The 115,343-nt window shown below is 37.3% G+C and carries 114 protein-coding genes (2 of these 114 cut by a window edge); 47 read left to right on the top strand and 67 right to left on the bottom strand.

Annotation, left to right across the window (positions count from 1 at the left end; all coding sequences use genetic code 11):
- The 3 genes from argE to tusA all read left to right on the top strand — a co-directional run.
- Positions 1-580: the 3' portion of an acetylornithine deacetylase gene (gene argE, locus E2R68_RS10165; RefSeq protein ID WP_134277575.1), read on the top strand. It extends 566 nt beyond the left edge of the window; the window shows 580 of its 1,146 coding nt (coding positions 567-1,146); its start codon lies beyond the left edge, outside the window; its stop codon occupies positions 578-580.
- Positions 581-742: 162 nt separating this feature from the next.
- On the top strand, positions 743-3,373 hold the full coding sequence (gene ppc, locus E2R68_RS10160; RefSeq protein WP_134277574.1) for a phosphoenolpyruvate carboxylase: 2,631 nt from the start codon (positions 743-745) through the stop codon (positions 3,371-3,373).
- 160 nt (positions 3,374-3,533) lie between these two features.
- The gene (tusA, locus tag E2R68_RS10155) at positions 3,534-3,776 is read left to right on the top strand and encodes a sulfurtransferase TusA (RefSeq protein WP_134277573.1); all 243 of its coding nucleotides are present in this window, start codon (positions 3,534-3,536) and stop codon (positions 3,774-3,776) included.
- A 272-nt stretch (positions 3,777-4,048) separates the two neighbouring features.
- Here the strand turns inward: tusA and galE are convergent, their stop codons facing one another.
- A complete protein-coding gene (gene galE / locus E2R68_RS10150; protein WP_134277572.1) occupies positions 4,049-5,062 on the bottom strand; it encodes a UDP-glucose 4-epimerase GalE in 1,014 nt (337 codons plus the stop codon).
- 146 nt (positions 5,063-5,208) lie between these two features.
- Positions 5,209-5,514, bottom strand: a complete 306-nt coding sequence (locus E2R68_RS10145) for a ComEA family DNA-binding protein (protein WP_134277571.1) — start codon at positions 5,512-5,514, stop codon at positions 5,209-5,211.
- A 155-nt stretch (positions 5,515-5,669) separates the two neighbouring features.
- Here E2R68_RS10145 and glpG point away from each other — a divergent pair, with 155 nt between their 5' ends.
- From glpG to ubiA, 3 genes are all read left to right on the top strand, one after another.
- A complete protein-coding gene (glpG, locus tag E2R68_RS10140) occupies positions 5,670-6,506 on the top strand; it encodes a rhomboid family intramembrane serine protease GlpG (RefSeq protein WP_134277570.1) in 837 nt (278 codons plus the stop codon).
- 134 nt (positions 6,507-6,640) lie between these two features.
- The gene (locus E2R68_RS10135) at positions 6,641-7,198 is read left to right on the top strand and encodes a chorismate--pyruvate lyase family protein (protein WP_134277569.1); all 558 of its coding nucleotides are present in this window, start codon (positions 6,641-6,643) and stop codon (positions 7,196-7,198) included.
- Entirely contained in the window at positions 7,198-8,064 is an 867-nt protein-coding gene (ubiA, locus tag E2R68_RS10130) for a 4-hydroxybenzoate octaprenyltransferase (protein ID WP_134277568.1), read from the top strand. Before E2R68_RS10135 ends, ubiA begins: the two co-directional genes overlap by 1 nt.
- A 61-nt stretch (positions 8,065-8,125) precedes the next feature.
- On the opposite strand, the gene E2R68_RS10125 is transcribed toward ubiA, so the two are convergent.
- From E2R68_RS10125 to rep, 3 genes are all read right to left on the bottom strand, one after another.
- On the bottom strand, positions 8,126-9,577 hold the full coding sequence (locus E2R68_RS10125) for a dihydrolipoyl dehydrogenase (RefSeq protein WP_134277567.1): 1,452 nt from the start codon (positions 9,575-9,577) through the stop codon (positions 8,126-8,128).
- 95 nt (positions 9,578-9,672) lie between these two features.
- The gene (locus E2R68_RS10120; protein ID WP_134277566.1) at positions 9,673-10,404 is read right to left on the bottom strand and encodes a glutathione peroxidase; all 732 of its coding nucleotides are present in this window, start codon (positions 10,402-10,404) and stop codon (positions 9,673-9,675) included.
- A 191-nt stretch (positions 10,405-10,595) separates the two neighbouring features.
- The gene (gene rep / locus E2R68_RS10115; protein ID WP_134277565.1) at positions 10,596-12,605 is read right to left on the bottom strand and encodes a DNA helicase Rep; all 2,010 of its coding nucleotides are present in this window, start codon (positions 12,603-12,605) and stop codon (positions 10,596-10,598) included.
- A 214-nt stretch (positions 12,606-12,819) separates the two neighbouring features.
- Here rep and E2R68_RS10110 point away from each other — a divergent pair, with 214 nt between their 5' ends.
- From E2R68_RS10110 to E2R68_RS10100, 3 genes are read left to right on the top strand one after another with little or no spacing between them, the layout of a single operon-like run.
- Positions 12,820-13,401 carry a TetR/AcrR family transcriptional regulator gene (locus tag E2R68_RS10110; RefSeq protein ID WP_134277564.1) on the top strand — a complete coding sequence of 194 codons (582 nt, stop codon included), beginning with the start codon at positions 12,820-12,822 and terminating at the stop codon, positions 13,399-13,401.
- Between the two features lie 10 nt (positions 13,402-13,411).
- Positions 13,412-14,533, top strand: a complete 1,122-nt coding sequence (locus tag E2R68_RS10105) for an efflux RND transporter periplasmic adaptor subunit (protein ID WP_134277563.1) — start codon at positions 13,412-13,414, stop codon at positions 14,531-14,533.
- Between the two features lie 8 nt (positions 14,534-14,541).
- Entirely contained in the window at positions 14,542-17,637 is a 3,096-nt protein-coding gene (locus E2R68_RS10100; RefSeq protein ID WP_134277562.1) for a multidrug efflux RND transporter permease subunit, read from the top strand.
- A 472-nt stretch (positions 17,638-18,109) separates the two neighbouring features.
- Here the strand turns inward: E2R68_RS10100 and pyrE are convergent, their stop codons facing one another.
- Positions 18,110-18,751: an orotate phosphoribosyltransferase gene (gene pyrE / locus E2R68_RS10095; RefSeq protein WP_134277561.1), complete on the bottom strand. Its 642-nt coding sequence runs from the start codon at positions 18,749-18,751 to the stop codon at positions 18,110-18,112.
- Positions 18,752-18,754: 3 nt separating this feature from the next.
- Positions 18,755-19,474, bottom strand: coding sequence for a ribonuclease PH (gene rph / locus E2R68_RS10090; RefSeq protein ID WP_134277560.1), 720 nt, complete (start codon positions 19,472-19,474; stop codon positions 18,755-18,757).
- A 173-nt stretch (positions 19,475-19,647) separates the two neighbouring features.
- Here rph and E2R68_RS10085 point away from each other — a divergent pair, with 173 nt between their 5' ends.
- Complete coding sequence (locus E2R68_RS10085; protein ID WP_134277559.1) at positions 19,648-20,220, top strand: DUF4136 domain-containing protein; 573 nt, start codon at positions 19,648-19,650, stop codon at positions 20,218-20,220.
- Positions 20,221-20,436: 216 nt separating this feature from the next.
- Here the strand turns inward: E2R68_RS10085 and E2R68_RS10080 are convergent, their stop codons facing one another.
- The 4 genes from E2R68_RS10080 to typA form a co-directional block, all read right to left on the bottom strand.
- On the bottom strand, positions 20,437-23,229 hold the full coding sequence (locus E2R68_RS10080) for an insulinase family protein (protein WP_243834646.1): 2,793 nt from the start codon (positions 23,227-23,229) through the stop codon (positions 20,437-20,439).
- Between the two features lie 194 nt (positions 23,230-23,423).
- A complete protein-coding gene (gene dtd / locus E2R68_RS10075; RefSeq protein ID WP_134277557.1) occupies positions 23,424-23,861 on the bottom strand; it encodes a D-aminoacyl-tRNA deacylase in 438 nt (145 codons plus the stop codon).
- Positions 23,858-24,715 carry a virulence factor BrkB family protein gene (locus E2R68_RS10070; protein ID WP_243834645.1) on the bottom strand — a complete coding sequence of 286 codons (858 nt, stop codon included), beginning with the start codon at positions 24,713-24,715 and terminating at the stop codon, positions 23,858-23,860. The genes dtd and E2R68_RS10070 overlap by 4 nt, the downstream gene beginning before the upstream one ends.
- Before the next feature lie 197 nt (positions 24,716-24,912).
- A complete protein-coding gene (gene typA, locus E2R68_RS10065; protein WP_134277556.1) occupies positions 24,913-26,736 on the bottom strand; it encodes a translational GTPase TypA in 1,824 nt (607 codons plus the stop codon).
- Between the two features lie 461 nt (positions 26,737-27,197).
- Between typA and glnA the strand changes: the two genes are divergently transcribed.
- The 4 genes from glnA to glnG all read left to right on the top strand — a co-directional run bounded on the left by glnA (position 27,198) and on the right by glnG (position 31,799).
- Positions 27,198-28,616, top strand: coding sequence for a glutamate--ammonia ligase (glnA, locus tag E2R68_RS10060; protein WP_134277555.1), 1,419 nt, complete (start codon positions 27,198-27,200; stop codon positions 28,614-28,616).
- Between the two features lie 128 nt (positions 28,617-28,744).
- Positions 28,745-29,278, top strand: coding sequence for a DUF4124 domain-containing protein (locus tag E2R68_RS10055; RefSeq protein WP_134277554.1), 534 nt, complete (start codon positions 28,745-28,747; stop codon positions 29,276-29,278).
- A 12-nt stretch (positions 29,279-29,290) separates the two neighbouring features.
- Entirely contained in the window at positions 29,291-30,352 is a 1,062-nt protein-coding gene (gene glnL / locus E2R68_RS10050) for a nitrogen regulation protein NR(II) (protein ID WP_243834644.1), read from the top strand.
- Positions 30,353-30,392: 40 nt separating this feature from the next.
- Entirely contained in the window at positions 30,393-31,799 is a 1,407-nt protein-coding gene (gene glnG / locus E2R68_RS10045; RefSeq protein WP_134277553.1) for a nitrogen regulation protein NR(I), read from the top strand.
- A 108-nt stretch (positions 31,800-31,907) separates the two neighbouring features.
- Here the strand turns inward: glnG and recG are convergent, their stop codons facing one another.
- The gene (recG, locus tag E2R68_RS10040) at positions 31,908-33,980 is read right to left on the bottom strand and encodes an ATP-dependent DNA helicase RecG (RefSeq protein ID WP_134277552.1); all 2,073 of its coding nucleotides are present in this window, start codon (positions 33,978-33,980) and stop codon (positions 31,908-31,910) included.
- A gap of 121 nt (positions 33,981-34,101) precedes the next feature.
- On the opposite strand from recG, the gene E2R68_RS10035 reads away from it, so the two are divergent.
- Positions 34,102-34,950 carry a phospholipase A gene (locus E2R68_RS10035; protein WP_134277551.1) on the top strand — a complete coding sequence of 283 codons (849 nt, stop codon included), beginning with the start codon at positions 34,102-34,104 and terminating at the stop codon, positions 34,948-34,950.
- Between the two features lie 15 nt (positions 34,951-34,965).
- On the opposite strand, the gene E2R68_RS10030 is transcribed toward E2R68_RS10035, so the two are convergent.
- From E2R68_RS10030 to trmH, 3 genes are read right to left on the bottom strand one after another with little or no spacing between them, the layout of a single operon-like run.
- Complete coding sequence (locus E2R68_RS10030) at positions 34,966-36,366, bottom strand: GTPase/DUF3482 domain-containing protein (RefSeq protein ID WP_243834643.1); 1,401 nt, start codon at positions 36,364-36,366, stop codon at positions 34,966-34,968.
- The gene (locus E2R68_RS10025) at positions 36,359-37,819 is read right to left on the bottom strand and encodes a DUF2868 domain-containing protein (RefSeq protein WP_208380201.1); all 1,461 of its coding nucleotides are present in this window, start codon (positions 37,817-37,819) and stop codon (positions 36,359-36,361) included. The genes E2R68_RS10030 and E2R68_RS10025 overlap by 8 nt, the downstream gene beginning before the upstream one ends.
- Positions 37,820-37,836: 17 nt before the next feature.
- Entirely contained in the window at positions 37,837-38,523 is a 687-nt protein-coding gene (gene trmH, locus E2R68_RS10020) for a tRNA (guanosine(18)-2'-O)-methyltransferase TrmH (protein ID WP_134277548.1), read from the bottom strand.
- 200 nt (positions 38,524-38,723) lie between these two features.
- On the opposite strand from trmH, the gene oxyR reads away from it, so the two are divergent.
- Positions 38,724-39,626 (top strand): DNA-binding transcriptional regulator OxyR, encoded by a 903-nt coding sequence (gene oxyR / locus E2R68_RS10015; RefSeq protein ID WP_134277547.1) that lies wholly within the window; start codon positions 38,724-38,726, stop codon positions 39,624-39,626.
- Positions 39,627-39,708: 82 nt separating this feature from the next.
- Here the strand turns inward: oxyR and rplQ are convergent, their stop codons facing one another.
- The 28 genes from rplQ to rpsJ all read right to left on the bottom strand — a co-directional run bounded on the left by rplQ (position 39,709) and on the right by rpsJ (position 53,277).
- A complete protein-coding gene (gene rplQ / locus E2R68_RS10010) occupies positions 39,709-40,089 on the bottom strand; it encodes a 50S ribosomal protein L17 (protein ID WP_134277546.1) in 381 nt (126 codons plus the stop codon).
- 35 nt (positions 40,090-40,124) lie between these two features.
- Positions 40,125-41,111: a DNA-directed RNA polymerase subunit alpha gene (locus E2R68_RS10005; protein WP_134277545.1), complete on the bottom strand. Its 987-nt coding sequence runs from the start codon at positions 41,109-41,111 to the stop codon at positions 40,125-40,127.
- Positions 41,112-41,136: 25 nt separating this feature from the next.
- Positions 41,137-41,757 (bottom strand): 30S ribosomal protein S4, encoded by a 621-nt coding sequence (gene rpsD / locus E2R68_RS10000; protein WP_134277544.1) that lies wholly within the window; start codon positions 41,755-41,757, stop codon positions 41,137-41,139.
- A gap of 33 nt (positions 41,758-41,790) precedes the next feature.
- Positions 41,791-42,180 (bottom strand): 30S ribosomal protein S11, encoded by a 390-nt coding sequence (gene rpsK, locus E2R68_RS09995; RefSeq protein WP_019613697.1) that lies wholly within the window; start codon positions 42,178-42,180, stop codon positions 41,791-41,793.
- A gap of 11 nt (positions 42,181-42,191) precedes the next feature.
- Positions 42,192-42,548, bottom strand: coding sequence for a 30S ribosomal protein S13 (rpsM, locus tag E2R68_RS09990; protein ID WP_134277543.1), 357 nt, complete (start codon positions 42,546-42,548; stop codon positions 42,192-42,194).
- Positions 42,549-42,681: 133 nt separating this feature from the next.
- Positions 42,682-42,795, bottom strand: coding sequence for a 50S ribosomal protein L36 (gene rpmJ / locus E2R68_RS09985; RefSeq protein WP_011770886.1), 114 nt, complete (start codon positions 42,793-42,795; stop codon positions 42,682-42,684).
- A gap of 33 nt (positions 42,796-42,828) precedes the next feature.
- Positions 42,829-44,157 carry a preprotein translocase subunit SecY gene (secY, locus tag E2R68_RS09980; protein ID WP_134277542.1) on the bottom strand — a complete coding sequence of 443 codons (1,329 nt, stop codon included), beginning with the start codon at positions 44,155-44,157 and terminating at the stop codon, positions 42,829-42,831.
- 6 nt (positions 44,158-44,163) lie between these two features.
- Entirely contained in the window at positions 44,164-44,598 is a 435-nt protein-coding gene (gene rplO / locus E2R68_RS09975) for a 50S ribosomal protein L15 (RefSeq protein WP_134277587.1), read from the bottom strand.
- A gap of 4 nt (positions 44,599-44,602) precedes the next feature.
- Entirely contained in the window at positions 44,603-44,785 is a 183-nt protein-coding gene (gene rpmD / locus E2R68_RS09970; protein WP_134277541.1) for a 50S ribosomal protein L30, read from the bottom strand.
- A 6-nt stretch (positions 44,786-44,791) separates the two neighbouring features.
- Positions 44,792-45,292, bottom strand: a complete 501-nt coding sequence (gene rpsE, locus E2R68_RS09965; protein ID WP_025563067.1) for a 30S ribosomal protein S5 — start codon at positions 45,290-45,292, stop codon at positions 44,792-44,794.
- A gap of 11 nt (positions 45,293-45,303) precedes the next feature.
- The gene (gene rplR / locus E2R68_RS09960) at positions 45,304-45,654 is read right to left on the bottom strand and encodes a 50S ribosomal protein L18 (RefSeq protein ID WP_134277540.1); all 351 of its coding nucleotides are present in this window, start codon (positions 45,652-45,654) and stop codon (positions 45,304-45,306) included.
- A gap of 9 nt (positions 45,655-45,663) precedes the next feature.
- Positions 45,664-46,197 (bottom strand): 50S ribosomal protein L6, encoded by a 534-nt coding sequence (gene rplF, locus E2R68_RS09955; protein ID WP_134277539.1) that lies wholly within the window; start codon positions 46,195-46,197, stop codon positions 45,664-45,666.
- A 10-nt stretch (positions 46,198-46,207) separates the two neighbouring features.
- Positions 46,208-46,600 carry a 30S ribosomal protein S8 gene (gene rpsH / locus E2R68_RS09950; protein ID WP_134277538.1) on the bottom strand — a complete coding sequence of 131 codons (393 nt, stop codon included), beginning with the start codon at positions 46,598-46,600 and terminating at the stop codon, positions 46,208-46,210.
- Positions 46,601-46,625: 25 nt separating this feature from the next.
- On the bottom strand, positions 46,626-46,931 hold the full coding sequence (rpsN, locus tag E2R68_RS09945) for a 30S ribosomal protein S14 (protein ID WP_028869300.1): 306 nt from the start codon (positions 46,929-46,931) through the stop codon (positions 46,626-46,628).
- 11 nt (positions 46,932-46,942) lie between these two features.
- Positions 46,943-47,482: a 50S ribosomal protein L5 gene (gene rplE / locus E2R68_RS09940; RefSeq protein ID WP_113819682.1), complete on the bottom strand. Its 540-nt coding sequence runs from the start codon at positions 47,480-47,482 to the stop codon at positions 46,943-46,945.
- Between the two features lie 12 nt (positions 47,483-47,494).
- Positions 47,495-47,809 carry a 50S ribosomal protein L24 gene (rplX, locus tag E2R68_RS09935; RefSeq protein ID WP_134277537.1) on the bottom strand — a complete coding sequence of 105 codons (315 nt, stop codon included), beginning with the start codon at positions 47,807-47,809 and terminating at the stop codon, positions 47,495-47,497.
- A gap of 10 nt (positions 47,810-47,819) precedes the next feature.
- A complete protein-coding gene (rplN, locus tag E2R68_RS09930; RefSeq protein WP_025563074.1) occupies positions 47,820-48,188 on the bottom strand; it encodes a 50S ribosomal protein L14 in 369 nt (122 codons plus the stop codon).
- A gap of 176 nt (positions 48,189-48,364) precedes the next feature.
- Entirely contained in the window at positions 48,365-48,616 is a 252-nt protein-coding gene (gene rpsQ, locus E2R68_RS09925) for a 30S ribosomal protein S17 (protein ID WP_028869302.1), read from the bottom strand.
- The gene (rpmC, locus tag E2R68_RS09920; RefSeq protein ID WP_028869303.1) at positions 48,616-48,807 is read right to left on the bottom strand and encodes a 50S ribosomal protein L29; all 192 of its coding nucleotides are present in this window, start codon (positions 48,805-48,807) and stop codon (positions 48,616-48,618) included. The genes rpsQ and rpmC overlap by 1 nt, the downstream gene beginning before the upstream one ends.
- A complete protein-coding gene (gene rplP, locus E2R68_RS09915) occupies positions 48,807-49,217 on the bottom strand; it encodes a 50S ribosomal protein L16 (protein ID WP_025563077.1) in 411 nt (136 codons plus the stop codon). Before rplP ends, rpmC begins: the two co-directional genes overlap by 1 nt.
- Positions 49,218-49,229: 12 nt before the next feature.
- A complete protein-coding gene (gene rpsC / locus E2R68_RS09910) occupies positions 49,230-49,919 on the bottom strand; it encodes a 30S ribosomal protein S3 (RefSeq protein WP_025563078.1) in 690 nt (229 codons plus the stop codon).
- A gap of 3 nt (positions 49,920-49,922) precedes the next feature.
- Positions 49,923-50,258, bottom strand: a complete 336-nt coding sequence (gene rplV, locus E2R68_RS09905; RefSeq protein ID WP_025563079.1) for a 50S ribosomal protein L22 — start codon at positions 50,256-50,258, stop codon at positions 49,923-49,925.
- Between the two features lie 8 nt (positions 50,259-50,266).
- Entirely contained in the window at positions 50,267-50,542 is a 276-nt protein-coding gene (rpsS, locus tag E2R68_RS09900; RefSeq protein ID WP_025563080.1) for a 30S ribosomal protein S19, read from the bottom strand.
- A gap of 14 nt (positions 50,543-50,556) precedes the next feature.
- Positions 50,557-51,384 (bottom strand): 50S ribosomal protein L2, encoded by an 828-nt coding sequence (gene rplB / locus E2R68_RS09895; RefSeq protein WP_134277536.1) that lies wholly within the window; start codon positions 51,382-51,384, stop codon positions 50,557-50,559.
- Positions 51,385-51,395: 11 nt separating this feature from the next.
- Positions 51,396-51,695 carry a 50S ribosomal protein L23 gene (gene rplW / locus E2R68_RS09890; RefSeq protein ID WP_134277535.1) on the bottom strand — a complete coding sequence of 100 codons (300 nt, stop codon included), beginning with the start codon at positions 51,693-51,695 and terminating at the stop codon, positions 51,396-51,398.
- Positions 51,692-52,297, bottom strand: a complete 606-nt coding sequence (gene rplD / locus E2R68_RS09885) for a 50S ribosomal protein L4 (RefSeq protein WP_028869307.1) — start codon at positions 52,295-52,297, stop codon at positions 51,692-51,694. The genes rplW and rplD overlap by 4 nt, the downstream gene beginning before the upstream one ends.
- Positions 52,298-52,311: 14 nt before the next feature.
- A complete protein-coding gene (gene rplC / locus E2R68_RS09880) occupies positions 52,312-52,950 on the bottom strand; it encodes a 50S ribosomal protein L3 (protein ID WP_028869308.1) in 639 nt (212 codons plus the stop codon).
- Between the two features lie 15 nt (positions 52,951-52,965).
- Positions 52,966-53,277, bottom strand: a complete 312-nt coding sequence (gene rpsJ, locus E2R68_RS09875) for a 30S ribosomal protein S10 (protein ID WP_025563085.1) — start codon at positions 53,275-53,277, stop codon at positions 52,966-52,968.
- 366 nt (positions 53,278-53,643) lie between these two features.
- Here rpsJ and E2R68_RS09870 point away from each other — a divergent pair, with 366 nt between their 5' ends.
- The 3 genes from E2R68_RS09870 to E2R68_RS09860 are packed head-to-tail and all read left to right on the top strand — an operon-like array spanning position 53,644 to position 56,681.
- Complete coding sequence (locus E2R68_RS09870) at positions 53,644-55,665, top strand: tRNA(Met) cytidine acetyltransferase TmcA (RefSeq protein WP_243834642.1); 2,022 nt, start codon at positions 53,644-53,646, stop codon at positions 55,663-55,665.
- 16 nt (positions 55,666-55,681) lie between these two features.
- Positions 55,682-56,374: a pseudouridine synthase gene (locus E2R68_RS09865; protein ID WP_134277533.1), complete on the top strand. Its 693-nt coding sequence runs from the start codon at positions 55,682-55,684 to the stop codon at positions 56,372-56,374.
- Positions 56,361-56,681 (top strand): MGMT family protein, encoded by a 321-nt coding sequence (locus tag E2R68_RS09860; RefSeq protein WP_134277532.1) that lies wholly within the window; start codon positions 56,361-56,363, stop codon positions 56,679-56,681. Before E2R68_RS09865 ends, E2R68_RS09860 begins: the two co-directional genes overlap by 14 nt.
- A gap of 31 nt (positions 56,682-56,712) precedes the next feature.
- Here E2R68_RS09860 and E2R68_RS09855 read toward each other — a convergent pair whose 3' ends face one another.
- From E2R68_RS09855 to hutX, 10 genes are all read right to left on the bottom strand, one after another.
- Positions 56,713-58,887, bottom strand: a complete 2,175-nt coding sequence (locus E2R68_RS09855) for an alpha/beta fold hydrolase (RefSeq protein ID WP_134277531.1) — start codon at positions 58,885-58,887, stop codon at positions 56,713-56,715.
- A 5-nt stretch (positions 58,888-58,892) separates the two neighbouring features.
- The gene (locus E2R68_RS09850) at positions 58,893-60,782 is read right to left on the bottom strand and encodes an acyl-CoA dehydrogenase family protein (protein WP_134277530.1); all 1,890 of its coding nucleotides are present in this window, start codon (positions 60,780-60,782) and stop codon (positions 58,893-58,895) included.
- A 55-nt stretch (positions 60,783-60,837) separates the two neighbouring features.
- Positions 60,838-62,970, bottom strand: coding sequence for a 3-hydroxyacyl-CoA dehydrogenase NAD-binding domain-containing protein (locus tag E2R68_RS09845; protein WP_166738844.1), 2,133 nt, complete (start codon positions 62,968-62,970; stop codon positions 60,838-60,840).
- The gene (locus E2R68_RS09840) at positions 62,970-64,259 is read right to left on the bottom strand and encodes a thiolase family protein (protein WP_134277528.1); all 1,290 of its coding nucleotides are present in this window, start codon (positions 64,257-64,259) and stop codon (positions 62,970-62,972) included. Before E2R68_RS09840 ends, E2R68_RS09845 begins: the two co-directional genes overlap by 1 nt.
- Positions 64,260-64,730: 471 nt before the next feature.
- The gene (locus E2R68_RS09835; RefSeq protein WP_134277527.1) at positions 64,731-65,933 is read right to left on the bottom strand and encodes a class I SAM-dependent methyltransferase; all 1,203 of its coding nucleotides are present in this window, start codon (positions 65,931-65,933) and stop codon (positions 64,731-64,733) included.
- Positions 65,934-66,014: 81 nt separating this feature from the next.
- Positions 66,015-67,709 carry a SulP family inorganic anion transporter gene (locus E2R68_RS09830; protein ID WP_134277586.1) on the bottom strand — a complete coding sequence of 565 codons (1,695 nt, stop codon included), beginning with the start codon at positions 67,707-67,709 and terminating at the stop codon, positions 66,015-66,017.
- A 152-nt stretch (positions 67,710-67,861) separates the two neighbouring features.
- Entirely contained in the window at positions 67,862-70,987 is a 3,126-nt protein-coding gene (locus E2R68_RS09825; RefSeq protein WP_134277526.1) for an efflux RND transporter permease subunit, read from the bottom strand.
- Positions 70,984-72,297, bottom strand: a complete 1,314-nt coding sequence (locus tag E2R68_RS09820; RefSeq protein ID WP_134277525.1) for an efflux RND transporter periplasmic adaptor subunit — start codon at positions 72,295-72,297, stop codon at positions 70,984-70,986. Before E2R68_RS09820 ends, E2R68_RS09825 begins: the two co-directional genes overlap by 4 nt.
- A 303-nt stretch (positions 72,298-72,600) precedes the next feature.
- Positions 72,601-73,140, bottom strand: coding sequence for a heme utilization protein HutZ (gene hutZ / locus E2R68_RS09815; RefSeq protein WP_134277524.1), 540 nt, complete (start codon positions 73,138-73,140; stop codon positions 72,601-72,603).
- A complete protein-coding gene (hutX, locus tag E2R68_RS09810; RefSeq protein WP_134277523.1) occupies positions 73,140-73,667 on the bottom strand; it encodes a heme utilization cystosolic carrier protein HutX in 528 nt (175 codons plus the stop codon). Before hutX ends, hutZ begins: the two co-directional genes overlap by 1 nt.
- A 190-nt stretch (positions 73,668-73,857) precedes the next feature.
- Here hutX and E2R68_RS09805 point away from each other — a divergent pair, with 190 nt between their 5' ends.
- The 17 genes from E2R68_RS09805 (at position 73,858) to astE (ending at position 90,325) form a co-directional block, all read left to right on the top strand.
- Complete coding sequence (locus E2R68_RS09805) at positions 73,858-74,628, top strand: energy transducer TonB (RefSeq protein ID WP_134277522.1); 771 nt, start codon at positions 73,858-73,860, stop codon at positions 74,626-74,628.
- A 2-nt stretch (positions 74,629-74,630) separates the two neighbouring features.
- Entirely contained in the window at positions 74,631-75,317 is a 687-nt protein-coding gene (locus tag E2R68_RS09800; protein WP_134277521.1) for a MotA/TolQ/ExbB proton channel family protein, read from the top strand.
- Entirely contained in the window at positions 75,314-75,727 is a 414-nt protein-coding gene (locus E2R68_RS09795; protein ID WP_134277520.1) for an ExbD/TolR family protein, read from the top strand. The genes E2R68_RS09800 and E2R68_RS09795 overlap by 4 nt, the downstream gene beginning before the upstream one ends.
- Positions 75,728-75,729: 2 nt before the next feature.
- Positions 75,730-76,578 carry a heme/hemin ABC transporter substrate-binding protein gene (locus E2R68_RS09790; RefSeq protein ID WP_134277519.1) on the top strand — a complete coding sequence of 283 codons (849 nt, stop codon included), beginning with the start codon at positions 75,730-75,732 and terminating at the stop codon, positions 76,576-76,578.
- A 14-nt stretch (positions 76,579-76,592) separates the two neighbouring features.
- Positions 76,593-77,627: a FecCD family ABC transporter permease gene (locus E2R68_RS09785; RefSeq protein WP_134277585.1), complete on the top strand. Its 1,035-nt coding sequence runs from the start codon at positions 76,593-76,595 to the stop codon at positions 77,625-77,627.
- On the top strand, positions 77,627-78,418 hold the full coding sequence (locus tag E2R68_RS09780; RefSeq protein WP_134277518.1) for a heme ABC transporter ATP-binding protein: 792 nt from the start codon (positions 77,627-77,629) through the stop codon (positions 78,416-78,418). Before E2R68_RS09785 ends, E2R68_RS09780 begins: the two co-directional genes overlap by 1 nt.
- A 642-nt stretch (positions 78,419-79,060) precedes the next feature.
- A complete protein-coding gene (locus E2R68_RS09775) occupies positions 79,061-79,834 on the top strand; it encodes an ABC transporter substrate-binding protein (protein WP_134277517.1) in 774 nt (257 codons plus the stop codon).
- 65 nt (positions 79,835-79,899) lie between these two features.
- Positions 79,900-80,586, top strand: coding sequence for an ABC transporter permease (locus E2R68_RS09770; protein ID WP_134277516.1), 687 nt, complete (start codon positions 79,900-79,902; stop codon positions 80,584-80,586).
- Positions 80,583-81,296, top strand: coding sequence for an ABC transporter permease (locus tag E2R68_RS14005; RefSeq protein ID WP_208380199.1), 714 nt, complete (start codon positions 80,583-80,585; stop codon positions 81,294-81,296). The genes E2R68_RS09770 and E2R68_RS14005 overlap by 4 nt, the downstream gene beginning before the upstream one ends.
- Before the next feature lie 18 nt (positions 81,297-81,314).
- On the top strand, positions 81,315-82,091 hold the full coding sequence (gene hisP, locus E2R68_RS14000; RefSeq protein ID WP_208380197.1) for a histidine ABC transporter ATP-binding protein HisP: 777 nt from the start codon (positions 81,315-81,317) through the stop codon (positions 82,089-82,091).
- Positions 82,092-82,095: 4 nt separating this feature from the next.
- A complete protein-coding gene (locus E2R68_RS09760; protein WP_134277515.1) occupies positions 82,096-83,088 on the top strand; it encodes a GlxA family transcriptional regulator in 993 nt (330 codons plus the stop codon).
- Between the two features lie 92 nt (positions 83,089-83,180).
- Complete coding sequence (locus E2R68_RS09755) at positions 83,181-84,395, top strand: bifunctional succinylornithine transaminase/acetylornithine transaminase (RefSeq protein ID WP_134277514.1); 1,215 nt, start codon at positions 83,181-83,183, stop codon at positions 84,393-84,395.
- 6 nt (positions 84,396-84,401) lie between these two features.
- On the top strand, positions 84,402-85,415 hold the full coding sequence (gene astA / locus E2R68_RS09750) for an arginine N-succinyltransferase (RefSeq protein WP_134277513.1): 1,014 nt from the start codon (positions 84,402-84,404) through the stop codon (positions 85,413-85,415).
- 35 nt (positions 85,416-85,450) lie between these two features.
- Entirely contained in the window at positions 85,451-86,482 is a 1,032-nt protein-coding gene (gene astA / locus E2R68_RS09745; protein WP_134277512.1) for an arginine N-succinyltransferase, read from the top strand.
- A complete protein-coding gene (gene astD / locus E2R68_RS09740) occupies positions 86,482-87,954 on the top strand; it encodes a succinylglutamate-semialdehyde dehydrogenase (RefSeq protein ID WP_134277511.1) in 1,473 nt (490 codons plus the stop codon). The genes astA (E2R68_RS09745) and astD overlap by 1 nt, the downstream gene beginning before the upstream one ends.
- 18 nt (positions 87,955-87,972) lie before the next feature.
- On the top strand, positions 87,973-89,316 hold the full coding sequence (gene astB / locus E2R68_RS09735) for an N-succinylarginine dihydrolase (protein WP_134277510.1): 1,344 nt from the start codon (positions 87,973-87,975) through the stop codon (positions 89,314-89,316).
- 7 nt (positions 89,317-89,323) lie between these two features.
- Positions 89,324-90,325, top strand: coding sequence for a succinylglutamate desuccinylase (astE, locus tag E2R68_RS09730; protein ID WP_134277509.1), 1,002 nt, complete (start codon positions 89,324-89,326; stop codon positions 90,323-90,325).
- Positions 90,326-90,397: 72 nt separating this feature from the next.
- On the opposite strand, the gene E2R68_RS09725 is transcribed toward astE, so the two are convergent.
- Positions 90,398-90,853, bottom strand: a complete 456-nt coding sequence (locus E2R68_RS09725; protein WP_208380195.1) for a hypothetical protein — start codon at positions 90,851-90,853, stop codon at positions 90,398-90,400.
- A gap of 271 nt (positions 90,854-91,124) precedes the next feature.
- Here E2R68_RS09725 and E2R68_RS09720 point away from each other — a divergent pair, with 271 nt between their 5' ends.
- Positions 91,125-91,901, top strand: a complete 777-nt coding sequence (locus tag E2R68_RS09720) for a hydratase (RefSeq protein ID WP_134277508.1) — start codon at positions 91,125-91,127, stop codon at positions 91,899-91,901.
- Between the two features lie 26 nt (positions 91,902-91,927).
- On the opposite strand, the gene E2R68_RS09715 is transcribed toward E2R68_RS09720, so the two are convergent.
- Positions 91,928-92,809, bottom strand: coding sequence for a DMT family transporter (locus tag E2R68_RS09715; protein WP_134277507.1), 882 nt, complete (start codon positions 92,807-92,809; stop codon positions 91,928-91,930).
- 71 nt (positions 92,810-92,880) lie between these two features.
- Between E2R68_RS09715 and E2R68_RS09710 the strand changes: the two genes are divergently transcribed.
- Positions 92,881-93,108 (top strand): hypothetical protein, encoded by a 228-nt coding sequence (locus tag E2R68_RS09710; RefSeq protein WP_134277506.1) that lies wholly within the window; start codon positions 92,881-92,883, stop codon positions 93,106-93,108.
- On the opposite strand, the gene E2R68_RS09705 is transcribed toward E2R68_RS09710, so the two are convergent.
- The 5 genes from E2R68_RS09705 to E2R68_RS09685 all read right to left on the bottom strand — a co-directional run bounded on the left by E2R68_RS09705 (position 93,102) and on the right by E2R68_RS09685 (position 97,182).
- Positions 93,102-93,644 carry an MAPEG family protein gene (locus E2R68_RS09705; protein ID WP_134277505.1) on the bottom strand — a complete coding sequence of 181 codons (543 nt, stop codon included), beginning with the start codon at positions 93,642-93,644 and terminating at the stop codon, positions 93,102-93,104. The two genes, E2R68_RS09710 and E2R68_RS09705, sit on opposite strands and share 7 nt — an antisense overlap.
- A gap of 21 nt (positions 93,645-93,665) precedes the next feature.
- Positions 93,666-94,019 (bottom strand): DUF4870 family protein, encoded by a 354-nt coding sequence (locus E2R68_RS09700; RefSeq protein ID WP_134277504.1) that lies wholly within the window; start codon positions 94,017-94,019, stop codon positions 93,666-93,668.
- Positions 94,020-94,051: 32 nt separating this feature from the next.
- Positions 94,052-94,366 carry a hypothetical protein gene (locus E2R68_RS09695; protein ID WP_134277503.1) on the bottom strand — a complete coding sequence of 105 codons (315 nt, stop codon included), beginning with the start codon at positions 94,364-94,366 and terminating at the stop codon, positions 94,052-94,054.
- A 115-nt stretch (positions 94,367-94,481) separates the two neighbouring features.
- Complete coding sequence (locus E2R68_RS09690) at positions 94,482-96,098, bottom strand: GTPase (protein WP_134277502.1); 1,617 nt, start codon at positions 96,096-96,098, stop codon at positions 94,482-94,484.
- Positions 96,091-97,182, bottom strand: a complete 1,092-nt coding sequence (locus E2R68_RS09685; RefSeq protein WP_134277501.1) for a YcjF family protein — start codon at positions 97,180-97,182, stop codon at positions 96,091-96,093. Before E2R68_RS09685 ends, E2R68_RS09690 begins: the two co-directional genes overlap by 8 nt.
- Before the next feature lie 245 nt (positions 97,183-97,427).
- Between E2R68_RS09685 and E2R68_RS09680 the strand changes: the two genes are divergently transcribed.
- Both E2R68_RS09680 and E2R68_RS09675 read left to right on the top strand, forming a co-directional pair.
- Positions 97,428-98,630 (top strand): efflux RND transporter periplasmic adaptor subunit, encoded by a 1,203-nt coding sequence (locus E2R68_RS09680; RefSeq protein WP_134277500.1) that lies wholly within the window; start codon positions 97,428-97,430, stop codon positions 98,628-98,630.
- Positions 98,630-100,585: a MacB family efflux pump subunit gene (locus E2R68_RS09675; protein WP_134277499.1), complete on the top strand. Its 1,956-nt coding sequence runs from the start codon at positions 98,630-98,632 to the stop codon at positions 100,583-100,585. The genes E2R68_RS09680 and E2R68_RS09675 overlap by 1 nt, the downstream gene beginning before the upstream one ends.
- 101 nt (positions 100,586-100,686) lie before the next feature.
- Here the strand turns inward: E2R68_RS09675 and glmS are convergent, their stop codons facing one another.
- A complete protein-coding gene (glmS, locus tag E2R68_RS09670; protein WP_134277498.1) occupies positions 100,687-102,519 on the bottom strand; it encodes a glutamine--fructose-6-phosphate transaminase (isomerizing) in 1,833 nt (610 codons plus the stop codon).
- A gap of 431 nt (positions 102,520-102,950) precedes the next feature.
- On the opposite strand from glmS, the gene rmuC reads away from it, so the two are divergent.
- Positions 102,951-104,438 (top strand): DNA recombination protein RmuC, encoded by a 1,488-nt coding sequence (gene rmuC / locus E2R68_RS09660; protein WP_243834641.1) that lies wholly within the window; start codon positions 102,951-102,953, stop codon positions 104,436-104,438.
- Here rmuC and E2R68_RS09655 read toward each other — a convergent pair.
- The 6 genes from E2R68_RS09655 to def are packed head-to-tail and all read right to left on the bottom strand — an operon-like array spanning position 104,435 to position 111,026.
- Positions 104,435-105,319: a LysR family transcriptional regulator gene (locus E2R68_RS09655; RefSeq protein WP_134277495.1), complete on the bottom strand. Its 885-nt coding sequence runs from the start codon at positions 105,317-105,319 to the stop codon at positions 104,435-104,437. The two genes, rmuC and E2R68_RS09655, sit on opposite strands and share 4 nt — an antisense overlap.
- Before the next feature lie 23 nt (positions 105,320-105,342).
- Positions 105,343-106,788, bottom strand: a complete 1,446-nt coding sequence (locus E2R68_RS09650) for a TrkH family potassium uptake protein (RefSeq protein WP_134277494.1) — start codon at positions 106,786-106,788, stop codon at positions 105,343-105,345.
- 10 nt (positions 106,789-106,798) lie between these two features.
- Positions 106,799-108,175, bottom strand: coding sequence for a Trk system potassium transporter TrkA (gene trkA, locus E2R68_RS09645; protein ID WP_134277493.1), 1,377 nt, complete (start codon positions 108,173-108,175; stop codon positions 106,799-106,801).
- 42 nt (positions 108,176-108,217) lie between these two features.
- The gene (gene rsmB, locus E2R68_RS09640; RefSeq protein WP_134277492.1) at positions 108,218-109,516 is read right to left on the bottom strand and encodes a 16S rRNA (cytosine(967)-C(5))-methyltransferase RsmB; all 1,299 of its coding nucleotides are present in this window, start codon (positions 109,514-109,516) and stop codon (positions 108,218-108,220) included.
- Positions 109,516-110,475: a methionyl-tRNA formyltransferase gene (gene fmt / locus E2R68_RS09635; protein WP_134277491.1), complete on the bottom strand. Its 960-nt coding sequence runs from the start codon at positions 110,473-110,475 to the stop codon at positions 109,516-109,518. Before fmt ends, rsmB begins: the two co-directional genes overlap by 1 nt.
- A 38-nt stretch (positions 110,476-110,513) precedes the next feature.
- Positions 110,514-111,026: a peptide deformylase gene (gene def / locus E2R68_RS09630; protein ID WP_134277490.1), complete on the bottom strand. Its 513-nt coding sequence runs from the start codon at positions 111,024-111,026 to the stop codon at positions 110,514-110,516.
- A gap of 96 nt (positions 111,027-111,122) precedes the next feature.
- On the opposite strand from def, the gene E2R68_RS09625 reads away from it, so the two are divergent.
- From E2R68_RS09625 to purE, 6 genes are all read left to right on the top strand, one after another.
- On the top strand, positions 111,123-112,205 hold the full coding sequence (locus E2R68_RS09625; RefSeq protein ID WP_134277489.1) for a LysM peptidoglycan-binding domain-containing protein: 1,083 nt from the start codon (positions 111,123-111,125) through the stop codon (positions 112,203-112,205).
- Between the two features lie 63 nt (positions 112,206-112,268).
- A complete protein-coding gene (gene dprA / locus E2R68_RS09620) occupies positions 112,269-113,351 on the top strand; it encodes a DNA-processing protein DprA (protein WP_243834640.1) in 1,083 nt (360 codons plus the stop codon).
- Between the two features lie 2 nt (positions 113,352-113,353).
- Positions 113,354-113,827 (top strand): Smg family protein, encoded by a 474-nt coding sequence (locus E2R68_RS09615; protein WP_134277488.1) that lies wholly within the window; start codon positions 113,354-113,356, stop codon positions 113,825-113,827.
- Between the two features lies 1 nt (position 113,828).
- Positions 113,829-114,389, top strand: a complete 561-nt coding sequence (locus E2R68_RS09610; protein WP_134277487.1) for a DNA topoisomerase family protein — start codon at positions 113,829-113,831, stop codon at positions 114,387-114,389.
- Positions 114,390-114,473: 84 nt separating this feature from the next.
- Entirely contained in the window at positions 114,474-115,037 is a 564-nt protein-coding gene (gene tsaC, locus E2R68_RS09605) for an L-threonylcarbamoyladenylate synthase type 1 TsaC (protein ID WP_134277486.1), read from the top strand.
- 181 nt (positions 115,038-115,218) lie between these two features.
- Positions 115,219-115,343: the 5' portion of a 5-(carboxyamino)imidazole ribonucleotide mutase gene (purE, locus tag E2R68_RS09600; RefSeq protein ID WP_134277485.1), read on the top strand. Its footprint extends 358 nt past the window's final position; the window shows 125 of its 483 coding nt (coding positions 1-125); its start codon is at positions 115,219-115,221; its stop codon lies beyond the right edge, outside the window.

Here is a 115,343-nt window from a genome sequence, read left to right as displayed (position 1 = left end):
TAAAAGTGGCCATAGCTCAGATCCAGCTAAAGGATTAAATGCAATTGAAGTCATGCATATAGTGCTATCAGAGCTGAAAAAGGTACAAAAAACATTTAAAGATAAATATAACAACCCACATTTTGAAGTTCCTTACCCTACGCTTAATTTTGGTGCAATTACTGGCGGAGATAGCCCAAATCGTATTTGTGGGTGTTGTGAGTTACATATTGATATGCGCCCTATTCCAGGCGTAACAACGAATGAATTATTTATTACCGTAAAACAAGCGTTATCAGAAGTAGAAAAACGCCATCCGAACTGCATAGAGATTTTCCATCTACATGAGCCGATCCCATCGTATCAATGCCCATTACATTCAGATTTGATCGAACATGCTGAAATTTATACCGGTAATACAGCAACCAGTGCAAACTATTGTACTGAAGCGCCTTTTATTCAAGCATTAGGCTGCGATACGATTGTTTTAGGTCCTGGTCATATCGAGCAAGCACATCAACCTAATGAATATTTAGATCTTTCATTTGTAAAACCAACAAAAGCAGTGATTGAAAAATTAATTCATCGCTATTGTATATAAATAAAAAATTGATATTTATGTAATAAAATTACAGGTTCATAAATATTAGCAGATAAATTAGCCGAATATAAAATACATCACATTGACTAGCCTCTTTATTGTGGTATTTTATTTAGCTCGAAAAAGAAAAATGTAATTTTATTACACGAATAAGGAAGAATAATGACAGAACAATATGCAAACCTACGCGGTAATGTGAGTTTATTAGGGCAGCTACTCGGCAAGAGTATTAGCGACCACCTAGGTGAATCCTTCCTTGAAAAAATTGAAACTATTCGCCAACTTTCTAAATCATCTCGCGCAGGTAATAGCGAAGATGGAGAACGCTTAATTGAAATTTTATCAAACTTAAGTGACAATGAATTATTACCTGTTGCACGTGCTTTTACACACTTCCTAAATCTTGCAAATATTGCAGAACAATTCCATGGCATTTCTCGTCATTGTGATAGCGGTGTTTGTACGCCTGAACCTATGGCTCAATTAATTGCAAAATTAAAGAATGCTAATGTGTCAGAAGACGAGATGAAAAAAGCAATTTCAGAGTTAAAAATGGATATGGTGCTGACTGCACATCCAACTGAAATAACACGTCGTACTCTTATCCATAAACATACTGCAATCAATAAATGTTTAAGTTATTTAGAATTAACTGAAATTGCAGATAAAGAACGTGACCAAATTTTATTACGCCTTGAACAATTAATTACTCAAGCTTGGCACACAAATGATATTCGCAAAAATCGCCCTACTCCTGTTGATGAAGCCAAATGGGGATTTGCTGTTATTGAAAACAGTTTATGGGAAGCCGTTCCTCAATATCTACGTGAATTAGACAAAACATTAGAAGATGGTTTAGGTATTTCATTACCAATCGACGCTTCACCAATTAAATTTACATCGTGGATGGGTGGAGACCGAGATGGTAACCCATTTGTAACAGCAAAAGTAACTAAAGAAGTATTAACAACAAGTCGTTGGGTTGCTGTTAGCTTATATCTAGAAGATATAAAACAGCTAACTGAAGAGTTATCAATGGATAACTGTGATCCTGTTTTACGTGCGATTGTTGGTGACGATGTTGATGAGCCATACCGTCTAATTTTACGTAAACTTCGTACAGAGTTAAAAGAAACATTAACTGCGTTAAGTGCAACAATACAAGGGCACGACAGTAATGCAAAAGATATCATTACAACAACGCAACAACTTAGAGAACCATTAGAGTTATGTTACCAGTCACTCACAAAAATGGGCATGAAATCAATTGCTAACGGTTTATTATTAGACATATTACGTCGAGTAAATTGTTTTGGTGTGAACCTAGTTAAATTAGATATTCGTCAAGATGGTGAACGCCATGGTGATACATTATCAGAACTGACACGTTATTTAGGTATTGGCGATTACAACGCTTGGAATGAAGAAGATAAACAAGCTTTCTTATTACAAGAATTAAACAGCAAACGTCCGCTTATTCCAACAAATTGGGCGCCTTCAGCAGAAGTTCAAGAAGTATTAGATACTTGTAAAGTTGTTGCAGCAACCGACCCTCAAGCATTAGGTATTTATATTATATCAATGGCTCGTCAAGCATCAGATGTACTCGCTGTACAACTTTTATTAAAAGAAGTTGGCTGCCCATTCCGTATCCCTGTTGCACCACTATTTGAAACACTAGACGACTTAAATAATGCAGCAGATGTTATGCAACGTTTATATGCTGTTGATTGGTACCGTGGTTACATTAACGGTGAACAACATGTGATGATTGGTTATTCTGATTCAGCAAAAGATGCAGGTGTAATGGCTGCAAACTGGGCACAATACACATCACAAGAAGCATTAATTAAAATCAGTGAAGAAAACGATATTCAGTTAGTTTTATTCCACGGCCGAGGCGGCACAATTGGTCGTGGTGGTGCTCCAGCACAACAAGCTTTATTATCACAGCCTCCAGGTTCACTGAAAGGTGGATTACGTGTAACAGAACAAGGTGAAATGATCCGCTTTAAATTTGGTTTACCAAAAGTAGCAGTGCAAAGCTTAAATCTTTATACAGCAGCTATATTAGAAGCTAATATCTTACCGCCACCAGCACCAAAACAAGAATGGCGTGATTTGATGGATCAATTTGCAGATCAATCTTGTCAGGAATACCGTCACTTTATACAAGAAGAACCAGATTTTGTTCCGTATTTCCGTAGCGTGACACCTGAATTAGAGCTAGGTAAATTAGCTTTAGGTAGTCGCCCAGCTAAACGTAAACCTAATGGTGGTGTTGAAAGCTTACGTGCAATTCCTTGGATTTTTGCATGGAGTCAAAATCGCTTAATGTTGCCAGCATGGTTAGGTGCAGGAACATCATTAAAAACATTGTTAGATGAAGGTAAAAAAGAGCTATTACAAGAAATGTATGTGAACTGGCCTTTCTTCCATACTCGCCTAGAAATGTTTGAAATGGTATTCATGAAAGCTGATGAAGAATTAACTAAATTCTACGAAGAGCGCCTAGTACCAAAAGAATTATGGCCGTTAGGTGAACGCCTACGTGACAACCTTAAATTAACACGTGATACGGTATTAGAAACAATTCCAGATCATCAGTTAATGCAAGAACAACCTTGGATCAAAGAATCAATTACATTACGTAACCCTTATGTTGATCCATTAAACATGTTACAAGCAGAATTATTATCACGTTCTCGTTCATGTGAAAATAATCCTGATATTGATCAAGCGTTAATGGTAACCATTGCAGGTATTGCTGCAGGTCTACGTAATACTGGTTAATAGAGATTTATTAACAAACTCATGCCTAAATTAACTTTAGGTAATAAAAAACTCCCTTATGAGCGATTGTGCTAAGGGAGTTTTTTTATTTTATTCGCACAACACAACTTCAGCCTTTTAACAAACATCATGGTATTATTTAAAATATTTGGTATCTGTAATGAAAAGTAATTTAGAAATTCAACAACTTGACGCACTTGGTTTACGCTGCCCTGAACCTGTTATGGTTATCAGGAAAGCAGTTCGTAAATTACAAGCAGGTGATTTATTAGAAATTATTGCAGATGATCCAGCGACTACACGTGACATTCCTAGCTTTTGTCGTTTTATGGATCATGAATTAATTGAAACTCAGATAGAAAAAATCCCTTATCGATACGTGATCAAAAAGGGAACAAGATGATGATTATCAGGGCCTAGAATTAATCTTCCCCCCTCAAAAAATAAAGGTAGCTTAAAAGCTACGCCCCAAATACAGCACTCACCCTACCGATACAAAAAATAACTATTGCGGCGTAAGATTAATCAATTTTACCAACCCAAAAAATAAGGTAACTTAAAAACTACGCCCCAAATACAGCACTCACTCTACCGATACAAAGCAAGCAACCATTGGGAAGCAGGATTCATCCTGCCAATACAATAAACAAAGTAGTTTACGCCCAATATAATTGTTTATTTATAACCATTAGGGTTATTAGACTGCCAACGCCACGTATCTTGCATCATTTCATCTAAGCCTCTCTCGGCTTTCCAATCCAACTCAGTTAATGCTTTTTCAGGTGCTGCATAACAAGCTGCAATATCACCTTCACGTCGAGGGGATACCTTATACGGAATTTGTTTACCGCTAGCCACTTCAAATGCTTTGACCATATCTAACACAGAATAACCATTCCCAGTGCCTAAGTTATAAATGAATATACCAGTCGCATCTTGCATTCGTTTTAACGCTTTTAGATGCCCTAATGCTAAATCAACAACATGGATATAATCACGAACCCCTGTTCCATCAGGTGTATCATAATCATCTCCAAATACAGCCAAGGCTTTAAGTTTGCCTACACCAACTTGCGAAATATAAGGTAATAAATTATTCGGAATACCATTAGGATCTTCACCTATCAAACCTGAAAGGTGTGCGCCTACAGGATTAAAGTAACGCAGAATAACAAAAGACCAACGCGGGTCTGATTTAGCAACATCAGCAAGTACCATTTCAACCATTAGTTTAGATGTCCCGTAAGGGTTAGTTGTACCGCCAACAGAGAAATTTTCACGAATAGGTAAAGAAGCTGGATCACCATAGACTGTAGCAGAAGAGCTAAACACTAATTTAAATACCTGAGCATCTTTCATTGCATCTAATAGCGTTAGTGTTCCTTGAACATTAGTTTGATAATATGAAATAGGTTTTGCAACAGATTCACCAACCGCTTTTAAACCAGCAAAGTGAATCACCGATTCAATGTCATGTTTAGCAAAAATAGTATCTAAAAAGGCCTTATCCAAAATATCACCCTGATAAAAAATAGGATCTTGGCCAGTGATTTGTTTAACGCGCTTTAAAGAGGTCTTTGAAGAATTACATAAGTTATCTATAACAATAACTTGTTGCCCAGATTGTAATAGTTCCACAACCGTATGAGAACCAATATAACCTGCACCACCAGTCACTAAAATTGTCATATTTCACCGTAATTTATATTTTAAAAAAGAGGGAACAGCATAAGCTTTTATAGTTTAATTTTCAATATAATGACTATTTACAAGAACATTATATTGAAAACTAATAGAGTAATACTTTATGATTTTCACTTATGATATTAAGCACTTTACAGTGTCAAATAAGGTGTGATTTTTTGTAGTGTACTCTCTCCAATACCCTTAACTTCCATTAACTCTTTTAAGTCTGAAAATTTTCCATTTTCAGTGCGATAATCAATAATAGCCTGTGCTTTTTTACTACCAAGCCCTTTTATTAAAGACAGTTGATCTACTGTCGCCATATTGATATTAATTTTTTCAATACCAGGCATAACTACACTTTTAACTTCAGCGGCTAATAAAGGTTGCACACTCATAGGTAATAAAAATAATGAGGCTATTAAGATCAAACGACGGGGCAATTTATACATCATGTAACTTTCCTTTTTTATTAAGTGGGATCTTAAATTTAGTACCTTCTTAAATTAAATCAACAAAAAGTCATAACCCGATATATTCGCCATTTATTTTATTCGATTCACCACTGCATATCAGCTATGCTAACAGCTTAAATTTTAGAGGAAGAATTATGACGGTATTGTATCGCTTTGAAAATTTACGTATAGCTCAAGCATTTTCTGATTATTTAAGTAGCAAGAAAATTATCAACAGCATTGAGAGAAGCGAATTTCACCATCAAATAATCATTAAAAACGATTCACAACTTGCACAAGCAGAGCAGGAGTTAAGTGAATTTTTAGAAAACCCCAACCAAAAAAAATACCTTTCAGCCAGTTGGCAATCAGGCCATATTGAAGAAAATTCTTCAGAACTTGCTGATGCAAATGCAAATCTATTATCTAACTTCAAACAACACGGTGGCATAATTACACACAGTGTCTTCATTACTTGTTTTGTAATCTACGCAATGATTGCATTAGGTTTATTTGAACCTATGCATTCTATTTTTTCTTTTTTTACGCATCAGCCTTTTGATTATTTACAAAGCTGGCGTTTTATTACACCTGCGTTTTTACACTTCAGCCTATTACACATTGTTTTCAATTTATTGTGGTGGTGGCAATTAGCTGGACTGGTTGAAACTCACCAAGGTAAACAGCGTTTATTACTATTATTTGTTTTTTCAGCTATCGCATCTAATCTTGCACAATTCTTTTTGGTAGGCCCCTATTTTGGAGGATTAAGTGGTGCCGTTTATGGCTTAGTTGGATATTGTTGGTTATATGGATCACTCAACAAACAAAGTCATGTGCAATTACCAAACAGCATGTTTATTTTTCTATTAGGTTGGTTAGCATTAGGGTTTGTTGATTTATTACCAGCAAATGTAGCTAATTATGCTCATTTAGTAGGTTTATTAGCAGGCCTCATTTTAGCAACCGTTTGTAATAAATTAAGACTTTAATGGGTAACAACAAAAGTATTAAATGAAGTGACACTCAGAGCAAGGTTAAGCAATAAAAATAGTGTAAAATAAATTCCACATGATCGCGCTTATTGGATAGCGAAGAGTTACTTCATTTTTAATCAAAGGTTTGTATGTTTAATCAACTACTTAACATTGCAGCATCAACTCAATGGCAAGCAAACATTTCTACTCAACATTGCACTCAACAAGTACTATCTTGGTTATTAGATGACTCCTCGTTAACTAATAAACTTGAAGGCCAATGCCAAGAATTCAATGTTCAAGTCAAACAACAACTTAATACCAACTCAACTGAATCAACACTTTCTCCATACTTTCCATATCCTGAAAAAGTACTCGTACGAGAAGTCCTTCTATATTGTGATGGCGTTGCCCATGTGTTTGCACAAACTGAAATCCCTTACAGTACGCTGTCCGATGCACAAGAAAAATTAGCTAATTTGGGTTCTGAATCTCTAGGTAGAGTGTTATTTAAGAATGCAACTTTACAGCGTAGTAAAATTGAAATTGCAGAGTTTAATATAGGCTCAGAAATACACGCATTTAGTGAGTCATTACAGCAAACATGCCAACATTCTTTATGGGCAAGACGCTCTGTTTTCTATATTGAGAATAAACCACTATTAGTCAGTGAAGTATTTTTACCTGCATCTGGAATTTATAAATAATGGTTTATTTCACTCACTCTAAACGCCAAGCTTTATTGCAATTAATGCGTGTCGATAAGCCTATTGGCACCCTTTTATTACTATGGCCTACTTTATGGGCGTTATGGATTGCAGCTCAAGGCTTTCCTGACTTCAGTGTATTAATTGTTTTTTGCTTAGGCGTTTTTCTAATGCGTAGCGCAGGTTGCGTCATTAATGATTTTGCCGATAGGAAAGTGGATGGTTTTGTCTCTCGCACAAAAAATCGTCCTTTACCATCAGGTCGAGCGACCAGTAAAGAAGCTATTTATTTATTTTTAATTTTAGCTGCCTGCTCTTTTGCGTTAGTACTCACCCAAAATACATTCACAATTCAACTTTCTGTCGTAGGTTTAATACTTGCTTTTATGTATCCGTTTATGAAACGTTTTACACATTTACCACAGTTTGTTTTAGGTATTGCATTTAGTTGGTCAATTCCCATGGCTTATGCCGCACAAGCGAATATGTTGTCGACAACAATTTGGTTATTATTTATCGCGAATATTACCTGGACTATTGCCTATGACACTATGTATGCCATGGTCGATAAAGAAGATGATTTAAAAATTGGTATTAAATCTACGGCGATATTATTTGGAACATACGACAAATTGATTATTGGGACATTACAGCTAGTAACTTTATTTATATTAATACTAGTGGGGTTATTTGAGAGTTTAAACTGGATTTATTATGTCAGTTTGACCCTTGCTGGCATATTGTTTCTACTGCAACAAAACCAAATAAAAGAACGTAATAAAGAGGCTTGTTTCAAAGCTTTTTTAGATAATAATTATGTTGGTGGTGTTATCTTCGTAGGGTTCTTTTTAACTTATTTATTATAAAAGAAAAAGAGCAGTTAATTTTAATTAACTGCTCTACGGCATTAGTAGACTTATTGTTTGCCTAACAACCCGGACCACATTCCATACATTCGCTGATCATTGCAGAGCCTAATTTTAATTTTGCATTCAAATCACGCAATGCTGTTCTTACACCTTCTTCAATAACCGGATGGTAAAAAGGCATATCTAACATCTGTGAAATAGTCATTCTATTTTGGTGTGCCCAAGCAAGAATATGTGCAAGATGCTCAGCTTGTGGACCAATTATTTCAGCACCTAAGAAACGTCCAGTTCCTTGCTCACCATAAAGGTTTAACAAACCTTTATTTTTAAGCATTACACGGCTGCGACCTTGATTTTCAAATGAAACAGAACCTGTTTCAAAGCATCCACAACCTGAGAACTTTTCAGTTACCTGTTTGTAACTTAAACCAACCATAGCTAATTGTGGATCAGTAAACACAGCAGCAATTGATGAACGACGCAGACCAACACGGATATTTGGATAAACACCTGCATTACTGCCAGCAATTTTCCCTTGGTCCGCAGCTTCATGTAATAACGGAATTTGGTTACTTGCATCACCTGCGATAAAAATAGACGGTATAGATGTTTGCATTGTATAAGGGTCTGCAATAGGTACACCACGAGCATCATTTTCTAGTTGAATATTCTCTAAACCTAAGTTATCAACATTTGCACGACGACCTGTTGCTGCTAATACATATTCAACTTCTTTAACTTGCTCAACACCTTGTTTATCAAGGTAAGTGATTTCGACGTTACCACCTTTACGCACCATATTTTTTACATTAGCATCGGCATCTAAATAAAATTCATCGCTAAATGCTTTTTCTGCATAAGCCATTACTTCTGGATCGGTGAATGGACCAACTTGTCCGCCCATACCAAACATTAATACTTCAACACCTAAACGATGTAATGATTGACCTAATTCTAATCCGATCACACCCGGGCCAAATACAGCAACTGATTTTGGTAAATCCATCCAATCAAACACATCATCATTAACCACTAATTTATCACCGAGATCGTTCCAAACAGGTGGATAACTTGGACGGGACCCTGTTGCAATAACAATACGTTCTGCATTGATCAGTGTGTGATCATCTATCTGCAATTGTGTTTCTGATATAAACGTTGCTTTACCAATGATTTTGTCATCATTATTAAGTTCATCAACGGTTTCTACTACAAAACCAACAAAGCGGTCACGTTCATCACGTACTCGTTGCATTACTTTTTTACCGTCAACACGTACATTACCATCCACAAAAACACCAAATGGTGCTGTATGCGCAGCACTATGAGCAGCTTCTGCCGCTGCAATTAATAGCTTACTTGGCATACAACCAACACGAGCACAGGTAGTTCCAAACTTACCGCCTTCAATTAAGACAACTGAATCCGTCTTTTCTTTAGCTGCTCTATATGCAGCTAAACCCGCTGTTCCACCACCGATAACAGCTACTTTTACATTAACTTGCTTCATATTTTTTACCACTTAGCGTTATTTTATGAATTTTGGGGTTAAAAAAAGCGCGTGCTCTTTTATGAACACACGCCTCTATCTCAGCTTATTTTTGATTAACTGTTTGCGTAAGCTACTGCAGCTTCGCTATCACCAATCAGTTTACCGTCAACATAAAGTTGTGGAACTGTTGTTTGGCCAGTTACCGCTCTTAAGCTTACTGTTGTTGCATCAGTACCTAGTACGATTTCTTCAAAACCAATACCATTATCATTCAATGCAGCTTTTGCTTTTGAACAGAAAGGACAACCTGGTTTAGTGAATAATGTCACTGCAGCTGGTGCTTTTGCATTTGGGTTGATGTAGTTAAGCATTGTATCTGCATCTGAAACTTCAAACGGGTCGCCAGGTTGGTTTGGTTCGATGAACATTTTTTCAATTACGCCATCTTTAACCAACATGCTGTAACGCCAGCTACGCTTACCAAAACCAATGTCGCTCTTATCAACTAACATACCCATACCTTCAGAGAAAGCACCAGTACCATCTGGAACAACGGTAATATTTTCAGCTTCTTGGTCTGCTAACCATGCATTCATTACGAATGTATCATTAACACTTAAACAAACAATTTCATCAACACCATTTTCTTTTAAAACACCCGCTAATTCGTTGTAACGAGGTAAATGTGTAGAAGAACAAGTTGGAGTGAATGCACCTGGTAGTGCGAATACAATAACTGTTTTACCTTTGAATAATTCATCTGTTGTTACATTAACCCATTGATCACCTTGACGAGTTGGGAAAGTTACTGATGGTACGTTTTGGCCTTCGATATTATCTAACATGTATTACCCCTAATAATTATTTTATTTGTTTGCTAATTCTATTAAACAAGTACCTGACTTGTTGTGATGGAGCTATTATGCAAAAAAAAAGTTAATAGTAAAAATCGTTTGTTATTTAATAACCAATAGACAAAAGCTATTAAAAATAGGTTTTATCTATTAAATGCCAATTAATTGATTCATTTTTCCTGTTAATCAAATAACGCTTTTAAACTTGCAATGCCTTTTTCTGCTAATTGCTTCTTCTGAACTTCAGTACGTTTTTTAGGGCCACTTTCCCATTCCACATCTTCTTGTGGTAATTCATTTAAAAAACGACTTGGTTCAGGTTTAATCATTTCACCATACTGACTACGCTCTTTAGCTAGCGTAAAGGTTAACTCTTTCTGCGCTCGCGTTATTCCAACATAAGCTAAACGACGCTCTTCTTCTACATTGTCTTCATCAATACTGACTTGATGTGGTAATAAACCTTCCTCCATTCCTATCATGTAAACATAAGGAAACTCTAGTCCTTTAGATGCATGTAATGTCATCAATTGCACTTGATCTAACTCTTCCTCACTTTCATTACGAGATAACATATCACGCAAAGTAAGCCGAGCAACCACTTGTTCTAAGGTCATCTCTTCATCTAAATCATCACCTTTTAGCATTTCGGTAACCCATTTAAATAATGTAGAGACATTTTTCATCTGCATTTCAGCCGCTTTAGGACTCGGGCTATTTTCATACAGCCAATCTTCATAGCCAATATCACGAATTAAATCTCGCACTACATCAATATCATCTTCACGCTTTAAGCGATCATTTAGTTCAACTAACCAACGAGTAAATGCTTGAACAGATTGCAGTCCTTTTCCATTTAAGGTTTGTTCTAACCCAATCTCAAAACTTGCAGCAAACATACTGATATGCCGCATATTGGCATAATTACCTAATTTTTCACGACTGACTGCACCAATGCCGCGAGGTGGTTTATTCACTACACGAATAAATGCATTTTCATCATCATGATTCACCAGTAATTTTAAATAAGCCATAATGTCTTTTACTTCACTACGCGCAAAGAACGAGGTTCCACCGCTTATTTTGTAAGGAATACGATTTTCCATCATCACCTTTTCTAACAAACGGCTTTGATGATTGCCTCGATATAAAACAGCATAATCTTTAAAACGAGAGCCATTCATAAACTTATGGCCAGATAACTCCATCACAACTCGTTCAGCTTCATGTTGTTCATTTTTTGCAGACAAGACTTTTATTGATTCACCGTAAGCTAATTCACTAAAAAGACGTTTATCAAATTCATGCGGATTATTAGCAATCAATACATTAGCTGCTTTTAACACACGTTGACTCGAACGATAATTTTGCTCTAGTTTAATCACTTTTAATTGCGGAAAGTCCCTTTGCAATAACACTAGGTTTTCAGGTCGAGCACCACGCCAAGAATAGATAGACTGATCATCATCTCCTACAACGGTAAAACGAGCTCGTTCACCTACTAAGGCTTTGATTAGTTCATATTGGCTAGTATTGGTATCTTGATATTCATCGACTAACAGATAACGAATTTTTTTCTGCCAGCGTAAACGCACTTCTTCTTTAAATTTTAATAATAAAGTAGGCAGAACAATTAAATCGTCAAAATCGAGTGCGTTATAAGCTTTTAATTGACGCTGATATAAGTCATAACAATGCGCAAAAATAACATCACGCTCACCCTTGGCTTGCTTGATAGCTTGCGGTGGTAATATCAGCGCATTTTTCCAATTAGAGATTTGTGAGATTAAGGCTTTTAATAAATCGGTATCTTCTTTTAATTGCTTTTCTGTTAACTCTTTTAATAAAGCCATGGTGTCTTGGTCATCAAATAAAGTGAAACCGGCTTTCATACCCAAGGTTTTTACTTCTCGCTTAATAATATCTAAACCTAATGAATGGAATGTCGATACCATCAAGCCTCTAGACTCTTTACGACCTAATGTTTCGCTTACACGCTCCTTCATTTCGCGCGCAGCTTTATTAGTAAAGGTTACCGCAACAATGTTTTTTGCAAGGTAATCACAATGTTGGATGAGATAGGCAATCTTATTAGTGATCACACGAGTTTTACCACTACCCGCACCAGCAAGTACTAAACAAGGTCCAGAGATCATTTTGACTGCAGCGTCTTGTCCAGGATTTAATTTCATGATGTGTCCTAAGGAAATAAAAAAGCTATGTGATTTTACTTATCTTTTAAATGAAAGCTATGGCTGTATGGAAAATCACTCATTGTAAATAGCAGCAATGCAAACAAAGAATTCATGACCATAAATTAAAATAAACCATAATATTAGCATTTTGGTATTGCAATCCATTCTCATTAAACGATAATGAACGTTCATTCATTTTTAAGTTAATATCATGTCAAAACGCAACCAAATTTTAACTGCAGCAGAAACAATACTTGCTGAGCACGGATTTTATGGATTTTCCATGCAAAATCTAGCTGATGCAGCAGATGTTGCAACTGGTACTATTTATCGTTATTTTGAAAACAAAGAAGCATTAATGAATGAACTACAAAAATTCATTCAAGAAGATGCTGCCCATAATGTTTTTGCAGGCTGGCAAGACTCTTTATCTTGTAAGCAAAAATACGACTTGATGTGGCAAAACACATTTAATGCTGTATTAAAAAATCCTAAGCGTCTCACTGTCATCGAGATGCTACATTGTGTACCTAATTTAAATACAGAAAAATCAGAAATCACCTTGTTTGAAGATGGACCTTTTAAAGGTCTTATTGAATTTTATCAGCAAGGTATAGATAACAAACAGTTTTTAGACTGGCAATTATGTGCATTAATAGCTGTCAGTTTTGACACATCAATCACTTTAGCAAAAAAAGTGATTCGAGGACGACTAATACCAGAACAGCAACAATTAGATCAAGTACGTGACGCCTCATGGGCAATAATTCAAAATCCACATTTTAAAAAATAGGACTAACTCAATGAAAAAATGGATCTTTTTAGCAATAGTTTTAGCAATACTTGTATTTGGTAGTGTGATCGGCTTTAACATGTTTAAAGCCCAAAAAATTCAAGAGTACCTTGCTAGCCGCCCTATTCCAGAATTTCCTGTTACCAGTATGACAGTTAAGCCTGAAGATTGGACTCCGAACTTGAAAGCAATTGGTTTTATTGAGCCAATTCAAGGTGTTACTGTGACTAATGAAGTCAACGGTAAAATTGTTAAAATCGACTTCACTTCAGGTCAAACATTAAAAACTGGTGACCCTATTGTTTCACTTGATTCAAGTGTAGAAAGAGCTAATTTAAAAGCGGCACAAGGCCAATTACCAGCCGTTGAACGTAATTATAAGCGAATGAAAGATCTACTTAAAAGTGGCTCAATCTCTCAAGGTCAAGCTGATGACGCTGAATCTCAATACCTTTCTTTACAAGGTCAAATTGAAGGTTATAAAGCAACCATCAACCGCTTGAATATCCGTGCGCCTTTTGATGGTATTGCTGGATTACGTAATGTATTTATGGGGCAATATTTAAGTGCCGGGACAGACATTGTTCGCCTTGAAGATATTAGTCGTATGCAAATACGCTTTACTATTCCTCAAAATGATTTGAATAAAATTAGTATTGGGCAAATGATGAACATCTATGTTGATGCTGAAGCAGGAGTCACTTTTAAAGGGACTATTTCTGCGATTGAGCCAGCGGTTAATTTCCAAAGTGGTGTCATTCAAGTTCAAGCAGATATCCCAAATAAAGATCATACGCTTCGCTCTGGTATGTTTGCTAAAGCAAATATCATTTTGCCAACATTAAAAGAGCAAACCATTGTTCCTGAAACAGCGATTAACTACACCTTATATGGTGAAACAGTTTATGTGATTACTGATCAAACGGGTGAAAATGGAAAAGCCTTTAAACAGGTAACACAAAAAATCGTTAAATTAGGTGAAAGCATTGATGGTAATGTGCATGTTTTATCTGGCTTAGAGGCTGGAGATGAAATTGTAACAAGTGGACAGGTTCGCCTAAGTAACGGGTCTCATGTCAGTATCATTGAATCAGATATTCTAAACAAACCAGCTGAAATTCCAGCGCTGTAGGGCTCATTATGAAATTTACAGATACTTTTATAAAACGCCCAATCTTAGCTATTTCATTAAGTCTGTTAATTGTCTTATTGGGATTGCAAGCATTAGGGAAAATGCAGGTACGAGAGTACCCAAATATGACCAACACAGTGATCACGGTGAGCACAAGTTACTACGGTGCAAATGCAGACTTGATCCAAGGTTTTATTACTCAACCAATAGAACAAGCGATTGCACAAGCAGATAATATCGACTTTATGACATCGCAAAGTTATATGGGTAGTTCAGCCATTACTGTTTACATGAAGTTGAATACAGACCCTAATGGGGCTGTTGCCGATATTCTTGCCAAAGTAAACAGTGTTCGTTCACAACTACCTAGTGAAGCTGAAGATCCGACCATTGATGTGAGCACAGGTTCAAGTACATCAGTTATTTATATTGCCTTTTCAAGTGAAGAGTTAAATGCGAGTCAAATAACCGATTACCTTGAGCGTGTAATTAAACCTCAACTATTCAGTATTAATGGTGTAGCCAAAGTTAACTTATACGGCGGTACGGATTTCGCGATGCGTATTTGGTTAGATCCAGAACGTATGGCTGGTTTTAATTTAACCACCAGCGAAGTAGTGAGTATTCTACAAGCCAATAATATTCAATCTGCAACAGGTCAAACTAATGGTTACTACACGCTTTTCAACGGTAATAGTGAAACGCAAGTTTCCACTGCAGCTGAACTGGAAAGATTAATTATTGCAACACGTGAAGATGGTAAAACCATTCGTTTACAAGATATCGCCCGCGTTTCATTAGAGAAAAGCCACGATGTTTATCGTGCCATGGCAAATGGTAATGATGCCGTTGTAGTTGCAATTGATGCAGCACCAACTGCCAATCCGTTAGATATCACAGCGGGTGTGCGTGAGATGCTACCTGATTTAGAGAAGAACAATCCTAAATCAATTGATATGAATGTACTTTATGATTCAACTATTGCTATCGAAGAATCAATTTCTGAAGTAATTAAAACCATTGTTGAAGCCGGTTTAATCGTATTGGTAGTTATGATTCTATTCTTAGGTTCATGGCGCGCGGTTATTATTCCTATCATCACGATCCCTTTGTCACTGATCGGTGTATTAGTGGTTATGCAGATGTTTGGATTTACCATTAACCTGATGACATTGCTCGCCATGGTACTGGCTATTGGTCTGGTGGTCGATGATGCAATCGTAGTAGTAGAAAATGTCGACCGACATATCAAAGCAGGAGAACCTCCATTCCGAGCTGCGATTATCGGAACTCGAGAAATTGCTGTACCTGTTATATCCATGACAATTACGCTTGCTGCTGTTTATGCACCGATCGCGATGATGGGCGGGATCACCGGCTCATTATTTACTGAGTTTGCATTAACGCTGGCTGGTGCTGTATTTGTATCTGGTTTAGTGGCATTAACCTTATCGCCAATGATGTGTAGTGTAATGCTAAAAAGTAACCATCAGCCAAATCGTTTTGAACGAGCAGTTGATAGCACATTAACTGGACTTACTAATCGTTATTCACGAGCACTAGATAAGTTAATGACTCGACGCCCTGCTGTCATACTCTTTGCCTTACTGGTATTTGCTTCACTACCATTTTTGTTTAAATTTATTCCATCTGAATTAGCCCCTTCTGAAGATAAAGGTGCATTAATGATGATGTCTAAAGCGCCTTCAAATGCGAACTTAGACTACATCGAAAACAGTATGAAGGTAATTACAAGCAAACTATCGGAGCAAGACTCAGTACAAAGTAGCTTAGCGATGTCAGGTATTCCTAATGCAAACCAAGCATTCGGTATTGCGATCATGAAACCTTGGAGTCAACGTGATATTGACCCTAAACAGTTATCAACTAACTTAGCTGGTGATTTTAATGCTGTTGCATCTGTTGCAACCACTGCCTTCCAAATGCCTGAATTACCAGGTTCATCGGGTGGTTTACCTGTACAGTTTGTTATTACGACTTCTAATCCATTTGAGAGTCTAGTAGAAATAGCCAGCGATGTTTTAGCGGCAACACAGGCAAATCCGAACTTTGTTTATTCAGAGTTAGATTTAGCCTTTGATTCTGCAACAATGAATATCAAGATTGATCGTGATAAAGCCGGCGCTTACGGCATCACTATGCAAGATATCGGTATGACTTTAGGGACATTGCTAAGCGATGGTTACTTAAATCGTATCGACCTTGATGGACGTAGTTATGAAGTGATCGCGCAGGTTGAACGTAAATACCGTTTATCACCTGATAAGCTCGGTGACTTCTTTGTGAAAGCAAGTAATGGCGATATGTTACCGCTGAGTGAGTTGATTGATATTGATATAGTGGCGGAGCCTCGTTCACTTCCTCACTTTAACCAACTTAACAGCGCAACCATTGGTGCGGTACTTGCCCCTGGTTTTGCAATGGGTGATGCAATTAACTTCTTTGAAGAGTTAAGCACAAGTAAACTGCCACAGGGTTATCGTCATGATTACCTAGGTGAAGCGCGTCAGTTTGTGACTGAAGGTAGTGCGTTATACATGACCTTCTTACTTGCAGTATTGATTATTTTCTTAGTATTAGCGAGTCAGTTTGAAAGTATTCGTGACCCATTAGTTATCCTAATGACAGTTCCATTAGCGATCAGTGGTGCGTTGGTTGCCCTTGCCTGGGGAGCCGCAACCATGAATATTTATACCCAAGTTGGTTTGATCACCTTAGTCGGGCTGATCACTAAGCACGGTATATTGATTGCTGAAGTAGCAAAAGAAGAGCAGCTACATCATGGTTTAGACCGTATTAACGCGGTTAAAAAAGCAGCAACAATACGTTTACGTCCAATATTAATGACAACAGCTGCGATGGTAGCAGGCTTAATTCCACTATTATTTGCATCAGGCGCTGGTGCAGTAAGTCGATTTGGTATTGGTATTGTTATTGTGGCGGGTCTATCTATCGGTACGTTATTCACTCTATTTATTCTGCCAGTGATCTATTCGTTTATTGCGAGTAATCATCAAAAGACTAAAGAGTTTGATGAAGAGTTAGCACTAAAAGTAAATCTATTAGAAAATAAAGCAGACTAATCGCTAAAGCCTTTAAATAAAAAAGGCACTTTAATATATGAAGTAGATTCTCCATATTGAATCTACTTCATTTTTTTATTTATACTCATCGCACTAAATAAGTAGTCTGAATTTCACGCAGAAAAAATGCCTTAATTTAAGGCATAAGTTGAGATCTCTCGAGAGGTTAATTTCGTCCCCCCTATCGCTAGTATTAATTAAACACCTTCATAGCAAGTTACTTCCTATAACTTAATACCAGATTCCGCTCAATGAAATGACCAATTATTGCGAGAGAAATACACCTTTTTTACTAGTCATACCAATCAAATTGTTAGGCAGATTATTATTTTTAAAAAAGTGTTTTTCTGTAAATAACATGGAATAAGTACTGAAATAGTTAAAGAATGCTAGAAGTGAGGAATTATCGCAACAAGGAAAGGAAGCTTGCTCCTAGGCAGAACAAGCTTTATAAGAATGATTAAGTTCCAGATTAAATACCGTATTGCGCTCTGTATGCTTGTACAGACTCAAGGTGCTGTTGCATCTCAGGTAATGTTTCTAAGTAACTCACTACATCAGCAAGCTGAACAATAGAAATAACTTTTGCATCATAGTCACGCTCTACTTCTTGAATCGCAGATAGTTCTGCTTTACCTTTCTCTTGACGATCTAAAGCAATCAATACACCAGCAAGTTCAGCTTTATGTGCATTGATAATGTCCATTGATTCGCGAATAGCTGTACCCGCAGTAATAACATCATCCACCAGCATAATTTTTCCTGTTAGTTCAGAACCAACTAAGCTACCACCTTCACCATGTGTTTTTGCTTCTTTACGATTAAAGCAATATGGCACATCTAAATCGTAATCATTTGATAGTGCAACAGCTGTCGTTGTTGCAATAGGAATACCTTTGTAAGCAGGACCAAATAACAGATCATAAGCAATACCTGAATCTTGTAATGCCGCAGCATAAAAACGCCCTAAACGCGCTAGATCACGACCAGTATTAAATAAACCTGCATTAAAAAAATACGGGCTAATACGACCTGATTTTAAGGTAAATTCACCAAACTTTAAAACTTGCTTCTCAATAGCAAATTCAATAAATTCTTTTTGATACTCTTTCATTTTCTACTCCGCACTTAATGCTTTTTTCTGTTCGATTATTAAATTTTTAATGCCGCCATTCGCTAGGCTTAACATCGCTAATAGTTCTTCATGATTAAAAGCACCTTTTTCTGCTGTGCCTTGAATTTCAATCATGCCACCTGTTTCCGTCATCACAACATTCATATCTGTGTCTGCATTAGCATCTTCTGCATAATCCAAGTCACAAACAGGTGTCTTTTTATAAAGGCCAACTGATACTGCAGCAATCATCTGCTTTAATGGGCTTTTTTTCAACTTACCTTGTGCAACCATCCAGTTTAACGCATCAGCTAATGCAATACACGCTCCAGTAATAGATGCAGTACGTGTTCCACCATCTGCTTGAATAACATCACAATCAACAGTGATCGTATTTTCACCAAGCGCTTTTAAATTAACAGCCGCACGTAATGAACGAGCGATTAAACGTTGAATCTCTAATGTACGTCCACCTTGCTTACCTGATGCGGCTTCACGTTGATGACGAGCATGAGTCGCTCGCGGTAGCATCGCATACTCAGCAGTGATCCAACCTTGCCCTTTTCCCTTCAAAAAACGAGGTATCGATGAAGAAACGGAAGCATTACATAAGACTTTGGTATTGCCCATTTCTATGAGAACAGATCCTTCAGCATAATCCGTATAATGTCGTGTTATTTTTATATCACGAAGTTGTTCTGGGGCGCGTTGGCTTGGGCGCATAACTTAAAATGCCTACTTATAAAAATAAAAAAACGATTATACCTGTGTATAGTAAACTCTACAAAATAGGAATGATATTCATTATTGTTTACAACACTAGCAACAATGATTACTTTCTAATCTACTTATCAGTAGTAGGTTTCACTATAAACACAAAACACGGAATAAAACATATGAATAAAATTAAAATTTTCATTATTTCAATCTTAGTCGTTATAACTACAGCTTGTGCATCCAATGTCGCCACTGTTGATTTTGATAAAAACAGCGATATTGACACAACACACTACAAAACATTTGCATGGTTAACGAAAACTAAAATAATGGAATCACCTCTTGATTCAAATCCCGTATTAGAACACAGGATCAGCAATAGCATTGAACAAGCTTTTATCGCTAAAGGCTATCAACTCATTAAGGATGCTGAAAAAGCAGATTTTACCATTTCTTACACTATGGGGAGTCGTGAAAAACTACAGGTGAATAGTTACCCTACAACCTATGGTGCAGGATTTGGATGGGGACTAGGATATTATGGTTCACGAGGCTATAACGGCACAATAATAGGAACAGAAACGACAACGCGTCAATATACTGAAGGGAAATTAGCAATTGATGTTTATGATGTTAAAACACATCAACCTGCATTTCATGGCTGGGCGACTAAACGTATTACCTCTGATGACAAAGAGTCAGCCACTACTGTTATTGACGGTATCGTAAAACAGGTTGTGAGCAAGTTCTAATACCAAGGTGATTAAATAAGTGCACTCTCGTATAAGTTATAGAAACCACTGACATGTAGACAATAAAAAAGGCTGCAACAACAGCCTTTTAATCATTCAATACTGGGCTTATCTGGCCTCAATATCTACTATTAACACTTTAGAAAGATTTTGTGTTACAGCACATGACTAGCACTCATAAAAATTCAATAGCAATTTTATGTGCTCTACTGATCATTATTTGGGTTGCTTATCAATATCTGTAATAGATATTTCAGGCTGTAACGTTAATGCTTTATCTGCACTAAACTTTGTACCTTTAACCTGCACAATAATTTGTTGAGCTTGTGTTTTATCAAAAAATAAATCACTGTAATATTGCTGCACTTGCTGCAAGGTTATTGATTCTAATAAAGCCACGTGATCTTGTTTTGTATCAATCTCATCTTTATTACTTAACCACTCATTACTCAGGTAAGAAAACTCTCCTGCCAAGTTACTTGGTTTAGCTAAATAATTCGCAATATGTGCTTTTTTGATCTCTTCAAAGTCACTCTCTTTTATTTCCATTAAAGACTTATTAAAGTTTTCTAAAAAGGCTTGAAAACGTTCATATAATGCTGCACTACCCACTGTAGGGCTTTGAGTAAACAAACCAAATGCGACACTATCGTTAACAGGGAAACTCGCAGTGAAAGGTGAATAAGTTAATTGTTCTTGAGTACGGATCTGATCGTAAAAAGCAGGTTTTAGGAGCTTATTCAATAACTCAGCTTTTGCTAATGAAGTTGGATCTTGATTTTTAGCCAAGTAAATACTGACTAAAGCATCATCTTCTAGCACTGAATTTCGTACATAATTTAAAGCACCTTGCTCAGGATCTGCATTTAAGCGTTTAATTTTATAAAATTCATTAGGTTGAATTTTTATCGTTACTTTAAGTTGTGCAGTTAATTGCATAATATCAAGCGTTGAAAAATTCCCTAATGCGAGTAAACGTACACTTGATTTTGCAAAAATATCTTTAATTAACCGGTCAAGATCATCTGTATTAATAGTATCGATCTGTGCTAATAATGTCGCATCTGACCAAGCCGGTTGACGAATAATTTGTCTAAATCCATCCAACCCTAAATCCATCGCTTTGCTTTTAGATTTGTTATTTAAACGGCGAGTTAAATCTTGTTTTGCTAACCTTAATGATTGCTCGTCAATTTTCATTGATGCGATATGATTTAATAAGGTAAGTAATAATTTATTTTGTTTATCACTATAACCATTAGTAGTAATTAATAACCCGTTATTACTGCTAATTGAAAAACCTAAACCGGCTTCTTGTGTCATGAAATTAAGCTCAGCTAGTTGCTGCTGCAGAATATTTAGCAATAGATTCATTTGCATGCGAGCTTTAGGGCTCTGATCTGTTAAATTATTGTTTAATTGTAATTTATAACTACCTTTTGGTTCTCCAAGTTGGCTTTGTTTATACCAAACAGATAAACCAGATTGATTCACTAACTGGATCGCCTTATCAGCAGATTTTTCATCTTTAACCAAACTTAAATCTTCAGGAAGCCATGCATTACTTATAGGTAAGGTCATTTCTGGTTGAATTTTCTTAGCATCGATTAACCACTTTGATAAACGCTCTTTTGCAATTTTTGCTTGTGAATATTGCCCTTTATAAAAAGGAATATTTTTATTAACAATGGCATCAGGAGACATTAAAAAGATACGGCTATTTTCAGGTGTTAAATAACCTAATAATTCACCAATAAATTTTCCATTGAAAGCATCTAAACGGAATGATGAATATAATAAATCTTGTAATGGATAGGTCTGCATACTCGCAGATAATGACATGACATAATTAAAACCAGCACTTTTAGGGAGGAATTTAAAATAGTTATCTAAGCTTTTCTTCTGCTCTGAATATTGTAATTCATTGATCCCTTGTTCTTTGATTAAGTTGATATAAGCAAATAAACTAGCAATCACTTTATCTTGGTCTGATAGACCTTTTTTAGTAAGCTTAAAGGTTAAATTAAATTGAGAATATTGATCGCTATAAGCCGCTGAAAACCCAGCCATCACTGATTCAGCTAAACCTTGTTTTTGTAAATAATCAGATAACCCACCTTTATGATCGGAACCTAACAAACGACTAATATACCCACCAGGTTGATACATATATTCATCTTTAACGCTTGGTACTAAAAAGTTAACTTGCAGTAATTTTAAATCCGCCGTTGGTTTCATCTGTACTTCTAAGGCTAACTGTTGATTTGTTACTAATGGAGCAATTATTAACGGTTTTTCTACATTTCTATTTGGTATCTGAGTTAAATATCTAACAGCAACATCTTGTAATTCTTCAATTGTACGAGGACTGGTTAATGCTACCTTCATGGTGTTAGCAGAGTAGTTTTGTTGAAAAAACAACTCTAGTTCATGTTGTAATTTACTACCTGGTTTATCGATTAACGTAGTTAAATCTCCAGTGCTAAAACGCGCAATAGGATGCTCTGGATTTAATGAGTAACGTTGTAACGCATACAACTTACGCATATCATTATCAAAATACGTTTTGTGTTCAGCATTCACTGTATGACGTTCTTTTTCTGCGTATTTTTCATCTAATAATGGTGCACGCATTACATCACCTAAGCGATTTAGCGCTTCAGGAAATGCACTATCATTTACTTCAAAACCATATACGGTACTTTCTTGTGCAGTATAAGCATTGGTGTAACCACCATTTTGACTCATGAATTTACTGTATTCATTAATAACAGGATATTTTTCAGATCCTAGAAATAGCATATGTTCTAAATAATGCGCTAAACCAAGTTGAGAGTCTGGATTATTCATACTGCCAACTGGAACAGATACTGAAGCAGCACTGTTTTTTAAATCAGGATCGGAAACTAATAAAACATCTAATTGGTTAGCAAGACGAATAACTTGATATTGACGATTATCATTAGGGCTTTTAGTGATAGATTTCTGAATTACTTCAAATGGTTTCATAGTATTCTCAGTGGCTTGCACTTGTAGGGAAATGAAAAGAGTAAAAACAAATAAACTAGTGAATCGAACAAATATCTTGGTCAGCATTAAAAATTCTCTTTATAGCAATTAGTCATAGTCAGTCACTATAGACAAAGCTAAGTTAAAATAGTTTCGCGTAAATACACGAACATAAATATAACAACCTTTCACACTTATATCTGTAGCCAAAAGGTAGTTGGTCCATCATTAGTCGAAGTGACTTGCATATCGGCAGCAAAAATTCCATTTTCAACATGGCAGCCTAACTGTCGACATTGCTCACTAAATAAGTGATATAAACGTTCTGCTTCTTTAGGTTCTGCACCATTACTAAATCCAGGGCGGTTTCCTTTTTTCGTTTCTGCTGCTAGCGTGAATTGTGAGATAACTAATAAATCCCCACCTACTTGCTGCACGTTAAGATTCATTTTACCGTTTACATCAGAAAAAATACGATAAGCTAAAACCTTTTCAGCTAAACGTTGAGATTGTTTATCAGTATCTCCCTTTTCTACTCCCAATAATACCAGTAAGCCATTTTTAATTTCACCAACACATTTACCCTCTACTGTTACCAATGCATTCGTAACACGTTGAATCATGGCTATCATATATCTTCACCCATATGGTTTTCATGCTCGTATAAAAACTCTTCTAAGGTAGCCGTCACTTCAGCACCTATTAATATGATCAACCAACTAAAATACACCCAAATGAAGACAATAGGGATAATAGCAATCGCTCCGTAGATAACTTGATGAGATGGGAAGTTAGTAATATATAAAGTAAACACTTTAGTGCCTAATTCAAATAAAGTAGCGGCCACTAGGCCTCCAATTAATGCATAACGGAAACTAACACGTTGATGAGGGACTAAAGTATAAACACCGGCAAAGGCTAACCAAGTAAAAATAAAGGGTAAACAACTGAGAATTTGTTGCCCGAAAGAAAGAAAACCTTCCGCACGAAAAATAGAAAATAGATAAGTACTCAGTGCAACACTTGCACCAACAATAATTGGCCCCAAACTTAATATGGTCCAATAGATAGCAAAAGCATGAACCTTACGGCGCCTATTGTGGCATCGCCAAATACGGTTAATGGTGTCATCAATGGCTGAAATTAACAATAATGCAATGATCACCAAAGAGCCAATGCCTATCACTGTCATATTTTTGGTATTTTCAATAAACCCTTGAATATGTATTCTGATCGCATCACCGGAAGACGGTACAAAATTATTATAAATAAAACCTTCTAAAGCCGTTTCTAATTTAAGAAATGTGGGGAAAGCAGATAGGATATCAAACACAATCGCTAAAAAAGGAACAAGCGACAATAAAGTCACATAAGCCAAATGGCCAGCAGGCACCTTAATATTATCTTTTTTACTACGCTTCCATAAAAAAATAAGGTAATCAAAGGTGATGGTAAAAAAGTTAACAAATTTTTGTTGGACACTCACGATAATTTTCCTAATAAAATGGATATAGCCATAATTTGGAATAACAAATACAAACAGCAAAAAACAGTAACTTAATTTAATTAAGTCACATAGTGAATATAAATAACATTTTTTATTCACTACAAATTATAAACAAAAAAAAAGTCTTACCGAAGTAAGACCTTAATATTAGGTTATTTTTCATTTAAATAAATGAATTAACCTTTAGCTGGACGAGCAGCACGTTTACGTTCGTTTTCAGTCAGTAATTTCTTACGAATACGAATGCTTTCAGGTGTAACTTCTACTAACTCATCAACGTCGATAAATTCTAATGCTTGTTCAAGCGTTAGTTTGATCTCAGGAGATAGTGTTTGTGCTTCATCTGTACCTGATGCACGAACGTTAGTAAGTTGCTTACCACGTACACAGTTAACTGTTAAATCATTAGAACGGTTATGAATACCGATGATTTGACCTTCATATACTTCTGTACCATGACCTAAGAATAAGCGACCACGATCTTGTAAGAAGAATAAAGAGTAAGTAACAGCTTTACCAGCTTGGTTACAAACTAATACACCATTTTGACGCTGACCAATAGTACCGCCTTTATGTGGACCGTAATGATCGAAGCTATGGTATAAAAGACCAGAGCCTGATGTTAGTGTCATAAATTCAGTTTGGAAGCCGATTAAACCACGACTTGGGATCATGAAGTCTAAACGGATACGGCCTTTACCGTCAGGGATCATATTAGTTAGTTCCGCTTTACGGATACCTAATTGTTCCATGATTGAACCTTGATGTTGCTCTTCACAGTCAACAGTCAATGTTTCCATTGGCTCATGTAACTGACCATCGATCATACGTTCGATAACTTCTGGACGAGAAACAGCTAATTCGTAACCTTCACGACGCATGTTTTCGATTAAGATACCTAAATGTAATTCACCACGACCAGATACTTTAAATTTATCTGGATCGGCAGTTTCTTCCACTTTAAGTGCAACGTTATGTACAAGCTCTTTATGTAAACGATCTAAGATATTACGTGAAGTAACGTATTTACCTTCTTTACCACAGAATGGTGAAGTGTTTACTTGGAATGTCATTGTTACTGTTGGTTCATCAACAGTTAATGGAGGCATTGCTTCAACATTGTTTTGAGCACAAATTGTGTCAGAAATTTTAAGCTCACCTAAACCACTGATTGCAATGATGTCACCAGCTTGAGCAAGTTCAACATCATGACGCTCAAGACCTAAGTAACCTAATACTTGGCCAACTTTACCTTTACGTTCTTTACCATCTGCACCAATCACTGTTACTTGTTGATTAACTTTAACGTTACCGCGAGTAATACGACCAACACCGATAACACCTACGTAAGAGTTGTAATCAAGTTGAGAAATTTGCATTTGGAAATCGCCTTCGCGATCTGCTTCTGGTGGAGCAACACTATCAACGATAGTTTGGAATAAATCTTCCATGTTCTCTGTTTTAGTGTCCATATCGATACTAGCCCAACCGTTTAATGCAGAAGCATAAACAACTTGGAAGTCTAGTTGATCATCAGTTGCACCTAAGTTATCGAATAAATCAAATACTTGATCCATTACCCACTCAGGACGTGCACCTGGTTTGTCAATTTTGTTGATAACAACAATTGGCTTAAGGCCGTGTGCAAATGCTTTTTGTGTTACGAAGCGTGTTTGTGGCATTGGACCATCAACAGCATCAACAATAAGACAAACACTATCTACCATAGATAGGATACGCTCTACTTCACCACCGAAATCGGCATGTCCAGGAGTATCTACGATATTGATATGGTAATCATTCCATACAATCGCTGTATTTTTTGCAAGAATGGTAATACCACGTTCTTTTTCAAGATCGTTAGAGTCCATTACACGTTCTTCAGAATCACCGCGTGAATCCAATGTACCAGACTGCTCTAACAGTTTATCAACCAATGTTGTTTTACCATGGTCAACGTGAGCAATAATGGCAATATTTCTTAATTTATCTAACGACATGATGCGCCTCAAAAATAACTACTAATTAAAAATACCAATTAAATAAAAATAGAGCTTTCCACTTTTATTTAATTGGTATAAAAAGAATTAGGCTATGAACGCACTTTATAAAGTGACATAGCCAAATGTGCGCACATTGTAAACATAATTTCAAAAATAGAAAGTTTTAAGTCTGTCACAGTTACCTTAAATGTTGAAAAATCACAAAAAAGGAAGCGAACTAAGGCCCAGACCAGACAAAGCACCACAAAGAAGCGTGACAGCACCAACTTGGTGCAAAAAATAGCAGTAGAGAGCATATCGTAAAACAAAAACATAGGTATAATAGGGGTTCGTCAAGTTGGCACAGTTTTAGCTACTTGTATGTAACATAAACTCAGAATTACGATAAATCGTTTTTCATATATGAGTAACGATTTATTTTTTACAACATTTTTTGATGTCAAATGAGGTTCTACAACATGTCTTTACAAACATATCAAGACGTTTTAGCTCTTATCAAAGAGCAGGACGTAAAATTCGTTGATTTACGCTTTACTGATACACATGGTAAAGAGCAACACGTATCTATCCCACACCACCAAGTAGACGAAGACTTTTTCGAAGACGGTAAAATGTTTGACGGTTCTTCAATCGCTGGTTGGAAAGGTATTCAAGATTCAGACATGGTATTAATGCCTGTAGCTTCAACTGCTGTACTTGACCCATTCACAGATGACGTAACATTAAACTTACGTTGTGACGTAGTAGAACCAAAAACTAAACTAGGTTACGACCGTGATCCACGTTCTGTAGCTAAACGCGCTGAAGCTTACATGCGTTCAACAGGTATCGCTGACACAGTTTTATTTGGTCCTGAACCAGAATTCTTCCTATTTGATGACGTTAAATACGGTAACAGCATTCAAGGTGCATTCTACTCAATCGATGCAAAAGAAGCTGCATGGAACTCAGGCACTTCATACGAAGATGGTAACACTGGTCACCGTCCTGGTATTAAAGGCGGTTACTTCCCAGTAGCACCTGTTGATTCAGCTCAAAACATCCGTTCTGCTATGTGTTTAATCATGGAAGAAATGGGTCTAGTTGTTGAAGCACATCACCACGAAGTAGCAACAGCTGGTCAAAATGAAATCGCTTGTCGTTTCAACACTATGGTTGAAAAAGCAGATGAAATCCAAATCTACAAGTATGTAGTTCATAACGTTGCTCACGCATACGGTCAAACTGCTACATTTATGCCTAAACCTCTTGTTGGCGATAACGGTTCTGGTAACCACTGTCACCAATCTCTAGGTAAAGACGGTGTTAACTTGTTCTCTGGCGACCAATACGGCGGCCTTTCTGAACTAGCTCTTTACTACATCGGTGGTATCATCAAGCATGCTAAAGCGATTAATGCATTTACAAATGCATCAACTAACTCGTACAAGCGTCTTATCCCAGGTTTTGAAGCACCAGTAATGCTTGCATACTCTGCAGGTAACCGTTCTGCTTCTATCCGTATTCCAATCGTACCAACTGCACGTGCAGCTCGTATCGAAGTACGTTTCCCTGACCCAACAATGAACCCTTACTTAGGTTTCTCTGCAATGTTGATGGCTGGCCTTGACGGTATCAAAAACAAGATCCACCCAGGTGAATCTTTAGATAAAGATTTATACGATCTACCTAAAGAAGAAGCTGATGCGATTCCACAAGTTGCTGTTTCTTTTGAAGAAGCGCTTGCTGCTCTAGATGCAGATCGTGAGTTCCTTACTGAAGGTGGCGTATTCTCAAATGAAGCTATTGATGCATTCATTGAGCTGAAAACTAAAGAATGTGAAGCAGTATCTCAAGCAACGCATCCTAAAGAATTTGATTTATACTACAGCGTATAATTCAATGGTTTAGTAACATGTGCAAGTTCATGTTATGAATGACAAAACCCGTGCTTGCGCGGGTTTTTTATTGCCTAAATCCTTTATCTACCCGAAAATAAGTCAACTTTCTTATTAAGGTTTTTATTATGAAATTTGCAATTGTATGCTTATCTATTACGTTGTTTTTACAAGCTCCTTTATTACATGCAGACACAAAAATATACCATTGGGTTGATGAAAATGGGAATAGCCACTTCTCAGATACCGCAGTACCAGGTACTGAGCAAATTACAGCCGATAATAAAAATCTAGTTTCTGCAGAAGCATTAAAGGCTGACTCAACAGCTAAAAAAAATAGTGGCTCAGTTGTTAAGGCTGAAAAAGGAATTGAGTATCAAGCTGAAATTATTTCGCCACAAAATGACATGGCGATCCGTAGTAATGAAGGCACATTAGAAATCCACGTTAAAATAACGCCTGAAAAAACGAATACTCAACGACTGCAATTAATCTTAGATGGAGAAGCATTAGGATCTCCACAGATATCGCCGACTATTCGGGCATTGAATGTTGACCGCGGAACGCATCAAATCCAAGTTCAATTATTGGGGGCTAAAGATAAAATTTTAGCTACAACTCAAATCGTTACAGTGCACTTACAGCGTGTATCGATTAAATAGATTGGTTAAATTATGCAACATGAACCAAGTACTCCACTAATATTTGCTTTTATGGAAGAAGCTAAAACAGCCTTTGTTGCTTTAAATTCTTCTCTTAAATTAATTTATGCAAACCCTGCAAGTGAACAATTATTATCACAAAGCAAACAACGTTTATATCAACAAACTTTGCAATCACTAGCAGAGCAATTTCATTTTCCACCTAAACCAATTAAAAAACTATTACTTAATAAATCATCTTTCACGGAAAATGAAGTTACCCTAAATGTTGATTTTCACCCTGTTTTAGTTGATTTAAGTGCCAGTTATATCGTATTTGAAGATGAAGAGTATGTGATCATTGAGATGCGTTGTATTGAGCAACAAAAACGTATTAGCCAAGTGCATTACCAAGAACATCAACAAAAGGCAGCACAAGAGTTAGTACGCGGTTTAGCCCATGAAATCAAAAATCCGCTTGGTGGATTACGAGGCGCAGCTCAACTATTAGAAGCAGAACTACCTGACCCTGAATTAAAAGAATTCACACAAATTATTATTGAACAAGCTGATCGATTAAGTGCATTAGTAAATCGTTTATTAGGACCTCAAAAATTAGGTACAAGAAGTGTTCATAACATCCATTCAGTTTTAGAAAGTGTTCGTAGATTAGTGAATATAGATCTACCAGAAAATGTAAAGCTACAAATTGATTATGACCCTAGTATTCCAGATTTTGAAATGCAATCAGATCAGTTGCAACAAGCCTTTTTAAATATTGTACAAAATGCGGTACAAGCATTACAAAATCAACCGGAACAACATATTGTTACGATACGCACTCGTACTGCGCATCAAATTACGATTAATGGTTTACCTCAACGCTTAGCCACTGAAATTAAGATCATTGATACCGGTCCCGGCATACCTGAGCACCTTAAAAGTACACTATTTTATCCCATGGTAACCGGTCGTAAAGATGGTACAGGATTAGGATTATCCATTGCACAAGAATTAATAAAACAACATCACGGACGGATCGAATTTACAAGCAGCAAAGGATATACTGAATTTGCTGTTTATTTACCAATTTAACTTTTAGCCGATATATAAGAATAAAAAATAAGGAATTATAATGGCCGCTTGGATTGTAGATGATGACCATGCTATTCGTTGGGTATTAGAACGCACATTAAAAGCAGAGAATATTGAGCATGCAAGTTTCCCTGATGCCGAATGTTTATGGCAACAATTATTAATTGAACAACCAGAGATTATTATCTCTGATGTACGTATGCCTGGTATTGACGGATTAGAGCTGATGCAAAAAATTCATCAGCGTTATCCTTTGATACCTATTATTATTATGACGGCACACTCAGATCTAGATAGCGCAGTAAACGCTTACCAAAGTGGTGCATTTGAATACTTACCAAAACCCTTTGATATCCATGAAGCCACTGCTTTAATTAAACGTGCACTCAACCACAGCAAAGAATTAAAACAACAAAAGAAACCTAATGTACAGCCACTTGCGACACCTGAAATTATCGGTGAAGCCCCAGCTATGCAAGAAGTATTCAGAGTTATCGGACGATTGTCTCGCTCAAGTATGAGTGTTTTAATCAATGGCCAATCGGGAACAGGTAAAGAATTAGTTGCACAAGCACTACACAAACATAGCCCACGTAAAAACGAAACGTTCATCGCTTTAAATATGGCGGCAATCCCTAAAGAATTAATTGAGGCTGAATTATTCGGTCACGAAAAAGGGGCATTCACCGGTGCGGCAGCTAATCGCCAAGGTCGTTTTGAACAAGCCGATGGTGGCACATTATTTTTAGATGAAATTGGTGATATGCCTTTAGATGTGCAAACTCGATTATTACGCGTATTAGCAGATGGTCAATTTTATCGTGTCGGTGGCCATCAAGCTATTAAAGTAGACGTTCGAATAATTGCTGCAACGCATCAAAATTTAGAGCAAAAAGTAAAAAGTGGTGATTTTCGAGAGGATTTATTCCACCGATTAAATGTAATACGTTTACAACTACCGGCGTTAAAAGAACGTAGAGAAGATATTCCATTACTTGCTAATCATTTTTTACATCACATTGCGACTGAACTTTCAGTAGAAAGTAAACAATTAACCAAAGAGACCACAGCCCATCTTTGTCAATTGCCATGGCCCGGTAATGTTCGTCAGCTTGAAAATATCTGTCGATGGTTAACGGTAATGGCAAGTGGTCAAGAAGTACATGTCAGCGATCTTCCTCCTGAATTAGGTGAAGAAGAAAGTCAGCCACAACACGATGGTAACGAACCATTAATATGGCAAGAAAGCTTAAAAAAATGGACTGATGCTCAACTAAAAAGTGGTCAAGATAATATTTTAGGGCAGCTGATACCTGAAGTAGAAAAAATTATGTTACAAAGTGCTTTAAAACACACTCAAGGCAAAAAACATGAGGCAGCTAAATTATTAGGCTGGGGGCGTAATACCCTGACACGTAAGTTAAAAGAGTTAAACCTAGTTGAATAACAAATAATATTTTATATAGAAAATCAAGGCTTGCCCCAAAAAGGTGCAAGCTATTTGTTATAGCGATGACATTAAATAAACAAGCTCTTTATTGTGATTGGTATTGCTTTAAACTTGTGCATAAATAGGCTTATCACCTAACCAACGTTCAACTAAAGGAAGAATATATTCAGGGTGAGATTGTATTAATGAGTTAGCTAATTGTTGAACTTGTGGAATTAATACCTGATCTCTTAATAAATCAGCAATTTTCATATCTGCAATCCCCGTTTGTTTAGTACCTAATACTTCACCTGGGCCTCTAATCGCTAAATCTTGTTCTGCAATATAAAATCCATCATTACTTTCACGTAATACATTTAAACGCTTTAATGCCGTCTTTGATAATGGATATTTGTATAATAAAACACAGTGGCTAGCAACATTTCCTCGGCCTACACGACCACGTAATTGATGTAATTGGGCCAATCCTAAACGTTCAGGGTTTTCAATGATCATTAAACTTGAATTAGGTACATCAACACCCACTTCAATTACAGTTGTCGCAACTAATAAATCTAATTCACCTGCTTTAAACGCATCCATAACATACTGTTTTTCAGCGGCTTTCATACGTCCATGCACTAAACCAATACGTAAGTCTGTTAAGGCAAGTTGTAAACTATTGGCTGTATCTTCGGCAGCTTGGCACTCTAATGCTTCCGACTCTTCAATAAGTGTACACACCCAATAAGCTTGCCTACCTTCATTTTTACAAGCTTGATAAACACGTTGAATAATTTCATCACGGCGAGTATCTGCTAGCGCAACCGTTTTAATTGGTGTTCGTCCCGGTGGTAACTCATCAATGACAGAGACACTTAAATCCGCATAAGCTGTCATTGCTAATGTTCGAGGGATCGGCGTTGCTGTCATGGTTAATTGATGAGGCACTAAGCCATTATTAATGCCTTTCTCACGTAACGATAAGCGCTGATGAACTCCAAAACGATGCTGTTCATCAACAATAATTAAAGCTAAATTATGAAATTTCACATTATCTGAAAATAGTGCATGCGTCCCCACCACCATTTTAGACAAACCTAAGGTAATATTTTCAGCTTGATCTCGTTTTTCTTTTACCTTCATTTTTCCTGATAGCATGCCAACTCGAACACCTAAAGGCTCAAACCAATTTTGAAAGTTCAATAAATGTTGCTCAGCAAGTAATTCCGTTGGAGCCATTAAAGCCACTTGATAACCCGCTTCAATTGCTGTTAATGCTGCTAAAGCGGCAACTAATGTTTTTCCTGAGCCCACATCTCCTTGAACTAACCGCATCATTGGAATTTCAAGCATTAAGTCTTGTTGTATTTCAGCATTTACTCTTTGTTGTGCATTAGTAGGGGAAAAAGGTAAGTAATTTAATAATTGTTGAGATAAATCACCTGTACCTTGTAATTTAATAGACTGATGCTGTTGTGCTTGTTCACGTAATACCAACATACTAATTTGCTGTGCTAATAACTCTTCAATTATCAAACGCTGTTGGGCTGGGTGAGTACGACTTTCCAATTGCTCAATACTTGCAGTAGGTGGCGGGCGATGGATGGTCATGAGTGCATCAAATAAGCTAATTGGGTGAGATAATAATGCAGTTGGAATGAGCTCTTCTACTTGGTTTTGTTGTAAATGTTGTAACGCTTGTTCAGTTAGTTGGCGCAGACTGTTTTGTTTTAAACCTTCAGTCGTGGGATAAATAGGAGTTAGTGCTTCTTCAACGGAAGCTTCTTGATAGTCGGCAACTAATGAATAATCAGGATGAGTCACTTCTAAGCCTTGGTAACCCCGCTTAAATTCTCCAAAACATCGTATCCATTGCCCTTCTTTAAAGCTATTTTTTTGTGCCGCAGTAAAATGAAAGAAACTGATAGTTGCGATCCCTTCACCATCACTAATTTTACATTTTAAAATACGACGTTTACCAAATTGAACTTGGCAACTGACAATTTCACCTTGAACACTAACCTGCATACCATCTTTTATCTCTTTAATCGGATAGATACGAGTTCGATCTTGATAATGTAATGGCAAATGAAATAGCATATCTTCAACTGAATTTAAGCCAATTTTACTCAGCCTTTCAGCGGCTTTAGCACCAACGCCTTTTAAAGCTGACAAAGGTATTTTATTTAATTTCATTTATCATCCTAGCAACGTTTCAAATCTATTGCGTTAGCTTCCAATTATACAAATTTACTCTATACGCCTAATTTTTTATGGGTAAACTTAACATTATTAATCGTACTTATAGGGTGATGATGTGCATTTTGTTTTTTGGGTTTTACTATTTTTTAGCTCTACAATACTTGCTCAAGAAAGTGCTATTGATAAGCGCTTAGAAGAAGAAGCAATAAGTGAACGATCTAATTTCTCTATTATACCGCACAAGCAAAACTATATATTACCATTTACATTTAACAACAATATCCAAAATTATAATATGTATCGTGATCAAGATGGTGAAACGACACAACAACGGATCGAAATTAAATACCAAATCAGCTTCAAAATGCCTTTATTCCATCATATTGGTAATTTACCTATCTCAGGTTATTTCGCTTATAGTCAGACCTCTTACTGGCAAGCTTATAATACAGAGAATTCATCTCCTTTTCGTGAAACTGATTATGAGCCAGAAGGTTTCTTAGTCTGGGAAGTAGACCATAAGTTAGGCGCAGGTTGGAATTTTAAAGTTGCAACGATAGGATTTACACACCAATCTAATGGACAATCAGACCCTATTTCACGAAGCTGGAATAGGATCAATGCAAACTTATTATTTGAGCACGGTAACTTTGTAGTAAATATCAATCCTTGGTACCGATTCAAAGACTCACCAGATAACAATCCTGATTTGATTGATTATTATGGCCATGGAGAAATTTTATTTGCTTATAAACATAATGAGCATGTTTATTCACTTACAAGTCGTAATAACTTAGAAAGTGGTTTTAACAGAGGCTCTGTAGAAGCAACATGGAGTTTCCCACTTTATGGAAAAGTGAAAGGCTACATGCAAGCATTTTCTGGTTACGGCAATAGCCTAGTAGAATATGATCTTTATACTAATACACTGGGTATTGGGATTTCAATTTCTGACTTTTTATAACTATTATTAATAAACTTAATTGCTTTTTAATGATGTTAAATAAGTGGTTATTTGCTCTATTAATAAGACCTTTTTTTCTTTTAGCTTTGGCTGATCACTTTTATTTAAAGTAACCCATTGTGGATGCTGACGTGCGCGACTTAGCCATTTACTCCAATACTTAGGCAAAATGTCTTTATTTGAATCCAGATGTTGTAAAGAAAGTTTATTAACACTTGCATGGCCTCTTTGCTGTAAAGCACTCAATAAACTTAGCTGCCTAGCCCATAGAACATGTAATGTAAGATCATCTGCACAAAGATAACGATGGCCTTTAATGCTTGCTTCTATTTCATCATAATAGCGTTGTTTAACACCCCATAATGCGCCCATAACACCGCCCGTCATCGCAGCAGCACCTAATGTCATACCTGCAGCAAATATATCAACAGCAACACCAACACCTGCTCCTTTTACAAAATTACTGGTGACCTTTATACCAAATTCTTGCAAATTATCAGAAGAAAAAAGATCTAACTCCCACTCTCCCTGTTCGATAGGTAAATCATATTGATCAATATCTTGTTGCTTAAATTGATACAGAGCTAATAACTGGCTTAATGTTTGGCTTTCTAATGAACGAATTGCCGTTTGTAAATGTTCACTCGCAACACTAATACTTTGCTCATCATTATCAGCTTTAAAACGGCAAGCGGCAGCTTCAACTAATAAAGTTGCAATTAACTGTTGAGCAGCACTTTCACGTTCCTGCCATTGTTGTTGACGCTGCTGAATTAATGCTTCAAGTTGTTCTTCTCGGTGCGCTAATAAAGTACGCATTTTATGGTAGATTTTCATTTCATCAGCAAATCGAAAAACCACACTATCAAAACTAACAAATGCATGTAGATGCAAACGAGCTAATTGTGCTTGCCAGTTATCAATATTCGTCGTACCAGCTTCAATAAAATTAAGTACCGGTATAATAGGCTTTGCCGCATAGCTCAGAATTTTTAATTCATCTCGATATTTACCTAAAATAGGCTCTCGAACATCAATAACGTAAAAGATTAGATCATTTGTTAATAAGGCTTTTAATACTTTAATCTCTTGATTTAGTTCTGGAAATTCATGCTCTCGCTCAATGAACGCTAATAAACGATCAATTTCATCTTTATGTTCAAATTTAGAATCTTCAATGGGGGTATTATCAATAATATTTAATAAATGCATTGAATCTTCTAAGCCAGGAGTATCATAAATAACTAGATTTTGATGTTCATCAATACGGATCTCAGCACCTTCAACGTGTCTTGTTGTCCCTGCTTTATTCGCAATTTCACCAAAACTAGCATCACGTAGCAGCGTACGAATTAATGATGTTTTCCCTGTATTTGCATGGCCAACAACCGCCACTGATAACAATTGTTTATCCAATTTCAACCTCATTTTTTATATCATCGCTTAATGAATTGTTATTAATAAGATAAGTGATATTTTCTGTGGAGATTCTTGCTTGGGCGGCTATTTCAATCCAATCTTGCAAGCGTACGGACAATGATGAGTTAACGTCTACAGATTGTTCCCCCAATAAGATGAGATACACAGTAACATTACTCTCATAACAACATTGCTTGACTAACCTTAACCAACCTCTGTCTGGCAGACGTTTTACATCAACATAAATTACAATATTCTCAGCTTTTGATGAAGACAATTGAGATAAAACTGCTTGTTGACTTTGATTATCCAAAATATTTATTAAGGGCTCTTCATAATGCGCTTTTATATGACTATTTGCTTGTTTTAAGCACTTTTCATCCAACTCAATAGCAAATGGATACATTTTTTCTGGTAATACTAACGCTTCGTTGTAATGAGCATTATTGACTTTCATCTCCTCAGAAGCTTTTTGTTGATCAGCATCTTTAATGAAATGGGCATTAGTAATAGGATGTAGAAGGCTTTTTAATTGCACATAATAAGGTAATGAAAAATCAATTGTAAAGTGCTTCTTTTTACTCTTGATACGTTGATAAAAGGTTAGTAATAAAATAATACGTGGTAATAAAGCGTAGATCATCAGGCTAAATATTAACAAGTTAGACCAGCTTACTCGAATATCTTGAGCTGCTTGTAATGGATTAATAATACCAATACTCGCATGGCTAACGTCACTAGGACTTGGCACATTAATAGATAACAATTCAGGTAAGTAAGTGAGTGTTTGTGTTAACCACAAAAAAGCACCTTCATTGAGGATGGTTGTCTGCCAAATAAAATCAACTTGATGGGTTGCAAGCACTAACAGCAAAGATAATGTTGCGCCTAATAAGTAACTACTCCACCATAAATGGCTAATAAACGAAAGCTGTGCTTTGCCCATATATTTGCCAAATCTATGTTCAAAATAATAACGAAAAAGTGCTGTGTAATAAGGATGTTTAGTATTTACTTTATGGTGAAATGTATCCAATAAACCAATAATAGAAACACTAAGATTAGTAAGCCAAGCAAAATTAAAAGCATAACGCTTAAAGTATAAAAATACCCACACAATTAGCGAGATCACATTTGGTACAATGAATAAAATGATGGCCCAAAAAAAGTTGATTTGAGATCCTTTTTCGCTCACTAAAAAATGTGAAACACTACTTGCGCCTACGCACAAAAATACTACGCACATCAAAGCACAAAATAGTTTAATCAAATACTGAAAATGTAAAAAGACAGGGCCAACTTGATAACGCAACTCAGCAAGTTGGGTGCGTTTCAATAATGCATCAGAAAAACTCAGATGATTATAATCTGCATTAAAATTGTTAGATGGAGATGGTTTTTCAATGATACGAATGCCTTCCGTAATTAAACGGTGTTGGTATAAGTCCACTAAGCGATCTCCTTTACTCATTTACGACCACGAATAGCATTCCACCACTCTTCACTTGCATCAATCTGCCCTTCTTCATCTAATGGAGGATAAGGTAAACTTTTCTCACGGCATAATTGTCGATAGATAGGATGCCCACCTTCAAATAAGATTCTATGTTGTTCTTCTTTTGGTAAACGGCAAACTTGATTATACATACCCGCTATTTCACGTTGTCGTTGTGCTTCATACATAATCAATGCAGATGCCACTGATACATTTAAAGATTGACACATTCCAACCATTGGAATGATGACATCTTGATCTGCTAATGCGAGAGCTTCTTGACTGATCCCAAACTTTTCTTGGCCCATTAAAATGGCAGTCGGTTTAGTATAATCTACTTCACGAAAGTCTATTGCAGTAGCGGATAGATTAGTTGCAATAATTTGCATACCTTGCTCACGCATAACCGCGACCGCATCTTGCACAGTATCATGTGAATGCACGTTTACCCACTTCTGACTTCCTGAAGCAACGTTACGAGATATTCTTGTTGAATCTATATCCCATGTTGCATGTACATTATTTATGCCAATAGCATCTGCAGTGCGGACAATTGCAGCTAAATTATGTTGCATATGTACCTGTTCCATAAAAACAGTTAAATCTGGTTGACGATGATTTAACATGGAAGTGATTCGGGCAAAACGCTCAGGAGTCATACTATCTCACATGGGAAGTTATAAAAGTCTGTATTATATAGAATTATTAACGGAGGCTAAAGCAATGAACAATAAAGCAATTTATTTTTAATACCGCACTTAATTTTAACAACAAACACTTTAAGCAGTGGCTTTAAAAAGAATGTAAGATAAGCATATTATACTCAATAAAAATCTACTTAAAGAAGATAGGCTACATAATGAATTTTAGAGATCTTGAATACCTAATTGCTTTAGAGGAATTAAAACATTTCCGAAAAGCCGCTGATAAATGTTTTGTTAGCCAGCCAACATTGAGTGGTCAAATTAGAAAATTAGAAGAAGAATTAAATGTTCAATTAATGGAACGTTCTTCACGTAAAGTCATCTTCACACCTGCCGGTAACGATATTGTAGCTAAAGCCAAAACAATTATTCTAGAAGCAAAATCTTTGAGGGAAATAGCAAAAAGCCATAATGAACCAATGCACGGTACATTACATATTGGCTTGATCCCAACAGTAGCACCTTATTTATTACCATTGGTTATCCCCGCGATTAAAGAAGCATTTCCTGATCTAGAGCTTTATCTGCATGAAAATCAAACACATGTATTACTCAAACAATTAGAAGAAGGTGAATTGGATTGTTTAATGTTGGCATTATTACCCGGAATGGAACAATTTAGACAGCTAGATTTATACGATGAACCTTTGGAGTTAGCTTTATCTGAAAAACATGCTTGGGCTAATAAGAAAGAAATTAATTTACAGCAGTTAAGAGGTGAGCATGTATTAATGTTAGCTGATGGACACTGTTTACGAGATCAAGCTATGGGCTTCTGTTTTGCAGCAGGAGCTATCGAAGATAACAGTTTTAAAGCAACCAGTTTAGAAACATTAAGACATATGATTAGTGCAGAAAATGGATTAACTTTATTACCACAGTTAGCAATTCCTTTAAGCAGAAATCAATCTGGCGTAAAATATATCCCTTTTGAAACACCAAGACCAAGCCGAAAGATAACACTATTAAGTCGTAATAATAGTGCACGACAAGTGTGTTTTAATGAACTAGCAAAATTAATCAACAAAGCAGTAGAAGCAAAATTAAACGAATATTAAGAAGGAAATTTAAAGAATAAATAAACAGATACAAAAAAGCCGAACATAAGTTCGGCTTTTTTTATTGCAACTATAAAGAAACTTACGCTTCTTCGTCCGCTACAACTGGACGGTCTACTAACTGGATGTAAGCCATTGGAGCTTTATCGCCAGTACGGAAACCACATTTAATGATACTAGTGTAACCACCAGGACGAGTCGCGTAGCGAGGACCTAGTTCATTAAATAATTTTGCTACTGTTGCATCATCACGAAGACGAGCAAAAGCTAGACGACGGTTAGCAACGCTATCCGTTTTAGCTAATGTAATTAATGGCTCAATTACACGACGCAATTCTTTCGCTTTAGGCACAGTAGTTTTAATAACTTCGTGCGTAGCAATAGAGATTGCCATATTACGAAACATAGCCTGACGGTGGCTGCTGTTTCGGTTAAGTTGACGTCCACTTTGACGATGGCGCATAACCTAATCCTTATTATTCGTAAATCGGTTTTAGACTAATCTTCGATTAGACTTGCTGGTGGCCAGTTTTCTAAGCGCATGCCTAGAGATAGTCCACGTGATGCAAGCACATCTTTGATTTCAGTTAGAGACTTCTTACCTAAATTAGGTGTTTTTAGAAGCTCAACTTCAGTACGTTGTACTAGATCACCGATATAGTGAATCGACTCTGCTTTTAAACAATTAGCAGAACGAACAGTTAGTTCTAAATCATCTACTGGGCGTAAAAGAATCGGATCAAACTCAGGTTTTGCTTCAGCTACTGGTGCTTCGTAAGTAGTGCGTAAATCAACAAATGCGTCTAACTGCTCAGCTAAAATTGTAGCTGCGCGACGAATTGCTTCTTCAGGCTCTAAAGTACCATCAGTTTCCATATCGATAACAAGTTTGTCTAAATCGGTACGTTGTTCAACACGAGCTGATTCAACACTGTAAGCAATACGCTCAACAGGACTGAAAGTCGCATCTACTAATAGACGACCAATTGGACGCTCATCTTCTTCGCTATGAATACGAGATGAAGCTGGAACATAACCGCGACCTGATTCAATTTTAATACGCATGCTGATTTCAGCATTGCCCGTTAAATTACAGATCACATGTTCTGGGTTGACTATCTCTACGTCACCATCATGAATGATGTCGCCTGCAGTAACAGGACCAGCGCCAGATTTAGTTAAACTAACTAAAACTTCGTTTTTACCTTCAAGCTTAACAGCTAGACCTTTAAGGTTTAAAAGAATCTCTAGGATATCTTCTTGTACGCCTTCTTTTGTGCTGTACTCATGTTGTACACCATCAATTTCGACTTCTGTTACCGCCGTTCCCGGCATAGATGATAACAAGATACGACGAAGAGCATTACCTAAAGTGTGGCCAAAACCACGTTCTAATGGTTCAAGAACCACTTTAGCTCTAGTTGTTGAAATTTGCTCGATATCAACTAATCTTGGTTTTAGAAAATCAATTACAGAACCCTGCATTTGTGTCCTCTCTTAACAGTTAACTTTACTTAGAGTAAAGCTCGATGATTAACTGTTCGTTAATCTCAGCAGATAAATCTGAACGTTCAGGTTGACGTTTAAATTCGCCTTCCATCTTCGTAGTATCAACTTCAACCCAAGCAAGGGCTTCACGTTGTCCAGCGATTTCTAATGCAGCGCCAATACGTGCTTGCTTTTTAGCTTTTTCACGGATTGCGATAACATCGCTAGGTTTTACGTTGAATGAAGGGATATTTACAACTTTACCGTTCACTAGGATAGCTTTATGGCTAACTAGTTGACGTGATTCAGCACGTGTAGCGCCAAAACCCATACGGTATACAACATTGTCTAAACGTCCTTCAAGAAGTTGAAGTAAGTTTTCACCAGTGTTGCCCTGTAAACGAGCAGCTTCTTTATAGTAGTTACGGAATTGCTTTTCTAATACACCGTACATACGACGTACTTTTTGCTTTTCACGTAATTGTAAACCGTAGTCTGATAGACGTGGTTTACGCGCACCGTGTACACCTGGTGCGTTTTCGATTTTACACTTAGAATCGATCGCTCGGACACCTGATTTTAAGAATAAATCAGTTCCTTCACGACGGCTAAGCTTAAGCTTAGGACCTAAATATCTTGCCATTGTTCTTTCTCCAATTACCTTAGAAAGTTGCGATTAAACGCGACGTTTCTTTGGTGGACGACAACCATTATGTGGGATCGGTGTAACGTCAGTAATATTAGTTACACGGAAACCCGCCGCGTTTAGTGCGCGAATCGAAGATTCACGACCAGGTCCAGGTCCATTTACAAAAACTTCTACGTTTTTAAGACCGTACTCTTTAGCTGCTTCAGCAGCACGTTCAGCAGCAACCTGTGCAGCGAACGGAGTAGATTTACGAGAACCACGGAAACCAGAACCACCTGCAGTAGCCCAAGAAAGAGCATTACCTTGACGGTCTGTAATAGTTACGATTGTGTTGTTGAAAGAAGCATGGATATGAGCCATGCCATCAGCAACTTGCTTTTTAACGCGCTTGCGAGCACGAGTTGGTGTTTTAGCCATGATCTCTTACCCTATTTCTTAATTGCTTTGCGCGGACCTTTACGGGTACGAGCATTCGTTTTAGAACGCTGTCCACGTACAGGCAAGCTGCGACGATGACGAAGTCCACGGTAACAACCAAGGTCCATTAGACGCTTGATGCTCATAGATACTTCACGACGTAAATCACCTTCAACGGCGAATTTAGCTACTTCTGTACGAAGAGCTTCGATTTGTGTTTCATCCAGATCTTTAAGCTTTGCGTTTTCAGCTACGCCAGACTCTGCACAAATAATTTGTGAACGAGTCTTGCCGATACCAAAAATAGCAGTTAATGCGATAACTGCATGCTTATGATCAGGAACGTTAATGCCAGCGATACGGGCCACTATGCACTCCTTAAAATTAACGATTCATTTGCGAAAAGCCCGGTAGGATACTCGACAAATGATAAATTAGCAAACAAAACACAGCTTAGATGAAAAATTCACCTAAGCTGATATATATCCAAAATCTTTCTAACTAGCCTTGGCGTTGTTTATGCTTTGGCTCTACGCAGATAACTCGCACCACACCGTGGCGTTTGATAACTTTGCAGTTACGACAGATTTTTTTAACGGATGCACGAACTTTCATTGCAACACTCCGTGATTATAACTATCAGACTGGTTATTTACCATAATCTTTCAAGTTAGCTTTTTTCAAGACAGAATCATATTGATTAGACATCAAATGAGTCTGCACCTGTGCCATAAAGTCCATGATAACAACAACAATAATTAATAACGACGTACCACCGAAGTAGAACTGCGTATTCATTGCAACCATCATAAACTCGGGAATCAAACAAATAAAGGTGATATATAACGCGCCAGCTAATGTTAGGCGTGTCATCACTTTATCAATGTAACGTGATGTTTGTTCTCCTGGACGGATTCCTGGGATAAAGGCACCGCTTTTCTTCAAATTATCTGCTGTCTCACGTGGATTAAACGTAAGTGCAGTATAAAAGAAGCAAAAGAAGATAATAGCGGCTGCATATAACATCATATGCAACGGTTGTCCTGGCTGTAATGCCAAAGAAACATCCGATAACCAACTTAAACCTTCAGTCTGACCAAACCACTGGGCAATAGTACCAGGAAATAAGATAACACTCGAGGCAAAAATTGCAGGAATTACACCAGCCATATTCAATTTCAATGGCAAGTGAGTGCTTTGCGCAGCAAAAACCTTACGGCCTTGTTGACGTTTCGCGTAGTTAACAACAATACGTCGTTGACCACGTTCAACAAATACTACAAATGCAGTAGTTGCAAAAACGATAACAATTAATGCTAATAACACTAGAAGATGAATTTCACCTTGTCGTGCTTGCTCAGCTGTTTGCCCGATTGCCGCAGGCAATCCAGCAATAATACCTACAAAGATAATGATAGAAATACCATTACCGATACCGCGTTCAGTAATTTGTTCACCTAGCCACATAAGGAACATAGTTCCTGTCACTAAGCTCACAACTGCCGTGATGTAAAAGCTTAAACCTGCATTTTCAACAAGTCCAGGCATCATCGAAGGCAAACCGGTTGCAATACCAATTGCTTGGAATGTACCTAATACCAAAGTACCGTAGCGTGTGTACTGGTTTATCTTACGACGACCAGCTTCACCCTCTTTCTTTAGCTCCGCTAAAGGAGGATGAACTACCGTAAGCAGTTGGATAATAATAGAAGCCGAAATGTACGGCATAATACCCAATGCAAAGATAGAAGCACGCTCAAGCGCACCACCAGAGAACATGTTAAACATTTCTATGATGGTACCCTTTTGCTGTTGAAATAAATCAGCTAGGACAGCGGCGTCAATACCAGGAATCGGAACAAAAGAACCTGCACGGAACACTAATATAGCGCCTAAAACAAATAATAAACGTGTTTTAAGTTCGCTTAAATTGCTTCCTTGTGCCGCCTTCGAATCTAATCCTGGTTTCTTAGCCATTACCTATTATTCCTCGATTTTTCCGCCCGCCGCTTCAATCGCAGCACGCGCACCTTTGGTTACACCAAGGCCTTGTACTGTTACTGAGCGTGAGATCTCACCAGATAGAACTACTTTAGCAAACTTAGTAGTGTTTGTTAGTAGACCTGCCTGTTTCAACGTTTCTAGTGTCACTAAATCGCCTTCTACTTTAGCAATTTCGTTCAAACGAACTTCACCGCTAACTAGAGATTTACGAGATGTGAAACCGAATTTTGGTAAACGCTGTTTTAATGGCATTTGACCGCCTTCAAAACCAGGACGTACAGTACCACCTGAACGAGACTTTTGGCCTTTGTGACCGCGGCCACCAGTTTTACCAAGTCCAGAACCGATACCACGACCGACACGTTTACGTACTGGTTTAGAACCAGCAGCTGGAGATAAAGTATTTAATTTCATCATTTTACCCCTCAACCTTAACCATATAGTAAACTTTATTAACCATACCACGTACTGCTGGAGTGTCTTGCAACTCAACAGTATGACCGATGCGACGCAGGCCTAGACCTGTTAATGTTGCACGGTGCTTTGGTAAACGGCCAATTGCACTTTTGCTTTGAGTTACTTTAATCGTTTTAGTAGCCATGCTGAATTACCCCAGGATATCACTAACGTTTAAGCCACGCTTAGCTGCGATTTGCTCTGGAGAGTTCATGCTCTCTAGTGCATCCATCGTAGCGCGTACAACGTTAATTGGGTTAGTTGAGCCGTAAGCTTTTGATAGTACGTTTTGTACACCAACAACTTCTAACACGGCACGCATTGCACCACCTGCGATGATACCAGTACCTTCCGATGCTGGTTGCATATATACCTTAGAACCAGAATGACGGCCCTTAACAGGATGCTGCAGAGTGTTACCTTTTAATTGAATTTCGCTGATATTGCGACGTGCTTTTTCCATAGCTTTTTGAATAGCTGCTGGAACTTCACGTGCTTTACCATAGCCGAAACCAACACGACCATTACCATCACCAACAACTGTTAGTGCTGTAAAGCTAAAGATGCGACCACCTTTAACTACTTTTGAAACACGGTTTACTGCGATTAGCTTTTCGTTCAGATCACCGGTTTGAGATTCTACTTTTGACATAATCTTTACCCTTAGAACTGTAGACCAGCTTCACGAGCTGCGTTAGCTAGTGCTGCAACACGACCGTGGTATTGGAAACCGCTACGGTCAAAAGAAATTTTAGAAATTCCTTTCTCTACCGCACGCTCTGCAACTAATTTACCAATTAGTTGAGCTGCTTCTTTATTACCACCGTTGTTAACTTGTGCACGCACTTCTTTTTCTAATGTAGAAGCGCTTGCTACGACTTGTGCGTCTGCTGTAATTACCTGCGCGTAAGTATGGCGAGGTGTACGGTTGATCACAAGACGAGTTGCACCAAGATCTTGCAATTTCTTACGTGTGCGAGTAGCACGACGAAGACGAGATGCTTTCTTATCCATAGTCTTACCTTACTTTTTCTTCGCTTCTTTACGACGCACATTTTCATCAGCGTAACGAACACCCTTGCCTTTGTAAGGCTCTGGTGGACGGAATGCACGAATCTCTGCAGCTACTTGGCCTACTTGTTGTTTATCAGAACCTTCGATAACGATTTCTGTTTGGCTAGGAGCCGTAGCAGAAATGCCTTCAGGTAATGCATATACAACAGGGTGAGAGAAACCTAATGTTAGGTTTACATCTTGACCTTTAACTTGTGCACGGTAACCAACACCTTGAAGAAGAAGAGTCTTCTTAAAGCCTTCAGTTACACCTACAACCATGTTATTAACGTTAGCACGTGCAGTACCTGCTTGTGCCCATGCGCCAGATACACCTTCAACAGGTGCAAAAGATAATACGCCATCTTCTAAGTTAACAACAACAGCATCATTAAGAGTACGAACTAATTCGCTTTTACCACTTTTAACAGTGATCTCTTGACCATTTACTTTCACTTCTACGCCAGCAGGAACAGTAATCGGTGCCTTTGCTATACGAGACATAGATTACTCCTTAAGATACGTAACAGATGATCTCACCGCCGATGCTTGCATTACGCGCAGCTCGGTCAGTCATTACACCTTGAGAAGTTGAAACAATCGCAATACCTAAACCAGCCATAACCTTAGGAAGATCATTTGCACCTTTATAGATACGAAGACCTGGACGGCTTACTCGTTTGATAGTATCGATTACTTTTTTGCCTTCGAAGTACTTTAAAGTAACTTCTAATTCAGGCTTTGTGTCACCAGCAACAGCGAAATCTGCAATGTAACCTTCTGCTTTAAGCACAGCTGCAATTGCAACTTTTTGCTTAGAAGAAGGCATCTTAACAGATACTTTGCTTGCTGCTTGACCGTTACGAATACGCGTTAGCATATCCGAAATAGGATCTTGCATGCTCATAACTATTTACTCCGTGATTAATTGATTACCAGCTGGCTTTTTTCAGGCCAGGGATTTCTCCGCGCATCATATGCTCACGAACCTTAATACGGCTCATGCCAAATTTACGAAGATAACCATGTGGACGACCAGTAACGTTACAACGGTTACGTTGACGTACTGAGCTTGAATCACGAGGTAGCGATTGAAGCTCTAACACTGCGTTCCAACGATCTTCGTCAGAAGTATTCACATTGTTGATAGTTGCTTTTAATGCAGCGCGCTTTTCAGCGAACTTTGCAACTAGCTTCTCACGTTTTACTTCACGCGCTTTCATTGATTGTTTAGCCATTTTCTTTATCCTTACTTACGGAATGGGAAGTTGAACGCAGACAAAAGTGCGCGCGCTTCTTCGTCAGACTTAGCTGAAGTAGTAATTGTGATATCTAAACCACGTACTTTATCAACTTTATCGTAATCGATTTCAGGGAAAATGATTTGCTCACGAACACCCATAGAGTAGTTACCACGACCATCGAATGACTTAGCATTCAGGCCACGGAAATCACGTACACGCGGGATAGCGATTGTTACCAAACGCTCAAAGAAATCCCACATACGCTCTCCACGTAGTGTTACTTTACAACCAATCGGGTAGCCTTCACGAATTTTGAAGCCTGCCACAGAGCGGCGTGCTTTAGTGATCATTGGCTTTTGACCAGAGATTGCTGCCATATCTGACGCAGCGTGCTCTAGGACTTTTTTATCAGCCAGTGCTTCACCAACACCCATATTAAGGGTGATTTTCTCTATTCGAGGGACTTGCATGACAGACGTATAGTCGAATTGCTTTTGCAAATCAGACACCACGTTGTCTTTATAGAAATCATGCAGTTTCGCCATCGTAAACTCCAGTTACTTCACAAGTTCATTATTAGACTTGAAGAAACGAACTTTTTTGCCGTCTTCAATTCTAAAACCAACACGATCTGCTTTACTCGTTGCCGAGTTGTAGATCGCAACATTTGATACTTCGATTGGTGCATTTTGTTCAATAATACCGCCAGTCACACCCGCTTGAGGGTTTGGCTTTTGGTGTTTCTTTTGAACATTTACACCGTCAATAATTACTTTACCGTTAGCTAAAACTTGAGAAACTTTCCCAGTTTTACCTTTATCTTTACCGGCAATAACAATTACTTCATCGTCACGTTTTATTTTTGCTGCCATTTTCGGTTCCTTACAGTACTTCTGGCGCCAGTGAAACTATCTTCATGAAATTTTCATTTCGTAGCTCACGGGTTACAGGGCCAAAGATACGTGTACCGACTGGCTGGTTGTTTGCATTCAAGATAACCGCAGCGTTGCGATCAAAACGAATAACAGAACCATCGGGACGACGTACACCTTTTCTGGTACGCACTACCACAGCTGAATGAACATCACCTTTTTTAATTTTACCGCGAGGAATTGCTTCCTTCACAGAAACTTTGATGATGTCACCGATTGCTGCATAACGGCGATGCGAGCCACCAAGGACCTTAATACACATTACGCGTCGAGCGCCACTATTGTCGGCGACATCTAGCACACTTTGCATTTGGATCATTATAGTGCTCCGCTATTTACTATTGATACTCTCTAATTGAGTCGTGTTCCCATATTTTCAGGGAGCGGCATCATACCACCAACTTTATTAGAAAGATAGTCTAAAAAAACGGCACTCAAAAATTGAGTACCGTTTCGCTTATGTAATCAAATTAAATTAGCTGTAAAAACAGTTAATTATGCTTTGGTTACGATTTGTGCCAATGTCCAAGACTTAGTCTTAGATAAAGGACGACATTCACTAACTAGTACAATATCACCTTCGTTACATTGGTTTGTTTCATCATGTGCATGTAGCTTAGTAGTACGCTTCATGAATTTACCGTATAACGGGTGCTTCACTTTACGTTCAACTGCAACAACGATAGATTTATCCATCTTTGCACTGATTACTTTACCTTGAAGAGTACGAGTATTCTTTTCGCTCATTACGCACCTGCCTTCTGATTTAATACTGTCTTAACACGGGCAATGTCACGACGCACTTGTTTAATTGAGTGCGGCTTTTCTAACTGACCTGTGTTTAACTGCATACGTAAGTTAAATTGCTCACGTAATAAGTTTAGAAGTTCAGCATTAAGCTCTTCAACGCTTTTTTCTTTAAGTTCGTTAGCTTTCATTACATCACCTTACGAGTTACGAAAGTTGTTGCCACTGGCAATTTAGCTGCTGCAAGAGCAAATGCTTCACGAGCCAATGCTTCTGGAACACCTTCCATTTCATAAAGAACTTTACCTGGCTGAGTTTGAGCAACCCAATATTCCACGTTACCTTTACCTTTACCTTGGCGCACTTCTAACGGTTTGCTAGTAATCGGTTTATCAGGGAACACACGGATCCAGATTTTACCTTGACGTTTAACATGACGAGTCATTGCACGACGTGCTGCTTCGATTTGACGAGCAGTAATTCGACCACGACCAGTTGCTTTTAAGCCAAATTCGCCAAAGCTTACTTCCGCGCCTTTAGAAAGACCACGGTTGCGGCCTTTCATCATTTTGCGGAACTTCATACGTTTTGGTTGCATCATTAGATTTTACTCCTACTTACCGCGACCTTTGCGTTTTGGTTTAGCTGGCGCTTCTTCTTGTTGAAGTGGTAAACCACCAAGAATCTCACCTTTAAATATCCAAACCTTAACACCAATGATACCGTAAACAGTCAATGCTTCTGATGTTGAGTAATCAATATCGGCACGAAGAGTATGTAGAGGTACACGACCTTCACGATACCATTCGTCACGAGCGATTTCTGCACCACCAAGACGACCACTAACTTGAACTTTGATACCTTTAGCGCCTAGACGCATAGCATTTTGTACCGCACGCTTCATAGCACGACGGAACATAACACGACGCTCTAACTGAGAAGAGATTGAATCTGCTACTAGTTTTGCGTCAAGTTCAGGTTTACGAACTTCTGAGATATTGATTTGAGCTGGAACGCCGGCCATTTTAGCAATAGCTGTGCGTAGCAATTCAACATCTTCGCCTTTTTTACCAATTACAACACCAGGACGAGCTGTGTGAATAGTCACACGTACGCTTTTCGCTGGACGTTCAATAGTAATTTTAGACAAAGAAGCATTTTTCAATTTCTCTGTTAAGAATTTACGGATTTGAAAATCACTGTATAAGTTATCTGCAAAATCTTTTTTGCCTGCATACCAAGTAGAGCTAAATGCTTTAGTGATACCTAGGCGAATACCGTTAGGATGAACTTTCTGTCCCATTGTTTAACCCCTGTCTGATACCACTACTGTGATATGGCAAGAACGCTTCATAATGCGATCGGCACGGCCTTTCGCACGCGGCATGATACGCTTCATTGTTGGACCTTCGTCAACACAAATTTTTGTGATAACTAGCTCATCAACATCAGCGCCTTCATTATGCTCGGCGTTTGCAATTGCAGAATCTACAACTTTTTTAATCAAAACAGCAGCTTTCTTAGGGCTGTATGATAAAAGTTCTAGTGCTTTTTCTACTGGAAGACCACGTACTTGATCTGCCACCAAACGCGCTTTCTGAGCTGAAGAACGAGCGTATAAATGTTTAGCTAAAGCTTCCATAATTACCTCTATTTCTTCGCTTTCTTATCCGCGACATGGCCACGGTAAGTACGAGTTGGTGCAAATTCACCCAGTTTGTGACCGATCATTTCATCAGTTACAAATACTGGCACGTGTTGACGCCCGTTATGGACAGCGATAGTTAGACCAATCATATCAGGAATGATCATAGAGCGACGAGACCAAGTCTTAATAGGCTTTTTCTCGTTACTGTCAACCGCTTTCTCTACCTTCTTCAGCAAGTGTAGGTCAATGAAAGGACCCTTCTTGAGAGAACGTGGCATGGCGATACCTCTACTTATTTCTTATTGCGACGACGAACAATATACTGATCAGTTTTCTTGTTCTTACGAGTTTTGTAACCCTTAGTTGGAACACCCCAAGGAGAAACAGGGTGACGACCACCACTTGTTTTACCTTCACCACCACCATGTGGGTGATCTACTGGGTTCATTACAACACCACGGACGGTAGGACGAACACCACGCCAACGCGTAGCACCAGCTTTACCTAGTTGACGTAGCATATGTTCTGCATTACCAACTTCACCGATTGTTGCACGACACTCAGCAGGGATTTTACGCATTTCACCACTACGTAAACGTAGAGTAACGTAAGCACCATCACGAGCTATAATTTGGCTGTATGCACCAGCTGAACGTGCAATTTGTGCACCTTTAGCAGGTTTCATTTCTACAGCGTGTACTGTTGTACCTACTGGGATGTTACGCATCGGTAAGCAGTTACCTGCTTTGATCGGTGCATCTTCACCAGATTGGATCACATCACCAGCAACCAAGCCTTTAGGGGCAAGGATGTAACGACGTTCACCGTCAGCATAAAGTACTAGTGCAATGTTTGCACTACGGTTTGGATCATATTCCAAACGCTCAACTTTTGCTGGGATACCATCTTTATTACGTTTAAAGTCAACTAAACGATAGTGTTGTTTATGACCACCACCGATATGTCGAACCGTAATACGACCGCCATTATTACGACCACCAGATTTAGATTTTGACTCTAAAAGTGGAGCGTATGGCTTGCCTTTATGCAGATCGTTGTTTACCACTTTAACTAAGTGGCGACGACCTGGAGATGTAGGCTTACATTTTACAATAGCCATAAATAATTCCTCTACTCAGCGCCATCGAAACTAATATCTGCACCTTCAGCCAGAGTAACGTATGCTTTTTTCCAGTCGCTACGGCGACCCATACGTTGACCTGTACGCTTGGTTTTACCCTTCACGTTTAGTGTGCGAACACCAGTAACTTCAACATCAAATAACTTCTGAACTGCCGCTTTGACTTCTGCTTTAGTCGCAGTACCTGCAACTTTGAATACCATAGTGTTATGGTTTTCAGCAGATAAAGTTCCCTTTTCAGAGACATGCGGGGCTAGAATAACTTGCAGTAAACGTGCTTCACTGATCATGCTAGGCTCTCCTCAATCTTTTTCACTGCATCAGCAGTTACTAAAACTTTATCAAACGCGATTAGGCTAACTGGGTCAATACCTTGCACATCACGAACGTCAACTTTGTATAAGTTGCGCGCTGCTAAGAACAGATTTTCATCTAATTCTTCAGTGATGATTAAAACATCTTTAAGATCCAGGTCTTTTAATTTAGCTGCAAGCTCTTTAGTTTTAGGAGCCTCAACAGTAAATTTCTCGACAACGATTAGACGATCCTGACGAACTAACTCAGAAAGAATACTTCTCACTGCACCACGATACATTTTTTTGTTAACTTTCTGGCTATGGTCCTGAGGACGAGCTGCAAAAGTTACACCACCACCTACCCAAATAGGGCTTCGGATTGTACCTGCACGTGCGCGGCCAGTACCCTTTTGACGCCATGGCTTCTTACCACCACCGCGAACTTCACTACGGGTTTTCTGAGCGCGAGTACCTTGACGAGCACCAGCTGCATATGCAACGACTACCTGATGTACAAGGGCTTCGTTGTATTCACGTCCAAAGGTAGTGTCAGAAACTTCAAGAGCACTTTGTGCATCTTTCAATACCAATTCCATTACTAACTCCTCGGCTATGCTTTAACAGCAGGTTTGATGAATACGTCGCCATTTTTCGCACCAGCTACTGCACCTTTAACGAGCAGTAAGTTGCGTTCAATGTCTACGCGAACAACTTCAAGGTTTTGAGTCGTAACACGCTCAGCACCCATGTGACCAGCCATTTTCTTGCCTTTAAATACGCGTCCAGGTGTTTGACATTGGCCAATTGAACCTGGAGCACGGTGGCTTATAGAGTTACCGTGAGTCGCATCTTGCATAGAGAAATTCCAACGCTTAACAGCACCTTGGAAACCTTTACCTTTAGATTGACCAGTAACATCTACTTTATTTATTTCGTTGAACAACTCAACGCTTAGCTCAGCACCAACTTGAATATCTGCACCTTCGTCTTGACCAAGGCGGAATTCCCATAAACCACGACCTGCTTCAACACCTGCTTTCGCAAAGTGACCAGCTTCAGGTTTGTTTACACGGCTTGCTTTTTTAGAGCCTGCTGTTACTTGAATAGCTTGGTAGCCATCAGTATCAAGTGATTTAACTTGAGTAACACGGTTTGGTGAACATTCTAGAACTGTAACTGGGATAGAGACACCATCTTCAGTGAAGATGCGAGTCATACCAACTTTACGACCTACTAGACCGATTGTCATTACGATAACTCCTCTCTAACCCAAACTGATTTGAACATCAACGCCAGCAGCTAGATCTAGCTTCATTAGTGCGTCAACAGTCTTTTCAGTTGGTTCTACGATATCAATCAAGCGCTTGTGAGTACGAATCTCATACTGGTCACGCGCATCTTTATTAACATGCGGTGAAGTTAGTACTGTGAAACGCTCTTTACGAGTAGGTAGTGGGATAGGACCACGTACCTGAGCACCTGTGCGCTTTGCAGTTTCAACGATCTCCGCCGTTGATTGATCGATCAGTTTATGATCAAAAGCTTTAAGGCGGATACGGATTCTTTGGTTCTGCATGGACCAAAACTCCAATAGTTAAAAATACAACATACAAATAAACACCTGACAACCTATCCAAGATAGATCTCAAGTGTATATTCAAACTAGTAGCTCCCCAATCGGGAGTCATTTTTGATAACCAATATATTATCTGGCTATGGGCTTAAAAAACCCACCTGCCATATTGGCAAGTGGGCGTATAATACATTATCTGTTAGCTAAGGCAAGTTTTTATTGTTGTTTTGTTTAAAAAACATTCAAAAGGATCTGCAGACTTAATTTATAGGCAAGATCCCTATCTTACTCGTATTACAACAGATTTTTATGCTACATTTTATCCTCATTGAGGATCTATCACTCTTTAATATTACTTTAGGATCTCTTGTGTCAACAGCGACCCAGTTTTACCAACAACTTAAGTGCTTAGCTCAACAAACTCACCATAGACAATTATATTGTTTACAAGGAAGTCAATCTTGGTGCTTTAAACAAGCAATTGAAGTAATTGAGTATGAAAGCATTGACTATAACTGGTGTGGTGAAAGTCCTACTAATGTAACCTCTACTCCCTATAAGAGTTTATTAGGTCAAGACACTCAATTACTGATATTGAATATGCAACAAAATTTTGATGCAAATATGTTTGCCGCTGCAGAAGGATCCGTATGTGGAGGAGCAATCATTGTTTTGCTTCTCCCAGAAGAAATCAATGCAACAGATTATTTCTACCAATATATAATTCAACAATTAAGTTTGCATCAGTTTCCATTATTAAAAGAACAAGGTTTAGCTTCTTTTCTAACTCAAGCCAATGATTTAACAAAAGTTAGGGTTAATAACCTGCATCTCATAGAACAACAATATGCCATTGAAAGTATCATACAAACAGTTACGGGACATCGACGTCGTCCTTTAGTCTTAACAGCAAATCGGGGCAGAGGAAAGTCTGCAGCATTAGGCATAGCAGCAGCAACATTAGTTAATCGAGGCTTATCAAAAATACTGATTTGCGCTCCTAGTAAACAAGCCGTTTCTACTTTATATAAACATGCCGCATTAATATTAGACGATCCAAACAATCACATAAAATTAGAATTTATCGCACCTGATGCACTTGCTTTAGAAAAGCCATCCTGTGACTTATTAATTATTGATGAAGCTGCCGCTATTCCAATTAAACAATTAGTTGCTTTTACAAAGCATTATTCACGGCTTGTTTTTGCAACCACACAATTTGGTTACGAAGGATCTGGGCGAGGTTTTGCTTTACGCTTTCAGCAACAGCTAAAGGAAATAGCACCAAACTATCGAAACTTACATTTAAACCAAGCAATACGATGGGCTGAAAATGATCCAGTTGAGAAATTTACTCTTTCTAGCTTATGTTTAATGGAAATCACTCCACTGCTCAAACCAATAGAAGATCAACTTCACAGCCCTACTATCGAGATCATTAATAAAGCCGATTTAATACAACAACCAAAATTATTAAATCAACTATTCTCTCTTTTAGTTAATGCACATTATCAAACTAAACCTTCTGATTTAGTTACTTTATTAAATGACCAACAACAAAGCATCATTGCCGTTCAACAAAATAATCAAATATTAGGTATTGCATTAATTAATAACGAAGGTGGATTTGATAAAGATATCAGTCAGCAAATTTACCAAGGCCAACGCAGACCCAAAGGACACCTAATTGCACAATCACTAACCTTTCATAGTGGTTTCAAACTGGCTGCAACACAATCTTATGCACGAATTCAACGTATTGCTATACAACCATTATTACAAAAAAAATTATTAGGTAGCCAATTATTAGACTGGATAATTAATTGGGCTAAAGCAAAAGAGTTCGACCATATAAGCGCTAGTTTTGCTGGTAGTGATTATTTATTACGATTTTGGTTACGTCATCAATTACAAATATTACGTATCGGTACACGTAAAGATAAAAGTAGTGGTGAGCATTCATTCATGGTGAACTTACCTTTAAGTCTTCAAGGCAAAGAATTACACCATCAAATACAGACTGATTTTAAGAAACAGGTTAAAATACAACTCAGCCGACAACTTAAATATTTAAATCCTGAATTAATTGTGCTTTTATGGCCGCAAATAATAAGTAAACAATCAACGCCTGCGATAGAGCAACCATTAATTGCTTATACCGAAGCAAATCAAAGTTATGAAAATATCGAATATTTACTCATTGAATTATTATATACAAGATCATTAGATGCACTTAGTAGCAAACAGCAACATTGTATAATACAAAAAGTAATTCAAAATCATAGCTGGCAAGAAATAGTACAACAACATAATTTTACTGGACAAAAACAAGCTCACGCATTCTTAAAAAACTGTATCTGCGAGTTACTTGCTCAACCTTCATCTACTTAACTTAAAGAAGAATATAATGAGACTTGATAAATTTATCTGTGAATCAACAGAATTAAGCCGCAGCGAAGCCAAAAGTGCAATTCGCAGAGGAACAATCAGCAACCAGCACGGTGTATTACGCAGCGGCTCTTATAAAATAGTTGCGGATGATGTTATTGAAATGAAAGGCCAAGTACTAACAACTCGAGGCTTTCGTTACATTATGCTTAATAAACCGCAAGGATATATCAGCTCAAATGTTGATGAACAAATGCCGAGCTTATTAAACCTAATCGACATAGAGAAAAAGCAAAATGTCTTCATTGCAGGTCGATTAGATGCAGATACAACAGGATTAATTTTAATTACAGATGATGGCCAATGGTCACATCAGGTCACGAGTCCACGTAAAAAGTGTGAAAAACGTTACCGAATTTCTCTGCAAGAGCCAATTAATGACGATCTCATTAAACAATTTTCTGAAGGTATTCAATTAAAAAGCGAAGCAAATCCTTGCTTACCAGCAAAACTCGAAGTATTAAGCGAAAAGGAAGTGTTATTAACGATTAGTGAAGGTAAATACCATCAAGTAAAACGTATGTTTGCAGCAGTGGGGAACTATGTCACCAAACTACATCGAGAAAAAATAGGCAATGTTGAATTAGATCTTAATTTAGCACTAGGCGAATCTCGCTTTTTAACGGAGCAAGAGGTAAATGGATTCAAATAAATCATTTAATCAGCAATGTTATGATTTACTACGTGAAATTCCAAAAGGTAAAGTAGTGACCTATGCTGATATCGCTCATCAACTTGGTGGTAAAGCTTACCAAGCAGTAGGTAACGCAATGGCAAAGAACCCTGATGTTATCGTTGTTCCTTGCCACCGTGTGGTAAATAGCAATGGTTTGATTGGGAAATATGCTTTAGGAACGGATAAAAAAATTGCATTATTACTTGAAGAAGGTATTGAAATTAATACTGACACTGAAAATGCTAAAATTATTAATTTAGATAAACAACGCCATATCTTCTAATAAATTAATAAGCCACCTTGAATGTACCATCTCAGTTAACTTTTTCTATAAAGGTTAATATCGACTGGTACACTTCTTCAATCTTATCCCCTCTCACAATAACGTGACAATTTGCATCAACAACACATAACTCTTTATCTGCACTTAATACCTTATCAATAATATCTTCTGCACTGCTAAAATCGACGGTTGGATCATTTTCACTCTGAATAACCAACAATGGTAATGTCACTTTATCTAGTTGCTCTCGGCAACTTTCTTGCAATGCTAACAATTGACGTAAACCAGAAATATAAATTCGATCATAATTGCTATCGGGATATTCAGGATCGTTATCAACCCACTTTACTGTCCCCGTTTCGATTGAAAAACTATTTAGCATATTATTCCAATTATCTAATAAAGGAGTAAATAATACTGATTTTTGTTTTAGTGTAAGTGCAGGGTTAATAGCAACCACTCCCATAATATTATCCACATTTGCACAACTTTTAATTAATGCCAATAACGCCCCAGCAGAAAACCCAGCGACTAAAACTTTTTGATGATAATGAGATAAAACAGCATAACCACGGTTAACTGCTTCTAACCACCCTTTTACAGTACAATTGCGCATCTCTTTTGAAAGAGTGCCATGGCCACTTAAACGAACCAAATAAACGCCATAACCTAATTTATGAAACAACTTCCCTAATGCTTCCATTTCTTTAGGTGAAGATAAAAAACCATGGATCAGAAGTATTCCAGGCTTATCCGATTTACCTGTTAAATATTGTGGACGACCAATCACTCTCTTTTTAGTATATAAACGGTCAAAAGAACGCATTCGTTCATTTTCAAATAAACTACAATCTGTTTTCAATACTAATGAAGCAACTTGTAGTGATAATTTTTTAGGGGAAGTAGCAATCAATTTTTGAATATGTTTTACATATTTTGTCATCACTTCAAATTCATTGGCTAACACACTTACGGTACTTTCAATACGCATCCGATGAAAAGGTCGAGGTATTTTAATTTTACTATGGTCAACCAGTATTAACCCATTCTCAATCTTCGCTGCATTTTCCTGTAAGACTAACTGCATGATTAATTCGTAAGGTTTATAGCTTTCGCCTGAAACTAAATTAATCACTCCCTCTGCTAAACTATGATGAATGCGTCTCTGCTTATTTTTTTTAATATGAACAATGGCAAGATAAATAGCCTTTTTAAAATCTGATTCTTTAATGCCATTATCAGGAACAAAGCGTAACGCAGTTGCAACTAAATGATCCATATTAATAGATAAACTGGTATACACACGCTGCATAAATTGATTAGTTAAACGATGGCACATAACATTCATTAAAATGTTCATACGCTGATCAGGTGAGAGTAGAAAACTAAATAATGAAATAAAACGGCGATAAGGTTTAGTAAAACGGCGTAATTCAATTGCTCGACCAAAAGAGATTGATATATCACATTCTTCTAAAATAATATTACCTTCAACTAATAACTCTTCCATTACAGAGTCGGATAAATCTTTAAAAAATAATTGTGCTCCTGATGATAATAAATTTTTTCCGGGTCGTAATGGGTAGTAGCTAATATTCACCGGTACAATACATAAATCTAGAGGGGATAAATCAGCGGGACCGTGCAGGTTATAAGTTTCCTGATAATAACTAATTAAATCTTCATTATTATCAGAAATTGCTTTTTTATAATCTTCTTTTTTTAAAAATGTTTTTAACGCTAATATCGCTGCACCTGTATGCGGAGCTCTTGATGTATCAGGTGTTTGCATAAATAGGCGGCCTTTATCCACCACCTTTTTAGTTTTGACCATCGAACCTTCTGGATAAATAACCCAGTTATAAGTGCCACGCATTAACTCTGAAATTATCTTCTCATCACGCCCTGGTAAATTTAAAGGTAAAGCTCCAACAGATTCCAAAATACTTCCAAACTTGCCCACAAATAAAGAACTATCCGCTAAAGAATGCACCATTTGACCATTAAACTTATATAAAGCTTGAGGTAACAATGCAGTTTCCATACGCGTAAAATGATTAACGACAAATAACGTAGGATTAGCATTTAGGTACTCAACTCCCTCTGCTGAAACAGATGATTTTGAGAACTTCTCAATAATCCGTAGCAATACTCCTGATAATAAAAAAGAAGAGCTTGGTTTTTCCAATGTTGGACGATTGGACATAACAACTACCCCTCTTCTGGAATTGGATAAATGCCCTCTTCTAACCATTGATATTGGTCATTCAAAATTTCATCAGTGATCGCTTTAGCAGTGTCACGCTGTGGCGTCGATAATGCTTTAAAGTGACCTTCTATTCTTTCAGTTGCTAACACACAATGATGTTCTGCTAATGACATTGCATTTGCATTACCTAATGCAACTTGATTTTTTGCATAAGAACAAGTTGTTGCCATTGCAAAAATTTCACAACCAATTGTCATTAAGTGGCCTAATGTTTCTTGGCGTAATTCTAACTTCTCACGATGTATTAACATTTGCTCAAATAAAACACGTGCTAAGCGATGTGAAGTACGCTGGCAATAATTAATATGTTCAGATAAAGGCCCACTAGCAGTAAACTGTGCAATAAACTCTTTATTGATAATTTGTGATGGATACCATGACGCATACTCTTTAAATAATTTAAAGGCTGCATCGCGTTTGCTGGTGAAATCTGCACCAGGCTTAATTAAATCTGAAGCTAACAATAGATGTGTATCTAACGATTCACGGCTTAAAAATAGCTCCATAATATCGGTAGTACCTTCGATAATACGATTTATTCGGCAGTCACGTAACATACGCTCGACAGGGAAAGGCAATTCTCCACGAGCTTTTAATGAACTAGCTTTTTCATATCCTCGCCCACCAAACATTTGCACAGTTTCATCCATCACACTCCAAGCCATTTCACTACAAAACAACTTAGCCATTGCTGCTTCCATGCGAATATCTACGTCACCTTTATCTGCCATAAAGCTACTTAACCAAGTGACCGCTTCCATCGCAAAAGTTGTAGATGCGATATAAGCTAAACGATTAGAACCTTTTTCATGCTTAGCAATAGGAGACCCCCATTGCACTCGTTTCCCTCCCCAACGACGAGTCATATTTAGACACTGTTTTGCCATTCCCGTACTTGCAGCAGGGATCGTTAATCGACCTGTATTAAGTGTTGCTAAAGCAATTTTTAAACCTTGCCCTTCATTTAAAATTCTATCTTCAACAGCCACTTCAACATCTTTAAACTCGATTAAACCATTTTGAATACCTCTAATTCCCATAAAATCACAACGATGTTTAATGGTCATTCCAGGACTTTTACCTTTAACGATAAAAGCAGAAATCTGTTTAACTTCTTTTCCGTTAATAATTTTTGGCGCTGTACAAGCCATGACAACCAAATAGTCAGCAATAAGACCATTGGTACACCATAACTTTTCACCATTAATTAAATAATGGGTACCAGCTTCATTTAATGTGGCTGTAGTTTGCATTTGAGCAGGATCCGATCCAACACTAGGCTCTGTTAAAGCAAAAGCAGATACGGCACCTTCTTTAAACAAAGGTAGAAAACGTTGTTTTTGTTCTTCTGTTCCAAATAATTTAATCGGTTGTGGAACCCCGATACTTTGATGAGCAGAAACTAATACCGCAGTAGATCCACAGTGACTAGCGATAGCCATTAAGACACGATTGTAGTTCACTTGTGATAAACCTAATCCACCATATTTTTTAGGTATTTTCATGGAAAACACGCCAATCTTAGCCAGAGCCTGCATAGCCTCAGTGGGAATAATACGAGTTTCATCTACTAAGTCTGCATCTAAGGTAGCCGCTAATACCACTCCGACTTCTTTCACTAAAGCGTCACCAATAAGCTTTTCTTCAGGATCTTGTGTAGGAAATGGGTGGATTAGTTCTGATTTATATTCACCCATAAACAAAGACTTAGCAAAACTTGGATGTTGCCATACAGATTCACGAGCATCTTCAGTAATATTTAGTGATGAAGCTTTTTCATCACTCATTTTAGAAGTATCAATAACTACTTTTTTATCTTCAGGAAAACTCATAATCACTCCTTAACTAATAATTAGTACGAATAAAAACAGCTTATACGGTGATAAGTTATCCATAAAAACCAAGCCCTTGCTCGGCTCTTTCTTTCAAATAAGGAGCAACTTCATAACGCAGTCCCACTTCTTGATGTAATTTATTAAGACGCTTTACAACCTCATCACAGCCAATGCTGTCTGCCCAACGACATAAACCACCTCGCCACGCTGGGAATCCAGTGCCCATAACCATTGCTAAGTCGAGCTGACCTGCATTATCAACAACACCTTCATCGATACAACGAGCCGCCTCATTCACCATCACCAAAATTAAACGATTAATGATATCTTCTTGATTCATATCTCGAGTACTTGCAACACCTGGAGCTTGATATAACAGTTTATTAACTTCTACTTCCTTACCTTCGTAGTGATAAAATCCTCGCCCTCCTTTTTTACCCAAAAGTTTTAACGGTCCATATATGTGAGCCAAAATAGGCGCAACAGCCATACGCTCCCCAAAACCTTCTTCTAATATCGCAGCAACTTTATAACCAACATCAATCCCTACTTCATCAGCTAATTGGAAAGGTCCCATCGGTATGCCAAATTCATTAATAGCGAGATCAACCTTTTCAATATCAGCCCCTGCCTGTAATAAATACGCAGCTTCATTTAAATAAGGTAATAAAATACGATTAACTAAAAACCCTGGACAATCACCGACAACAATCGGAACCTTCCCCCAAGCTTTGCTAATTGCAATCGCTTTGGCGATGGTTAATTCACTACTTTTTTCACCTTTCACAATTTCTACTAATGGCATCCTATTAACTGGATTAAAAAAATGCATACCGCAGAACTGTTCAGGACGATCTAATACCGAAGCCATTTCTGTTACCGATAAAGCTGAAGTATTAGTGCATAGCAAACTATCTACAGGTAATTTTTCTTCAGCTTCTTTTAAGACCTGTTTTTTTACATCCATCACTTCAACAACAGCTTCAACGGCTATTTGAGCATGGTTAAATCCTTCATATTTTAACGTGCCACCGATACGATTCATTGCTCTATCAACAGCACTTTGTGTCATTCGATGACGTTTTTGTAATTGATGAAAATAAGTCACAGCTTGTTGATATCCCAATTCAATAGATGCCCAATTAATATCCTTAACACGCACAGCAAGACCTTTATTTGCCATTAACCAAGCAATACCACCTCCCATCACACCCGCCCCTAATACAGCAGCAGAATTTGGTAGTTCAATAACTTGAGGGTAACGTTCGGCTTGCTCTTTTTTAACTTGTTCATTAAGAAAAAATAAAGAAATAAGGTTCTTACAAATGTCTGTTGACGCAAGATTTGAAAATGCATCTAATTCTCGTTGAATACCTTCATCAAAATTACAACGCTTACGATAGACTTCAATAACCGCTAGTGGTGCAGGATAATGACCTTTAGTGGTTTTCATTACGTTCTGATGTGCTTTTTTCAGAATATACAAACGCGCGGGATGTGTGTTCATCACTAGCGCAGTAACTTTCTGTAAAAAGCCTTTAGGCTGTCTACGCTTCAATAACTGCTTTTGAAAACGTTTGTCTTTTAGGTTTTCTAAAAATTGCTCTTTTTGTAATGCAATTTGTGCAGATGAGATAACTTGATCCACTAACTTAATACGGTAAGCTTTAGCTGCAGGCACGATTTTGCCCGCTAAAATAATAGTGAGCGCTTCTGTTAATCCAATCAAACGAGGTAAACGCTGTGTTCCCCCCCAACCAGGGATAATCCCTAATTTTACTTCAGGTAAACCTATTTTAGTTTTAGAGTTATCCGAGGCTAAACGAAAATCACAAGCTAATGCCAATTCACACCCGCCCCCGACACAGGCTCCATCGATAATGGCTACTGTCGTTTGTGGTAACAGTTCGATTTGTTTGAATATTTTCTGCCCTAGCTGTGCTTTCTCTCTAGCCATTTCAGGATCCTCAATTTGCTGTAACTCTTCAATATCAGCCCCCGCAATGAAAATATTCTTTTTAGCACTTTCAAAACTCACTATTTTTTGTGGAAGAGTTTTAATTTCTTTAATTAATTTGCATAATTCTTTCATTACCTCGGCAGATAACTTATTAATTTTTTGATCTTGTAAATCAAAGGTAACTCGAATTAACCAATCATTCTTTTCTATTTGAATGTGTTTCATTATTCGACCTCCAATACTAATGCGGCACCTTGTCCACCACCGATACATAAGGTGGCTAAACCACGCTGTAATCCTTGACGTTTTAATTCATGCAGCAAGGTTAAAATTAAGCGCCCTCCCGTTGCTCCAACTGGGTGACCTAGCGCAATGGCACCACCATTTATATTTAACTTACTTGGATCTAATTCACCAATAGCTTGTGATTTTTGCAGGTACTGTTCAGCAAACTGTTTACTGTCAAAAGCTCGTTGGTTTGCAATTACTTGTACTGCAAAGGCTTCATTTAGCTCTATCAGGTCAAAGTCTGTCATTGCTAATCCAGATTTTTCTATTAATTTAGCTGTAGCATAAACAGGACCAAGTCCCATCCTATTGCCTGCTAAGCCGGCATAACTATAATCTCTTAAGTAACCTAACGGGGTTAATCCCATTGCTTTAGCTTGTGATTCAGCCATTACTGTAAATGCTACGGCACCATCAGTTATTGGACATGCGTTACCCACTGTCACACTGCCCGCTAATCGGTCAAAATAAGGGCGTAACTTAGCAAGCGCTTCTAAAGTTTGTCCATCACGAGGGCCATTATCAAGATGCTGCATATGTTGGTATTTAGGGGCGCTTGCAACACTAATAATTTCATCTGCAAACTTACCTGCTTGCTGCGCCTTAATAGCAAGTTGATGACTGTTTAGTGCAAATTTATCTTGCTCTTCACGGGTGATAGAAAATTCTCGCGCTAAGACTTCTGCTGTTTCTCCCATATTCAAACCACAAACGGGATCGGTTAAACCTAATTCAATACCAATAATGGGCTTTAAAAATGATAAGCGGAATTGAGATAACACTTTGAGCTTAGCGGCAGGTGTTTTAGCCATCATCATGTGCATAAAGAATTGGGTCATTTTAGGACCATACAGCAAAGGAATACTAGACATTGACTCACTGCCGCCAACTACCGCAGTTTTAATTTCACCTGCAAAAATTTTATTTGCAGCTGTTGTCATTGATTCCATGCCCGAGGCACAATTACGGTTTACAGTATAAGCGCTTGTTTCAACAGGAAAACCGCCTTGTAATGCAATAACACGAGCAATATTAGCTGCATGGCCTGGTTGTGCAACATTACCGATAATAACTTCATCAACATCTTGATAGTTTAAGACAGAATTAGCCATCAACTCCCGTACAACAACTGCACCAAGTTGATCTGCTTGCATACCTTTGAAATCAGTACCCGCTTTACAAAATGGGCTACGACCTCCTTCTATTATTGCGAGTCTTTCTTTCATCAACTACCTCCAGCATAAATCTTTATTATCAACACCATTCAGACTTATTAAGGCAACTTAATAGATCTAAAAAATGGACTAATTGAACAAAAAGTAATAAAAATGCTTCCCTAAAAACAACCTTCTAGGGGATAAAGTTAATCATTTAATGAGCCGAAAACGTAGCATCAGGGGATGCAAATTGCACTGTTACATTTAAATATTCAATGATCATGTTTTATCTTCATCACTTAAAAAATGTACAATTTTTAGTATAGAACTGGTTTAATTTTGAGCAAGACAAATACGTAATAAGTAACTAATTTTCTAACAAAAAATACAAATAACCTAAGTGAGTCCAGTTAATCGCGTGAATATAAATTATTAGGAGACAAGAAAAAGAAATGCATGGAGACTGATGAAATGAACAAAAATTTTATTAGGATGTTCCATCATTGTATAAAGACAGAACATCCATAAGGTATTTAATGATTAAGCTTGAGCTGCACTTTCATTTAATAAACTTTCCAAGCAATGATCTTCGATGCTGTAGTAGCTTTTAATATTGGCTATTTGAGCAAGAATTTTCGCCTGTTCTTTAGGGTTTGTTTGAGACTTTTTAACCGCTAGAATCATTTTATTTTTATTAGTATGCTCTAAGCTAATAAACTCAAATACTTTTGTTGTATAACCATTTGCCTCTAATAACATTGCTCGCAATGAATCCGTTACCATTTCAGCTTCTTGTCCTAAATGCACCCCATACTGCAACATAGGTTGAAATAATTCAGGACTCACCATTTGAGGACGGATCTGCTTATGGCAACAAGGCGAACACATAATAATACTGGCATTAGCACGAATACCATAATGAATTGCATAATCCGTAGCGATGTCACAAGCATGTAAAGCGATCATCACATCAGTTTTTTTGGGCGCATGTGTTTTTACATCTCCACAAACAAAATCTAATCCACGATGTCCTAAGCGAAAAGCGGTTTCATTACATAAATCAGCTAATCCTTGACGCAATTCAACGCCCGTCACCTGAGCTTCATTACCTAAGGTATGTTGTAAATAATCATGAATAGCAAAAGTTAAGTAGCCTTTACCAGAGCCAAAATCGACAACATTAATAGGTGTTTTTTTATCATGTGGAGAGACAGATAAAGCCTGACTAAACACCTCAATAAACTTATTGATTTGCTTCCATTTATTAGACATCGCTGGAATGAGTTTTTGCTGCTTGTCTGTCACTTTTAACGCACTTAAAAAAGGACGCTGAATATCAACAAAACGATTTTTTTCACGGTTATGCGTAGCAGGTACGTCCTGTGCTTGTTTCGCTTTATGCTGAGATATTTTTAACTTACCTTTTTTACTAAACTCTATTTGTACTTCTGCATCTATCAAAGTCAAATAAGCACTTTTAAACTCATCACCCACTAACGCTTTGATCTCTATTAAAGCATTAGAGTAAGTATAGTTTTTAGTAATATGATTAGTTTGATGCTCATAAACAAAACTTAATACAGACTCATTCTGCAACGTGATAGGACGTATTGTAATTCGCTTTAAACTTTTATCTTCACCACGATACTTGCTTAATAGCAGCTTTATCACGCTATTATCTTCAAGGCTTTTTGATAATAATAAGTAAAAGTCTTCGATATCATTAAGTGCAAGATGTGGCATAGTTGTTTCCAAAAAGTCTAAAGTACAATACAGGCCTATATTCTAGCAGTTAAGGCATCTGAATAAACGTACAATTAAAAGTTAATCTTTATGTAAAACAGGCGCATCTCCATCAGCTAATGCTTGTAAGTAAACTTGATTCATTTTTAATGCAAGATAAAGATCTGAACGGATCAAAACTCCCCCATCAGAAGTTGGGATATTAACAGTATCGCACCACTTCATCATTTGTCTTTTTCGTCCTGCTATGACTAAGCGAATACCTTGCTGCTTTAGCTCTTTATAAAGCTCATCTAACATTGACATAACACTCACATCAAAATGTGTAAAACATGGAACGGCATCAATAATCAGGCATTCCGTTTCTTTTTCTTTTGCTAATAACTCAAAAATACGACGTTTAAAGTAGATAGCATTAAAGTAAGTAAGTGGAGAATTAAAACGATAGATAAAAACACCCTTGATAGGTTTAGTTTTATCTGAGGAGTCCATACTACGAATGGTTCCCTTTTTATTTAATCCCAAAACTTGATCCGTTGGGCGCATTACTGCACGTAAAAATTGGAACAACCCTAATAATACAGCCAGTGTAATACCTGGAATGACACCAATAAACAAAACGGCCAACAAGGTAATTAAAGCCAGAATAAAGGCAGAGTTATCACGTTTTCTTAATATAAATAAGGCTTTAAAGTCGATTAAGGAAATAGAAGCGATGATTAAAACAATGCCTAATGCAGCTTCTGGCACGTACTGCAAAGGAGCGGTCCCATATAATGCAACTAAGGCAATAAGCACAGCAGCAATAATCGATACAAGTTGTGTTTTACCACCATTCTCATCATTCACAGCCGTACGAGAACTTGCACCACTCACCGCAAAACCTTGAGAAAAAGCAGAAGCAATATTAGCAATACCTAATGCTCTAAATTCTTTATCCGCATCAATTTCATAACCATTTTTTGCCGCAAAACTTCGTGCAGTAAGCATCATGCTAACAAAACTAACCATTGCAAGATTTAATGCAGGCATAACCAATTCACGGCTGATACCAAGGTCAAATGCCGGCGCTTGAAAATCAGGAAATCCAGAAGGAATAACACCTACAGTAGTAATGTGTTCTTCATTTAGATTAAATAACCACACTAACAATGCGGTACTTACCATAACGGCTAACGCAGCCGGCCATTGTGGTGCAAAACGTTTTATCAAAAAGAAAATAACTAACGCACAAACACTCATTAACAAAGTAGGCCAATGTGAAGCGAGTAAATAACTTGGACTTGATATCACTTGCTCAACTAGATATGTTTCATCAAAACTAAACCCCATAACCTTTGAAAACTGCCCCACAATAATGGTGATAGCAACACCATTAATTAACCCCATCAAAATTGGTTTGGAAAGAAAATCAGCAAGCACACCTAATTTAAATCTACTCGCTAGCAAACACCAAAAACCCGTCATCGCAGTCATGGTCATCACTAATTGCCAATGTTTAACGGAATCTCCCGCAGCTAATGGAGTTACAACTGCCGCAATAACAGCACAAGTTGTCGCATCAGGCCCAACCATCAACTGCTTCGATGTGCCAAATAATGCATAAATAAGCATGGGTAAAATACAAGAATACAAACCAACAACTGCATTAACACCAGTTAATTGGGCATACGCAATCGCAACTGGTAAGGAAACGGCTGCAACAGAAAGTGCCGCACGTAAATCATCACGTAGCCAAATTTTTTGGTAATTTGCTAATGTTTTAATACCAGGCATAAATGAATATACGTTTGCCAATTTCAAGCTGATTCCCTCAGTTAAACTTTGATTAAACAAGATTATCTAATCAACAACACCTAGTGTAGTAAATATCTGAAAACACAAAAAATTTCAAAATAAAAATGATAAAAGGAGAATTTATTTTATGACTAATGCGCTCCTTCATCATGCAAGTCCTTATGCTTATGTACCAGTCCAAAATCAGCCAGAATGGCATAAGCACTTGGGATAATAAATAACACCAATAATGTAGAAGTGAAAATACCAAAGACAATCGATATCACAATGGGTTTAACCACTTGAGCTTGCAAACTCGTTTCAAGTAATAATGGCAACAGACCCGCAGCTGTAGTTAACGAAGTTAAAAATACCGCCCTAAAACGATCTCGACTAGCTTTAACCACCGCACCATAAACATCTTCGCCGTCATCAACATGATGGCGAATATATTGCACCAATAAAATAGAATCATTAACCACGATACCCGCTAATGAAATAAACCCTAAAATAGAAGGCATTGATAGGTTATGTCCAAGTAACCAATGTCCCCATAACACACCAATTAAAGCAAGAGGGATTGCTAACATCACAACAAAAGGTTCTAGATAACTACGGAATTGAAAACTTAATATGGCAAATAAGCCAAATAACCCAATCATAAAACCTTTCATTAAAGAGCTACCGGTTTTAGCTGATTCTTTTGCAGCACCTTCAAAATCAATTTTTAAACCAGGAAACTGCTGCTGTAATTGAGGAATAAAATCACCTCGCAAATTTTGAATAATCTCAGTGCCATTAATTTTACTATTATCCACATCCGCCATAACAGTAACGGTTCTCTGCCCATCAATACGTTGAATGCGAACATAAGAGCGACCACTTTGTAATTGGGCAACAGCACTTAACGGAATGTGTTTACCTTTTTCGACCACAATAGGGAAATTAGCTAACACTTGTAAATTACCAGATTGTTGTTTATTCAATAGTACTTGGATTTCAATATTTTCAGAGCCAACCTGAATTTCATCAGCCGTTTGTCCAAAATAAGCAGCGCGCAATTGACTCGCAATGCTTTCTCCATCAACGCCATAATTTTCAGCTCCGGGTTTAAGCTTAATAATCACCTCTTCTTTTCCAGGACGCATATCATCTAAAATGCCATTGATACCAGAAAACTGATTTAAATAAGCCTGTAATTCAATTGATGCGGCTTTCAAAATTGATAAATTATCATGCTGTAAACGGACTTCAAGATCACGCCCTGCGGGTCCCATTGCAGGTTGCTTAAATACCAAAGAAATCGGTTCTGCTAATTCACCCGTTTGTATTCGCCAAGCTTCAATAAAAGGCTCGATGAGTGTTTTTCTTGTTTCGGCTGATTGTAGATCTAACCTTACTGTTGCAACGTGTGGGCCGCTCTCGCCAGCATCTGCATTAAAGTTATATTGAGCTGTAATATCACGAATTAGCGGTTTAGGCTCTTGATTGTTTTTAGTGGCCTCAGCACCAACAATTTTTGCGCTTTTAATAATTTTAGCAACCACAAGTTTTGTCTGCTCTAACGTTGAACCTGGAGGTAAAATAATACGAGCTTCAGCAATATCGCCATCTAATTTAGGGAAAGCTAAAAATTTAAGCCCTCCACCAGCCAGTAATGCAAAAGAAACAAACAGAAGACCAATAGTTATACCAACACTCAGATAACGCCATTTCACAACAAAAGAGACTTTGTTAACTAAAGTAACATTCCTAAATTGTTCAAATTTAACTAAAAACTGACGTTTAAATTTAAGAGTGGTATCAACCTTTTTAGATTTAGATAAAGAGTGATTAAGGTGACTAGGTAAAATCAAAAATGCTTCAATAATACTAATGCTTAATACGAGAATTAATACTAAAGGTACCACAGATAAAACTTTTCCCATCTGTCCATCTAACCACAATAAACTACCAAAAATAAAAATGGTGGTTAAAAACGAAGAGATAACACCCGGAGCTACTTTTTGAACGCCTTGTATCACTGCATCACTGACAGTCAATTTTTTTTCAATATGGGCTGCAATTGATTCCGCAATTACAATGGCATCATCCATCATGATGCCAATCGCCATCAATAAACCTAATAAGGTCATGATATTAATAGAAACACCAAATAACCCCATTAGAAATAGTCCACCCATGAATGCAACGGGCAAACCTGCCGAGACCCAAAGCGAATAACGTAATGAAAAAAACAACCACATTGATAGAAAGACTAGAACAATGCCTTGCCAGCCATTTCTTAGCAGCATGCTTAAACGATCCGACAATAATGAGGACATATCATTAGTTAACGTAAGTGTGACACCTTCAGGCGCCATTCTTTGTTCCGCATCAATAAAGGCATTCACACGCTCTTTAATACGCAATGCATCATCCGCTTTATTCTTTTTAATCTTTAACATCGCGGCAGGTTTGTTATTGAATAAGATATGCTCTTCATCTAATTCAAATACATCATCAATAGTGGAGATATCTTTTAAACGAACCACACCACCATTAGGCAGAGAAGTAATAATTGTTTGGCCAAGCGCGAGTGGCGTTACTTTTCGCTCATCAAAACGAATCAATAAATTCTTATCACTTAGTTCTATATTACCAGCGGGCATCTTAACGTTTTGACGCCCTATTTTATCTGCAACCTCGCCTATAGTGAGTCCTAAATGGCGTATATCTTTTTCATTCAACTGCACTCTTAGTTGATGGTCAGAAAAACCTGCGATATCCACTAAACTGACATCGTAATCAATTTTAAGACGTCTCTTTAATCTCTCTGCATAGGCTTTTAAATGTGGCCAACTGACTTCTCCTGAAATAGCAATATCCACCACAGGTTCAGCCCAATCTAACTCTTTCACGGTAGGCGGTTCTATTTGTGCGGGAAAATCTTTAATGGCATTAATTTCTGTCTGAATATCAACGAGCGAACGACCAATATCGGTGTCTGCGTTGTCAGACATCTTCACTATCAATGAGGCAAATCCTTCTTGAGCATCACATTTAGTTTCTTCAATACCACTTAAACCATCAACGGCATCTTCCATGCGTAAACATAAGCTTTCTTCCACTTCCGCTGGCGAGGCACCCGGATAAACTACATTCGCAATAATATAAGGCGGGGAAAATTCAGGAAATGTTTCACGTTTAATTGTACTGATACTGCTCAGGCCCAATACCAAAAACATCAACATTAGTAAATTAGCGACTGTCGGGTGACGAGTAAATAACTTAATCACAAGTTAGACTCCTCAGAGTTTGAATCCGCTATTTTTAAGGCCATACCAGAAATGGCAGGGATTAAGTCATTTGTAATTAATAATTCACCTTCATGAATATCACCATCAACAGCCACACCATTATTATTTCTAAAAAGCACCTGCACCTTTCTTAGGCTTAATTTTTTATTTTCATCCATGATATAAACAAGATCACCATGTAATGCTTTTTCTGGGATCATAAATTGTTCAGAGGCAAAACCTTGTAAATAAGCACTAACAAACATACCTTTACTTAGGACTGGTTTATTACCAAAATCAAGTTGTTTAGTTTCCTGTTCAACTTCTAAATAAAAACCTACCGTTGCCTGCTCAGGATCAACATTTTCAGAAATTCGAGTTAATTTAGCAGGCCATTGATATTTTTTGTTACCCATTGATAATTCAATATTAGTGGTAAAATCTAATGTTTCTATATTAGCTAAATTAGCTTGTGAAGGTTCGATACTAATGCTGCTCATTAACGTTTCTGCATCATGTAAAGAGAGTTCCGCTTTTACTTCAACGACACCTAACTGATACGCCTCAAATAACTGCTCACCAACTGAAACCGCTTGTGATTTATCTACATCAACTTCTGCAATTCGGGCATCAAAAGGTAAAGTTAATTGGGTATTTTGTAACTGTCTTTGTGCATCTGCTAATAATGCTTTATTTACGTTTAATTGTGCCTTTGCCACTTTTTTATCATCGGGAATAAGATTCAAAGAGCTAGTTAAGTCTTGCACTAATTTTTTTTGTGCTAATAGCGAGTGCTTTTGTGATTCCACATCTGAATTGGATATCAATTTCTTTTTCTGTAGGGCTAATTTTCTTTGATACTCTTGATCAACTAACTGCAACTTTTGCTGCTCAATTTTCAAGCTAAGATTAATATTGTTTTCTTCTTGCTGTAATCTAGTTAATTGGGCATTACTCGACGCTACATTAGCCATTGCTTGCGATATTTTTAATTCATACTCAAGTGGATCAATTTTTAATACTAATGTGCCTTTAGTTAATGAACGTCCAGGCTCTAATTCAGGATGACGATAAAGAACTTTACCATTCACTTCTGAAATAGCTTGCCAAGTATATTTAGGTTGAACACGCCCATAGGCCACAATCATTGCAGCACTTTCTTTTAAAGTTAATATTTGAACCGAAACTAAACGCGCATTATCAACATTAGCTTGCACACTAGGAGAGGGTTTAAATACAACAGATAACACGAAAATAATAACCCCTATCAATACGCCTGGGATTAAAAATCGTTTTTTATGGCTAGTCATGCTTATTTCCTTATATTCATTTACTGTAAATAACAAAATATCGACAGTAACTAGACTCTCTTTGTAGTATGAGTTTAACTATCATAGCAAACAATTGTTAATGATGAATAAGTAGGGCAAGTTCTTATTTTTAAATAGATTATTATTTTAGAAAGTGTAAATAAATGACAGGTAATTTAATTAGGCTTTAACAGGTGAGGTAGATAAAATAGAGAGGGAATAGATAACAAAAAGTAATAATAACAAAGGGAGCTTGCAGAAAACTCAAGGACTTAAGCCTTCCGCAAGCAAATAACTATTTAACTAACTCGCTTTAGCTTCTGCAATGGGTTGATGGCCTTTCTCTAAATGCACAAAATCAACTAATTCATCAGATGATACTTGATATGCTTTACCAAAACCTTTTACAAATAAACCTTGTTCAGGTTGTAAATGGATCAGCTTAAAATCGGCCAATTGACTTAACCCATTAACCGTATCACCTAAACGTTGTTGCATTAAAACAATTAACTTCGCCCATTTTTCAGTCTGACGAGGCACTACAACACCCGTTGCATCGAAGGTTAAACGAGTTCTTGCATATAAGCTTTTTGCTGTAGATTCATCTTCAATTAGCATTAAAGAAACAGAAGGATTAACAAGGATATTTTGTGTATGACGTGCAATTTCTGAGATTAATACATAATAACCATCTTCCGTATAGACAAAAGGAGCATAACTCACATTAGGCTTACCATCTGCATTCACAGTCGCAAGTTGTAGTGTTTTAATATTCTCTTTAAATTCTTGTATTTCTGGACCTAATCTTCCCTGTAAACGTTCTTGTTTAACTGCGATATCCATTATAACTGACCCCATGTTTGCTTTAATTGTAAAAATTTTTGTACTTGATCTGCGAGTAACACACGTTTTGCATCACGGCCTAAGTAAATTTTAAAAACTGATTCACCCTGTGCATTAAAAAAACCAAAATAATGGCTTTCAGTTCCTCTAAAAGGCTTACTTACTAAGGCAATATCGGTTATTAAATCTAATCGTAAATGCCCATGAAACTGCCCTTTACCAGGATTCAGGTTGTAATAACCATAAGCTAACTTACCTTTAGGAAAAGCTCCCTTCACTTCAAAAATACTACCTAAAACACGGACGATTGTTGTCACTGGCCCCCACGCAGGTAAATCTTCAAGTATATCTTGAGCGTACTCACCACTTATACGAACAACATCATTACCAGGCATTGCAAAAACAACAGCCGCTTCGTTTGTATTTAACAGATTAGCGACATCAATAGGTAACAGACTAGGCTGTTCTTTAAGAATATCATTTACTTGTGAGGCTAAAGTTTTATCTAACGTCAAGATATCGGGCATATCAGTTCCTAAAAATATTCTAAACAATGCATTGCAATAAAACCAAATGATATTAATTATCATCTTCTAGTAGAATGCATATTAATCAAGCACAAAAGATAATGCAAATGATAATTGATATCATTATAGAATTAGTTGATAATACGACTCATTAGAATTTACATTGTTTTCGTTATGGAGTTAAATCAGTATGTTTCGTTATTTTTGTGCAGGAACGTTATCTGTCGCGATTCATTTTTTAATTTTTGCCCCGCTATTTGAACAGCCAGCAATGGCCTTACCAGTCAAACAGCAGCCGCAAAGTGTTAGTCTGCAATTTAAAACAGTCACTAAGCCTGCGCCTAAAAAAGTTGAAACACCACCTCAACAAGTAAAAACAGAGCCACCGGTTAAAAAACAAAAAACAACACCTAAAAAAGTTGAAACAACTAAAAAACGCTTAGTAAAAGAAAAAACTAAACCCCAAAAAATAAAAAAAGAAACACCTAAAATTGCAAAGAAAGTTGAGAAAAAGAAACCGGTAGTTAAAAAAACAGAGCCTAAAAAAATAATTGAACCACCTAAAGAAGTTATTCCTACGCCTGCCCAAAAAGTTGCAGCAGTCACTCCTGCAACGCAAAAAAAGGTAACTGAAGATAAAAAACAAGTTGCTCAACAAAATGAAGGTTTACAAGAAAAGCCACAATTAATACAAAAAAGCCGTTTCCTAAGTAAACCTAATGCACCTAAATACCCTCGTTTAGCTAAACGAAAAGGGATTGAAGGCACAGTAACCTATGAAGTTTGGTTAGATGAGAAAGGCAAACAAGTTAAATTATTATTAAAGAATTCATCTGGTGCAAAAATGTTAGATCTTGCTGCATTAAAAGCAATCAAAACATGGAAGTTTTCACCACATAGCATCAATGGTAAAAGCATCGCACATCGTATTTACGTTCCTATTAGTTTCCAACTGGATTAATCATGACTTTATTTAACCTTTTACAAGAACAACTTGGCTTAATGACTTGGCCTTTAGTAATTTGCTCATTATTAACATTAATGATTGTTTGTGAGCGTTTATTAAAATTATTAAGTTCAGGATCATTAAACAAAAAAGAAATTTCACAAATATTAAAAGATCAAGATCCTCAACAAAGTGAAGCATTAACAGTGCTCAGCCAGCAATTGAAGAAAGAAAAAAATCTAGCTAAAAAAGGCATGGCAATGTTATTTGCACATCAACATTTTAGCCAACACTTACGTGAAGATAGCGCTAGCATTTGGGTTCAAGATAAGCGCCAAGAACTCCGTAGTGGTCTGAAATTATTGGCATTAATTGGTGTGATCAGCCCATTAATTGGACTGTTAGGAACAGTATTAGGTTTGATTGATATGTTTAAAGCAATCGCCCTTACTTCAGGTTCAGTGACACCTAATGATTTGGCCGATGGTTTAGGCATTGCAATGCGTACCACTGCAGCCGGATTAGTGGTCGCACTACCTGCTATCTGTGGCGCACAATTGTTAGGTTTATGGGCTGACAAAATTGTCTATCGTTTAGAGTTCACACTGAATCTTTGTAATTTATGGTTACAGGGCGTTAATTTACCAGAGAAGCATAAATCAGCAAAAAATACAACAACAACGAAACCGAGCTCAGCATTATGATCCGCAGTCAAAAACAAGATGATGAGCAATCTTTACAAGTTGATTTAACACCCTTATTAGACATTATTTTTATTGTTATGGTGTTTTTAATGCTCACCGCCAACATTGAACTGCAGTCTTTACAGGTTGATTTACCAACAACAGATACAAGTGCAGCTCAGGTCGTTGATGAAAAAGTAGTGACGATTAACTTATTAAATAAAGAACCTCGTTGGGCCATTGATGGCGAGTTAAAAAAAGACTGGCCTGATTTTCAGCAACAGTTGATTCAACAAGTACAAAAGCAACCTAAAACACAATGGATCATCGCTGCTGATAAAAGCGCAGATGTACAATACATGGTGCAATTATTAGCCTTTTTACAAAAACATAATATTCAAGCGACTCAACTTTTAATTGACAAGGAATAGTCATGAAATCATATTTTAATACAGTTTTCTGCATTGTTTTATTAATGCTAAATACCTCAACATACGCAGCTGAACGAATTATTAGCGCAGGGGGTGCAGTTACTGAATTAATTTATGCATTAGGTGCTTCATCACAATTAGTCGCAGTAGATGTCACTAGTGTTATGCCTGCTGAAGATAAACTTCCAAGCGTGGGTTATCATCGCCAATTAAGTGCTGAGGGCATATTAAGTTTATCGCCAACTATGTTGATTGGCTCTGAAGAAATGGGACCATATTCAACATTAAAACTACTTAAACAAGCCAATTTACCTGTGCATATTATTAACTCAGAAGCAACCGTAACAGGTTTATTACAACGAGTTGACCAACTTGCAGAATTAACACATGAAGAAGCAAATAGTAAAAAACTCAAACAGGGTATAAAGCAACAGGTGACCGCCTTACAAGCCACTCAACCTAAACAAAAAAAACGTATTTTATTTTTAATGATGCATGAAGGTCGCCCTGCTAATGTCGCGGGTGCAAATACAACAGCGAATACTGTCATTGAATTAATCGGAGGCGTTAATCCTGCAGCAGAGCATTTAGAATCTTATAAACCGCTTGCTCAAGAGTCACTTATTGAGATGCAACCAGATGTTATCTTAATCAGTCAGCGTAGTTACCAGAAATTCAAGAATAAAGAGGCAATCCTACTTGCGTTCCCAATGCTAGCAGGAACACCTGCAGGTAAAAATAAAGCACTCTACAGTATTGATGGAAAAGCATTAATTGGTGGATTAGGCTTAAAAAGTTTACAAGAATCTTCTCGCCTAAAGCAAATCATATATTCTCAAAAGAGTTTATAACCATGACGCTCGCTATGCGCATTAAGCAACTATCAGCAATGCAATTTACAGCTCTTAGCTTATGCTTATTATTTTTCACAGCAACGGCATCGATTGTTGTTGGACCAATGACTATTCCGGTATTTGATAGCTTTCAAGGGTTAACACCATGGGCATCTGAATTACCACAACATATTCAAATGGTGATCCACCAAATCCGCTTACCTCGCACTTTATTATGTATGCTAATTGGTGCGATCTTAGCTGTATCTGGTGCGGTTATGCAGGGGTTATTTCGCAATCCTCTTGCTGAGCCTGGTATTATTGGTGTTTCGGCAGGTGCAGCTTTAGGCGCTGCATTAGCTATTGTTTTATTTGCTCAACTTAGCTTTGCTGTCCCAGCATTTATGAATCTTGCAGCTGTACCTTTATTTGCATTTATTGGTGGCGCATTAACCACTCTGTTAGTTTATTACATGGGCACTAGCCAATACGGAACGTCAGTAACTGTCATGCTTTTAGCAGGTGTTGCTATCAGTGCTCTATCAGGTGCTGGTATTGGTTATTTAAACTTTATTGCAGACGATCAAATGTTGCGTGATTTATCCTTATGGTCAATGGGTTCATTAGCAGGCGCAAGTTGGTCAAGCATCATTTTATCTGCTGTTGCATTAATAATTTTATTAGTTGTTTTTATACGCAGAGCCTCAAGCTTAAATGCTTTATTATTAGGAGAAGCTGAAGCCGGACATCTTGGTGTTGATACTCAAAAACTCAAAACCACCTTGATTTTATTATGTGCCATGGGCGTAGGTGTTACCGTTAGTATTGCAGGTATGATTGGATTTATTGGTTTAATTATTCCTCACCTAGGGCGTTTGATATCAGGTCCAGATCATCGTCATTTAATTCCCGTTTCGGCTTTGTTAGGCGCTTTATTGTTAACCCTAGCAGATATGTTTGCACGAGTTGCCGTTACGCCAGCAGAATTACCCGTTGGTATAGTCACTGCTATTTTAGGAGCGCCTTTCTTCTTATATTTATTATTCCAGCAGCGTGGAAAAATGTAATGGCTAATCTAGAAAAAAATGCAATTTCAATTCAAAATCTATCGTTAAGTCTAGGCAATAAACAGATTCTAAATAACCTTTCAGTTGAGATTAAAAGCAATCAAGTGACTGCATTATTAGGGCCTAACGGCGCAGGTAAAAGTTCTTTATTAAAATGTTTAAGCCGAGAATTAAGTGTGCCTAAAAATACACAACTGAAATATTTCGAACACTCTATTACGGATTGGCCAAAAAATTTATTACCACAGCACCTTGCTGTTTTAGCGCAACAAAGTAGCTTAACTTTTGCTTTTACCGTTCAAGAAGTCATAGAGCTAGGATTATTGCCTTTAAATTTATCAACTAAACAAGCTAAAAAAGTTGTGCGAGAAAATATGGTCAAGGTAGGCGTTGAAAATTTAGCCGATCGTTTATATCCAACATTATCAGGTGGAGAAAAACAACGAGTACATTTAGCACGTGTATTAACCCAGTTAAATCAGTCTAAAGACAAAACTATCTTAATGCTTGATGAACCCACTTCAGCATTGGATTTAGCACACCAACATAACACGTTAAAATTAGCCAAGCAGTTAGCTTATGAAGGCGCTGCCGTCATTATCGTCTTGCATGATTTAAATTTAGCCGCGCAATATGCAGATCGCGTTTTAGTGTTAGCTGACGGAGAAATTAAAGCTGATGGCACACCTTGGAATGCATTAACCAGTAACATGATTGAAAAAGTTTACGGACAAAAAACCTTAATTGAGAAACACCCGATCAGTGACTACCCAGTGATACACGCAGCTTAACAACAATCTGTTTGATCCCACAGCACATGCTGATAAAAATCTGCTCTATGGCATGGATAAACAAGTCTACTCAGAACAAACATTCGTCACTTACAACTGAGAATTGCAAAGTTTTACTTAAGTCAGTAAAAACGATTCAGTTGGCACCGACAAATCTCCTGAGCGAGAAGTCGTACTTATCGCTGTAACTTATTGTGTAGCTGTTATTCTAACCTAAATAACCTCAGCTCCAAATAAACAAACCACTTTAGAATTAAGTTTAAATATATTCAGAGATAAAGTTTATTAATGAACAGCAAGTATGTCTCTGATAAGTAATATACATAATTATTTTCTTATTTTTCTCTCAATACTCAATAAAAATAATCAATACACAAAGTCTTCAACAACACTCACCATGATGGTGCGCCCACAATAAAACCGTGCAACCATGGTGCAAAACTTAGCAAGTTACGGTTATATTGCTTTATAATCATCTCAATAGATTATTTATTAAATGAATTTTATTTCATTAAATACGCTATATTTTGAATAAAAACTCACTTATAGTACGGTTTTATGTAACTTGTAAATAAATAAACTTATCTGGCATATTATCTGCTCTACCTATTTCACTATCTTCAATCATCTAGGGCTTAAAAAATGAAACTAAAACTACTTCCATTAATTATTGCTGCTGTAACGGCTTCTTCACTAAGTCATGCAACTGAAACTATTCGTCTAGGTGTTGAACCTGGTTACGCACCTTTTGAAATTAAAAAACCTGATGGCACATTAGCAGGTTTTGATATTGATTTAGGTAACGAAATTTGTAAACGCATCGAAGCTCAATGTACTTGGGTAGAAAGTGATTTTGATGGTTTGATCCCATCACTTAAAGCTAAAAAAATTGATGCTATTGTATCTGCAATGTCGATCACACCTGCTCGTTTAAAAGAAATTGCTTTCTCAAGCAAACTATATGGCACACCAGCTCGATTAGTAACTGCAAAAGGTGTTGACGTTGAACCAACAGCAGCCTCTTTGGCAGGTAAACGTATCGGTGTTTTCCAAGGTACAACGGCAGAAACTTACGCTAAAGAACAATGGGCTACAAAAGGTGTTGATATTGTTACGTACCAAAGCCAAGACCTTGTTTATGCCGATTTAGTAAATGGCCGTTTAGATGCAGCATTCCAAGATGCAGTTGCTGCTGATGATGGCTTCTTAAAACGCCCAGTAGGCAAGCGCTTCCAATTTAGTGGCCCTGAAGTTAATGATGAAACTTATTTCGGTGTAGGTGCTGGGATTGGTCTACGTCAAAGCGATACTGAATTAAAAGCAAAAATCGACCAAGCAATCGCTGCAATGCTTGATGATGGAACCTACGATAAAATCGCAAGTAAATACTTTAACTTTGATATTTACGGAAAGTAATCTGTGTTAATTAACTGCTGTTTGTTTTAAGCAGCAGTTAGTTAGTCAGATAAGGAAACTGTTTTATGCTCTATGGTTACTCAAATTTAATCATTGAAGGTTCAGTAATGACCGTAAAATTGGCATTACTGTCCGCTTTATTGGCAACCATACTTGGTTTACTGGCGAGTTGTGCAAAGATTTTTGGTTCTAAACTATCTGCAACTATCGCTGTTTTATATTCAACGATTATTCGTGGCATCCCAGATCTCGTACTCATGTTATTAATTTTTTATGGCTTACAAATAGGTATAAATCAAATAACAGAAGCTTTCTCTTGGCAACAAGTAAATATTGACCCGTTCACAACAGGTGTCATCACCATTGGTTTTATTTATGGCGCTTATCTTACGGAAACATTCCGAGGTGCTTTTCTTGCAGTGGCAAAAGGCCAAATAGAAGCAGCAACAGCCTATGGTTTTACACCATGGCAAGTATTTCGCTTTGTCCTATTTCCACAAATGATGCGTCATGCTTTACCGGGTTTAGAAAATAATTGGTTGGTTATCTTAAAATCAACAGCACTAGTATCCATTATTGGTTTAGCTGACGTGGTAAAAGCCACACAAATGGCTGGTAAAGGTACTTACGAATTCTTCTATTTCACCATCATTGCAGCTCTCGTATATTTAGTATTTACCATTTTTTCTAATGCTATTTTTTATTGGGTAAATAAGCAGTTTCTGTTTGAGCGTAAGGAAGTTAGATCATGATAGAAACATTACAACAATATGGTCAAGCCTACTTATGGACTGATGGTTTTCGCTTTACAGGCGTTGCTGTCACACTCATGTTATTGGTTGTTTCGTTGTTAATTGGATTTATTATTTCAATCCCTTTATCCATTGCACGTACATCTAGTAAAAAATATTTTTCATACCCAGTTTGGTTATTTTCATATCTCTTTCGAGGAACACCTTTATATGTGCAACTACTTATATTCTATTCAGGTGTTTATACGTTAGATTTTGTACGTGATTCTGATTTTCTAAGCTGGTTCTTCCGCAGTGGTTATTACTGCACGTTATTGGCTTTAATATTAAATACTTGTGCCTATACAACAGAAATTTTCGCAGGCGCAATCCGAGAAACAGATAAAGGTGAAATTGAAGCAGCAAAGGCTTATGGCTTTTCTAACTGGAAGCTATACACACAAATAATTATGCCTTCAGCATTACGCAGATCAATGCCATCTTATAGTAATGAAGTGATCTTAATGTTGCATGCTACCTCATTAGCTTTTACAGCTACGGTACCAGATATATTAAAAATAGCGCGTGATGTTAACTCGGCAACCTATCAGCCATTCATCGCATTTGGTATTGCCGCAATTATATATTTAATTATTTCACTAGTACTTGTCTCTCTTTTTAGACAGTCTGAAAAAAAATGGCTAAAACATCTACAGCCTTTATCAAATTAAAGGAAACAGGAAAACAGCATGGAACAAACAAAATTAGCCGTTACTGGATTACATAAAAAATACGGTGAAAATGAGGTGATCAAAGGCATCTCTTTACAAGCAAAAGCAGGCGATGTTATTAGTATTATTGGATCTTCTGGTTCAGGTAAAAGTACATTTTTACGTTGTTTAAACTTTCTTGAAAAACCTTCTGAAGGTAATATTTATATTGGTGGCAAGTTTATAAAAATGGTACGAGATACCGATGGCCAATTAAAAGTATTTGATAATAAAGAGCTACAACTACTTAGAACGAAGCTAACCATGGTTTTCCAACACTTTAATCTATGGGGGCACATGACAGTATTAGAAAATGTAATGGTTGCTCCTATTCAGGTTTTAGGGATAGATAAACAGGCAGCAAAGAAAAAAGCTATCGATTATTTAAATACTGTTGGCATCGATGAAAAAGCACAACAGCGTTATCCATCTCAGCTTTCAGGTGGTCAACAGCAACGTGTTTCTATTGCGCGAGCTTTAGCAATGGAACCTGAAGTATTATTATTTGATGAACCAACATCTGCACTTGATCCTGAACTAGTCGGTGAAGTATTAAAGATCATGCAAAAATTAGCTGAAGACGGTAAAACCATGATTGTGGTAACACATGAAATGGAATTTGCTCGCAATGTTGCTAACCATGTGGTTTTTTTACACCAAGGAAAAATAGAAGAGGAAGGTTCTCCAGACGAAGTCTTTAATTCACCTAAAAGTGAACGATTACAACAATTTTTATCTGGTTCACTAAGTAGCTAAGATAATGGCTGAAGCTGTCATTCGCATTGGTATTTTTGCGCCACAAGGTTGTTCGCAACTCAGTTATGGCGCAATTTGCGAACCTTTTTTATTAGCAAATCAATTGATTGGGCAGCATCATTATCATTTATCACTACTTAATACTGTCAAGCAATACCACACCACCTCATGTCATCCACAAATAAATCATCCACCACTCATTGCATTAGAAAACGCAGATCTATTATCTGATTTAGAACACTATGATTTATTGATCATTGTTGCAGATACACCGCCTAGGCATGCTATTCCAATGCCTATCAAAAAAGTACTACAGCGTTATTATCGACAACAAGATGGACAAATACTAGCTATTAAAGCCGGTGCATGGTGGTTACTTGATAGTGGCATTGCTTTGACACACAAGATGGTCGTTCATTGGTCCCTCATTGATCATTTTAAAGATCGCTATCCTGAAGTCACTGTTAGTCATGAGCTCTACCAAACAAAACAACGCATTAGTAGCTGTGCGGGACAATTGGCAACACTAGACTATCTAATTGACTATTTATCACAACATGAAGAAGCAGATTTAATTAATCAAATTAGTGACCATCTTTGTTTAGATCGCTTACGAGTGGGCAGTGAAAGACAGCGTCTACCCAACAAATCATTAGCCGGTGAAGATTTACAACCTAAGCTGACCATGGCCATTGATTTAATGGAAAATAATATTGAAGAACCACTCGCAAGTGATGAAATTGCTGAACTTATTTCTATTTCTCGTCGCCAGTTAGAACGTTTATTTAAACGTTATTTAAATACCATGCCTGCTCGTCATTATTTGCAAATTCGCTTGAAGCGAGCACAACATCTCTTACAAACAAGTAATAAGTCAATTGTGCAAATTGGTTTAAGTTGTGGGTTTTCAAGTGGCCCACACTTCTCTTCAAGCTATAAATCATTCTTCCAATTAACTCCCCGCCAAGAACGAGCAAAATACCTTACTGTTAAGTGAGCAAATCTATACGTTTTGGTCGCATTTATGAAAGCATAAAAAATATAAGTCCTCTATTCTAAGTTAATACAACAACTAAAGAGGCAACCATTATGACCCAGCAAGTAACAAGAAAAGATTTTGATCAATATATGATCCCTACTTACGCACCTGCTTCATTTATTCCCGTTAAAGCAAAAGGTTCTGTTGTTGTAGATCAACAAGGTAAAGAATATATAGACTTTGCTGGCGGCATTGCGGTGAACGTATTAGGACACACAAATGACAAGCTTAAACAAGCATTAAATCAACAAGCCGAGTCTCTTTGGCATATTGGCAATGGTTACAGTAATGAACCTGTTTTAACATTAGCTAAAAAATTAGTTGAGAGCACTTTTGCAGATAAAGCGTTCTTCTGCAACTCAGGCGCAGAAGCAAATGAAGCGGCGCTTAAACTAGCAAGAAAATATGCACTTGATCATCACGGTGCACATAAAAATGAAATTGTTGCATTTAACAGTGGTTTTCATGGCCGTACGTTATTCACCGTCAGTGCTGGTGGACAACCTAAATACTCTCAAGACTTTGCACCTCTACCTGCTGGTATTCGCCACATTGGTTTTAATGATATTGAAGCAGCAAAAGCAACTATCGGCGCAAACACTTGTGCAGTGATCGTAGAGCCAATTCAAGGTGAAGGTGGCGTAATACCTGCAGATCGTGAGTTTTTACGTAGTTTACGTGAGCTTTGCGATCAACATGATGCAGTTTTAATTTTTGATGAAGTGCAAACAGGTGTAGGCCGCACAGGACATCTTTATGCATATATGCACTATGGTATAAAACCAGATGTTATCTCTACAGCAAAAGCGCTTGGTGGTGGTTTTCCAATTGCGGCAATGTTAACAACAGACAAATTTGCAACTACCTTGTCTGCTGGTACTCACGGAACAACTTATGGTGGTAACCCTCTTGCAGCTGCCGTTGCAAACGCAGTATTAGACGAGGTTAATCAGCCAGAGTTTTTACAAGGTGTGACAGAGCGTAATCAGCTATTCCTATCACAACTTAACCTAATCAATGAAAAAGCAGCAATCTTCAAAGAGATCCGCTCGATGGGATTATTAATTGGCTGCGAATTAAACGAACAGCACCAGGGACAAGCAAAAGCAATTAGTAATATAGCCGCACAAGAAGGTCTTATTTTATTAATTGCAGGGCCTAACGTAGTACGTTTTGCTCCTGCTTTAAATGTGCCAAAAGAAGATATTGAAACTGGTTTAGCGCGATTTTCATCAGCAATAAATATCTATTTAAATAAGGATTAATTGACAATGATAGTACTACGTCCAGTACAGTTAAGTGATATCAGTCACCTAGAACGCTTAGCAGATGCAAGTGGTCCAATGGTTTCAACACTACCAGCTAAACGATCTCACTTACTAGCTAAAGTTGAACATTCTATACACTCATTTGAACAAGACGTATGCACACCTGGTGAAGAGTCTTATTTATTTGTTTTAGAAGAAATATTAACAGGACAATTATTAGGGACGGGTGCTATCAATGCATTAGCCGGTAATAGAGAGCCTTTTTACTCTTTTCGCAATGATATTAAAATTCATTCATCAGCTAAATTAAATATCCATAGTCGAATACATGCTTTGACTTTGAATCATGATCTTAGTGATCACTCTCAGCTTTGCTCATTTTATATAAGCCCAAACCTTACTGATACTTTCTATCCATCTTTAATCACATTAGGACGTTTACTCTTTATGAGCGTTTTCCCGATGCGTTTTGCAAATGATTGGATGGCGGTATTACCTGGCATCTTTGACGAAAATGGTCGCGCCCCTTTTTGGGAACATGTTGGACGTAAATTTTTTGGTATTGATTACAACCAAGTTGAATATTACAACACAGTATTAGGCAAAACTTTTATTACTGAAATGATGCCTTATCACCCACTTTATGTAACCTTGATTAATGAAGAAGCTCAAGCGGTAATGGGCATGGAGCATAGTGAAGCACAACTACAATGTGACCTTTTAAGCAATGAAGGATTTGAGCCAGATAAATACATCGAAATATTCGATGCAGGCCCTATTTTAACAGCGCCTCGTAATGCTATTTCTCTTTGCCAAAAAATAAAATCTGTTTCATTAGCCATTAATACAACACATCTTCCTACTCAACATTATTTACTTGGCATGGCTGAGAATAATAGTTTTAAAGCTTACATAGTAGAAGGTGTTTTACAGGGACAACAACTGATGTTGTCGCAACAAAATAAAGAACAAATCAAGCTAAGCCATGGGCAGAATGTTTTCTGCGTTGCACTGTAAATAATGGCACTCAATAACATTAAGGGAATATCAACATGATGCTTATTCGTCCAATACAAAGACAAGACAAACAAGCGCTTTTACAACTCGCGACTAAAACTGGTACTGGTTTTACTTCATTGCCAAATAATGAACAGAATATTACTGATCGCATTGAAAGAATGATTGCAACATGGGAAGGCACAGCTCCGCTTTCTGATCAGGGTTATCTATTTGCACTTGAAGACACAACAACAAAAAAAGTCGTTGGTATCAGTGGTGTTGAAGTTGCTATTGGCTTAAACGAACCTTGGTATGACTTTCATGTTGGAACACAGGTTCATGCCTCTAAAGAACTAGGCATCTACAGACAAATGAAAAAATTAAGTCTGAGTAATGATCATACTGGACACAGCGAATTATGTACTTTGTTTTTAGACCCTGAATACCGAAAGAACAAAAACGGTCAGTTGTTATCTAAAAGTCGCTTAATGTTTATCGCAGCATTTAAAGAGAAGTTTTCAGAAAGAATTATTGCTGAAATGCGTGGTGTCAGTGATCAAGAAGGAGAGTCACCTTTCTGGGAGAGTTTAGGTCGTCATTTCTTTTCTATTAATTTTACCGAAGCCGATTACCTAACTGGTATTGGACAAAAATCCTTTATTGCAGAGTTAATGCCTAAGCATGCGTTTTATGTCGATTTTTTAACTGAGGCAGCAAAAGAGGTGATTGCAGAAGTACATCCTAGCACTCAACCAGCTCGCAATATTTTAGAAAGCGAAGGCATGCGTTATGAAGGTTATGTCGATATTTTTGATGCCGGACCAACCTTAGAAGCGTACACCAAAGATTTACGTGTAGTAAGAAAAAGCCAGCTACGAAAAATCGTCATCACTACAACAGAATCACTTGCACAAGAAACCTTGTTAATAGGTAACGAAAAGTATCAGGATTTTAGAGCGATCATTGCCAATCCACAGATTAATGAAAATGAAATTTACCTAACCCAAGAGCAAACACAAGCACTGTCTGTTAATGAAGGGGAACAAATACGTATCGTTCCTTTATTCGAAAAGGAGAAAAAATAATGAGCACAACAACACACTTTATTAACGGTAACTGGGAAGCAGGTACAGCGGCACAGTTTGAAAAATATAGCCCAAATAATAATATGCTAATTTGGCATGGTAATGCAGCCTCAGAAGAAGATGTTTCATTAGCAGTGAATGCTGCTAGATCAGCCTTTCCTCGATGGGCAAGCACTGACTTACAAGACAGAATTGCTATATTACGCCGCTTTGCAGAAAACTTAGCAGAAGATGCTGAACGCTTAAGCCAAGTTATCTCACAAGAAACCGGGAAACCTGAGTGGGAAACTAAAACTGAAGTACAAGCGATGATCAATAAGGTGAATATTTCAATTCAATCTCACCAAGAAAGAACCGGTGAAAAAGTCACTGAAATGGCTGATGGACAAGCCGTATTAAGACATCGTCCTCATGGAGTGTTAGCCGTATTTGGTCCTTATAATTTCCCGGGGCATTTGCCTAACGGCCACATAGTACCAGCACTACTAGCGGGTAACTGTGTTGTTTTCAAAGCAAGTGAATTAACACCATGGACAGCACAAGTCACCCTAGAAATTTGGCAACGTTCAGGATTACCTAAAGGTGTGCTTAATTTAGTACAAGGCGGTAAAGAAACGGGTATCGCACTCTCAAACAACGCCGGCACTGATGGTTTGTTATTCACAGGAAGTGCAAATACAGGTTATCAATTACACCGTCAATTAGCAGGTCAACCAGAAAAAATTCTGGCATTAGAAATGGGCGGAAATAATGCGCTTATCGTCGATAACTTTGAGCATTTAGATGCAGCAGTTAATCTTACTGTGCAATCAGCTTTTATTAGTGCAGGACAACGCTGTACTTGTGCTCGTCGATTATTAGTACGTTCAGGTAAAGCTGGAGATGAATTTATTGAGCGTTTACTTGCCGTCACAAAAGATCTAAAGGTAGGCAAATGGGATGAACAACCAGCACCTTTCATGGGCCCTGTTATTTCGATTCAAGCAGCAGAAAGCATGCTCGCTGCCCAAGAAAATTTATGTCAGCTTGGTGCAGTTCCATTATTAAAATTAGCCCGCTTACAAGTGGACAACGCCATGTTATCTCCGGGTATTCTTGATGTAACTGACGTAAAAAATCTGCCTGATGAAGAATATTTTGGTCCTTTATTAAGCATCATTCGTTATGACAAATTCTCTCAAGCAATTGAAATTGCGAATAAAACTCGTTTTGGTCTTGCTATCGGATTAATTTCTAGCAATAAACAAGATTACCAACGTTTATTATTAGAAGCGCGTGCAGGCATCGTTAATTGGAATAAACCATTAACAGGTGCATCAAGTAATGCTCCATTTGGTGGTATCGGTGCTTCTGGTAATCATCGAGCAAGTGCTTATTACGCTGCAGATTACTGCGCATGGCCAATGGCCTCATTAGAATCAGAGAAATTGACGCTACCAGCAAGCAACCTACCTGGTCTGTCTTTTAACTAATTTGTACAGGAAATGAATATGTCTGCATATGAAGTAAATTTTGATGGGCTAGTGGGATTAACTCACAATTATGCTGGTCTTTCATTTGGTAATGTTGCATCAACATCAAACAAAAATACAGCTGCTAACCCTAAACTTGCTGCGTTACAAGGTTTAGAAAAAATGAAAACACTTGCTGATATGGGTTTTCAGCAAGGTGTTATACCACCACAGGAAAGACCTTGTATTGATACATTAAGACAACTGGGGTTTAGTGGTGATGATACAAATGTACTGACACAAGCAGCAAAAAAAGCACCACATTTATTAACCACAGTAAGTTCTGCTTCTTCGATGTGGGTTGCTAATGCAGCAACCGTATCACCTTCAGCAGACAGTGCTGATGGCAAGGTGCATTTTACCGTTTCTAATCTTAATAATAAATTTCACCGAGCGATTGAAGAGCAAACAACAAGTAATGTACTTAAAAGCATTTTTGCTGATAAACAATACTTTTCACACCATCAAGCTCTACCACAACAAAGTATTATGGGCGATGAAGGGGCGGCAAACCATAACCGTTTATGTGCAGACTATGGACAATCCGGGGTTGAAGTATTTGTTTACGGAAAACAAGTTTATGGCGGAACGGTAGAGCCGCAACAATACCCGGCGAGACAAACTCGAGAAGCAAGTGAAGCTATTGCGCGTTTACATCAACTTGATCAAGAAAAAACCGTTTTTATACAACAAAACCCAAGTGTTATTGATCAAGGTGTTTTTCATAATGACGTAATTTCAGTAAGCAATGGCAATGTTTTATTCCATCACCAAGAAGCATTTTTAAACCAACAAAGTGCATTTACTGAAATACAACAAAAGCTACAGAAACTAGGCAGTCAATTTATGCCTATTGAAGTACCAAGCAATAAAGTAAGTGTTAATGATGCCGTGACAACCTACTTATTTAATAGCCAATTATTAACTAAAACTAACGGTAAAATGTTAATTATAGTGCCAGAAGAATCACGCAGTAATCCACGCGTTTGGACTTATTTACAAGAGTTGATCCAAGGTAATAATCCAATAGATGAAGTGCGCGTTTTTGACCTACGAGAAAGTATGGCAAATGGTGGCGGCCCTGCATGTTTACGTCTACGTGTTGTACTTAACGAGCATGAACTAAAAGCAACCAACCAACAATCGCTAATGAATGAAACTTTATATCAGTCACTACAACATTGGGTGAATAAACATTATCGAGATCGTTTAGTTGAAGCTGATTTAGCCGATCCACAACTCTTGTTAGAAAATCGCATTGCACTTGATGAATTAACAAAAATTATGAACTTAGGTTCTATTTATTCATTTCAGCAAGTCTGAGGTTAACATGTTCGATTTTTTAGCAGAAACCCTCGCGGGTGATAAAATATCAAGTTACTCAGGACATACCGAAACCGCTTCTTGGTTTCGCCCTGAACCTGGGGTGATCATCTTTGAGCCCCACTCAAAGAATACTAAAAGTGTACTTATCTCTGCCGCTATTCATGGTAATGAAACAGCTCCCGTAGAAATTATTGCGACCTTAGTAAACGATATTTTAATGGACAGACATACCCTGAAAGTACGTTTAATGATTATTTTAGGTAACTTGGAAGCAATGCGCCAAGGTAAACGCTATTTAGATATTGATATGAACCGCTTATTCAGTGGGCATTTTTCTTGTTATGACAGTAATGTAGAAACACGACGAGCAGCCACATTACAACAAGTTGTGGCAGATTTTTATAATAAAAAACCAACTCAATCTAAGTTACATTTTGATCTACATACAGCGATTAAACCGTCATTACATAAAACCTTTGGTCTATTACCTTTTGTTAAATCAGGGCAATATAACCATGACATGATAGCTTGGTTACAAAGCATCAAACTACAAGCATTAGTAGTTAACCACGCACCCGCCGCTACTTTCAGTTATTTCACTAGTAATGAGTTTGCAGCGGAAAGTTGTACTTTAGAACTGGGGAAAGCTAAACCTTTTGGTGAGAATAATTTGCAAGAGTTTGTAAATATTCAAAGTGGTTTAATCAACTTGATCACCAAACAGCAATACACTGAAAATACAGATTCCACATTATCTGTATATAAAGTAACACAAGTGATGACAAAACGAAGCGAGCACTTTAAATTACATTTTTCAGATGATTTAGAAAACTTTAGTGCCTTTAAAACAGGCTCTGTAATTGCATCGGATCATGACGTAGAGTATTTGGCTGAAAAGGAGGAAGCTTATATTCTATTCCCCAACAGCAAAGTTAAAATTGGTTTTAGGGCTGGATTATTACTGGCTGAAGCAGATTTATCTGCAATCACATTACAGCCTCAATAAAAATCAATAAGCCATATTGTTGATTGCTGATATGGCTTTATCAGAATATTTATACAAGTCCTGCGGTGGTCATTAAAAGCTCCACTGCATACTCATAACCAAAATACCCGGCAACATTAATCCACCTTCTAACCCAAAATAATCAGTAAAATTGTATTGTGCAGCAGTGTAAATATAAGGAGCAAAACCAACCCCTGTTTTATCTTTCATCTTTCCATAAAAACCATCGTCACCACAGTTTTCAAAAGCATCAATAAAAAACTCTCCTGCGTAAGCGTAAACACCTTTAAGCACTAATTTATCAGTAAATTGATACCAATCTTTACGTACACCAAGTAGTGCACAACGATTTCCTTGGCTATTTAAAAAGGTGCCTGTAAATAAGCTGTAATCGGAGTCGGCACTAAATTTACGTTCAACCGAAAATAACCAATTATCAAAATACTGATTTGAATCTGGATTAAGAGGGACTGCATGGAAAATAAACGAACCCGTATTGATTGAATATAAATCTAATGAGTCTGCCACGACAGGCGACGTTGTGAATCCGCATAAGAGAAACCAAAATCGCAGACGAAAGAAAGGCGAGGTACTTAACAAGTTAAAATCCATTTTAGCAAAGTTAAAAAGTGATTATAAAAGCATTACCTTTAATGTCGAGTGTATTCAGCACAACTTTACAAGCAGATGAAAGTGTAAAATAAAACAGCACTAACTTTTTACTCATTTTAAGAGTAATATTATCGCAGATTTTATTATCCCGACCATGGCTGTAGCCTTTATTTAAAAGAGAACAAAAATGACTGAAAAAACTACACAAACATTAAACAAAGAAGCATGTTTAAAAGCCGCGCAAGAATTCTTAACTCGTCGTGAAGATAACCATAGAGGTGATGCGTTACCTGCTGATTGTCGTCCTGCTAACCTAGATGATGCACTTGCAATCCAAGTTGCAACAGTTGAAGCAAGCGGTAAATCAATCGCTGGTTGGAAATGTTTAGTACCATTAAACCCAGAGCAAATGGTTGTGGGTCCTGTTTTAGAAGGTACTGTACAACAAGGTGCAGAATGTTTAGTTAAATCAACTGAAGCTGGTAAAACATTAATCGAGCCTGAAATTGCATTTGTATTAGGTGCTGACTTACCTGCTCGTGAAGATGCATACACAAATGAAGAAATTGATAATGCAATCGCTTCTACGCACATGGCACTAGAGTTATTGCAACGTCGTTACGCTCCAAATGATGACTTAACTTTCTTTGATAAATTAGCTGATTGTTTATTAAACCAAGGTATCTTTGTCGGTCCTGAAATCACTAAAGCACAAGCATACGATGCAGCGACAATTAAGCTATCAATCAATGGTGAAAGTTACGATGGTAAACACCCTAACCTATCTGCACACACACCTGTTTACTGGTTAATTAACTTCATGCGTGAAAGAGGTGTAAGCTTCAAAAAAGGCCAAACTATCATTACTGGTTCTTATGCTGGTGCAATTGAAGTTGTAGCTCAAGCAACAGAAATTGAATATGAAGGTCTTGGTAAATACCAAGTAACATTCAAAGAATTTTAGTATTAAAGCAAGCTAACTAAATAAGGTTAACTTGCTTTAAATAAGGCTTTTTTGATGGAGAAGCCTGTCACTAAAATGGTGCCTGTTATGACTAATAAGGCACCTACTAACGTATTCAAACCAATTTCTTCCCCTAAGAATAACCTTCCCCATAAAATGCCAAATAATGGTACTAAGAAAGTAACAGACAATGCCGATGCAGGACCATCATCCTTTACCAGTCTGAAATACAATAAATACGCAATGCCCGTACAAATAACCCCTAATGCTAATACAGATAAACTAATTGGTAAGGTCACAGGATCACGAATAGGTATAAAAGTAATAAAAGGTAAGACAATAATCACCGCAGCCCACATGCTGCCATGTGCATTTTCAAAGGGAGCTATCACCGGTGCCACTTTCGTATAATTAGCAGAAAATCCATACATAGCAGCTGCGCCTAAACATGCAAAAATAGCCCATAAACCTTGCTCACCTAAGGACAAAGCTTGTTGTCCAACTAACACTGAAACACCTAGCATTCCCACTAATAGACCCGCACCCGCTTTTAATTTTAAACGTTCTTTTTGCCACAAACTAGCAATGACAGCGCCAAATAAAGGAGCTGTAGAATTAAGAATAGCCAATGTTGACGCATTTAATGTTTGCGCTGCATAAGCAAATAACAAAAAGGGTAATGCCGTATTAAAAGCACCTATGATAAAAAAGTGTTTAAGATGAGATATAAATTGTAACTTTCGACGTAGATAAAGACTGATCAATAACAAACATAATGCGGCAGCTAAAACTCTTCCTTCAATTAAAAAAGCTGGGCCTAAACTATTTGCGGTCAAACGCATAAATAAAAATGAGCCACCCCAAATGGACGCCAACAAGACTAACCGTAACACACTAGCAAGTGGCATATTTCATCCTTGGAATAAGTTTTGAATGTGAGACACTATACTTAATACATAAATAGTTAAAGGAGAAGATGATGTTAATTTTTTATATTATTTGTGGTGTGATGGTATTTGCGATTTCAGGTCTGATTTTTCAATATAATCGTTTAGCAATATATCGTCGTCGTATTATTCGCCACCTTGCAACCACCAAACAACAAACACCCTTTGTATTAACGCAAGCGCAAGAACAACAAATTAAACAATGTTTTCTCAAGGGGGTAAGTATTCAACAATGTATTAACCAGATTGAAGATCAATAACTTATAGCCACCATTAATTGATAACCTAATAATACAACTAACAACATAACAGTAGAATAAAAAGTAAGAGCAAAACCTAGCGCTCGCCCGGGAGCACCTAAGTGGTAACCTTTAAAGAAAAATACTCGACCGATAGCAAACAGAAGAGAACATAAAGGAACAGCAGATAACCATGCACTAGGCATGAGCAAGCACCATATCGTATAAGCGCCAAAAGCAATAACCAACTGCTCTAAGGTATTCTGCAATAAACTCTGCAATAACCTTGCATGCCCAGAGCCATAAGTTAAACCACTACCATCAATATCTTCAGGACTAAAAAAACGAAATTTAGCTAATCTTGCAATACAGAAGATGAGAAATAATGTTGGCAATATCAGAGATCCCGCTAAAATATTTAACCTATCTGATACTTGACTAATGTTCGAATAATTTAATGGATCAAATAACACCGCAAACAAAATAATAACAACACTAATCAACATTGCTGATAGCATGCCTGTGATGACACCTTTTTGTTTTTTCGATAATGCCATGTTAGTCCTGATTAAAATAAATTAAGAATGATAAGGTTTATTAGAAGTAATTTTCGCGAGTCCTTTGATAATTCTAAATGTCGACCAAATCCATACTGCGAATAACAAAAAATAACCCACAACAAAAAAAGCCAATATAAATCCAATGATAGAAAGTCCTAAACTCCACCAAAAAGTCGTCATAATGTTTGCATAATGATCTGCAAAAATAGTCTCTCTGGCTTCATCTCTTTTAACCATTGCCCACACAACACCAATTAACCAAAAGATGCCTGTAAACATGCCAAGGATCATTAAACCATAAGCAATTAAGGCATTTGTTTTTGCAGCATCTTCAACAATAGTTAAACCAATATTAGGGCGTAAATTTGACATCTTATTCCTCGTCATATATTTCTATTAAAGCTTTATTTTTCTTTATTATCATCAATTTGAGCAGATTCTAACGGTTTATCTCGTATTTTCACCCATTCCACTTCTGAGTCAATAACTTTGCCATAGCCAGTGCTACGTTTAATATTATTAAGGCCTAATAATAAAAATCCATTCGCAAAAACAGATATAAATGTCGGCGGGAAAAGTAAGATATGCGGAGCAAAAAACAACAGTAAAATACCGATAATCACAGTACCAAAACAAAAGGCAATCCATGTAAAACCAACAGAAATAGTGACTCCCCATAACAGGACACCAATAAAAACCTGTATACAACCTTTGATCATAAATGACTCTCTTTAATAAGTTAGAGACTTCTTATAGCAATTACATTAAATACGTTATCTAAATTTTGCGATTAAAAAGCAGTTCGATTTATTGTAAATAAATATTATATGCAGACTACTTAATCACCTTTTTAATCACAACCTTATTTACCTTAGAAGCCCCTGATTTTAAAATTCGAGGAGACATTTTTTTGCTTGCATTAAGTGCTCGCTTGAATTGCTTTTTAAAACCATGCCCTTTTTTAATAGTCTCCATGCGCTGTCTATTTCTTTGTACATTACTTGCATGGATGATTTCTTGATGCACTATTTGTTTAAATAATTCAACACCAAAGGTTTTCTGATCCGTTGCAATAGATAACGCTAAAATAGCATCAGGCGATAATAGTTGTTGGTTATAATCAAGTGCCTGACAAATCATTTTCTCTTTTGCCGTTTGAGGTTCCTCTAAATTATAAGGAGGCTGCCAATCTGCAATCGGCTTTAAACGGTCGACCTGATTCACGACACCAATTACAGCAGGTTTTTTACGTGATATATTATCAGTATTGGCATAATAAGCATCAAACTTAGCTTTTAATGCTTTATCTAATTCACGAGCAGGTTGATCAGCTTTTAATACCCAGAGAATTAAGTCTGCCTGTGTCATTTCTAGCAGCATCTGACTTTCTGTTTTTTCAGTACCATCTAACCCCTGCAGATCCACAATATGTACTTCAGCTTCGTCTAACAAAACACTATAAACCGTTGTATTATCGGTAGAAGGTAAAACATCAACCTCTGCAACTAATTCCTTTTCTAACATATTGATAATGGATGACTTTCCAGCACTTGTTTGGCCAACAAGTACAATTCGTATCGGCTCTAATTGCGTTGCCATTCTTTGCTGATCTTTCTCTGAAATACTAGAAGCACTCACGTCATCATCATCAAAACTAAAGCGACCACTATATAAATCAATGGCGACTGAAGCCACTTCATCTAATAAAGCTTGTTTGGCTTTAAGTTGCATATCTTCCACAAAACCTTTGCTCATACTCGATGTTGATTTTTGACTAAATAAATCAATGGCAACTTTGGAAGGGTTAATAAATAAGTTTTTTGCATGATTCGCCCAAAAGGCCACCTTGATAGCTTTGCTTCCTACATCACCATATTTTCCATAAGCCTCATAACCCGCTTTTAAATGTGAAATTTTTAATTTTTCACTCGCAATACCGTATTTTTTTAATAATTGACGATAACGATGACTTACTTCTTCAAATAGTTGTAAACCTTCAGGAATAGTAAAATCTAATGCTTTTTTCTCAAACTCTTGTGCCACCAGCACCATAATACTCAAAGCAATATCATAAAGTGATCGCCACTCATTCTGATCGACCATTAACTGTCTAGAATGCTGCTTTGCTTTCTGCCAAATAAGTATTTCATTATTTGACCAATCATTTGATGCTTTAACAAACTCAGAGTCAACAGCCTCACTCTGGTCTATTAGTTTTTTAGTTTGTTTATGTTTAACAGTGCGGCTAAATAAAAAGAATGGAGTGGCAACGATAAGAATACTAACGGCACTAACAATAGACAGCTCAAGAATATAACCATATTTAACCGCCAGAAAGATGCCAAATCCCATCATCACCAAAGCAGGAAAAATAACAGAAATAACAATAATACCCCAAAGCCCGCCAGACAATTCAAATAACAATAAAAAGAGATTTTTAATTTTATTCATAACTTGCAGCCGCTTTACCTTTTTTAAATGAGTTTTTATATAAGGTTTGCATGGTTTCATTAGAAACAACTTCGCCTTTACTTTTATGATAAAAGTAATAACAAGCAACACGCCCTAGCCCATAACTTGTGCCAAAACTAACCACTGCCGCTCCAACAGCCCCAACAGTTTGTCCATAGATAGGGATTAATTTAACTAATTCACGCGCCCCTAGTTTGGCTGAATATTGCAATGCAAAACTACTACCTAATGTACCAATTAATTCACTAAAGGTTCTTTTATTCCACTCAACATTATATTGTTTTGCTAATGCTCTTAACATAGTTGCTTGAATCGCAGGTACTGAAACTAACCCAACAGCCGGGATCAAGTCACTTGCTGCAGCACTGCTTGCATACCAAAGCACTTCTTTTTTAACTTTATCAAAGTTATTACTTTCAACGGTAGAATGATCTTTCTTTTCAAGGATCAAACCTAATAATGGCAATATTTTTGTTAACTCAGAAATCAATAAATCTTCATTATAAATAGCACCATCTTGGCTCTCAAAATCAACACTAACGGCACTAAAGTCTGTGTTCCACACATTTTTAACTTGCTGTTCATTAAAAATGATTTGACGCTCTCGTTCGCTTTCATCACAAAGTAAAGCAGCGGTATGGATCAATAATAAATGTTTAATCTGTTTCTCTTTTTTTACCTGTTTTAATGCTGCTAACACTGCACTTTGCTCAGGTTCATCAGCTTTCATCACCACTATGACTGCATTACCTGACTCACCTATGACTGCAATATCTTCCGTTGCATCATAATCTGCTTCCCCTAATCCTCTTGTGTCTAAAAAACGCATCACGGCTTTATCTTGTGGAAAGTCGTAAACACAAGCCGTCATGGTACATGGTTCAAAACCATTACCGACTTCAATAGAAGATAGTCCAGTTAACGCTTGAATAAATGATGATTTACCAGCCCCCGTTTTACCTAACAGCCATAAAGTGGGTAAATGTTTACGTTGTAATTCATGTGCTTGAGTAAGATCAGGGTTTTTACTCGGATTAATAAATTCTTTTATTTTTGCAAACATATTTTTTACCTTTATCACACAAGCAACCGTAAAGTGTTCATCCTTAACCTACGCTAAATTTATTTTAAAACTAGTTTATTCTGTATACGAGCCGTCATTGCGCTCGTTTTAGTCAAAATTTAGTCCCCCTATTTTAACTCGCACTTAAAAAATCAAAATATTGTACTTTTTTATTTTCTTCAAACTTTCTACACATTTGCTAGTTACATTGGAAACAGTTAGATAACTCAGGAAAGCACGTTGCAATGAAAAACTTAAAACTCAAATTAAGCATTACTCTTGGCCTCTTATTAATAGTAGGCGCCTCTTTGTATTTCTACCTGCAAAGTTCAAAGTCAGAACTTGTATATTCAACTCAACCTGTTGTCAGTGGTTATATTGAAAATGCAGTATTAACCAATGGCGTTTTATACCCTTATAAAATGGTTAATGTAGGGGCCCAAGTATCAGGCCAATTACAAAATATTGCAGTCGATGTTGGTGATACAATCAAAGAGGGTGAGTTAATTGCACAAATAGATAACCTAGCGCAAAAAAACGTACTTAAAGAAGCACAAGCCTCACTTAATAACATTAATGCGCAATACCGAGCCAAACAAGCTCAGATCCACGAATCAACATTATCATTTGAGCGTCAAAAACGTATATTAGCGCAAAAGTTAAGCTCTCAATCTGATTATGATATCGCTGAAGCACAACTATTAGTTTACCAAGCAGAGCTTGAACAACTCGTTGCTGAAAAAGAAAAAGCATTAATTAGCGTTAACAATGCTGAATTAGATCTAGGTTATACCACGATAAATTCCCCCATTGATGGCACAGTTATTTATGTCTCAGTAGAGGAAGGACAAACAGTTAACACTAACCAATCAACCCCTTCTATTGTCGAAGTTGCACAACTTGATGTGATGACAGTAAAAGCGCAAATTTCAGAAGCAGATATCATCAATGTAGCCGCAGGGCAAAATGTCTATTTCTCAATTTTAGGCGCACCTAACCATAAGTTCACTGGCACACTTCGTTCCATCGAACCCGGTCCAACATTACTCACTGGTGATGATAGCCAGTTGGCAATTGGGGATAATGACGCGATTTATTACAACGCATTATTTGATGTAGAAAATAGTCAGCATTTATTACGTATTGGCATGACAGCACAAGTTTCTATTATTTTAGATTCAGCAGACGATGCATTATTAATTCCATCACAAGTATTAACGCATAAATCACCAAAAGATGGCCAATATCGAGTTTCCGTTTTAGTTAATAATCAGGTGGAAAGACGCAAGGTTAAGATTGGCATCAACAATAAAGTGCAAGCAGAAGTACTCAGCGGCTTAGAAAAAGGCGAGCAAATTATTCTTGGACAAGCCAATTTAAATAAAGCGAATAACCGTTCTGGATTAGAGTTAGGTGGTAAGTCTAGAGAAGGAAGAGGACGTCCGTAATGAAAGAGATACTATTACAAGTTACTCATTTAAGCCGTCACTTTCCAGCAGGAGATCAACAGCTAACTGTACTCGATAATATTGATTTAACGATTAATAAAGGGGAAATGGTAGCGATTATTGGCGCCTCTGGCTCTGGTAAATCGACATTAATGAATATACTAGGATGCTTAGATCAACCTAGTGAGGGAAGCTATCAAGTTAATGGTCAAGATATCTCAACAATGGATCCTGAGCAGCTTGCCCACTTACGTCGTCGTTATTTTGGTTTTATCTTCCAACGTTATCACCTACTTGATGATTTAACCGCTATTGGTAATGTTGAAATCCCAGCGCTTTACTCAGCAGAAAATAAAAGTTCCCGCCAAGCTCGAGCACAAAGCTTACTGGAGCGACTTGGCTTAGGTGACAGGTTAGATCACAAACCTAGCCAACTCAGTGGTGGTCAACAACAACGTGTGAGTGTGGCAAGAGCACTGATTAATGGCGGCAATATCATCTTAGCAGATGAACCAACCGGCGCATTGGATAGCCAAAGCGGTAAAGAGATGATGAAACTACTCAGAGAGTTACATCAACAAGGTCACACGATTATTCTAGTGACACATGATCCTAAAATTGCCGAAACAGCCGATCGCATAATTGAAATAGCCGATGGAAAAATCATTAATGACACTTCATCCATCCAACAGCTAACATCACAACCATTAGAAGAAAAACAGCTAGCAACCAATAACAATCCAGAAGTGAACATTAGCGCTTGGTTTAGTTTTATCGAAACATTAAAAATGGCTGTCACGTCCATGGCAAGTCATCGTTTAAGAACATTTTTAACCATGCTTGGTATTATTATTGGCATTGCATCCGTAGTGTCAGTGGTGGCAATTGGTAATGGCTCCCAACAATCCGTATTAGAAAGTATGGCATCGATGGGAACAAACACCATTGTACTCAAACCCGGTTCGGGATTTGGCGACCGACGAGCAGGAAGAGTGAGAACGTTAACTGCTGACGATGCCAAAGCGATCAGTAATCTTTCATTTGTAGATAGTGTCACTCCGACAGTGCGAGTAAATGTTGCCGTTCGTTATGCTAGCGAAGCTATCACGGCTGAAGTTCAAGGTGTGGGCTCTGCCTATTTTAGAGTTAATGGTTTTGAATTAGCTCAAGGACAACTGTTTGAAGAAGATAGTGTTACAGACTTAGAACAAGTTGCCATTATCGATAACAATACACTAAAGGATTTATTTCCAGAGGGTGATGCGCTCGGAAAAGTCATTTTTCTTGGACGATTGCCAGTCAGAATTATTGGTGTCACCGCAGAGAAAAAAATGGCATTTGGTAACAGTGATTCTTTGAATGTTTGGTTGCCATACAGCACAGTCAACGCGCGTATTTATAGCCAAAATTATGTAAATGATATTACCGTCCGAGTGAATGATGAAGTTTCAAGTAGTGCAGCGGAACAAGCGATAATTAACCTGATAAAAATGCGTCATGGTGTCGAAGACTTTTTCACCATCAACACAGATACCATCAGAGAGAATATCGAAAAAACATCATCTACCATGACCTTGCTTATTTCAGCGATTGCCTTTATTTCATTAGTGGTTGGAGGCATTGGAGTAATGAACATTATGCTAGTTTCAGTAACGGAGCGGACACGAGAAATTGGTATTCGTATGGCAGTAGGTGCACGACAATCTGATATTTTAAAGCAGTTTTTAATAGAGGCGGTATTGATCTGTATTTGTGGCGGAGCTTTAGGGGTCAGTTTGGCTTACTTAATCGGCATTGTACTCGCGTCAACAGGTAGTAGTTTAACTATGGTTTACTCGCTCAGCTCGATTATTGCAGCCTTCATATTTTCATCTGCCATTGGTGTATTATTCGGTTTCTTACCCGCCCGTAATGCAGCCAGGTTGAACCCCGTTGAAGCTTTATCAAGAGGTTAATAGACAAACAATAACGCATAAAAAAACCTCACATTAAACATTGTTAATGGGAGGTTTTTAGTATTTTTTCTGCTTTATTAAATCAACTTTATGAAGGTCGATTATTCCACTGTAACAGCCTTAGCTAAATTACGTGGTTGGTCTACATCAGTGCCTTTAATTAGGGCCACATGATATGACAATAATTGCATTGGAACTGTGTAATAAATAGGTGCTGTAATTTCACTTACTTTTGGTAAGTTAACTACTTTCATACCTGCTTCATTATTAAAACCAGCTTCTTTTTCAGCAAATACATATAACAAACCACCACGAGCTCGTACTTCTTCAATATTTGACTTTAATTTCTCTAGCAGTTCATTACCAGGAGCAACAACTACAACCGGCATATCAGCATCAACTAATGCTAATGGACCATGTTTTAATTCACCCGCTGCGTAGGCTTCTGCATGAATATAAGAGATCTCTTTTAGTTTTAAAGAGGCTTCCATTGCAATTGGGTAAAATTCACCACGACCTAAAAATAGTGTGTGATGTTTTTCTGCAAAGTCAGGTGCAAGCGCGGCAATTTCTTTATCAAATGTTAATGCAGTTTCTATTTGAGCAGGTAATGCCACAATAGCTTCAACAATCTCTTTTTCTTTCGCTGCATCAATACGTTTTTGTTGTTTACCCATTGCAGTTACTAACATTAATAATGCTAATAATTGCGTAGTAAATGCTTTTGTTGATGCCACACCGATTTCAGTGCCTGCTCGTGTCATGAATGCAAAATCTGATTCACGTACTAATGATGAACCTGCAACATTACATACTGTCATCGCAGCCATGTAGCCACTTTCTTTTGCCAAACGTAATGCAGCTAATGTATCAGCAGTTTCACCTGATTGAGACAAGGTAATTAATAAACTATTAGGACGTGTTACAAATTTTCTGTAGCGAAACTCAGAAGCGATTTCAACATCACAACTCACACCTGCTAATGACTCAAACCAGTAGCGAGCTGTCATACCTGCATTGTAAGAAGTACCACAAGCAATAATTTGTACATGTTCTACTTTATTTAAGATCTCAACAGCATTCACACCAATACTTTCAGTGATCACTGCATCATGAGAAATACGGCCTTCCATGGTGTTGATCAATGCAGTTGATTGTTCAAAGATTTCTTTCTGCATGAAGTGGCGATATTTACCTTTATTACCTGCGTCTGATTCTACGTTTGATTCGATAACTTCACGCTCTACGGCATTACCACTCTGATCAAAAACAAACACATCTCGACGGGTAATTTCAGCAACGTCACCTTCTTCAAGGTACATAAAACGACGTGTTACGTTTAATAATGCAAGTTGGTCTGACGCTAAGAAGTTTTCACCAATACCACGACCAATAACAATTGGGCTACCTGAACGGGCAACAACTAAACGACTTGGATCGTTACTGTCCATTGCAACCATGCCGTAAGCACCTTCTAATTGAGTTACAGATTTTTGTACTGCTTCTCTTAATGATGCTGCGCTTTTTAATTCCCATGCAACTAAGTGCGCAATAACTTCTGTGTCTGTTTGAGAATAAAAAACATAACCACGTTGTTGTAATAATTCGCGCAACGGCTGATGATTTTCAATAATACCGTTATGTACAATAGAGATACTGTTTGAAACATGAGGGTGTGCATTTATTTCTGAAGGTTCACCATGAGTTGCCCAACGAGTATGTGCAATACCAGTACCACCTAAAACTGCATTTTCATCAACAGCATCGGCTAAAGCTTGCACTTTACCTAAACGACGAACTCTAGTGCAGTTACTTTTGTCATCTACAACGGCCATACCAGCAGAGTCATAACCACGATATTCTAGTTTTTTTAGACCCTGTAATAATATTTCTGATACTTCTCTTTGCGCAATTGCACCAACGATACCGCACATAAAATTCTCCTTGATAATAGTTTTATAATAATAGATGTGCACTTTAGTGTATTTGTTGCAATAAATCACGCAAAAAACAGCAAAAACACGCAAATAAATTGATATTCATGCAAATACACTCTTTAAAATAATGAAAGCTGCTAAATAATATAGTTAATTATTTCAATTTAACGTTATTAACGCATCAAGCTTATATTTTTACAGTTAACTATTCACTTATATATAATTACTGTTTAAAGTTACAGTTCTTATATTGTTGGTGGAAAGTACATGTTGAATCAATCGCTCATTCAAACGTTATCATTATTTTGGAAATTATTAACGGTTCTGATCCTGCCAGTCATCATGTTTCTCTATATAAAATTCATGGATGTATGTTATGAACAGCCTTTTACTTTCGCTGATTTAGACCAAGGTAAAAACATTCATAAATGGATGATTATTGCTATTTATTTAGCTTTTTTACTTTGTTGGAACAGACTCAATCCCATCGTCATGAATATATTAAAAAAACTGGAACATTAAAAATGCCAACAGAGTTAATCACTAACAATACCCTCTTAATTACCGTTGTTGTCAGCTTATTATTGTTATGCTTATTAACCTTTACTTTATTTGCTTTATCTCGCAGTAAAAAACAACTTGCCGCACAACATCTTGCCTTAAAATTAACAGAACAAAATCTACAACATGAAACTCAACAGAACCAATCACATCAACATAAAATAGATGATTTATCCTTACATAACGACAGTTTACAAGCTCAAGTCAGTAAATTAACAACGCGCGTTAGAGAATCAGACGTTCGCTTACAAGCTGGCGAACAGCGTTTACAAGATCAACAAGCAACCGAAGCTAAGCTGAGTCAACAATTTGAAGTCCTATCACAGCGCATTTTTAATGATAAATCGAGTCAATTTAAACAGTTAAACGAGCAATCTATTAAACAATTGTTAGATCCGTTAAAAACTCAGTTAGAAGGGTTTAAAAAGCAGGTAAATGATTGTTATATAAATGAAAGTAAAGAACGTTTTAATTTAAAACGAGAAATAGATCAATTAGCTAACCTCAATAACTTAATGCATCAAGAAACCCAAAATTTAACTAATGCGTTAAAAGGTGATAACAAGCAACAAGGTAATTGGGGAGAGGTTGTTTTACAGCGAATTTTAGAAAACTCGGGGTTACGCGAAGGCCATGAGTATGCGACACAAGTTAATTTAAAAGATAGCCATGGGCAGCGATTTTTACCCGATGTGATTGTCAATTTACCACAGCAACGCAATATTATTATTGATTCCAAAGTTTCTTTAGTGGCTTATGAGCGTTATTTTAATAGCCAAGATGTAACACAACAAAAGCAAGCGATTGAAGCGCATTGTTTATCTATTCGTCAGCATATACGGGGGTTAGGTAAAAAAGATTACCAAGATCTCATTGGAGCTAATACGTTAGATTATGTTTTACTCTTTGTGGCTGTTGAGCCTGCTTTTACTGCCGCTTTAGAACATGATCCAAGTTTGGTTCAACTAGCTTTAGATAATAATATTCTGCTCGCAAGTCCAAGTAACTTAATGATTGCTCTACGCACAATTGAAAACTTATGGCGTTTTGAACGACAAGAAAAAAATGGGCAATTAATTGCTCAACAAGCAAGCAAGCTATACGACAAATTACGCTTATTTAGCGATAACTTTTTAGAAGTTGGCTCGCAAATAGATAAAGCACAAAAAACTTACCATAGCGCCCTTAAACAGCTTAGTTCTGGTCGTGGCAATGTTATTCAACAAGCTGAACAATTAAAAGGCTTAGGTGTGCCAATTAAACGGCCATTATCAGAAAAGTTAACAGAACAAAATAGTCCTGTTCAAGAGGCAAGCAATAACCAAACCGCGGCATTAAATAACACTGAGAGTTAAGCTAATAACTGCTTTATTTTGCTTTCAAACCAATGGTAGCGAGTAGGCAACTGACGATAACGTTTTTGAGTTAAATAGAGTGGCTCTTGGACTGTTATTTTAAGTGGGAAAATAGTGAGAGATTGTTGTTCTGTAAACTGTAAAACTGCACGTTTAGGCAGAATAGTGAAACCTAACCCTTTTGCGACTGGTAATAAAATTTGCTGCGATTGGTTTACATAACCTTTAATATTTAAGCTATCAGGCCCTTTATAATCCACTTTAAAGTTACTAGAAAAAACCTTTTCTATAAAATGTAATCCATCAGGATGGTTAATAAAACCTATTTTATTAAGTTCAGCAAAACACTCACTGCCCGTCACTTGAATGCTTGTAGGTAACACCAGTTGTAACTCTTCATAACCTAATAAAGTCTGTTTTAATTGTTCCTGTGCGCTTTCAACCGTGACAATGCCCAAATCAACTTTATTATTCAGCAAATCATTAATAATGTTCTTATTAGGAGCGGCTTCAACAAATACGGAAAGCTGCGGATATAAGGTTTGTTGCTGTACAAAATAAGGATATAAAAAGCTCGCTAATCCACCAGAGCAGGCCATTGAACAAATACCTTGAGTGGCGTCATCATGATTAATTTCTTCATTTAACTGTTCTTCTAACAAACGCATTTTTAATCCCGTTTGATAGAGTTTTTCACCCGCTAATGTTAATTCAAATCGTTTACCGTAGCGTTGTAATAACAAGGTGTCGAAATGTTTTTCTAACTTTTTTATATGTTGGGTTACACCCGGTTGGGTCATAAATAACTGTTCGGCAGTCTGTGTAAAATGCTCTGTTTCAACCAATTTCATAAAAGTATTTAAGTGCTTTTGATTGAGCATAATAGATCTCTTTTATTATCTGATTAACGACGCCAAAAGTGACGTGTAAATATAACTGCAACGGTTAAAATCTCTAAACGTCCCATCAACATACCAATGGATAACACCCATTTAGACGCATCAGGCAAACCTGCAAAATTACCCGAAGGACCTATTTCAGGCACTAAACCTGGTCCAACATTTGAAACGGCAGTGATTGATGCGGTTAATGAGGTTAATGGCGATGAACCAAAAAGAGTTAATAACAGTGTTGAAATAGCAATAGTCGCGAGGTATGCAAGTACGAATGCGATCAATGATCTTAGTATGTCATCGCTTACTTTGCGATTATTATACTGTTGTGGAAATAGTGCATGTGGATGCATTAACAACATAAGCTGACGCTTGAGCAGACTAAAAGCAATTTGGAAACGGAAGATTTTAATACCTCCCGCTGTAGACCCTGAACATGCGCCTGTAAATAATAAACCAAAGAAGATAACAACACTAAAATCTCCCCAAGTAATAAAATCATCTAACCCGTAGCCCGTTGTGGTCACTACGGAAACAACATTAAACACACTTAAACGAATAGCATCTAACCAAGAAAACTGTCCCGTATAGACCAAATATGCACTTAAACTCAATGAACACACAAAAACTAACTTAGCAAAACCTTGAATTTGCGCATCTTTCCATAAAGGTTCAAGTGATTTTTTATGTACACTTCTGACTAATAATAAGAAAGGTAAACCACCCAAAAACATAAAGATCACAGCGTTTAAATGAGCAAAATGTGAAAAGTGCCCCATTGAGCTATCTGATGTTGAATAACCACCGGTGGAGATAGTTGTCATTGCATGGTTAACTGCATCAAAAGTTCCCATACCAGCTAATCGATAACCAAAGAAACAACATACGCTTAAAAACATGTAGACCAAGAGGATATCTAACGCCACACGACGTGTTTTAGCTGACGATTTCTCAGACCAATCTGATGATTCGGTTTGGAATAAACGCATCCCACCAACATTTAAGAAAGGCAGAATAGCTACCCCCATTACAATGAAACCAACACCACCTAGCCATTGTAAAATTGAGCGCCATAATAGAATACTAGGGTGCATAGTATCTAAACCATGCAATACCGTACTTCCTGTTGTTGTAACACCAGACATGGTTTCAAAAAAGGCATCGCTGTAACTGATATGTTCAATAAAAACAAAAGGTAAAGCTGCAAATAAACTTGCTAGCATCCACACCCCAGTTGTCAGTAAAAACATCTCGCGCACACCTAAATGAGAGCGTTCTTCTTCGCCACCCAGATAAATAAACAAGATAGAGGCAAGATGGGTAATAATAATGGAAAATAAGAATTCAAAGCCACCAAAGGTTTTGCTATGAAAAGCAAAAACCATTGGGATATACATAAATACTGCCATTTTCGACAGTACTAAACCTGTGATAAAAAATAGAGGGCGATAAGTCATCGATTACTACTTATAAAAAGAATGGACTTGGTTGGAATAGCTTTTCAATATCACTAATGTATTTTTTATTCACTAGGAACAAAATAACATGATCATCACTTTCAACCACAGTGTCATCGTGTGCAATTAATACCTCTTCGTCACGTACAATAGCGCCAACACTGGTGCCTTTTGGTAATTTCAATTGCGCTAACTCTTTGCCAACCACTTTAGAGGTTGTACTATCACCACGAGCAACAATTTCAATCGCTTCTGCAAGCCCTTCACGTAACGAATAAACATGTTTTAAATCGGCTTTACGTACATGTGTTAAAAGAGCTGATAATGTTGCTTGTTGTGGGGAGATTGCGATATCTAAAATATTACCTTGGATCAAATCAACATAAGCATTACGTTGAATAAGCACCATCGCTTTTCGAGCACCAAGACGTTTTGCTAACATGGCTGACATGATATTAGCTTCATCATCGTTTGTTACTGTAATAAACAAATCGGTTTGATCGATATGCTCTTCCATTAACAGTTCTTTATCTGACGAATCACCACAAAAAACAATGGTATTAGATAAGGTTTCTGACAGATACTCTGCTCGTTTAAAATTCTTCTCAATTAACTTAACTGAGTTTTCTTTTTCTAAACGTTTAGCCAAGCTTTCACCAATATAACCACCACCAACAATCATGATGCGTTTATATGGATGCTCCAGTTTTTGCATCTCGCCCATAATCGCACGGATATTAGGGCTAGCGGTAATAAAAAACACCTCATCATCGGCTTCGATAATAGTGGTACCTTGCGGACGAATCGCTTTACCACGTCTAAAGATTGCCGCCACACGCGCTTCGATATTAGGCATGTGCTCTTTTAGTGCAGAAATCGCATTACCTACTAATGAACCACCGTAATAAGCTCGAATAGCCACCAGCCCAACTTTGCCATTAGCAAAGTTAGCTACTTGTAATGCACCTGGATATTCAATGAGTTGTGCAATGTAATCACTTACTAACTTTTCTGGCGCGATAATGTGATCAATAGGAAAAGCATCTTTGTTAAACAATTCAGCTTCATGCATAACCACACTTTGAGAACGAATACGGGCAATTTTTTTAGGAACATTAAACAATGTAAATGCAATTTGACAGGCAACCATATTCACTTCATCACTGTTGGTGACAGCAATCAACATATCTGCGTCAACGGCACCTGCTTCACCTAGTGTATGTGGGCTAGAAGCACTGCCATGTACCACACGTAAATCGAAACGATCTTGTAATTCTTGTAAGGCTTCGTGGTTTTCATCCACTACGGTGATATCGTTATTTTCGCCAACCAAGTTTTCCGCTAAAGAAGCACCTACTTGTCCTGCACCTAAAATAATAATTTTCATTTGCTCTCACTGCTTATCAATTTACTGTGGGCTGCTCTCTTTTTATAACGCTTTTTGTAATTTAGCGTAATAAAAGCCATCCATTTTTTGTTCATTTGGCAATATTTGACGAGGTGTTGCCTCATTATTATATTGCGCAACTAATGGAATTAATGATGCGTCGCTTGTTGTTTGTAAAAAATCATTGATTTGTAAGTCATTTTCATCAGGTAAAATAGAACAGGTCGCGTATAAAAGCACGCCTCCTGGTTTTAATTTTTTCCATAACGCAGATAAAATGTTTTTTTGTAATGACACTAATTCACTAATATCACTATCACGACGTAACCAACGAATGTCAGGATGGCGACGTATTACACCAGTTGCACTACAAGGCGCATCACATAAAATACGATCAAATTGCTCGCCTGACCACCATTCATCTGGTTTTGAAGCGTCACCATGAATGACCGTTGCTTGTAAATTTAAACGTTGCAAATTATCTTTCACACGTAATAAACGTTTTTCATCAAAGTCCACCGCAACCATTTGTTTCAGTTCAGGTTGTAACTCTAATGTGTGAACCGTTTTTCCGCCTGGAGCGGAACAGGCATCTAAAACAAGATCACCTGCTTGTGCATCTAAATAATGTGCAGCTAACTGCGCAGCTCCATCTTGTACTGAAACCCAACCAGCTTCAAAGCCTGGTAGTTGGTAAACATCACAAGCATTTTCTAAACATAAAGCGTTATCATTAAATTCAGCAATGCTTGCCGTTTTTTCCTGTTCAGTCAACAACGCAAGGTATTGCTCACGATCATGAAAGCGTGAGTTTACACGTAACCACATGGGTGCTTGTTGGTTATTTTCAGTCATTATTTGCACTGCTTTTTCTTCGCCATAAGCCGCTTGCAAACGTTTAACTAACCAACTTGGATGGCAATATAAAAGCGCAGGTTGTTGATCTGCTTTTTCAATTAAACTCTCTTGCTCACGTAAAAAGCTTCTTAATACACCATTTACCATACCTTTTAAGGCTGGTTTTTTTAATGCTTTTGCACCATTAACCGTTTCACCAACAGCGGCATGACTTGGAATACGCGTATATAAAAGCTGATAAATGCCCACTAAAATTAGAAAGTGTAAATCACGCTGTTTACCTGTTAACGGCTTTTTCATTAATGAACGGCAGAAAAAATCTAAACGAGGAAGCGTACGCAAAACACCGTAACATAGCATTTGGACTAGGGCTTTATCTTTAGGAGAGAGATCTTGTTGGATCGCAGGCAAAGCTTGGGAAAGCGATTGCCCTTTTTCTACGACTTGATTTAGTACTTTAGCGGCAATTGCACGTACGTTCATTATGTTTGGCCTTGTTCAAGTAAGTTGCTAGCAACAGTAAATAATTCACGACGCGAATTTAACACATCCTGCACAGGCATTGCTTTTTTACCTGCTAATTGGATAATTTCTAAATTTAAAACACCTTCACCTGTTGCCACCTGAATACCGTTTTTATCAACCTTGATAATAGCACCTGCACTTTCAGTGGTGGTAGATTCTACAATAGTCGCTTTATGCACTTTAATTGTTTGCCCAGCCCATTCAAAATAACTAATAGGCCACGGGCTAAATGCGCGAATACAACGGTCAATAAAAGTAGCATCATCACGCCAGTTAATTAACGCTTCTGCTTTACTCAATTTTTTGGCATAAGTTGCATGACTTTCATTTTGTTTTTCTGCAACTAATTCACCTGCTTGTAACTGCTGAATCGTTTCAATTAATACTGCAGGGGCTTGTTTTGCTACTTTCGCGTATAACGAAGCACTGGTTTCATCAGCGTCAATTGGACAACTTACTTTTTTTAACATATCGCCGGTGTCTAAACCTTCATCCATTTGCATAATGGTCACACCCGTTTCTTTGTCACCCGCCCAGATTGCACGTTGAAAAGGAGCTGCACCACGCCATCTAGGTAACAATGAACCATGCACATTTAAGCACCCTAAACGCGGTGTTGTTAAAACACTCACTGGTAAAATTAAACCATAAGCAACAACTATCATCAGGTCAGCCTTCAATGTAGCAAGTTGTTCCACACTTTCAGCTTGTTTGAAGTTTTCTGGTTGATAAACCGCAATATCATTTGCTAATGCAACTTCTTTAACAGCACTAGCCGTTAATTTTTTACCGCGACCTGCTGGGCGATCTGGTTGGCTATAAACAGCAACAACATTAAACTCTGCATCAATTAATGCTTGTAAATGATTTGCAGCAAAATCGGGGGTACCAGCAAAGATGATATTTAGTTTTTCCACGCAACAACCTTAAATAATATGTAAAGAAAAATAAAAAACTATGAGAATTTTTTATTTTGACGCTGTAATTTTTCTAACTTAGCTTTAATACGTTTTTGCTTAAATGGTGAAAGGTAATCAATAAATAGCTTACCTTTTAAATGATCTAATTCATGTTGGATACAAACAGCAAATAAACCTTCAGCTTTCACTACTTGTTTTTCACCTTCTAAATCTAAATATTCTAAAGTAACGAATTCAGCACGTTCTACATCAGCATTTGTATCAGGAACAGATAAACAACCTTCTTCTGATACTTCAACTCCAGACGTTTCTATAATAGTTGGGTTAATCAGTGTAATTGCTTGATCGCGACTCTCAGAAACATCGATAACAACAATGCGTTGATGAATATTTACTTGAGTAGCAGCTAAACCAACGCCATTTTCGTCATACATGGTTTCAATCATGTCAGATGCTATTTTTTTGATTTCAGGTGTGATCTTGTCAACGGGTTTAGCAACAGTTCGTAGGCGTTCGTCCGGAAAATGTAATACTTCTAATAAAGGCATGATATTATTTGGCTCATAGTTAATGTTAAAGAATGTTAATTCTAGTCATTTCCTTTTACAAAAAACAGTTTTATTAATCACAGGACAAGGATTGTTATGAAATTAAAACTAATTGCTTCACTGGTTATTGGTGCGGCACTTTCAATGTCGGCAATTGCCGACATAATAACATTGAAAAAAGATCGCCCCGAGACATATACTGTTAAGAAGAATGATACTCTTTGGGACGTTTCAACTCAATTTTTAAACAGTCCATGGTTATGGCCTCGTTTATGGCAAGAAAATGACCATATTGCCGATCCACATTTAATTTATCCTGGTGACGTATTAAAGCTAATTTGGGTAGATGGAGAACCTAAATTAACACGTAAGCTTTTAAAAAGATTATCGCCAACACCACGTTTGGAAAAGAAAGGTCAACCAATTCCAACAATTCCATTAGTTGCCATTTCTGCATTTTTATCAAAAGATCATATTATTGACCCTGACCTCGTGAAAGATGCTCCTCGTTTATTAGGTGATGCGAATGCTTCTCCACGTTTTTTTGAAGGAGATATTTTTTATGCTCAAGGTCAATTCGATAAAAAGAAACTTTATGGTATTTATCGTTTAGGTGATGTTTATAGAAATGTTGAAACTGGAGATCCATTAGGCTCTGAACTAATCTTTATTGGACATACGCAAGTATCAACGAGCCCAGATGTTGAGGGAACGAAAAAAATAACACCAATGGATTTCATTAGAAGCTCTCAAGAAGCGCGTCAAGGTGATTTAATTTTACCAATCCCTGAATATGAAACATTACCGGCTTATTTTATTCCTCAATCTGTGCCAAAAACTGAAAAAGGTCATATCTTAGCAGCACTGAACAATGCAGTTGCTATTGGCAAATGGGATATTGTGGTGATTGATAAAGGTAAAGAAGATAGTGTTCAAATTGGCTCTATGTTCTCTATCTTACGTTCAGGTCCTGCTGTGTTAGTGAGTGATAAGAAAATAATTTACCAAGAAGACGGTAATGCGTTTGAAAAAATGGGTGATCCAGATTTAATGATCCCAGCTCAACGTGTTGGTGAATTAATGGTTTTCAAGGTATATGAAAAAACAAGTATTGCTATCGTAATGCGCGCAACAGATGCCATGGGTGCTAAATATAAAATTGAAGGGTTAGAGTTTTAACCCTCTTTTATATTAAAAGCTAAGGAGGTTTTTATTCAACAAGATCTATTTGACGATATTGATATGAATACAGACCCTCTTTGTTGCTGGATAGCATTAGATGCTATTCCAGCATTACAAAAGCGTAAAATATTTACGCTTTTGTCTCATCACTCCATCCAACAACTATTTCAACTTAATCAAACGCAACTTGCCAAATATCACCTTAAACCTGATCAAATAAAAGCATTTTTAGAGCCTGATTTAACGTTTATTCAGCATTGTATCGATTGGCAACAACAAGCATCAGATAACTATATTATTAGCTATGGTGATAAACGTTATCCTGAATTATTAAAACAGATCAGCAGTCCTCCCTTATTACTATTTGCACAGGGTAATATCGATTTATTATCTTCTCCACAAATTGCTATTGTCGGTAGTCGAAGCTGTACACCATACGGACAACAAAAAGCACATGATTTTGCGCAACAACTTGCACAAGCAGGGTTAACGGTTACTAGTGGATTAGCAATTGGTATTGACGGTATGGCGCATCAGGGGTGTTTAGCTGAAACAGGTGCAACTATTGCCGTATTGGGTACCGGCTTAAATAAACTCTATCCAAAACGCCATGTTTCACTAGCGAATAAAATCCGCGAGACAGGTTTATTAATCTCTGAGTTTTGGCCAGATACTCCAGCCTACCCAACTAATTTCCCTCGACGTAATCGCATTATCTCTGGCTTAAGTTTAGGCACCTTAGTGATTGAAGCGTCGGTTAAAAGTGGTTCTTTAATTACGGCTCGTTATGCTATTGAGCAAAATAGAGAAGTGTTTGCACTACCGGGCTCTGTGGATAACCCACAAGCATGTGGCTGTTTGCAGCTCATTCAACAAGGTGCAAAATTAGTATTAAATTGCACAGATATTATGAATGAATTTCCACAGTTAATGCTTATTACTCATACTGAAGAACCTGAACTTAACACATTAAAAGATAAACATTTTTTACTCGATATGATTGATTATCACCTAACCTCTTTTGATACTATTTTAGCGCGCAGTGGCTTAGATGTAGTCACCTTACAAAATGAGTTAATAGAACTAGAGATAAATGGTACAATTAATGCCCAACCGCAAGGTTACATTAAGTTAAAAGGTTAGTTATGTTCGAAATTATCATGTATCTCTTTGAAAGCTATATCCAAGTTGATCAAACAATGGAGCTTGATGCACAAGAGGTGACCGATGAATTAATGCAAGAAGGCTTTCAAAAATCTGAGATCACTAAAGCATTAGCATGGTTAGATAATTTAGCGAGCATGCATACCCAAGATCCACAAAGTAGAACATTAGCAGAGCAAGCAACATCACATCGTTTTTATAATAAAATAGAGCAACGTCATATTTCTATAGAATGCCAAACTTATATCAGCTACTTAGAAGAAGCTAAAATTTTAACAACACATACACGTGAAGTTGTTATTGATTGTGTGATGTCTCTAGACACCACAGAACTTCTTTTAGAAGATTTAAAGTGGTTAATTCTGATGGTGTTATTTAATGACCCAATGAGTGACGGTGCCTTTTTACAATTAGAATCAATGCTAATGGATTTTGAGGAAGGATTGATTCATTAATATGAGCAATTTAAACACTCACCATAAAAAAGTATCTGAAGCCTGCCCTAAATGCGCGTCACCATTACATATTAGAAATGGTAAACAAGGGCCATTTTTAGGTTGTAGCAGTTATCCTGCATGTGATTATTTACGTCCACTACATGAAAAAGGCGAGATAAAAAAAGTACTCACAGGTAGTCGCTGCCCTCTTTGCTCAAAAGAGTTAGTACTAAAACAAGGTCGCTTTGGTTTATTTATTGGATGTAGCGATTACCCTCATTGTGAACACACAGCTCAGCTTTCAGAACAAAATGTTGCCGCACCAGAAACTAAAAAAGAAGCAGCAATTACTTGTCCAAGTTGTAAAAAAGGAGAATTGGTTCAACGTCAGTCTCGTTTTGGTAAAACTTTTTATGCCTGTAGCAATTACCCTACTTGTAAATATGCGGTAAACGACAAACCAGTCAATGAGTTTTGCCCTGAATGTCATTGGCCAATTATGGTTGAGCGAAAAACCAGCACTGCATTACGTATAATTTGTCCTAAAAAAGGATGTGGTTATCGTAGTAAGCCGATATAATTAAAGGCAAAATAAGGTTGTTTTTATACCGCACAAACATCCTATCTAATTTCACTAAACATATAATTTTAAAGTTGATTTTCAATGACCCATTACAATCTTCCTGATGCAATCGCTGCATTAAAAAACCAAGGTGTAATTGCTTATCCTACTGAATCTGTTTTTGGATTAGGTTGCGATCCCGACAGTGAAGTTGCCATTCAAAAAATTCTCGATTTAAAACAACGCCCTGCGTATAAAGGGTTGATTTTAATTGCAGCTAATATCGAACAATTACAAAATTATGCAGATTTTTCATCATTAAGCAGCGATCAACTCAATAATATCAAAGCAACTTGGCCGGGCCCCTTTACTTGGGTTGTCCCAATACAAAGTTCATTATCAAAATTAGTGAGTGGAGACTTTAATAGCATTGCAGTCCGAGTCACTAAACATCCTGTAGTACAAGCGCTATGCCAAGAGTTTGGTAAGCCAATTATTTCCACTAGTGCAAATTTATCGGGATTAGAAGCTTGTGTAACAGCACAGCAAGTCGCACAAATGTTTATTAGTAATCCACTACTTGATTATATCGTTGATCAGCCTGTCACGGGGTTGGAAAATCCTTCACAAATTCATGATGCATTAACCGGTAAGCGATTACGTTAATTTACTGCAACGATAGTAATATAAGCATCTCCATAGTGATGAAGTTTTAATTAAATCAAAATCCTTAACCTAAAATCACTTAGCCAATTCACCGGGTGAACTTTGCATATGATGGGGTAACGGGTATAATCGCGCGCATTATTTAAACTATATAAACAATCCCCTTACAACAGGAGTACGCATGAAAGTTGGAATTATTATGGGCTCGAAGTCTGACTGGCCGACCATGGAGCACGCGGCAAATATGCTAGCTTCTTTTGGAATTGAATATGAAACACGCGTTGTTTCTGCACACCGTACTCCACA

This window comes from Psychromonas algarum (assembly GCF_004376845.1).
Classification (GTDB): Bacteria; Pseudomonadota; Gammaproteobacteria; order Enterobacterales; family Psychromonadaceae; genus Psychromonas.
Note: the sequence above shows the minus strand (reverse complement) of the source record. Positions and strands in the feature narration are given on the sequence as shown.

What these genes read in the sequence shown, in the direction of transcription:
- E2R68_RS10125 (WP_134277567.1), bottom strand. Translation starts at nt 9,577, where the DNA reads ATGAAGCAAGTTAATGTAAAAGTAGCTGTTATCGGTGGTGGAACAGCG.
- pyrE (WP_134277561.1), bottom strand. Translation starts at nt 18,751, where the DNA reads ATGAAAGAGTATCAAAAAGAATTTATTGAATTTGCTATTGAGAAGCAA.
- rplW (WP_134277535.1), bottom strand. Translation starts at nt 51,695, where the DNA reads ATGATCAGTGAAGCACGTTTACTGCAAGTTATTCTAGCCCCGCATGTC.
- ppc (WP_134277574.1), top strand. Translation starts at nt 743, where the DNA reads ATGACAGAACAATATGCAAACCTACGCGGTAATGTGAGTTTATTAGGG.
- E2R68_RS09790 (WP_134277519.1), top strand. Translation starts at nt 75,730, where the DNA reads ATGAAATCATATTTTAATACAGTTTTCTGCATTGTTTTATTAATGCTA.
- E2R68_RS09715 (WP_134277507.1), bottom strand. Translation starts at nt 92,809, where the DNA reads ATGCCACTTGCTAGTGTGTTACGGTTAGTCTTGTTGGCGTCCATTTGG.
- E2R68_RS09610 (WP_134277487.1), top strand. Translation starts at nt 113,829, where the DNA reads ATGAGCAATTTAAACACTCACCATAAAAAAGTATCTGAAGCCTGCCCT.
- E2R68_RS09755 (WP_134277514.1), top strand. Translation starts at nt 83,181, where the DNA reads ATGACCCAGCAAGTAACAAGAAAAGATTTTGATCAATATATGATCCCT.
- rsmB (WP_134277492.1), bottom strand. Translation starts at nt 109,516, where the DNA reads ATGAACGTACGTGCAATTGCCGCTAAAGTACTAAATCAAGTCGTAGAA.
- astD (WP_134277511.1), top strand. Translation starts at nt 86,482, where the DNA reads ATGAGCACAACAACACACTTTATTAACGGTAACTGGGAAGCAGGTACA.
- E2R68_RS09835 (WP_134277527.1), bottom strand. Translation starts at nt 65,933, where the DNA reads ATGCCACATCTTGCACTTAATGATATCGAAGACTTTTACTTATTATTA.
- rplD (WP_028869307.1), bottom strand. Translation starts at nt 52,297, where the DNA reads ATGGAATTGGTATTGAAAGATGCACAAAGTGCTCTTGAAGTTTCTGAC.
- E2R68_RS09840 (WP_134277528.1), bottom strand. Translation starts at nt 64,259, where the DNA reads ATGAAAGAAAGACTCGCAATAATAGAAGGAGGTCGTAGCCCATTTTGT.
- E2R68_RS09705 (WP_134277505.1), bottom strand. Translation starts at nt 93,644, where the DNA reads ATGGCATTATCGAAAAAACAAAAAGGTGTCATCACAGGCATGCTATCA.
- tusA (WP_134277573.1), top strand. Translation starts at nt 3,534, where the DNA reads ATGAAAAGTAATTTAGAAATTCAACAACTTGACGCACTTGGTTTACGC.
- hisP (WP_208380197.1), top strand. Translation starts at nt 81,315, where the DNA reads ATGGAACAAACAAAATTAGCCGTTACTGGATTACATAAAAAATACGGT.
- E2R68_RS09805 (WP_134277522.1), top strand. Translation starts at nt 73,858, where the DNA reads ATGTTTCGTTATTTTTGTGCAGGAACGTTATCTGTCGCGATTCATTTT.
- rpsC (WP_025563078.1), bottom strand. Translation starts at nt 49,919, where the DNA reads ATGGGACAGAAAGTTCATCCTAACGGTATTCGCCTAGGTATCACTAAA.
- astE (WP_134277509.1), top strand. Translation starts at nt 89,324, where the DNA reads ATGTTCGATTTTTTAGCAGAAACCCTCGCGGGTGATAAAATATCAAGT.
- rph (WP_134277560.1), bottom strand. Translation starts at nt 19,474, where the DNA reads ATGCGCCCAAGCCAACGCGCCCCAGAACAACTTCGTGATATAAAAATA.
- rmuC (WP_243834641.1), top strand. Translation starts at nt 102,951, where the DNA reads ATGGATGATTATTGCTATTTATTTAGCTTTTTTACTTTGTTGGAACAG.
- oxyR (WP_134277547.1), top strand. Translation starts at nt 38,724, where the DNA reads ATGAATTTTAGAGATCTTGAATACCTAATTGCTTTAGAGGAATTAAAA.
- E2R68_RS09710 (WP_134277506.1), top strand. Translation starts at nt 92,881, where the DNA reads ATGTTAATTTTTTATATTATTTGTGGTGTGATGGTATTTGCGATTTCA.
- E2R68_RS09650 (WP_134277494.1), bottom strand. Translation starts at nt 106,788, where the DNA reads ATGACTTATCGCCCTCTATTTTTTATCACAGGTTTAGTACTGTCGAAA.
- rplP (WP_025563077.1), bottom strand. Translation starts at nt 49,217, where the DNA reads ATGATGCAACCAAAACGTATGAAGTTCCGCAAAATGATGAAAGGCCGC.
- E2R68_RS09775 (WP_134277517.1), top strand. Translation starts at nt 79,061, where the DNA reads ATGAAACTAAAACTACTTCCATTAATTATTGCTGCTGTAACGGCTTCT.
- E2R68_RS09820 (WP_134277525.1), bottom strand. Translation starts at nt 72,297, where the DNA reads ATGACTAGCCATAAAAAACGATTTTTAATCCCAGGCGTATTGATAGGG.
- def (WP_134277490.1), bottom strand. Translation starts at nt 111,026, where the DNA reads ATGCCTTTATTAGAAGTATTACATTTTCCGGACGAACGCCTACGAACT.
- astB (WP_134277510.1), top strand. Translation starts at nt 87,973, where the DNA reads ATGTCTGCATATGAAGTAAATTTTGATGGGCTAGTGGGATTAACTCAC.
- E2R68_RS09800 (WP_134277521.1), top strand. Translation starts at nt 74,631, where the DNA reads ATGACTTTATTTAACCTTTTACAAGAACAACTTGGCTTAATGACTTGG.
- rep (WP_134277565.1), bottom strand. Translation starts at nt 12,605, where the DNA reads ATGAAATTAAATCCTGGACAAGACGCTGCAGTCAAAATGATCTCTGGA.
- rpsN (WP_028869300.1), bottom strand. Translation starts at nt 46,931, where the DNA reads ATGGCTAAACAATCAATGAAAGCGCGTGAAGTAAAACGTGAGAAGCTA.
- rpsJ (WP_025563085.1), bottom strand. Translation starts at nt 53,277, where the DNA reads ATGCAGAACCAAAGAATCCGTATCCGCCTTAAAGCTTTTGATCATAAA.
- E2R68_RS09720 (WP_134277508.1), top strand. Translation starts at nt 91,125, where the DNA reads ATGACTGAAAAAACTACACAAACATTAAACAAAGAAGCATGTTTAAAA.
- E2R68_RS09760 (WP_134277515.1), top strand. Translation starts at nt 82,096, where the DNA reads ATGGCTGAAGCTGTCATTCGCATTGGTATTTTTGCGCCACAAGGTTGT.
- E2R68_RS09850 (WP_134277530.1), bottom strand. Translation starts at nt 60,782, where the DNA reads ATGAGTTTTCCTGAAGATAAAAAAGTAGTTATTGATACTTCTAAAATG.
- rplV (WP_025563079.1), bottom strand. Translation starts at nt 50,258, where the DNA reads ATGGAAGCTTTAGCTAAACATTTATACGCTCGTTCTTCAGCTCAGAAA.
- hutZ (WP_134277524.1), bottom strand. Translation starts at nt 73,140, where the DNA reads ATGGATATCGCAGTTAAACAAGAACGTTTACAGGGAAGATTAGGTCCA.
- typA (WP_134277556.1), bottom strand. Translation starts at nt 26,736, where the DNA reads ATGTCGTTAGATAAATTAAGAAATATTGCCATTATTGCTCACGTTGAC.
- E2R68_RS09655 (WP_134277495.1), bottom strand. Translation starts at nt 105,319, where the DNA reads ATGCTCAATCAAAAGCACTTAAATACTTTTATGAAATTGGTTGAAACA.
- glnG (WP_134277553.1), top strand. Translation starts at nt 30,393, where the DNA reads ATGGCCGCTTGGATTGTAGATGATGACCATGCTATTCGTTGGGTATTA.
- rpsE (WP_025563067.1), bottom strand. Translation starts at nt 45,292, where the DNA reads ATGTCAAAAGTAGAATCTCAAACCGGTGATCTGAACGAAAAGCTAATC.
- E2R68_RS14005 (WP_208380199.1), top strand. Translation starts at nt 80,583, where the DNA reads ATGATAGAAACATTACAACAATATGGTCAAGCCTACTTATGGACTGAT.
- rpsH (WP_134277538.1), bottom strand. Translation starts at nt 46,600, where the DNA reads ATGAGCATGCAAGATCCTATTTCGGATATGCTAACGCGTATTCGTAAC.
- glmS (WP_134277498.1), bottom strand. Translation starts at nt 102,519, where the DNA reads ATGTGCGGTATCGTTGGTGCAATTGCGCAAAGAGAAGTATCAGAAATA.
- E2R68_RS10055 (WP_134277554.1), top strand. Translation starts at nt 28,745, where the DNA reads ATGAAATTTGCAATTGTATGCTTATCTATTACGTTGTTTTTACAAGCT.
- E2R68_RS09615 (WP_134277488.1), top strand. Translation starts at nt 113,354, where the DNA reads ATGTTCGAAATTATCATGTATCTCTTTGAAAGCTATATCCAAGTTGAT.
- E2R68_RS09770 (WP_134277516.1), top strand. Translation starts at nt 79,900, where the DNA reads ATGCTCTATGGTTACTCAAATTTAATCATTGAAGGTTCAGTAATGACC.
- E2R68_RS09685 (WP_134277501.1), bottom strand. Translation starts at nt 97,182, where the DNA reads ATGTTTGCAAAAATAAAAGAATTTATTAATCCGAGTAAAAACCCTGAT.
- E2R68_RS09695 (WP_134277503.1), bottom strand. Translation starts at nt 94,366, where the DNA reads ATGATCAAAGGTTGTATACAGGTTTTTATTGGTGTCCTGTTATGGGGA.
- ubiA (WP_134277568.1), top strand. Translation starts at nt 7,198, where the DNA reads ATGGTTTATTTCACTCACTCTAAACGCCAAGCTTTATTGCAATTAATG.
- rpsK (WP_019613697.1), bottom strand. Translation starts at nt 42,180, where the DNA reads ATGGCTAAAACACCAACTCGTGCTCGCAAGCGCGTTAAAAAGCAAGTT.
- rplB (WP_134277536.1), bottom strand. Translation starts at nt 51,384, where the DNA reads ATGGCTATTGTAAAATGTAAGCCTACATCTCCAGGTCGTCGCCACTTA.
- E2R68_RS09855 (WP_134277531.1), bottom strand. Translation starts at nt 58,887, where the DNA reads ATGTCCAATCGTCCAACATTGGAAAAACCAAGCTCTTCTTTTTTATTA.
- E2R68_RS09700 (WP_134277504.1), bottom strand. Translation starts at nt 94,019, where the DNA reads ATGTCAAATTTACGCCCTAATATTGGTTTAACTATTGTTGAAGATGCT.
- E2R68_RS10110 (WP_134277564.1), top strand. Translation starts at nt 12,820, where the DNA reads ATGTCAAAACGCAACCAAATTTTAACTGCAGCAGAAACAATACTTGCT.
- secY (WP_134277542.1), bottom strand. Translation starts at nt 44,157, where the DNA reads ATGGCTAAGAAACCAGGATTAGATTCGAAGGCGGCACAAGGAAGCAAT.
- E2R68_RS10085 (WP_134277559.1), top strand. Translation starts at nt 19,648, where the DNA reads ATGAATAAAATTAAAATTTTCATTATTTCAATCTTAGTCGTTATAACT.
- glnA (WP_134277555.1), top strand. Translation starts at nt 27,198, where the DNA reads ATGTCTTTACAAACATATCAAGACGTTTTAGCTCTTATCAAAGAGCAG.
- E2R68_RS09845 (WP_166738844.1), bottom strand. Translation starts at nt 62,970, where the DNA reads ATGAAACACATTCAAATAGAAAAGAATGATTGGTTAATTCGAGTTACC.
- E2R68_RS09865 (WP_134277533.1), top strand. Translation starts at nt 55,682, where the DNA reads ATGAGACTTGATAAATTTATCTGTGAATCAACAGAATTAAGCCGCAGC.
- rpmD (WP_134277541.1), bottom strand. Translation starts at nt 44,785, where the DNA reads ATGGCTACTAAAACGATTAAAGTAACTCAAAGCAAAAGTGCAATTGGC.
- E2R68_RS09830 (WP_134277586.1), bottom strand. Translation starts at nt 67,709, where the DNA reads ATGCCTGGTATTAAAACATTAGCAAATTACCAAAAAATTTGGCTACGT.
- rplX (WP_134277537.1), bottom strand. Translation starts at nt 47,809, where the DNA reads ATGGCAGCAAAAATAAAACGTGACGATGAAGTAATTGTTATTGCCGGT.
- E2R68_RS09860 (WP_134277532.1), top strand. Translation starts at nt 56,361, where the DNA reads ATGGATTCAAATAAATCATTTAATCAGCAATGTTATGATTTACTACGT.
- dtd (WP_134277557.1), bottom strand. Translation starts at nt 23,861, where the DNA reads ATGATAGCCATGATTCAACGTGTTACGAATGCATTGGTAACAGTAGAG.
- E2R68_RS10145 (WP_134277571.1), bottom strand. Translation starts at nt 5,514, where the DNA reads ATGATGTATAAATTGCCCCGTCGTTTGATCTTAATAGCCTCATTATTT.
- rpsD (WP_134277544.1), bottom strand. Translation starts at nt 41,757, where the DNA reads ATGGCAAGATATTTAGGTCCTAAGCTTAAGCTTAGCCGTCGTGAAGGA.
- dprA (WP_243834640.1), top strand. Translation starts at nt 112,269, where the DNA reads ATGAATACAGACCCTCTTTGTTGCTGGATAGCATTAGATGCTATTCCA.
- astA (WP_134277512.1), top strand. Translation starts at nt 85,451, where the DNA reads ATGATGCTTATTCGTCCAATACAAAGACAAGACAAACAAGCGCTTTTA.
- rplF (WP_134277539.1), bottom strand. Translation starts at nt 46,197, where the DNA reads ATGTCTCGTATAGCAAAGGCACCGATTACTGTTCCTGCTGGCGTAGAA.
- glnL (WP_243834644.1), top strand. Translation starts at nt 29,291, where the DNA reads ATGCAACATGAACCAAGTACTCCACTAATATTTGCTTTTATGGAAGAA.
- rpmJ (WP_011770886.1), bottom strand. Translation starts at nt 42,795, where the DNA reads ATGAAAGTTCGTGCATCCGTTAAAAAAATCTGTCGTAACTGCAAAGTT.
- E2R68_RS10005 (WP_134277545.1), bottom strand. Translation starts at nt 41,111, where the DNA reads ATGCAGGGTTCTGTAATTGATTTTCTAAAACCAAGATTAGTTGATATC.
- rplN (WP_025563074.1), bottom strand. Translation starts at nt 48,188, where the DNA reads ATGATCCAAATGCAAAGTGTGCTAGATGTCGCCGACAATAGTGGCGCT.
- tsaC (WP_134277486.1), top strand. Translation starts at nt 114,474, where the DNA reads ATGACCCATTACAATCTTCCTGATGCAATCGCTGCATTAAAAAACCAA.
- E2R68_RS09680 (WP_134277500.1), top strand. Translation starts at nt 97,428, where the DNA reads ATGAAAAACTTAAAACTCAAATTAAGCATTACTCTTGGCCTCTTATTA.
- trkA (WP_134277493.1), bottom strand. Translation starts at nt 108,175, where the DNA reads ATGAAAATTATTATTTTAGGTGCAGGACAAGTAGGTGCTTCTTTAGCG.
- rplC (WP_028869308.1), bottom strand. Translation starts at nt 52,950, where the DNA reads ATGACAATCGGTCTAGTAGGTCGTAAAGTTGGTATGACTCGCATCTTC.
- rplQ (WP_134277546.1), bottom strand. Translation starts at nt 40,089, where the DNA reads ATGCGCCATCGTCAAAGTGGACGTCAACTTAACCGAAACAGCAGCCAC.
- recG (WP_134277552.1), bottom strand. Translation starts at nt 33,980, where the DNA reads ATGAAATTAAATAAAATACCTTTGTCAGCTTTAAAAGGCGTTGGTGCT.
- E2R68_RS09690 (WP_134277502.1), bottom strand. Translation starts at nt 96,098, where the DNA reads ATGAATAAAATTAAAAATCTCTTTTTATTGTTATTTGAATTGTCTGGC.
- rplR (WP_134277540.1), bottom strand. Translation starts at nt 45,654, where the DNA reads ATGGATAAGAAAGCATCTCGTCTTCGTCGTGCTACTCGCACACGTAAG.
- galE (WP_134277572.1), bottom strand. Translation starts at nt 5,062, where the DNA reads ATGACAATTTTAGTGACTGGTGGTGCAGGTTATATTGGTTCTCATACG.
- E2R68_RS09785 (WP_134277585.1), top strand. Translation starts at nt 76,593, where the DNA reads ATGCGCATTAAGCAACTATCAGCAATGCAATTTACAGCTCTTAGCTTA.
- trmH (WP_134277548.1), bottom strand. Translation starts at nt 38,523, where the DNA reads ATGACTCCTGAGCGTTTTGCCCGAATCACTTCCATGTTAAATCATCGT.
- hutX (WP_134277523.1), bottom strand. Translation starts at nt 73,667, where the DNA reads ATGCCCGATATCTTGACGTTAGATAAAACTTTAGCCTCACAAGTAAAT.
- E2R68_RS10120 (WP_134277566.1), bottom strand. Translation starts at nt 10,404, where the DNA reads ATGTTAGATAATATCGAAGGCCAAAACGTACCATCAGTAACTTTCCCA.
- rpsS (WP_025563080.1), bottom strand. Translation starts at nt 50,542, where the DNA reads ATGCCACGTTCTCTCAAGAAGGGTCCTTTCATTGACCTACACTTGCTG.
- E2R68_RS09625 (WP_134277489.1), top strand. Translation starts at nt 111,123, where the DNA reads ATGAAATTAAAACTAATTGCTTCACTGGTTATTGGTGCGGCACTTTCA.
- E2R68_RS09795 (WP_134277520.1), top strand. Translation starts at nt 75,314, where the DNA reads ATGATCCGCAGTCAAAAACAAGATGATGAGCAATCTTTACAAGTTGAT.
- E2R68_RS10080 (WP_243834646.1), bottom strand. Translation starts at nt 23,229, where the DNA reads ATGAAACCATTTGAAGTAATTCAGAAATCTATCACTAAAAGCCCTAAT.
- rpmC (WP_028869303.1), bottom strand. Translation starts at nt 48,807, where the DNA reads ATGAAAGCTAACGAACTTAAAGAAAAAAGCGTTGAAGAGCTTAATGCT.
- astA (WP_134277513.1), top strand. Translation starts at nt 84,402, where the DNA reads ATGATAGTACTACGTCCAGTACAGTTAAGTGATATCAGTCACCTAGAA.
- rpsQ (WP_028869302.1), bottom strand. Translation starts at nt 48,616, where the DNA reads ATGAGCGAAAAGAATACTCGTACTCTTCAAGGTAAAGTAATCAGTGCA.
- E2R68_RS09675 (WP_134277499.1), top strand. Translation starts at nt 98,630, where the DNA reads ATGAAAGAGATACTATTACAAGTTACTCATTTAAGCCGTCACTTTCCA.
- rplE (WP_113819682.1), bottom strand. Translation starts at nt 47,482, where the DNA reads ATGGCGAAACTGCATGATTTCTATAAAGACAACGTGGTGTCTGATTTG.
- E2R68_RS10100 (WP_134277562.1), top strand. Translation starts at nt 14,542, where the DNA reads ATGAAATTTACAGATACTTTTATAAAACGCCCAATCTTAGCTATTTCA.
- glpG (WP_134277570.1), top strand. Translation starts at nt 5,670, where the DNA reads ATGACGGTATTGTATCGCTTTGAAAATTTACGTATAGCTCAAGCATTT.
- E2R68_RS09780 (WP_134277518.1), top strand. Translation starts at nt 77,627, where the DNA reads ATGGCTAATCTAGAAAAAAATGCAATTTCAATTCAAAATCTATCGTTA.
- rplO (WP_134277587.1), bottom strand. Translation starts at nt 44,598, where the DNA reads ATGAAATTAAATACTTTATCTCCAGCTGCTGGTTCTAAACCAGTACGT.
- E2R68_RS10105 (WP_134277563.1), top strand. Translation starts at nt 13,412, where the DNA reads ATGAAAAAATGGATCTTTTTAGCAATAGTTTTAGCAATACTTGTATTT.
- E2R68_RS10135 (WP_134277569.1), top strand. Translation starts at nt 6,641, where the DNA reads ATGTTTAATCAACTACTTAACATTGCAGCATCAACTCAATGGCAAGCA.